The 111,990-nt window shown below is 65.0% G+C and carries 99 protein-coding genes and 1 riboswitch (2 of these 100 only partly in view); of the genes, 47 read left to right on the top strand and 52 right to left on the bottom strand.

Features of this window, described 5'->3' with window-relative positions; translation table 11 throughout:
• The 3 genes in view from ACTYOL_RS14870 to ACTYOL_RS14860 are tightly spaced (at most 27 nt apart) and all read left to right on the top strand, a layout consistent with a single transcriptional unit that may run on beyond the window.
• Window positions 1–1,183: the 3' portion of an MFS transporter gene (locus ACTYOL_RS14870; protein ID WP_054895603.1), read on the top strand. The gene continues 122 nt to the left of window position 1, outside the view; the window shows 1,183 of its 1,305 coding nt (coding positions 123–1,305); the start codon falls outside the window, past its left edge; the stop codon is at window positions 1,181–1,183.
• A 27-nt stretch (window positions 1,184–1,210) separates the two neighbouring features.
• Window positions 1,211–2,452, top strand: a complete 1,242-nt coding sequence (locus tag ACTYOL_RS14865; protein WP_200602726.1) for a Zn-dependent hydrolase — start codon at window positions 1,211–1,213, stop codon at window positions 2,450–2,452.
• Window positions 2,452–3,474, top strand: a complete 1,023-nt coding sequence (locus tag ACTYOL_RS14860; protein WP_200602718.1) for a histone deacetylase family protein — start codon at window positions 2,452–2,454, stop codon at window positions 3,472–3,474. The genes ACTYOL_RS14865 and ACTYOL_RS14860 overlap by 1 nt, the downstream gene beginning before the upstream one ends.
• Window positions 3,475–3,574: 100 nt before the next feature.
• On the opposite strand, the gene ACTYOL_RS14855 is transcribed toward ACTYOL_RS14860, so the two are convergent.
• From ACTYOL_RS14855 to ACTYOL_RS14830, 6 genes are all read right to left on the bottom strand, one after another.
• Entirely contained in the window at window positions 3,575–5,230 is a 1,656-nt protein-coding gene (locus ACTYOL_RS14855) for a GMC family oxidoreductase (RefSeq protein WP_444756500.1), read from the bottom strand.
• A gap of 54 nt (window positions 5,231–5,284) precedes the next feature.
• Window positions 5,285–6,502, bottom strand: a complete 1,218-nt coding sequence (locus tag ACTYOL_RS14850; protein ID WP_444756499.1) for a mandelate racemase/muconate lactonizing enzyme family protein — start codon at window positions 6,500–6,502, stop codon at window positions 5,285–5,287.
• Entirely contained in the window at window positions 6,499–7,791 is a 1,293-nt protein-coding gene (locus tag ACTYOL_RS14845) for an MFS transporter (protein ID WP_197891020.1), read from the bottom strand. The genes ACTYOL_RS14850 and ACTYOL_RS14845 overlap by 4 nt, the downstream gene beginning before the upstream one ends.
• A gap of 82 nt (window positions 7,792–7,873) precedes the next feature.
• Window positions 7,874–9,298: an aldehyde dehydrogenase gene (aldA, locus tag ACTYOL_RS14840; protein WP_197891021.1), complete on the bottom strand. Its 1,425-nt coding sequence runs from the start codon at window positions 9,296–9,298 to the stop codon at window positions 7,874–7,876.
• A gap of 521 nt (window positions 9,299–9,819) precedes the next feature.
• On the bottom strand, window positions 9,820–10,758 hold the full coding sequence (locus tag ACTYOL_RS14835) for a LysR substrate-binding domain-containing protein (protein WP_065862679.1): 939 nt from the start codon (window positions 10,756–10,758) through the stop codon (window positions 9,820–9,822).
• Between the two features lie 47 nt (window positions 10,759–10,805).
• Entirely contained in the window at window positions 10,806–11,975 is a 1,170-nt protein-coding gene (locus ACTYOL_RS14830) for a porin (RefSeq protein ID WP_054895594.1), read from the bottom strand.
• A 307-nt stretch (window positions 11,976–12,282) separates the two neighbouring features.
• On the opposite strand from ACTYOL_RS14830, the gene ACTYOL_RS14825 reads away from it, so the two are divergent.
• On the top strand, window positions 12,283–13,158 hold the full coding sequence (locus ACTYOL_RS14825) for a LysR substrate-binding domain-containing protein (RefSeq protein ID WP_125929716.1): 876 nt from the start codon (window positions 12,283–12,285) through the stop codon (window positions 13,156–13,158).
• Window positions 13,159–13,210: 52 nt separating this feature from the next.
• On the opposite strand, the gene ACTYOL_RS14820 is transcribed toward ACTYOL_RS14825, so the two are convergent.
• From ACTYOL_RS14820 to ACTYOL_RS14785, 8 genes are all read right to left on the bottom strand, one after another.
• Entirely contained in the window at window positions 13,211–14,560 is a 1,350-nt protein-coding gene (locus ACTYOL_RS14820; protein WP_153773849.1) for an MFS transporter, read from the bottom strand.
• A gap of 97 nt (window positions 14,561–14,657) precedes the next feature.
• Entirely contained in the window at window positions 14,658–16,097 is a 1,440-nt protein-coding gene (locus ACTYOL_RS14815; RefSeq protein ID WP_153773848.1) for an NAD-dependent succinate-semialdehyde dehydrogenase, read from the bottom strand.
• A complete protein-coding gene (locus ACTYOL_RS14810; protein ID WP_065862683.1) occupies window positions 16,094–17,128 on the bottom strand; it encodes an aldo/keto reductase in 1,035 nt (344 codons plus the stop codon). Before ACTYOL_RS14810 ends, ACTYOL_RS14815 begins: the two co-directional genes overlap by 4 nt.
• 9 nt (window positions 17,129–17,137) lie before the next feature.
• Window positions 17,138–17,650, bottom strand: coding sequence for a formaldehyde-activating enzyme (fae, locus tag ACTYOL_RS14805; protein WP_054895590.1), 513 nt, complete (start codon window positions 17,648–17,650; stop codon window positions 17,138–17,140).
• A gap of 525 nt (window positions 17,651–18,175) precedes the next feature.
• Window positions 18,176–18,523 carry a hypothetical protein gene (locus ACTYOL_RS14800; protein ID WP_054895589.1) on the bottom strand — a complete coding sequence of 116 codons (348 nt, stop codon included), beginning with the start codon at window positions 18,521–18,523 and terminating at the stop codon, window positions 18,176–18,178.
• 83 nt (window positions 18,524–18,606) lie between these two features.
• On the bottom strand, window positions 18,607–19,629 hold the full coding sequence (gene uvsE / locus ACTYOL_RS14795) for a UV DNA damage repair endonuclease UvsE (RefSeq protein ID WP_197891025.1): 1,023 nt from the start codon (window positions 19,627–19,629) through the stop codon (window positions 18,607–18,609).
• Between the two features lie 64 nt (window positions 19,630–19,693).
• Entirely contained in the window at window positions 19,694–21,268 is a 1,575-nt protein-coding gene (locus ACTYOL_RS14790; protein ID WP_444758152.1) for a diguanylate cyclase, read from the bottom strand.
• 91 nt (window positions 21,269–21,359) lie between these two features.
• Complete coding sequence (locus ACTYOL_RS14785) at window positions 21,360–21,839, bottom strand: hypothetical protein (protein WP_054895586.1); 480 nt, start codon at window positions 21,837–21,839, stop codon at window positions 21,360–21,362.
• A 178-nt stretch (window positions 21,840–22,017) separates the two neighbouring features.
• Between ACTYOL_RS14785 and ACTYOL_RS14780 the strand changes: the two genes are divergently transcribed.
• Window positions 22,018–22,356: a hypothetical protein gene (locus tag ACTYOL_RS14780; RefSeq protein WP_153773844.1), complete on the top strand. Its 339-nt coding sequence runs from the start codon at window positions 22,018–22,020 to the stop codon at window positions 22,354–22,356.
• Between the two features lie 18 nt (window positions 22,357–22,374).
• Here ACTYOL_RS14780 and ACTYOL_RS14775 read toward each other — a convergent pair whose 3' ends face one another.
• From ACTYOL_RS14775 to ACTYOL_RS14760, 4 genes are all read right to left on the bottom strand, one after another.
• A complete protein-coding gene (locus tag ACTYOL_RS14775; protein ID WP_153773843.1) occupies window positions 22,375–22,530 on the bottom strand; it encodes a hypothetical protein in 156 nt (51 codons plus the stop codon).
• Window positions 22,531–22,584: 54 nt separating this feature from the next.
• A complete protein-coding gene (locus ACTYOL_RS14770) occupies window positions 22,585–23,736 on the bottom strand; it encodes a DUF1624 domain-containing protein (RefSeq protein ID WP_444756498.1) in 1,152 nt (383 codons plus the stop codon).
• Window positions 23,737–23,888: 152 nt separating this feature from the next.
• Window positions 23,889–24,344, bottom strand: coding sequence for an REP-associated tyrosine transposase (locus ACTYOL_RS14765; protein WP_444756497.1), 456 nt, complete (start codon window positions 24,342–24,344; stop codon window positions 23,889–23,891).
• A gap of 175 nt (window positions 24,345–24,519) precedes the next feature.
• Window positions 24,520–26,646 (bottom strand): TonB-dependent receptor, encoded by a 2,127-nt coding sequence (locus ACTYOL_RS14760; RefSeq protein WP_444756496.1) that lies wholly within the window; start codon window positions 26,644–26,646, stop codon window positions 24,520–24,522.
• 113 nt (window positions 26,647–26,759) lie between these two features.
• A riboswitch (cobalamin riboswitch) is annotated at window positions 26,760–26,962 on the bottom strand.
• A gap of 161 nt (window positions 26,963–27,123) precedes the next feature.
• Between ACTYOL_RS14760 and ACTYOL_RS14755 the strand changes: the two genes are divergently transcribed.
• Window positions 27,124–27,870, top strand: a complete 747-nt coding sequence (locus ACTYOL_RS14755; RefSeq protein WP_153773839.1) for an outer membrane beta-barrel protein — start codon at window positions 27,124–27,126, stop codon at window positions 27,868–27,870.
• An 85-nt stretch (window positions 27,871–27,955) separates the two neighbouring features.
• Here the strand turns inward: ACTYOL_RS14755 and ACTYOL_RS14750 are convergent, their stop codons facing one another.
• The 3 genes from ACTYOL_RS14750 to lpxO all read right to left on the bottom strand — a co-directional run bounded on the left by ACTYOL_RS14750 (window position 27,956) and on the right by lpxO (window position 29,950).
• Window positions 27,956–28,525 (bottom strand): GNAT family N-acetyltransferase, encoded by a 570-nt coding sequence (locus ACTYOL_RS14750; RefSeq protein WP_197891029.1) that lies wholly within the window; start codon window positions 28,523–28,525, stop codon window positions 27,956–27,958.
• A gap of 78 nt (window positions 28,526–28,603) precedes the next feature.
• Window positions 28,604–28,948 (bottom strand): carboxymuconolactone decarboxylase family protein, encoded by a 345-nt coding sequence (locus ACTYOL_RS14745; RefSeq protein WP_054890878.1) that lies wholly within the window; start codon window positions 28,946–28,948, stop codon window positions 28,604–28,606.
• 102 nt (window positions 28,949–29,050) lie between these two features.
• Entirely contained in the window at window positions 29,051–29,950 is a 900-nt protein-coding gene (gene lpxO / locus ACTYOL_RS14740) for a lipid A hydroxylase LpxO (RefSeq protein WP_054890877.1), read from the bottom strand.
• Between the two features lie 196 nt (window positions 29,951–30,146).
• On the opposite strand from lpxO, the gene thpR reads away from it, so the two are divergent.
• A complete protein-coding gene (gene thpR / locus ACTYOL_RS14735; protein WP_054890876.1) occupies window positions 30,147–30,695 on the top strand; it encodes an RNA 2',3'-cyclic phosphodiesterase in 549 nt (182 codons plus the stop codon).
• On the opposite strand, the gene ACTYOL_RS14730 is transcribed toward thpR, so the two are convergent.
• Complete coding sequence (locus tag ACTYOL_RS14730) at window positions 30,656–31,273, bottom strand: NAD(P)H-dependent oxidoreductase (RefSeq protein ID WP_444756495.1); 618 nt, start codon at window positions 31,271–31,273, stop codon at window positions 30,656–30,658. The two genes, thpR and ACTYOL_RS14730, sit on opposite strands and share 40 nt — an antisense overlap.
• A gap of 91 nt (window positions 31,274–31,364) precedes the next feature.
• Between ACTYOL_RS14730 and ACTYOL_RS14725 the strand changes: the two genes are divergently transcribed.
• Complete coding sequence (locus tag ACTYOL_RS14725; RefSeq protein ID WP_444756494.1) at window positions 31,365–31,964, top strand: TetR/AcrR family transcriptional regulator; 600 nt, start codon at window positions 31,365–31,367, stop codon at window positions 31,962–31,964.
• A gap of 8 nt (window positions 31,965–31,972) precedes the next feature.
• Here the strand turns inward: ACTYOL_RS14725 and ACTYOL_RS14720 are convergent, their stop codons facing one another.
• Window positions 31,973–32,878 carry an AraC family transcriptional regulator N-terminal domain-containing protein gene (locus ACTYOL_RS14720; RefSeq protein WP_444756493.1) on the bottom strand — a complete coding sequence of 302 codons (906 nt, stop codon included), beginning with the start codon at window positions 32,876–32,878 and terminating at the stop codon, window positions 31,973–31,975.
• 181 nt (window positions 32,879–33,059) lie between these two features.
• Here ACTYOL_RS14720 and ACTYOL_RS14715 point away from each other — a divergent pair, with 181 nt between their 5' ends.
• Window positions 33,060–34,112, top strand: coding sequence for an NAD(P)-dependent alcohol dehydrogenase (locus ACTYOL_RS14715; RefSeq protein ID WP_153773837.1), 1,053 nt, complete (start codon window positions 33,060–33,062; stop codon window positions 34,110–34,112).
• 56 nt (window positions 34,113–34,168) lie between these two features.
• Here the strand turns inward: ACTYOL_RS14715 and ACTYOL_RS14710 are convergent, their stop codons facing one another.
• Window positions 34,169–35,461 carry a hypothetical protein gene (locus tag ACTYOL_RS14710; protein WP_444756492.1) on the bottom strand — a complete coding sequence of 431 codons (1,293 nt, stop codon included), beginning with the start codon at window positions 35,459–35,461 and terminating at the stop codon, window positions 34,169–34,171.
• Between the two features lie 194 nt (window positions 35,462–35,655).
• Here ACTYOL_RS14710 and ACTYOL_RS14705 point away from each other — a divergent pair, with 194 nt between their 5' ends.
• Window positions 35,656–36,867: a sugar transporter gene (locus tag ACTYOL_RS14705; RefSeq protein WP_153773835.1), complete on the top strand. Its 1,212-nt coding sequence runs from the start codon at window positions 35,656–35,658 to the stop codon at window positions 36,865–36,867.
• Between the two features lie 3 nt (window positions 36,868–36,870).
• Here ACTYOL_RS14705 and ACTYOL_RS14700 read toward each other — a convergent pair whose 3' ends face one another.
• Entirely contained in the window at window positions 36,871–37,455 is a 585-nt protein-coding gene (locus ACTYOL_RS14700) for a LysE family translocator (RefSeq protein WP_153773834.1), read from the bottom strand.
• Between the two features lie 48 nt (window positions 37,456–37,503).
• Complete coding sequence (locus ACTYOL_RS14695; protein WP_444756491.1) at window positions 37,504–38,334, bottom strand: AraC family transcriptional regulator; 831 nt, start codon at window positions 38,332–38,334, stop codon at window positions 37,504–37,506.
• Between the two features lie 135 nt (window positions 38,335–38,469).
• On the opposite strand from ACTYOL_RS14695, the gene ACTYOL_RS14690 reads away from it, so the two are divergent.
• Window positions 38,470–39,339, top strand: a complete 870-nt coding sequence (locus tag ACTYOL_RS14690; protein ID WP_153773832.1) for a hypothetical protein — start codon at window positions 38,470–38,472, stop codon at window positions 39,337–39,339.
• On the opposite strand, the gene ACTYOL_RS14685 is transcribed toward ACTYOL_RS14690, so the two are convergent.
• Window positions 39,336–40,232, bottom strand: a complete 897-nt coding sequence (locus ACTYOL_RS14685; protein ID WP_444756490.1) for a LysR family transcriptional regulator — start codon at window positions 40,230–40,232, stop codon at window positions 39,336–39,338. The genes ACTYOL_RS14690 and ACTYOL_RS14685 overlap by 4 nt on opposite strands.
• Window positions 40,233–40,334: 102 nt before the next feature.
• Here ACTYOL_RS14685 and nfsB point away from each other — a divergent pair, with 102 nt between their 5' ends.
• A complete protein-coding gene (gene nfsB, locus ACTYOL_RS14680; protein ID WP_414155586.1) occupies window positions 40,335–40,985 on the top strand; it encodes an oxygen-insensitive NAD(P)H nitroreductase in 651 nt (216 codons plus the stop codon).
• A 38-nt stretch (window positions 40,986–41,023) separates the two neighbouring features.
• On the opposite strand, the gene ACTYOL_RS14675 is transcribed toward nfsB, so the two are convergent.
• Complete coding sequence (locus tag ACTYOL_RS14675; RefSeq protein ID WP_054890865.1) at window positions 41,024–41,584, bottom strand: TetR/AcrR family transcriptional regulator; 561 nt, start codon at window positions 41,582–41,584, stop codon at window positions 41,024–41,026.
• Window positions 41,585–41,672: 88 nt separating this feature from the next.
• Between ACTYOL_RS14675 and ACTYOL_RS14670 the strand changes: the two genes are divergently transcribed.
• On the top strand, window positions 41,673–42,404 hold the full coding sequence (locus ACTYOL_RS14670; RefSeq protein WP_444756489.1) for an SDR family oxidoreductase: 732 nt from the start codon (window positions 41,673–41,675) through the stop codon (window positions 42,402–42,404).
• Window positions 42,405–42,444: 40 nt separating this feature from the next.
• Window positions 42,445–43,035: a 2-hydroxychromene-2-carboxylate isomerase gene (locus ACTYOL_RS14665; RefSeq protein WP_444756488.1), complete on the top strand. Its 591-nt coding sequence runs from the start codon at window positions 42,445–42,447 to the stop codon at window positions 43,033–43,035.
• On the opposite strand, the gene ACTYOL_RS14660 is transcribed toward ACTYOL_RS14665, so the two are convergent.
• The 5 genes from ACTYOL_RS14660 to ACTYOL_RS14640 all read right to left on the bottom strand — a co-directional run bounded on the left by ACTYOL_RS14660 (window position 43,027) and on the right by ACTYOL_RS14640 (window position 46,799).
• On the bottom strand, window positions 43,027–43,314 hold the full coding sequence (locus tag ACTYOL_RS14660; protein WP_054890863.1) for a DUF7693 family protein: 288 nt from the start codon (window positions 43,312–43,314) through the stop codon (window positions 43,027–43,029). The genes ACTYOL_RS14665 and ACTYOL_RS14660 overlap by 9 nt on opposite strands.
• A gap of 6 nt (window positions 43,315–43,320) precedes the next feature.
• Window positions 43,321–43,866 carry a cupin domain-containing protein gene (locus ACTYOL_RS14655; protein WP_054890862.1) on the bottom strand — a complete coding sequence of 182 codons (546 nt, stop codon included), beginning with the start codon at window positions 43,864–43,866 and terminating at the stop codon, window positions 43,321–43,323.
• An 88-nt stretch (window positions 43,867–43,954) separates the two neighbouring features.
• Window positions 43,955–45,166, bottom strand: coding sequence for an MFS transporter (locus ACTYOL_RS14650; protein WP_444756487.1), 1,212 nt, complete (start codon window positions 45,164–45,166; stop codon window positions 43,955–43,957).
• A gap of 56 nt (window positions 45,167–45,222) precedes the next feature.
• Complete coding sequence (locus ACTYOL_RS14645) at window positions 45,223–45,756, bottom strand: cytochrome b (protein WP_125929736.1); 534 nt, start codon at window positions 45,754–45,756, stop codon at window positions 45,223–45,225.
• Window positions 45,753–46,799: a catalase family peroxidase gene (locus tag ACTYOL_RS14640; RefSeq protein WP_197891052.1), complete on the bottom strand. Its 1,047-nt coding sequence runs from the start codon at window positions 46,797–46,799 to the stop codon at window positions 45,753–45,755. Before ACTYOL_RS14640 ends, ACTYOL_RS14645 begins: the two co-directional genes overlap by 4 nt.
• A gap of 130 nt (window positions 46,800–46,929) precedes the next feature.
• On the opposite strand from ACTYOL_RS14640, the gene ACTYOL_RS14635 reads away from it, so the two are divergent.
• Genes ACTYOL_RS14635 through ACTYOL_RS14625 form a run of 3 tightly spaced genes read left to right on the top strand, consistent with a single transcriptional unit; the run spans window position 46,930 to window position 48,654 of the window.
• Entirely contained in the window at window positions 46,930–47,451 is a 522-nt protein-coding gene (locus tag ACTYOL_RS14635) for a sigma-70 family RNA polymerase sigma factor (RefSeq protein WP_054890858.1), read from the top strand.
• Complete coding sequence (locus ACTYOL_RS14630) at window positions 47,448–48,200, top strand: anti-sigma factor family protein (protein WP_197891054.1); 753 nt, start codon at window positions 47,448–47,450, stop codon at window positions 48,198–48,200. Before ACTYOL_RS14635 ends, ACTYOL_RS14630 begins: the two co-directional genes overlap by 4 nt.
• 52 nt (window positions 48,201–48,252) lie before the next feature.
• Window positions 48,253–48,654, top strand: coding sequence for a hypothetical protein (locus tag ACTYOL_RS14625; RefSeq protein WP_054890856.1), 402 nt, complete (start codon window positions 48,253–48,255; stop codon window positions 48,652–48,654).
• 3 nt (window positions 48,655–48,657) lie between these two features.
• Here ACTYOL_RS14625 and ACTYOL_RS14620 read toward each other — a convergent pair whose 3' ends face one another.
• The 4 genes from ACTYOL_RS14620 to ACTYOL_RS14605 all read right to left on the bottom strand — a co-directional run bounded on the left by ACTYOL_RS14620 (window position 48,658) and on the right by ACTYOL_RS14605 (window position 54,262).
• Complete coding sequence (locus ACTYOL_RS14620) at window positions 48,658–49,275, bottom strand: LysE family transporter (protein ID WP_414155583.1); 618 nt, start codon at window positions 49,273–49,275, stop codon at window positions 48,658–48,660.
• Window positions 49,276–49,381: 106 nt separating this feature from the next.
• On the bottom strand, window positions 49,382–50,632 hold the full coding sequence (locus ACTYOL_RS14615) for a carbohydrate porin (protein ID WP_197891058.1): 1,251 nt from the start codon (window positions 50,630–50,632) through the stop codon (window positions 49,382–49,384).
• A gap of 78 nt (window positions 50,633–50,710) precedes the next feature.
• Complete coding sequence (locus tag ACTYOL_RS14610) at window positions 50,711–53,128, bottom strand: glucose/quinate/shikimate family membrane-bound PQQ-dependent dehydrogenase (protein ID WP_200603258.1); 2,418 nt, start codon at window positions 53,126–53,128, stop codon at window positions 50,711–50,713.
• A 219-nt stretch (window positions 53,129–53,347) separates the two neighbouring features.
• Window positions 53,348–54,262, bottom strand: a complete 915-nt coding sequence (locus tag ACTYOL_RS14605) for an AraC family transcriptional regulator (protein ID WP_200603259.1) — start codon at window positions 54,260–54,262, stop codon at window positions 53,348–53,350.
• 102 nt (window positions 54,263–54,364) lie between these two features.
• On the opposite strand from ACTYOL_RS14605, the gene ACTYOL_RS14600 reads away from it, so the two are divergent.
• From ACTYOL_RS14600 to ACTYOL_RS14580, 5 genes are read left to right on the top strand one after another with little or no spacing between them, the layout of a single operon-like run.
• Complete coding sequence (locus tag ACTYOL_RS14600) at window positions 54,365–54,925, top strand: carboxymuconolactone decarboxylase family protein (RefSeq protein WP_153773823.1); 561 nt, start codon at window positions 54,365–54,367, stop codon at window positions 54,923–54,925.
• A gap of 46 nt (window positions 54,926–54,971) precedes the next feature.
• Window positions 54,972–56,036, top strand: a complete 1,065-nt coding sequence (locus ACTYOL_RS14595; protein WP_200603260.1) for an acyl-CoA dehydrogenase family protein — start codon at window positions 54,972–54,974, stop codon at window positions 56,034–56,036.
• A complete protein-coding gene (locus ACTYOL_RS14590) occupies window positions 56,033–56,854 on the top strand; it encodes an ABC transporter ATP-binding protein (RefSeq protein ID WP_054890849.1) in 822 nt (273 codons plus the stop codon). Before ACTYOL_RS14595 ends, ACTYOL_RS14590 begins: the two co-directional genes overlap by 4 nt.
• Window positions 56,841–58,046, top strand: coding sequence for an ABC transporter substrate-binding protein (locus ACTYOL_RS14585; RefSeq protein ID WP_153773820.1), 1,206 nt, complete (start codon window positions 56,841–56,843; stop codon window positions 58,044–58,046). Before ACTYOL_RS14590 ends, ACTYOL_RS14585 begins: the two co-directional genes overlap by 14 nt.
• Entirely contained in the window at window positions 58,046–58,801 is a 756-nt protein-coding gene (locus tag ACTYOL_RS14580; RefSeq protein ID WP_054890847.1) for an ABC transporter permease, read from the top strand. Before ACTYOL_RS14585 ends, ACTYOL_RS14580 begins: the two co-directional genes overlap by 1 nt.
• A gap of 69 nt (window positions 58,802–58,870) precedes the next feature.
• Here the strand turns inward: ACTYOL_RS14580 and ACTYOL_RS14575 are convergent, their stop codons facing one another.
• The 6 genes from ACTYOL_RS14575 to ACTYOL_RS14550 form a co-directional block, all read right to left on the bottom strand.
• Window positions 58,871–59,959 (bottom strand): LLM class flavin-dependent oxidoreductase, encoded by a 1,089-nt coding sequence (locus ACTYOL_RS14575; RefSeq protein ID WP_197891062.1) that lies wholly within the window; start codon window positions 59,957–59,959, stop codon window positions 58,871–58,873.
• Window positions 59,960–59,989: 30 nt separating this feature from the next.
• A complete protein-coding gene (locus ACTYOL_RS14570; protein ID WP_444756486.1) occupies window positions 59,990–62,542 on the bottom strand; it encodes a TonB-dependent receptor plug domain-containing protein in 2,553 nt (850 codons plus the stop codon).
• A 231-nt stretch (window positions 62,543–62,773) separates the two neighbouring features.
• The gene (locus tag ACTYOL_RS14565; RefSeq protein ID WP_444756485.1) at window positions 62,774–64,327 is read right to left on the bottom strand and encodes an ABC transporter substrate-binding protein; all 1,554 of its coding nucleotides are present in this window, start codon (window positions 64,325–64,327) and stop codon (window positions 62,774–62,776) included.
• 4 nt (window positions 64,328–64,331) lie between these two features.
• On the bottom strand, window positions 64,332–65,531 hold the full coding sequence (locus ACTYOL_RS14560) for an LLM class flavin-dependent oxidoreductase (protein ID WP_200603262.1): 1,200 nt from the start codon (window positions 65,529–65,531) through the stop codon (window positions 64,332–64,334).
• A 12-nt stretch (window positions 65,532–65,543) separates the two neighbouring features.
• A complete protein-coding gene (locus ACTYOL_RS14555; RefSeq protein ID WP_444756484.1) occupies window positions 65,544–66,767 on the bottom strand; it encodes a lipase family protein in 1,224 nt (407 codons plus the stop codon).
• A 22-nt stretch (window positions 66,768–66,789) separates the two neighbouring features.
• Entirely contained in the window at window positions 66,790–67,863 is a 1,074-nt protein-coding gene (locus ACTYOL_RS14550; protein ID WP_444756483.1) for an ABC transporter substrate-binding protein, read from the bottom strand.
• A 339-nt stretch (window positions 67,864–68,202) separates the two neighbouring features.
• Here ACTYOL_RS14550 and ACTYOL_RS14545 point away from each other — a divergent pair, with 339 nt between their 5' ends.
• Window positions 68,203–69,273 carry a sigma-54 interaction domain-containing protein gene (locus ACTYOL_RS14545; RefSeq protein WP_112898426.1) on the top strand — a complete coding sequence of 357 codons (1,071 nt, stop codon included), beginning with the start codon at window positions 68,203–68,205 and terminating at the stop codon, window positions 69,271–69,273.
• A gap of 54 nt (window positions 69,274–69,327) precedes the next feature.
• Here the strand turns inward: ACTYOL_RS14545 and metH are convergent, their stop codons facing one another.
• On the bottom strand, window positions 69,328–73,035 hold the full coding sequence (metH, locus tag ACTYOL_RS14540; RefSeq protein WP_054890839.1) for a methionine synthase: 3,708 nt from the start codon (window positions 73,033–73,035) through the stop codon (window positions 69,328–69,330).
• 173 nt (window positions 73,036–73,208) lie between these two features.
• Here metH and ACTYOL_RS14535 point away from each other — a divergent pair, with 173 nt between their 5' ends.
• From ACTYOL_RS14535 to ACTYOL_RS14515, 5 genes are all read left to right on the top strand, one after another.
• Complete coding sequence (locus tag ACTYOL_RS14535; RefSeq protein WP_444756482.1) at window positions 73,209–75,509, top strand: fatty acid cis/trans isomerase; 2,301 nt, start codon at window positions 73,209–73,211, stop codon at window positions 75,507–75,509.
• 189 nt (window positions 75,510–75,698) lie between these two features.
• Window positions 75,699–76,733 carry an acyltransferase family protein gene (locus ACTYOL_RS14530; protein WP_444756481.1) on the top strand — a complete coding sequence of 345 codons (1,035 nt, stop codon included), beginning with the start codon at window positions 75,699–75,701 and terminating at the stop codon, window positions 76,731–76,733.
• A 58-nt stretch (window positions 76,734–76,791) separates the two neighbouring features.
• Window positions 76,792–77,376 (top strand): Fe-S biogenesis protein NfuA, encoded by a 585-nt coding sequence (nfuA, locus tag ACTYOL_RS14525; protein ID WP_063545100.1) that lies wholly within the window; start codon window positions 76,792–76,794, stop codon window positions 77,374–77,376.
• A 285-nt stretch (window positions 77,377–77,661) separates the two neighbouring features.
• On the top strand, window positions 77,662–78,270 hold the full coding sequence (locus ACTYOL_RS14520) for an SCO family protein (protein WP_054890835.1): 609 nt from the start codon (window positions 77,662–77,664) through the stop codon (window positions 78,268–78,270).
• Entirely contained in the window at window positions 78,271–78,753 is a 483-nt protein-coding gene (locus ACTYOL_RS14515; protein WP_197891082.1) for a copper chaperone PCu(A)C, read from the top strand.
• Between the two features lie 51 nt (window positions 78,754–78,804).
• On the opposite strand, the gene ACTYOL_RS14510 is transcribed toward ACTYOL_RS14515, so the two are convergent.
• From ACTYOL_RS14510 to ACTYOL_RS14495, 4 genes are all read right to left on the bottom strand, one after another.
• The gene (locus tag ACTYOL_RS14510; protein WP_054890833.1) at window positions 78,805–79,032 is read right to left on the bottom strand and encodes a hypothetical protein; all 228 of its coding nucleotides are present in this window, start codon (window positions 79,030–79,032) and stop codon (window positions 78,805–78,807) included.
• 64 nt (window positions 79,033–79,096) lie between these two features.
• Window positions 79,097–79,930, bottom strand: a complete 834-nt coding sequence (locus ACTYOL_RS14505) for an AraC family transcriptional regulator (RefSeq protein ID WP_200603267.1) — start codon at window positions 79,928–79,930, stop codon at window positions 79,097–79,099.
• A complete protein-coding gene (locus tag ACTYOL_RS14500; RefSeq protein WP_054890831.1) occupies window positions 79,927–80,241 on the bottom strand; it encodes an AzlD domain-containing protein in 315 nt (104 codons plus the stop codon). Before ACTYOL_RS14500 ends, ACTYOL_RS14505 begins: the two co-directional genes overlap by 4 nt.
• Window positions 80,238–80,939, bottom strand: a complete 702-nt coding sequence (locus ACTYOL_RS14495) for an AzlC family ABC transporter permease (protein WP_200603268.1) — start codon at window positions 80,937–80,939, stop codon at window positions 80,238–80,240. Before ACTYOL_RS14495 ends, ACTYOL_RS14500 begins: the two co-directional genes overlap by 4 nt.
• Before the next feature lie 151 nt (window positions 80,940–81,090).
• Between ACTYOL_RS14495 and ACTYOL_RS14490 the strand changes: the two genes are divergently transcribed.
• Window positions 81,091–81,990: a hypothetical protein gene (locus ACTYOL_RS14490; RefSeq protein ID WP_200603269.1), complete on the top strand. Its 900-nt coding sequence runs from the start codon at window positions 81,091–81,093 to the stop codon at window positions 81,988–81,990.
• Between the two features lie 59 nt (window positions 81,991–82,049).
• Here ACTYOL_RS14490 and ACTYOL_RS14485 read toward each other — a convergent pair whose 3' ends face one another.
• A complete protein-coding gene (locus ACTYOL_RS14485; protein ID WP_197891088.1) occupies window positions 82,050–82,718 on the bottom strand; it encodes a class I SAM-dependent methyltransferase in 669 nt (222 codons plus the stop codon).
• 113 nt (window positions 82,719–82,831) lie between these two features.
• On the opposite strand from ACTYOL_RS14485, the gene ACTYOL_RS14480 reads away from it, so the two are divergent.
• From ACTYOL_RS14480 to ACTYOL_RS14465, 4 genes are all read left to right on the top strand, one after another.
• A complete protein-coding gene (locus tag ACTYOL_RS14480; RefSeq protein ID WP_197891090.1) occupies window positions 82,832–83,584 on the top strand; it encodes a methyltransferase domain-containing protein in 753 nt (250 codons plus the stop codon).
• Window positions 83,585–83,672: 88 nt separating this feature from the next.
• The gene (ykgO, locus tag ACTYOL_RS14475; protein ID WP_054890826.1) at window positions 83,673–83,819 is read left to right on the top strand and encodes a type B 50S ribosomal protein L36; all 147 of its coding nucleotides are present in this window, start codon (window positions 83,673–83,675) and stop codon (window positions 83,817–83,819) included.
• 102 nt (window positions 83,820–83,921) lie between these two features.
• Complete coding sequence (locus ACTYOL_RS14470; RefSeq protein WP_444756480.1) at window positions 83,922–85,136, top strand: YeeE/YedE family protein; 1,215 nt, start codon at window positions 83,922–83,924, stop codon at window positions 85,134–85,136.
• A gap of 291 nt (window positions 85,137–85,427) precedes the next feature.
• A complete protein-coding gene (locus ACTYOL_RS14465) occupies window positions 85,428–87,653 on the top strand; it encodes a TonB-dependent siderophore receptor (protein WP_153773796.1) in 2,226 nt (741 codons plus the stop codon).
• Between the two features lie 49 nt (window positions 87,654–87,702).
• Here the strand turns inward: ACTYOL_RS14465 and ACTYOL_RS14460 are convergent, their stop codons facing one another.
• Window positions 87,703–88,314, bottom strand: coding sequence for a LysE family translocator (locus tag ACTYOL_RS14460; protein ID WP_054890823.1), 612 nt, complete (start codon window positions 88,312–88,314; stop codon window positions 87,703–87,705).
• Window positions 88,315–88,532: 218 nt separating this feature from the next.
• Here ACTYOL_RS14460 and ACTYOL_RS14455 point away from each other — a divergent pair, with 218 nt between their 5' ends.
• The 13 genes from ACTYOL_RS14455 to ACTYOL_RS14395 all read left to right on the top strand — a co-directional run bounded on the left by ACTYOL_RS14455 (window position 88,533) and on the right by ACTYOL_RS14395 (window position 109,901).
• Entirely contained in the window at window positions 88,533–90,203 is a 1,671-nt protein-coding gene (locus ACTYOL_RS14455) for an ABC transporter substrate-binding protein (protein ID WP_200603272.1), read from the top strand.
• Window positions 90,200–91,183: an ABC transporter permease gene (locus ACTYOL_RS14450; protein WP_200603273.1), complete on the top strand. Its 984-nt coding sequence runs from the start codon at window positions 90,200–90,202 to the stop codon at window positions 91,181–91,183. Before ACTYOL_RS14455 ends, ACTYOL_RS14450 begins: the two co-directional genes overlap by 4 nt.
• Entirely contained in the window at window positions 91,180–92,043 is an 864-nt protein-coding gene (locus tag ACTYOL_RS14445; protein ID WP_200603274.1) for an ABC transporter permease, read from the top strand. The genes ACTYOL_RS14450 and ACTYOL_RS14445 overlap by 4 nt, the downstream gene beginning before the upstream one ends.
• A complete protein-coding gene (locus tag ACTYOL_RS14440) occupies window positions 92,040–93,749 on the top strand; it encodes a dipeptide ABC transporter ATP-binding protein (protein ID WP_200603275.1) in 1,710 nt (569 codons plus the stop codon). Before ACTYOL_RS14445 ends, ACTYOL_RS14440 begins: the two co-directional genes overlap by 4 nt.
• Before the next feature lie 10 nt (window positions 93,750–93,759).
• Window positions 93,760–94,971, top strand: a complete 1,212-nt coding sequence (locus ACTYOL_RS14435; RefSeq protein WP_444756479.1) for an acyl-CoA dehydrogenase family protein — start codon at window positions 93,760–93,762, stop codon at window positions 94,969–94,971.
• Window positions 94,972–95,090: 119 nt separating this feature from the next.
• The gene (locus tag ACTYOL_RS14430; RefSeq protein WP_444756478.1) at window positions 95,091–96,290 is read left to right on the top strand and encodes an amino acid aminotransferase; all 1,200 of its coding nucleotides are present in this window, start codon (window positions 95,091–95,093) and stop codon (window positions 96,288–96,290) included.
• A 279-nt stretch (window positions 96,291–96,569) separates the two neighbouring features.
• On the top strand, window positions 96,570–97,850 hold the full coding sequence (locus ACTYOL_RS14425) for a serine/threonine transporter (RefSeq protein WP_444756477.1): 1,281 nt from the start codon (window positions 96,570–96,572) through the stop codon (window positions 97,848–97,850).
• Window positions 97,851–97,974: 124 nt separating this feature from the next.
• The gene (gene tpx / locus ACTYOL_RS14420) at window positions 97,975–98,475 is read left to right on the top strand and encodes a thiol peroxidase (RefSeq protein WP_444756476.1); all 501 of its coding nucleotides are present in this window, start codon (window positions 97,975–97,977) and stop codon (window positions 98,473–98,475) included.
• Window positions 98,476–98,689: 214 nt separating this feature from the next.
• Entirely contained in the window at window positions 98,690–99,961 is a 1,272-nt protein-coding gene (locus ACTYOL_RS14415) for an MdtA/MuxA family multidrug efflux RND transporter periplasmic adaptor subunit (RefSeq protein ID WP_444756475.1), read from the top strand.
• Entirely contained in the window at window positions 99,958–103,056 is a 3,099-nt protein-coding gene (locus ACTYOL_RS14410) for an MdtB/MuxB family multidrug efflux RND transporter permease subunit (RefSeq protein ID WP_444756474.1), read from the top strand. Before ACTYOL_RS14415 ends, ACTYOL_RS14410 begins: the two co-directional genes overlap by 4 nt.
• A complete protein-coding gene (locus ACTYOL_RS14405) occupies window positions 103,053–106,163 on the top strand; it encodes a multidrug efflux RND transporter permease subunit (RefSeq protein WP_200603278.1) in 3,111 nt (1,036 codons plus the stop codon). The genes ACTYOL_RS14410 and ACTYOL_RS14405 overlap by 4 nt, the downstream gene beginning before the upstream one ends.
• Window positions 106,160–107,653, top strand: coding sequence for an efflux transporter outer membrane subunit (locus ACTYOL_RS14400; RefSeq protein WP_197891101.1), 1,494 nt, complete (start codon window positions 106,160–106,162; stop codon window positions 107,651–107,653). Before ACTYOL_RS14405 ends, ACTYOL_RS14400 begins: the two co-directional genes overlap by 4 nt.
• A gap of 175 nt (window positions 107,654–107,828) precedes the next feature.
• Window positions 107,829–109,901, top strand: coding sequence for a putative bifunctional diguanylate cyclase/phosphodiesterase (locus ACTYOL_RS14395; protein ID WP_200603279.1), 2,073 nt, complete (start codon window positions 107,829–107,831; stop codon window positions 109,899–109,901).
• Here the strand turns inward: ACTYOL_RS14395 and ACTYOL_RS14390 are convergent.
• On the bottom strand, window positions 109,898–110,158 hold the full coding sequence (locus ACTYOL_RS14390) for a DUF1652 domain-containing protein (RefSeq protein WP_444756473.1): 261 nt from the start codon (window positions 110,156–110,158) through the stop codon (window positions 109,898–109,900). The genes ACTYOL_RS14395 and ACTYOL_RS14390 overlap by 4 nt on opposite strands.
• Window positions 110,159–110,391: 233 nt before the next feature.
• Window positions 110,392–111,039, bottom strand: a complete 648-nt coding sequence (locus ACTYOL_RS14385; protein ID WP_444756472.1) for a DUF1345 domain-containing protein — start codon at window positions 111,037–111,039, stop codon at window positions 110,392–110,394.
• Window positions 111,040–111,206: 167 nt separating this feature from the next.
• On the opposite strand from ACTYOL_RS14385, the gene ACTYOL_RS14380 reads away from it, so the two are divergent.
• Window positions 111,207–111,990, top strand: partial view of a site-specific integrase gene (locus ACTYOL_RS14380; protein WP_054890808.1) — the 5' portion only. It continues 131 nt past the right edge of the window; the window shows 784 of its 915 coding nt (coding positions 1–784); it begins with the start codon at window positions 111,207–111,209; its stop codon lies beyond the right edge, outside the window.

Below are 111,990 nucleotides of genomic sequence, written 5' to 3'. Positions count from 1 at the left end.
GTTCTTTCCTTCCGACAACAGCCTGTTCAGCACCATGGCGGCCTTCGGCACGTTCGCCGTGGGCTTTTTCGCCCGGCCATTGGGCGGCATCGTGTTCGGCCATGTGGGTGACCGCATCGGGCGCAAGAAATCCCTGGTCATCACCCTGCTGATGATGGGCGTCGTCACCATCGGTATCGGCCTGCTGCCGACCTACGCACAGATCGGCGCCACCGCACCGGTGCTGCTGATCCTGCTGCGTATCGTCCAGGGCATCGCCGTGGGTGGCGAGTGGGGCGGGGCGGTGTTGATGGCGGGCGAGCATGCGCCCAAGGGCCGGCGTACCTTTTTCGCATCGTTCGCCCAGCTGGGCAGCCCGGCCGGCTTGATCCTCTCGCTGCTGGCCTTTGGCGCCGTCACCCGCCTTCCGGAAGAAGACCTGATGAGCTGGGGCTGGCGCCTGCCGTTCCTGGCCAGTGCGTTGCTGCTGCTGGTGGGCCTGGCGATTCGCCTGGGGGTCAACGAGTCGCCGGAATTCATCGCCAGCCGCGAGCAGGCGCTCAAGGCCCAGCGCAAGGAGCAGGCGCCGGTGCTGGAGGTGCTGCGTACCGCCTGGCGTCCGCTGTTGCTGTGCATCGGTGCCAATACGCTGGGCATCGCTGGCGTCTACTTCACCAACACCTTCATGATCAGCTACACCACCCAGCAGCTGCACCTGGAGCGCGCGCTGATCCTCGAATGCCTGTTCTTCGTGGCGATCATCCAGTTCTGTGTGCAGCCGGTTGCGGCCTGGCTGTCGGAGAAGCTCGGCGCCACCCGCTTCCTTGCCCTGATGGCGCTGCTGGCGATGGCTTCGCCCTACCCGATGTTCGTGCTGGTCAGCTCGGGGCAGGGGCCGCTGATCGTGCTCGGTATCGCCCTGGCGGCGGCTTGCATGGCGTCGTTCTACGCGGTGATTGCCGGCTTCGTCAGCGGCATGTTCCCGACACGGGTGCGCTACACCGCGATTTCCCTGGCCTACCAGGTGTGCGGCGCCATCGCTGGTGGCCTGACGCCGTTGATCGGCACCTGGCTTGCCCATCAGTTCAGCGGCCACTGGTGGCCGATGGCGCTGTTCTACACCTTGATCGCCAGCATTTCGCTGGTCTGTGTACTGGCCCTGGCTCGCCAGTATGCCCACAGCCAGCGCCTCGAGCTGGCCTGAAATCCCGATTCGACTGGAGTACCCATGATGTTGAAAAGCAATGGCGAGCGCCTGTGGGCGAGCCTGATGGCCATGGCCGAGGTCGGCGCTACCGCCCGTGGTGGCAGTTGCCGCCTGGCCTTGAGCGAGGACGACAAGGCCGGCCGCGAGCTGTTCGTCGGTTGGTGCCGCGAGGCTGGCTTGAGCCTGTCGGTGGATGCCATCGGCAATCTGTTCGCCCGGCGCCCCGGCCTCGACCCGCAGGCCGCGCCCGTGATGATGGGCAGCCACCTGGACACCCAGCCTGAAGGTGGACGCTTCGATGGTGTGTACGGCGTGCTGGCGGGCCTGGAGGTGGTGCGCCGCTTGAACGACGTCGGCATCCAGACCCGCAAACCCCTGGAAATCGCTGTGTGGACCAACGAGGAGGGCGCACGCTTCACCCCGGCGATGTTCGGCTCGGCGGTGTTCACTGGCGTGCTCGACCTGCAGCAGGCCCTGGCGATCCACGATGCCGATGGCATCAGCGTTGCCGAGGCGCTGGCGTCCACTGGCTATGCCGGTGAGCGGCCATTGGGCGGGCCGGTGGACGCCTATTTCGAGGCGCACATCGAGCAGGGGCCGATCCTGGAAGACAACGCCAAGAGCATTGGCGTGGTGACGGGCGGTCAGGCGATTCGCTGGCTCGACGTGACGGTCCAGGGCATGGCGGCACATGCGGGCACCACGCCGATGGCCCTGCGCAAGGATGCGTTGTATGGCGCTGCGCGAATGATCCAGGCGGTGGAGCAACTGGCGGTCGACTTCGCCCCCGAAGGGCTGACCACGGTGGGCGAACTGTCCATCGCCAAAGCGTCGCGCAACACGATCCCGGGCGTGGTGCGCTTTACCGTGGACCTGCGCCATCACCGCGACGAAGCCATCGAGGCCATGGAACGTGGCCTGGGTGAGTTGCTGCAGGCTGTCGCCGCCCAGCGCGGGCTGCAGGTGAGCGTCACGCGGCACTGGGTCAGCCCGGCCACCCCGTTCGACGCCGAGTGTGTGGCGACGGTGCAGCGCGCGGTCGATGCCCTCGGCCATACCCAGCAGCGGATCGTCAGTGGCGCCGGGCACGATGCGATTCTGCTGGCGCGCTACTGCCCGACAGCCATGATCTTCATCCCTTGCGTGGGCGGCCTGAGCCACAACGAAGCCGAAGACGTGCTGCCCGAGGACGCCCGTAACGGCGCCGATGTATTGCTCAACGCCGTGCTGGCCCGTGCCGGCCGTGTCGAACCAGGAGAGGCCTGATGCGCTGCTATTTCCACCCCGAACAACTGCTGCACCATCCGCGCAGCTACTACTCCCGTGGTGCCATGCGCACCCCCCAGGAAGTCCCTGAGCGCGCTCAGCGCCTGCTGCAAGCGGCCCGCGACCTGGACATGGACATCCGCCAACCGCAGGATGCCGGCCTGGCGCCGCTCGCTGCGGTGCATGGCGAGGCCTACCTGGCCTTCCTTCAGGAGGCTCACGCGCGCTGGAAAGAAGTGCCCGAGGATTGGGGCGATGAAGTGATGTCGAACATCTTCGTGCGCGAACCCAACGCCTTGCGCGGCATCCTGGCCCAGGCCGCGCGCTACCTGGCCGATGGCAGTTGCCCGGTGGGCGAGCAGACCTGGCGCTCGGCCTACTGGTCGGCGCAGAGTGCGGTTGCCGGGGCACGGGCGATTCTCGACGGTGAGCGTGCGGCCTACGCGCTGTGCCGACCGCCAGGGCACCACGCACGCTTCGAGGCTGCAGGCGGTTTCTGCTACCTCAACAATGCGGCCGTCGCCGCCCAGGTATTGCGCGAGCGTTACCACAAGGTCGCAGTGCTGGACACCGACATGCACCACGGCCAGGGCATCCAGGAGATCTTCTACGCGCGCAACGACGTGCTGTATGTCTCGGTACACGGTGATCCCACCAACTTCTACCCAGGCGTGGCCGGCTTTGCCGACGAGCGCGGCACGGGCGAGGGCGAGGGTTACAACCTGAACTTGCCGATGGCCCATGGCGCGAGCGAAGGGGATTTCATGGCGCAACTGGGCATTGCCCTGGATGCGGTGAAGGATTTCGATGCCGAGGTGCTGGTGCTGTCGCTCGGCTTCGATATCTACGAACTCGACCCGCAGAGCAAGGTGGCGGTCACGACCCAGGGCTTCGCCACGCTCGGCGAGCGGATTCGCGAGCTGGGGCTGCCGTGCCTGATCGTGCAGGAGGGCGGCTATCACCTGCAGAGCCTGGAAGCGAATGCCCAGGCGTTCTTCGCTCAAACGAGTGACTGGCGCTGAGATTGGCATTCAAATGGATTGTTTTGCTCCGTAAAGTCGCTTTTTTGCTCGCCAAAACCGGGCAAGCTGCTGTGCAGCTCGCCCGATTGGCCGGTGCGGCTCAGGCCGAGCGGCGTTGACTCTCGGCCATGGTCGGGGCCATTTGCTCGGCCGATTCGAGAATCAGGTCTGCACCTTTCTCCGCCACCATCATCACTGCCGCGTTGGTATTGCCTGAGGTCACATTGGGGAATACCGAGGCATCGACGATGCGCAGCCCGTCCAGCCCATGCACCGCCAATCGCGCATCCACCACGCTGGTCGACGGGTCGTTGCCCATCGCGCAACTGCCGCACAGGTGATAGATCGATCCGCAGTTCTCGCGAAAGTACTGCAGCATGCTCTCGTCGTCGTCCACCGCCGGGCCCGGCAGCACTTCCTCGACCGTGATCGCGCGCAGCGCCGGGGCCTGCATGATCGAGCGCATCAGACGGCTGCCCTGGATGGCCTCGTCGATGTCTTTCTGCGTGCTCAGGTAGTTCGGATCGATCAGCGCAGGCTCACGCGGATCGCGCGAGGCGATGCGGACTTCGCCGCGGCTGGTCGGTCGGCAGGGGTTGAAGCACAGCAGGAAGCCCGAGTAAGGCTCCGGCTGCAAACTGGCCTTGTTGTTCTTGGGAATCTGGTACGACAGCGGGTTGAAGTACAGCTGCAGGTTCGGGTGCGCCTGTTGGGCATCGCTGCGGAAGAACCCGCCGGACTGGTTGACGCTCAGCGCCAGCGGCCCCTTGCGGGTCAGCAGGTATTGCAGGCCGAGCTTGAGCTTGCCCAACAGCGAGCCGAACACATCGTTCAGGGTCGGGATATTGGCCTTGTAGTAGTAGCTCACGCACAGGTGGTCCTGCAGGTTCTTGCCCACGGCCGGCAGGTGGTGGCGGGTGTCGATGCCGTGCCGGTCGAGCAGGGCGCGGTCACCGATGCCGGACAGTTGCAGGATCTTGGGCGTGTCTACCGCACCTGCCGCCAGGATTACCTCGCGGCGGGCACGAAACTCGCGCGCTACGCCGTTCTGCGAAATGCGGACGCCGACCGCGCGCTTGCCCTCGAGCAGCACCTGTTCGACCAAGGCGTGATGCTCGATGTGCAGGTTCGGGCGCCCCAGCGCCGGGTGCAGGTAGGCGAAGCTGCTGGAGCTGCGTTGGCCGTCACGCACGTTGACGTCGTAGATGCCGGCGCCTTCGAAGTGCTTGCCGTTGAAGTCTTCGCTGCGCGAGTAGCCCAGTTGCTCGCAGCCTTCGAGAAACACATCGCAGATCGGATGGGCCTGGCCCTTCATCGGGGTGATGCCGATCGGCCCGCTGGCACCGTGGTATTCGCTGGCCCCAGCCGGGTGCGATTCGAGCTTGCGAAAATACGGCAGCACGTCCTTGAACGACCAGCCCTCGGCGCCATTGGCGGCCCAGTCATCGAAATCATGAGCCTGGCCGCGTACGTAGATCATCGCGTTGATCGAACCGGAACCCCCTTGCACCTTGCCGCGCGGCGCATACAGGTTGCGCCCGGCCAGATGGGCCTGGGGCTGGGTGTAGTACATCCAGTTGAAGGTGGGGTTGTAGTAGAGCTTGGCGAAGCCCACCGGCAGCTTGAACCATGGCGAGCTGTCCTTGCCGCCGGCTTCGAGCAGCAGCACGCTGTGGCGCCCGGACTCGCTCAGGCGCGCGGCGAGGATGCAGCCAGCCGAGCCTGCGCCGGCGATGATGTAGTCAAAATCGTTCATGTATCGCTAACCCTGTGAATAGAGGGCCGCCCCGAGGCCGGGGCGGCTTGACGCTCAACCTTTGGCCGGCGAGACGTCCTTGACGTTGACCGGATGCGGCGCCATCTGCAGGTGCAGGCGCTCGCCTTGGTAGCCCGAGTGACGCCGTACCACGTCCATGTCCAGCTCGACCCCGAGGCCCGGCTCGCGGGACGGGATGATGTAGCCGTCTTCCCATTGCAGGGGCTTCTTGAGGATTTCGGCGTGGAAGCCATCCCAGGTGCCGATGCTTTCCTGAATCAGGAAATTCGGCGTGCAGGCTGCCAGCTGGAAGCTCGCCGCCGCGCCGATCGGGCCGTTGTAGAGATGCGGGGCGATCTGCGCGTAGTAGGCCTCGGCCATGCTGGCGATCTTCTTGCCTTCGAGCAGGCCGCCGCAGCGTCCGACGTTCATTTGCAGGATCGACGCACCGCCCGCCTGCAGCAGCTTGAAGAACTCGTACTTGGTGGTCAGCCGCTCGCCGGTGGCAATCGGAATGCTGGTCTTGGCCGCGACCTGGGCCATGGCTTCTTCCTGGCCCGGTGGGATCGGCTCTTCGAACCACAGCGGATCGTATTTTTCCAGGCGCTTGGCCAGGCGGATCGCCGACGATGGCACCATCTGCCCGTGGGTGCCGAACAGCAGGTCGCAACGGTTGCCCACCGCTTCACGGATGCGCTTGCAGAAGGTTTCGCAGCGCTCCAGCACCTCCAGCGACAGCTGATGGCCGGAGAACGCGGTGTAGGGGCCGGCCGGGTCGAATTTGAGGGCGGTGAAGCCCAGTTGCATGTTCTGCACGGCGCACTCGGCGGCCAGGTCCGGGTCGCTGTAGTCGTACTCGCCCTGGGCGTTGACTGGGTAGAGGTAGGTGTAGGAGCGCAGGCGCTCGTGCACCTGGCCGCCGAGCAGCTCGTAGACCGGCTTGTTCGCGGCCTTGCCGATGATGTCCCAGCAGGCCATTTCCAGGCCGCTGACCACGCCCATCATGGTCAGGTCCGGGCGCTGGGTGAAACCGCTGGAGTAGGCGCGGCGGAAGAAGCGCTCGATATGGTGCGGGTCCTGGTCGAGCAGGTAGCGCTCGAACACATCCTCGATGACCGGCACCATGGCGCGCGGATGGAAGGTCGCGGCGTAGATCTCGCCGACGCCCTCGATGCCGCAGTCGGTCTTGAGGGTGACGAACAGCCAGTACATACCGCCGACATGCGGCGGTGGCACGGCCACCACGTGGGTTTGCAGGGATACGATCTTCATGCTTTGCCCGCCTTGGACTTGATGCGTTTGTTCAGGATGAGGGTGGCGACAACGCCGAGCAGGCCCATCACCACGACGTAGGAGAAGTAGATCTGGTAGCCGAGGAAGCCTGGGAAGTGATCGATGATCCAGCCGTTGAGCAGGGGCAGGAACACGTCAGGCGAGTAGCCGACCAGAGAGATGATGCCGATCGCCAGGCCCGTGACCCGCAGCGGCACCTGGCAGTCGTCGAGGATGGCCCAGTACAGGCCGCGGATGGCGTAGGTCATCAGGCCGATGAAGATCACCAGGAACACCAGCACGCCCAGCACCCGCAGGCTCGGCAGCACGATCAGGCCGATCATGCCGACGGCGGCGAGGACCATGGCCCAGGCCAGCACACCGGTCTTGGAGAAGCGGTCACCCAACCAGCCGCCGCCGATGCCGCCCAGCGGGCGCATCCACAGCTTGATGGTGGTGATCAGGCCGGCGGCGGTGGCGCTGAGTCCGAAGCCACCCTCCTGCAGGTAGGCCGAGAAGCTGTAGGTGGCCCAGAAGAAGTGGTAGCCGCAGAACACGATGGCAGTGACCAGCCACAGTTCCGGGATCGCCATCAGGGTGCGCAGGTCGTGCAGCAGGTTGGCCTTTTCGCGGGCCTGCTGGGCGCTGCTCTTGACCTGCGGGTCGCGCACCAGCATCAGCGCCAGGCCCAGGATCACGCAGCAGGCGGCGTAGAAGTGGATGACCCGGGTCAGGCCCACGGCGCTGCCACCGGCATTGTCGGCAACCTGGGCGAACAGGGCGATGGCGATGGTCGCCAGCAGCGCCTCGACCAGGCCACGGCCGCCATCGAGCACACCGAAGAAGCGGCCTTGTTCGCTTTCACCCGCGATCATCTTGACCCGCTTGATCAGCGAGGCCCAGAAGGTCAGGCCGGTGGTGATGCCAAAGCCGCAGAAGATCGCCAGCAGCGCTTCGAAGCCTGGCAACTGGGCGTACCAGACGCCGAGCAGGCCGGTGCCGACCAGCGAAAAGCTGATCAGGAAGCGCGGTGAAATGCGGTCGGCGAGCCAGCCGCTGGGCAGGTAGCTGACCAGGAAGGCGGTGCCGAGGATCGAGTACAGATAGCCCAGCTCGCTGTTGCTGATCGACAGCGCCTCGAGCATGGTGCTCTGGTACACCTGGCGCAGGTACAGCATCGGGTAGATGGCGCCAGCGGCCAGCACCAGCAGGGCCAGTTGCAGGTAGCGTGAGAAGTTGGCAGAAGTGCTGGGCACGCTGAGCGCCTCGGGGTTTATTGTTTTTTTCATTGTTGTTCTCGTGGGCGGATCTGTCGTCGGGGTTGTCGCAGGGCGGTGGAGCAGGGCACGCAGGCCGCGTGCCCTGCAGGGGTCAGTACTTGAGGACCACTAGGCGGGTCTGGGTGAATTCGAGCATGCCGTGCTTGCCGTCATCGCCGCCCAACCCCGAGCGTTTCCAGCCGGCGTGGTAGCCCTGGTACGGGTCGGCAGGCGTGCGGTTGACGTACAGCTCGCCAGCCTCGATGGCGTTGGCCAGCTTCATGGCGCTGCGGTAGTTCTCGCTGTAGAGCACCGACGACAGCCCGAACTGGTGGTCGTTGGCCATGGCCAGGGCGTCGTCGAGGGTGTCGTAGGCCAGTACCGGCAGCACCGGGCCGAAGGTCTCTTCCTGGACGATTTCCATGTCCTGGCGGCAAGCGCTGAGCAGGGTCGCGGGGTAGAAGTTGCCTGGGCCCTCGGGCAGGTAGCCGCCAGCTTCGATACGGGCGCCGGCCGCCACGGCGCGCTGCACCTTGGCGTGGATCTCATCGCGCGAGCCTGCGCTGATCAGCGGGCCCATGCAGGCGGCATCCTCGGCGCGGTTGCCGATGCGCACGGCGGCGAACTTGTCGCGCAGCAGGTCGAGGAAGCGCTGGTGCACGCTGGCCTGCACATAGACGCGTTCGATGGCGGTGCACAGCTGGCCGCAGTGGGTGGTCTTGGAGGCGACGATGGCGGCGGCTGCCGCTTCCAGGTCGGCATCGGCCTCGATGATGGCCGGGGTCTTGCCGCCCAGCTCCAGCGAGGGCTTGGCGATGTTGGCCTTGCAGTATTCGAGCACCGTGCGCCCGGCGCGCACGCTGCCGGTGAGGGTGATCATGCCGACCGCCGGCTGGGTGCAGAGGGTGGCGGCGACATCGTGCTGCATGGCCAGGATGTTGATTACCCCGTCGGGCAGTTGTGCCTGTTGCACGGCGCGGGCGATGGCGAAGGCCGACAGCGGGGTGTTGTTGCTTGGGCGCACAACGACGGTGTTGCCGGCGATCAGCGCCGGGGCAACCTTGCGCAGCAAGGTGTAGACCGGGTAGTTGAACGGGATCAGGCAGGCGACCACGCCGATGGCTTCGCGCTTGAGCAGGAGGGTTTCGTCGCGGGTGTCGCTGGGGATCACTTCGCCTTCGATGCGGCGTGCCCATTCGGCGTGGTAACGGGTGATCTCGGCGGCGTACAGCGCCTCGTTGCGGGCTTCGCCGGGGGCCTTGCCGGATTCGCAGGCCAGCGCTGCACCGATGTCGTCGGCGCAGGCTTCGAGGGCGTCGGCCAGGCGGCGCAGGTGCTGGGCACGCTCGATCGAGGGCAGGGCAGCCCAGCTGCGCTGGGCGCGGCTGGCGGCTTCGACGGCCTGGATCGCCTGGGCAGGGCTGGCGGCGCTGACGCTGCCGACCTGCACGTCGGTGGCCGGGTCGAACACGCTCAGGGCGGGTTGCTCGGGGGCGACGACGAAGCGACCGTCGATGAAGTTGTGCTCTGTACGCATGAAATTGTCCGCTTGCGGGGTGAACGGGCCCACAAGGGCTGGCGAGCGGGCACGGGGCGGCGCTGGCGCAGCGGTTTTTCTTGTGGGTTATGGCGAACAATTTGTCGCAGGCAGGGGCGGGGAACAAACGATTAATGCGTGGGGGTAATGTGCTTAAAACGCATGTTACTTGAGCGGTGGTGGGGACTGCTTCGCGGGCAAGCGGGGCGCCGAACCGCCACTCCTACAGGTACCCCACCGACTCTGAAATCGGCGCGGTACCTGTGGGCACCTGTCTTGCTCAAAAATCCAAGGCCAGCCCAATCCCAGTGGGAGCGGGCTTGTCCCGCGATCACCGGCGTAGCCGGTGCCATGCTCCGCGGTGTTCTTTTCGCGGGTAAACCCGCTCCCACAGGGATTGGGCAGGCCTTGGATTTTTGAGCAAGACAATTGCTCAACAGGTAACTGAAGCAGTATTCAGAAGTTGCGGGGCTGTTGTAGGCGGTTCGGCGCCGCGACTTGCCCCGCGATGACGGCGCCGCCTATTCGCAGCCTGCCACCTCGGAGGCGCCGCCCAGGTTGCGCTCGGCCAGCCACACCTCCTGCATCAGCCACTCGCGAAACTGCTCCACATGCGCGGGCAGTTGCTGGTCCGGTCGGGTCACGAACCAGTACGACTGGTGGCCGTCGACCTGCACGTCCAGCACCTGCACCAGTTGCCCGGCAGCCAGCTCCCTGGCGACCATCTGCCGGTCGGCGATGGTGATGCCGAGCCCGTCGATGGCGGCGCGGATGGCCATGTCGAGCAGGTCGAATTCATAGCCGCCACGCAGGTCCACGCCCTGGATCCTGGCGGCGTCCAGCCAGTGGCGCCAGGTCAGGAAGCGTTGGTCCTCGCGGGCCAGGACATGCAGCAAGGTCATGTGATGCAGGTCGACCCGGCGCTCCTCCTGCTGTGCCAGCAGCGAGGGCGAGCACACCGCGATGTGCCGTTCGTGCATCAGCAGCGAACTGTCCAGGCCGTCCCATTCGCCATTGCCGAAACGGATCGCGCAGTCGAGCGTGGCGATTTCCGCGAGGTTGTCCTGCAGCTGGGTCGTCAGCGTCACCTCCAGGCCCGGACACGCTTCGCGCAGGCGCCCAAGGCGCGGCAGCAGCCAGCGGCTGGCAAAGGTTGGCGGGGCGTTGAGGCGGATGCGCGTGGGGTGCTGGCGCTGCTGGATGCCGCGTACGGTCAGCTCGATGCGGTCGAACGATTGCTGCAGGGCATTGAGCAGCGTACGCCCGGCGTCGGTGAGCTGCAGGTGATGGTGGCGGCGCTGCAACAGCGATTCGCCAAGCTGCTCTTCAAGCTGCCGCACCTGGCGGCTGACCGCGCTCTGAGTGACATTGAGCAGTTCGGCGGCGCGGGTGAAGCTGCCGGTGCTGCCGGCCACCTCGAAGGCTTTGAGGGCGTTGAGTGCCGGGATCTTGCGTTTCACTCGCCGGGTCTCCTGGTGGGAGTGGGGCCGCACAGCGGCCCGGGGTTTCAGAAGTAATAGCCGATGTTCATGTACAGCTGGTTCTCCCAATGGTCGGTGCCGCCCTGGGCGAGGCTTTCGGTGTAGCTGCTGCCGCCGATGTACGGGTCGTTGCGTCCGTTGAGCCACTCCACCGCGATGTAGAAGCTGCGCACCGAGAACGAGGTGCCGAGGATGAAGCGTTCGGAGCTGTCGAAGCCGCTGGCGGACTTGTCGAAGCGGCTGTAGTTGCCATACAGCGTGACCCCGCTGACCCAGTCGCCGAGAAAGGTGCCGGGCACGCTGTAGCTGAGGTCGCCGACGTACAGGTTACCGCGACTGGCAACGTTGTAGGTGCCGTCGTAGCCACCGAAGGTCACTCGCTCGCTGTTGTCCGGGTTGCGTGGCGACATCTGCTGGCGCGCGGCAAGCATCTGCACGCCCCAGGGGCCGTTCTTGCCCAGGTAGTGCACGCCGATCACATTGCGCCGGCCGTCGTCGTGGGTGTCGCGGTTTTCCAGGCGCGAGGTCAGGCCCGAGATGCCGGCCTCCGATTGCCAGTCGCCGAGCTTGAACGAGCGCGCCAGGCGCGCCACGGCGATCTGGCGCTCCTGGTTGCGGCTGCCGTTGGCGACATAGTCGTCGGCCGAGGTCACCACGCTGGAGTAGGTGGTGCCGTTGCTGGTGCCGCGGCCAGGCCAGGCGGGGCGTCCGTAGAGACCCAGTTGCAGGTTCCAGTCGCCTTGCTGGTGGATGTACTTGGCGCCCACCGCCTCGACGTCCTCCAGGCCAATCACGTTGCCGAGGGTCTCGTAGAAGGTGCTGCCGAAGTACGGCTGCAGGCCGAAGGGGATCTTGTTCAGGCCGACTTGGACCTGGCGGTTCTCGTCGAACTTGTAGCCGACCCAGGCGTACTCGGCGAACTGGATGTCGCCGACCTTGTCGGTGTACTGGTAGGGGTAGGCCTTGCCATAGAAGCGGTAGCGCACGGCGCCGATCCAGCTGTCCGAATCGTAGTTGGCGCGCAGCATGATGGTGTCCAGGCCGGCCTTGTCGATCTTGCGGTCGGGGTCGTGGTCGAAGCGTGCGCGGATCGCACCGCCGACGTCGAGGTTCTCGGTGATCGGCACGGCGTGGGCGGCGGCGCTGAGGGTCAGCAGGGCGGGAAGCAGGGTGTGACGCAACGGAAGTGCGGGCATGGGTGGAGGCACCTTTGGTGGTTTCTTGTCGTTATTGGGGCCGCTGTGCAGCCCGATCGCGGGACAAGTCGCAGCGGCGAACCGCCCCTCCCACATGTACCGCGCCGTACATGAGCGCACCGCTGTATCTGTGGGGGCGGCGGTTCGCCGCTGCGACTTGTCCCGCGATTGGGGCGACCCTATCCAACGCCCGTGCCCCGGCACAAACGAGCATTACGCAGCGGTAACCCGAGAAAAACGCATGTTTGCAGGCAGTCGCACGCCTGTAGAATCGCCCTACAAAAACAACGATCAGCAGAGCCCCACCATGCGCACCCTGCCGCCTTTGAACATGCTCAAGGTCTTCGAGGAAGTTGCCCGCCACCGCAGCTTCAATCGCGCCGCCGATGCGTTGAACGTCACCCAGGGCGCCATCAGCCGACAGATCAAGCAGCTGGAGGATTACCTGGGCGTTGTGCTGTTCGTTCGGGGGCCGCGCGGTTTGACCCTGACCGACGCCGGCAACGCCCTGGCCCCGCACCTGGGCGAGGCCTTCGATCGCATCGAGCGGGCGCTGGAGGCGGTGCGCGTGCCCAATCTGCGCCAGCGTCTGCGCATCCTCGCGCCACCGACCTGGGCCACCCGCTGGCTGTCGCCACGCCTGCGCGGTTTCATGCAGCGCTATCCGGACATCAGCCTCAGCGTCACCAGCCAGCGTGACGACGAGCACCCCGGCGAACTCGATTGCCGCATCCTGTTCAGCCGCGAAGGCGAGGGCACGGGCAATCGCCGTTTGCTGGTGATGGAACGGCACATCGCCGTGGCCAGCCCCGAGCTGTTCCAGGACGGCCGCGAGCCGTGCCTGCGCGATCACCCGCTGTTGCACATTCTCCATGAAGGGCGCCGCCTGCGGGTGTGGGAGAACTGGTTGGCGGCCACCGGGCGCAGCGATGTCGATGCCGACAGCGGTATCGAGTTCAGCACCCTGGACCAGGTGATCCATACCGCGCTGGCCGGCGGCGGCCTGGCGGTGATCGACCGGCAGATGATCGAGCGCGAACTGGCCAGCGGCAGCCTTGTGCCGATCACCCCGGTGGAGGTGATCGGGCCTTATGGCTATTGGCTGGAGGTGCCGGGCGACAAGCGCGGGTTGTCCAAGGTGGAGCGCTTTGCCGATTGGCTGGCAGTGGTGAGCAATCCTTGAGATTGCGGCGTCTTCTTCGCGGGCTTGCCGCGAAGAAGCCAACACTGTCCGATCAGACCGCCGCCACCTTGCCCGCAGGCGCCGGGTTCTCCTCGCCACGACAGGCCTCGGCCAACGACAGGCTCTTGGTCTCCGGTGCCCAGGCCATCGACACCAGCGCCCCGAACAGCAGGATCCCGGCGAGGATCGCCATGGTCGGGTTAAGGCCGAGCCCAGCCACGCTCACCGGCAACAGGAAGGTACTGATCGCCGATCCCAACCGGCTTGCTGCAGTGGCCAGGCCGATGCCGCTGGCGCGCACTTCGGTGGGGAAGCTCTCGGCCGGGTACACCCCGACCAGGTTGCTCACCGCCGACAGCACCAGGGTGAACAGCCCGAACAGCGCCACCATCGCCCAGGCCATGCTGCTCGGCATCAGCACCAGCAGGAACAGCGCCGCCGCCAGGATCAGGAAGCTGTTGATCAAAAAGCCTCGGCGGCTGAACTTGATGGTGCACCAGATCCCCAGCAGCGCGCCGACGATCAGCAGGGCATTGAGCATCATCTCGGTGCCGAAGCCTTCGGCCAGCCCCATCTTCTGCAGGATCGCCGGCAGGAAGGTGTAGATGGCGAAGTAAGGCATGACGATGCAGATGAAGAACAGGCAGTTGAACGCTGTGCGCTTGCGGTACTCACGGCTGAACAGCGCGGCGAAACCGCTGTGGCTGGGGCGGGCGATTTCGTCGTCGAGCACCACGTTGGCACCCAGGTGCTTGCGCACGATGGCCCGGGCTTCCTCGGCGCGGCCCTGGTGCATCAGCCAGCGTGGCGATTCCGGCGTGCCGATGCGGGCGATGAGGATCATGGCTGCCGGAATGGCCGAGGACGCCAGCATCCAGCGCCAGGCGTCGTCGCCCAGCGGCAGCAGGGCGGTGCCGACGAAGGTCGCGGCGACATAGCCGAAGGTCCAGATCACGCTGAACGAGCCCAGCAGCACGCCACGGTGCTTGCGTGGCGAGAACTCGGCGAGCATGGCGTGGCCGACGCTGAAGTCGCCGCCAAGCCCGATGCCGATCAATACCCTGCAGAGGAACAGTTGCGTCGCCGTCTCGACGAAGAACTGCATCACCGAGGCGAGGGTGATCAGCACGAAACTGATCAGGAAAATTTTCTGCCGCCCCAATCGGTCGGAGATCCAGCCGAAGAACAGGCTGCCCAGAAACAGCCCGAGCAGCGCCGAGGCGCCGATCAGTCCTTGCCAGAACGGGCTCAACTGCATCTGCGGATTGATCAGGGTAAAGGCGATGCCGATCAGGCCGAGGATATAGCCGTCGGTAAAATGCGCGCCGAAGGTCAGACCGGCGATCTTGATATGAAAACGTCCGATCGGCAGGTCGTCGATCTTGATTGTCTGTCCCGTCATGTTGACACCTCGTTGTTATTGTTTGGGTCAGGGGCGTTGCTCTGAGTCGCGCGCGATACGTGTAGACGCGGCACAAGGCCGCGTCTACAGGGCTGGATCAGCTGTTCAGCCCACCCATCAGCACGTACTTGATCTCCAGGTAATCCTCCAGGCCGTACCTGGAGCCTTCGCGGCCCATGCCCGACTCCTTGATGCCACCAAACGGCGCCACCTCGGTGGAGATGATCCCTTCGTTGACGCCGACGATCCCGGCCTCCAGGCCCTCGGCCATGCGCCAGACACGGCCGATGTCGCGGCTGTAGAAGTACGCCGACAGTCCATAGGGCGTGTCGTTGGCCAGGCGCAGGACCTGGGCTTCATCCTGGAAACGGAAGCAGGCAGCCACCGGGCCGAAGGTCTCCTCGTTGGCGATCAGCATCTCTGTAGTGGCTTCGGCCAGCACCGTCGGCTCGTAGAAGGTGCCGCCCAGCGCATGCCGACGGCCACCACAGAGCAGGCGTGCGCCGTGCTCCAGGGCATCGCCCACGTGCTGCTCGACCTTGGCCAGGGCCGCAGCGTTGATCAGCGGCCCTTGCTCGGTCTCGCCCTGCAGCGCCTCACCGACGCGCAAGGCCTGCACGGCTTCGGCGAGCTTGCGGGTGAAGGCTTCGTACACACCGTCCTGGATATAGAAGCGGTTGACGCATACGCAGGTCTGCCCGGTATTGCGGAACTTCGAGGCCATCGCTCCGCGCACGGCGGCGTCGAGGTCGGCATCGTCGAAGACGATGAACGGGGCATTGCCGCCCAGTTCCAGCGAGACCTTTTTCAAGGTGTCGGCGGCCTGGCGCATCAGCAGCTTGCCAGTGCGGGTGGAGCCGGTGAACGACAGCTTGCGCACCACGGTGGAGGCCTGCAGGGCGCCACCGATGGCCGGGGCGTCGCCGGAAACGATGTTGAACACACCTGCCGGTACGCCGGCCTGTTCGGCCAGCAGCGCCAGGGCGAAGGCCGACAGTGGCGTCTCTTCGGAGGGCTTGAGGATCAGCGTGCAGCCGGCCGCCAGGGCCGGGCCGACCTTGCGGGTGACCATCGCCAGCGGGAAGTTCCATGGCGTGATCGCCGCCACCACGCCGATTGGCTCCTTGGTCACCAGCACCCGCGCGTCGGCCTTGGGGGTAGGAATGACGTCGCCGTACACGCGTCGACCTTCCTCGGCGAACCATTCGAGAAAGCTTGCTGCATAGGCCACTTCGCCCTTGGCTTCGGCCAGCGGCTTGCCTTGCTCGCGGCTTAGCAGGGTGGCGAGGGCGTCGCGCTGCTCGAGCATCAGCTCAGACCAACGGCGCAGGATCTGCGCACGCTCCTTGGCCAGCTTGCCACGCCAGGCGGGCAGGGCGCGTTCGGCGGCAGCGATGGCCGCCTGTGTTTCCTCGGCGCCGCCGCGCGGCACCTGGGCGAGGGTTTCACCGGTGGCCGGGTTGAGCACTGGATAGGTGGCAGCGCCACTGAGCCATTGCCCGTCGATGTAGTGACCCGCCTTGAGCAACGTACTCATGCCACCGCCTCCTGGATCGCGAAGTCGCCACGTGGCGGACGACCGACGCGCAGGATGCGCTTGCCGGCGGTGTAGTCGTTGATCAGGTCGCAGGGCGTGTAGTTGCGCTCCAGTTCATACAAGTCTTCTTCGTCCAGGCGCATGTCCAGGGCCGCGAGGGCGCTGTCGAATTGCGCGGTGGAATCGGCGCCGACCAGCATGCTGTCCACGCCCGGGTGTTGCAGGACCCAGGCCTGGGCCACCTGGGCGTTGGACACGCCGTGACGCTGGGCCACGCGCTGTACCGAACGGGCGATGGCGAACGAGGCTTCGTCGCTGTACATCTGCTGGGTGAAAAAGTCGGTCTGGTTGCGGGTCGACTGGACGTCGCCAGTGAGCAGGCCGCGGGCCAGCGGGCTGAACACCGAGACGCCCAGGCCCTGGTCGCGGCAGAACGGGATCATTTCGCGTTCTTCTTCGCGGTAGGCGCAGTTGAGCTGCAACTGCATGTTGATCGGCTTGGCCCAACCATGGCGCTCGCAGGCCAGGAGGATTTTCGCCAGTTGCCCGGTGAGCATGGTCGAGACCCCGATGTAACGGGCCTTGCCGGCGCGGACGATATCGTTGAGCGCTTCCATGGTTTCTTCGACGGGTGTGTTCACGTCGAAGAAATGCAGCATGTAGACGTCGAAGTAATCCATGCCGGCGCGCTGCAGCGAGGCGTCGATGCCGTCGAGGATATGCTTGCGCGAATGGCCGCTGGCGTTGATGCCGCTGCGTGTGCCGTAGCCGACCTTCGTCGTCACTACCACGTCGTCACGCCGTACCAAGCGCTTGAGGATACGCCCGACCACTTCCTCGCCGACGCCGGCGGAATAGAAGTCGGCCAGGTCGATGAAGTTGACCCCTTTGTCCAGCGCGTGGCGCACGATCGGCTCGCTGGCCGCCTCGTCGAAGATCCACGGCTTCCACTGCGGGGTGCCCATGTTCATGGTGCCGAGGCACAGTTTGGAAACCTGCAGGCCAGAGTTGCCCAGACGAATGTATTGCATGATCGGACCTCAGGCTTTCGGGGTGTAGAAGGGGTTGGCGATCTGATTGACCACATCGGCCAGCTGCGCACGCGCCGGCAGGCCCTGGAGGGCGGCGCGGATCGCGGTGCGGCAGGCGTTGTAGTTGTTCAGGTAGACGGCATCGAGGTCATCGCAGGCCGGGTTGACCCAGTTGGCGGTGACGATGGCCCATTCATCCTCGGCTTCGGCCGGCAGGGTGCCATCGAGCAAGGCTTCGGTGACCGCCTTGGCGATACCGGCCTGGGACGCCCCCCACGTGGCGTTGGCGTGCAGGTCGCCGGCGATCACCGCCTTGTTGACGTACAGGGTCATGGGTTTGACCGGGATGTTCGGCTGGGCGATGACCATGAACGGGCAGTGGCCCTGGCTCGGGGACGCCAGGCTGTTGGCGAAGGCCTGGCCGGCCGGGCCGTTGCGTGGCCCCATCATGATGTTGATGTGCGCGGCGTTGACGCCGGGACCTTCGAAACCTTCGCCGATGTACAGGGCAAGTTGCTTCATGACAAAACCTCGATCACTCACAGGATGAACGAAGCCTCGGCGGCGCCTGCCGCGCGAGGCGCGAAATCAGGTGCTCGGCACGCAACAAGGGCGAAGGGATAGCTGCAATGCAGGCATGGTGCGACGCTCTTTGTTGTTGTTGGGCGAGCAGTGCTGGCGGTCGCCAGTCGTGAGGATTTGTATCAGGCCGGCGTGGGGAGGCAGTAGGGAGAAGAAATCAAGAGGGTATGAGGGCAGGTCATAGCTGTGCAGCGGGCCTTGTAGACCCATTGCCTTGGAGACCAGCGCAGGCCCTGGTAGCGGTGATCCGGTGCCGCGACTTGCCCGCGAAAAGCACACCGCGGTGCATGGCACCGGCTCTGCCGGTGATCGCGGGACAAGTCGGAGCGCCGAACCGCCGACCCCACAGGGATTGGGCTGGTCTTCAGATTTCAAACAAGACAGTTGCTACCACATGAAGCTCCCACATGAGCTCCACATGGATTGCGCTGGTTTGCGGTTTTCGAGCCGCAGGCGGCGAAAGCGCTAGCTGCCGCTGCCGCCCGATCCGGAACCTCCAGATCCACCGGAACCCCCTCCGCCGATGCCGCCGCCGGTACCGCCACTGGTCGAGCCGCTGCGAGTGCCGTCGCCGCCAGTGCCATTGGTATCGTTGCGATCGGTTCCACCGCTGCCGGAGCCCATGCCGTCACCCGGCGTGCCGGAGCCACTGCCGGTGCCAGTGCCACTGCCGTTGTCCTGCATGGTGCCGCTGCCGTGGGGCTGTTGACCCGGTGCGCGCTGGTCGTTCATGTCGGTGGCTGCCAGGGCCAATGGGGCGGCCGTGGCCAGACACAGTGCGAAGAGACTTGCGTGTATGCGTTTGCCGATCATGGTCGATCTCCTGTCCAAAGGTTTACCCTTGTTAAGGCTTTGGCGCAGTGTCGATGTGCGGATGGATCGACCGGAGGTCGCAGTCACTGGGGTGCTTGAATATAGCGCTCGAAGAAATCCAGCGTGGCCAGGTTCTTGTTCTTGGCCTCGAACATGATGTCGAAGCGCTCGATGAACTGCAGGGCATAGCGATTGGTCCAGTCGTTCCACATACGTTCGCTGTGCTGGTAGAGGTCGCGCTTGCTGACCTGCTTGAGCAGCATGTTGATCGTCAGTTTTTCCCCGGCGCAAAAGCCCAGTTCCTGCAGGCGCTCGGGTGGTTGCGAGTAGTGCATGGTCGGCCGCACGCCGCGCCAGCTGTCGATGATCCACGTCACCCGTGGGTCGTGCGGGTCGATGTAGTCATTTTCATGGATCCAGCAGTGATGGATGTCGAGCACCACAGGCGCAAGGTCGGACAGGGCCAGGCAATCGTCCACGCCATAGGTCTTTTCGTCGTTCTCGAACGTGATGACATTACGCGCCTCCTGCGACAGTCGCGGCCAGACGGCGCGCACGCCCGCTGCACCCAGGCGACCGGCGATATGGATATTGCACTTGAAGTCCTGGAAGCGCCGGCCGTAGCCCATCATGCGGATCATGTCGGCGTGGTACTCGAACTCGGCCAGGCTGTTCTCGACCACTTCGGGGCGGTCCGAGCCGAGCACGCAGTACTGGCCAGGATGGAACGACAGTCGGATGTCGTGCGCTCGGGCGAAATCGCCGATGCGCGCGAAGCGTTGCTCCAGCATCGCCTGGACGGGTGGGTCGCGGTAGAAGGCGGCCACCTCGGGGTGGCTGTACAGCGGCAGCAGGTCGCTGGACAGGCGCATCATGTGCAACATCGGCGGCAGCTCGGCCACATAGTCGAGCAGGCGCAGTTGGGCATCGAGGTTGTGCTCCACCAGCTCCAGCAACTTGGCACGTGCCGCTTCCTGGGTCGCGCCAGACAGCCACCGCAGCGTGGTGGTGCGCGGATTGAAGGCGCGTTCGATGGCCTCCAGCGTCTTGATCGATTGGTCGCGGTGAGGATGGCGGTACTGGCAAGCGAAACCGAGGCGCGGCATGGGACATTTCCTGAAGGGGTACGGTCAGCTTGGACAGCGGCATGGCGGCAAGCGATCCGCGCGATCAGGCCTGGCTCGCTTCCACGCGGTTGCGGCCGCTGCGCTTGGCGACGTAGAGGGCGCGGTCGGCCTGGTTCAGGGCCAGCGCCGGGTCTTGTTCGTCGCTTGCACAATGCGCGACCCCCAGCGAGATGGTCACCGTACCCACTGGGGCGATCGGTGTTTCGGCGACGATCCGGCGCAGGCGTTCGGCGACATTCATTGCCACGTCCAGGCTGGCACCGGGCAGCAGCATGAGGAACTCCTCGCCGCCGATGCGGCACAGCACATCGCCTTCGCGGCAACAGGTGCGCATCAGCTCGGCCAGCGAGCGCAGTACCTGATCGCCGATGTCGTGGCCATGCTGGTCGTTGATTCGCTTGAAGTGATCGATATCCAGGACGATGACGCAGAAGCTGCGGTTATCGGCCTGCAGCAGCGACAAGCTCAGGTCCAGGTGACGACGGTTGCCAAGGCCGGTGAGCGGGTCGGTCTGTACATCCCGGTTCAGGCGCCCGATGCGCTCCTGCAACAGGTTCAACCCGAACAGCAGGGCACGCTTGAGCTCGGCGGCCTCGAAATACCAGGCACGCACGGCATGGATGCGTTCGTGAGTGTCGGCCTTGTCCAGGCTGCGGGCGCCGGCAGCCAGTTGCCAGAGTGGTCGGGTGATGGTCAGCGCGAGCCACCACAGGGCAAGGCCGCCGAGCAGGGCAAGCGGTACGGAAATGCCGACCACGTTGAGGATCAGCCGCTGCGACGGTTGCACGGTCTGTGCCAGCGGCTGCTGGGCGACGATGCCCCAGCCGCTGATCGGCACCGTGGCGAAGCCTGCGATCATTTCCTTGCCGAGGCTGTTGGTGAACTGTTGGGTGCCGCTGCGCTTTTGGTGCAATTGATTGATCAGCGGGTTGTCATTTACCACCGTGCCCACCCGTTCGGCGTCGGGATGATAGAGCAGGCGGCGGTTGTGATCGACCACGTAGAGGTAGGAGCCATCCTGATAGAAATGTTCGCCCAGCAGGCTGTTGAAGATGTTGTGCTGGCGCAGATAGAGGCTGCCGCCGACATAACCCAGGTAGCGCCCGTCCTTGGCGAAGATCGGCTGCGAGGCGACGACCACCAGGTTGTTGGCCTTGGAAATGAACGGCGTCGAGATCAGCGCCCGGCGCTCACGCAGCGCTTCCAGTGACCCCGGCGTTTCCAGGTGTTGTCCGAGCATGGTGCGCAGGGGCGCGGGCGAGATCGCTCGCAGGACACCTTCGCTGTCGACGAAGAAGGTGGAGTTGAAGGCATTGCTCTGGGCCAGCAGGCGTTCACTTTCGCGTTGCAGTCGGGCCGTGTCGTCAAGCGTCCCTCCGCTGGTGTCGGCACTGAACGCGAGCTGCTTGAGCGCGCCCTCCAGGAACAGTTGGGTGATCGAGGCCAGCTTGGCTGCATATACCAGGTTCGATTCCAGGGAGTGATCGATCAGCAGTTGTCGCTGCACCCGGTAGCTGGCGAAGTAGCTGGTCAGCAGCATCACCACGGCGGTGAGTGTCGACAACAGGAGGATGAGCGTGCGCAGGTCCAGGCGCAGGCCTTTCTTGGCGTGTGGCAATCCGGAACTCACTGGGAAGTCGATTTGCGCAACATTACTCGGAATGCGTGCAGTCAGCTACGGGGCGAAACGAACGGGCCGCCAGCGGGTTTCATTTGCCGGGTGCGCTCAGCTCCGAGAGTTCGTCTTCCACCTGCTGCATGCGCTCTTCAGCCAATGCCTGTACGTGTTTGTCCTGCGCTGTGGCGCGCATCAAACCGGTCAGTTTCTCGCTCAGGCGCTTGCCTTCCTCGCTCTCGCCCAGCTGCCGGGCTTTCTGCGGGTCCTGGGTGGCGGCAACGATGGTGTCGAACTCGGCATCGCTGAAGTTCTTCTCGCTGTAGAGCTTGAACAGGTCCTTGCGTTGGTCGTCGACGGTCAGGTGCTTGCGCAGCACGTCCTTGATCTTGTCCTGCGGCACCTGCGGGTGGGTCATCGCCAGCAGTTGGGCCATGCGCTCGATGTTGTGGTCGTAGGCTTCCTGCAGCGGCAGGTTGGCCAGGATCCGCTCTTCGCGGGTGGGTTTCTGGTCGCAGGCGGCGAGGGTGGCGAGCAACAGCAAGGGCAGCAGCAGTTTCGGCAGGCGAGGCATGGGGGTGGCTCTGGAGGTTCGAGGGAAGTGAGTTTACTGCAAGGCCCGCAGGCACGGCAGTGTGGGAAAGGTCGTGGGCAAGTGTCCTGCGCTGCCAGGTAGAGGCTCAACACCGCGTTTTTGACGTGGGGCCTGTTGCGCTCGGTTAATACGGGCCGTACCGACCAAGGAGACCTCCATGCATATCGATCACTTGATTAGTGGCATCGTGCCGGCGCTGCCCTTCGCTTCGTCCGAAGACGCCCAGGCGTTTCTATCGAACCTGGAAGCCGAGGATCAGATTGCCCTGATCTCGGCGCTGTACTTCGGCCGCTCGCATCTTCACAGCGATACCGTCAACGAAGACTACCTGCCCTACCTGCTTTCCGGTGACATGAACCGGTTCTGGGAACAGGGCAATGTTGCACCGAGCGACTTTGCCACCGTCCTTTATGAAAAGGGCAGCAACCTGGTCAGTTACTACGACGCGTTCATCCGCGCAACCGACGGATCGGGCTACGACCGTTCGAACTACTGAACCCTGGGTCGCCCGGGATCAGTCCTTCATCGGATTACGCAAGCGCACCCAGACGATCGCGGGCAAGGCCATCAGCAGCCATTTGAGGTACTGGTTCACGCCAAAGTGTTCGCAGAGCGTGCCGATGGCCGTGCAGAGCACGACCACCACCACGAACTGAATCATCCTGTTCATCTCGGGGTTTCCGTCGTTGGGAGCGGCGATGGTAAACGATTCGGGCGCTTTCGCTCACAGATACTTGAGCCAGCGAATGTCTCGGCGGCGGGCCTTGAATCCGGCGAACTGCCGCACTGGCCAGTACAGGGCGGCGGCCAGCAACGCTGCAACCAGCCACAGTGCGCCCACGCTATCGAAACCGAAGTACTCGCCCTGGTTGTGCCCGAACAGGCCGACGCTTGCCAGGTAGAGGGCTTTCAGCGCGTAAAGGTGCAGCAGGTAGAAGAACATCGGTGCACTGCCGAACACGGTCAGCACGCCGATCCAGCGTGCCTGGCCGGCGCGCTCGAAGGCACGCAGCAGCAACAGGCCGACACCCAGGGTCAGCAGCAGGAACAGCAGCGACGGCGGGTACTTGGTGATGTTGAACAGGCTCATCAGGGTCTGCGTCAGATCGGGGTAGAGCTGCCACTGGGCCTCGCCATAGCCGTTGAGCAGACGCAGCGCGACGAAACCCACCAGCGCAGCGCTACCGGCGAACAACAACTGACGCTGGCGCTTGGCGGTATCGCTGCCACGCGCGAACCATGGCCCCAATGCATAGCCCACTGCGATCACGCCGATCCAGGGCAGCAGTGGATAGGAGGTCCGCAGGCGCAGGTTCTGCGATACCTCGAGCCAGCCGCGATCATGCAGGATCGCCCAGGGTGCGTGCAGCAGCGTACCGGGAGCAAAGTGCAGGCCGTCGAGCAGGTTGTGGCCGGCGATGATGATTACACCCAGGGCCAACAGCAACGGCCGCGGCAGCCACACCAGCAGCGACAGGACGATCATGCTCAGGCCGATCGCCCAGATCACTTGCAGGTAGATCACGCTGGGCGGCAGCTGGAAGGTCCAGGCGAAGTTGACCAGGGTGAACTCCAGCACCACCAGGAACAGCCCGCGCTTGAACAGGAACGCCGAGACATCGCCCAGGCCCTGGTGCTTTTCGCCGTAGAGCCAGGCGCTCAAGCCGGTCAGCATGACGAACACCGGGGCACACAGATGAGCGAGGGTGCGGCTGGCGAACAGTGCGGGCTCGGTGGCGTCGATGGTCATCGGGTCGCTGACCTGGCGATGCAGGAAGAAGGTTTCGCGCACGTGGTCCAACAGCATGATCAGGATGACCAGGCCGCGCAGGGCGTCGATGCTGTGCAGGCGGGAGGAGGGTGGGGTGGATGGCATGGGTCTGGGGCGGCGTTGAGTAAGATTTGGAATGTTATCTTATATCTTTGCTGTTGTGGTGATGTTGAGGGCCCTATCGCGGGACGAGCCCGCTCCCACAGGTTCTTTACTGATCCTGTGGGAGCGGGCTGGTCCCGCGATAGGGCCGGCACTTACAACCAAACAGCATCCCAGTGCGAATACTCCCGCACACTCCCAACCAGCCCCGCACGCAGCGGGTTGGAAACGATGTACCGCGCCACGGCTTGAACATCCTCCTCCCTGCGGATAGCTCTGTCCTGGTACCCAGGCTGCCAGATCCGCCCTGTACCCCCACCTGTCTGGTAAAGCGCATGACTGGTCCTGGACTTGAACCTGCGCATCAACGCTCCTAGCGTCCCAGTGCGCAACTCGATCAGCCAGTGGAGATGATCCGGCATCACAACCCAGGCCAGGGAGCGACATGACTGTTCCTCTTCGGCGTGACGCAGTTGCTGGACGACTGCACGTGCCGGACGCAGAAACTGGAAAAAAGGCTGGCGGGAGCGCGTGACGGTGGTGAGCAGATAGATTCTGCCGGGCTCGGAAAAGCGGCCACGGCGCAACAGGCTGGAATGAGGGCGATCCATGCTTTCTCCTTGAACATTCTTCCTTTGATCAAGGTAGCGATACTGTGGCTGGTTGCTCGGGAGATTTTTTGCTGAATGTGCCGGCCCTATCGCGGGACCAGCCCGCTCCTACAGGATCAGTGAAGAACCTGTGGGAGCGGGCTTGTCCCGCGATAGGCCGGCAAGGCCTACATCATCAGAAGCTGTAGTCCACCGTTGCGAAGTACGAGCGTGGCGCGCCCAACAGCCATTGTTCGCCACTGTGCGCGGCAACCACGTAGTCGCGGTTGAACAGGTTGTTCAACTGCAGGCCCAGGCGTACGTCGGGCAGTACCTGCCAGCCGAGATTGGCATCGACTACGGTGTAGCCGGGGACGCTGTAAGCGTTGGCGGTGTCGGCATAGCGCTGGTCGACGTAGCGCAGGCCGATGCCGGCGTCGACGGTCTCGCCGAAGCCCTTGTTGAGCCAGAGGTTGGCGGTGCGGCGCGGAACGTTGGCGGGGCGGTTGCCGGCGCGGTCCTGGGCGATGCCGCCGACGATCTCGTCGAAGTCGTCGTACTTGGCGCGGACCACCGAGGCGTTGGCCGATACCTGCCATTGGTGGCCCAGATCCAGCTCAAGCGCGGCTTCCAGGCCGTCGGAGGTCTGCTGGCCAGCCTGCTGTTTCTCATGGCTGATCGGGTCGTCGACCAACAGCTTCTTCTTGACGATGTGATACGCCGCCAGGGTCCATTCACCACGCCCATCCCAGAAGCGCTGCTTGAGCCCCAGCTCGGTCTGCTTCGATTCGGTCAGGTCGTAGTTGATCTGGCTCGGGCTGAGGCTGATCAGGTTGCTCACCCCGTCTTCGCTGGTGGAGTACTGGCCGTACAGCGACAGGTTGTCTGTTACCGCGAATACCAGGCCGGCGCGCCAGTTGCCGCCTTGCAGGCTGCGGTCGACTCGCGTGTCGTTGGTCAGGTTGTCACGGTCTATGTGGTTCTGGTCGCGGCGGATACCGGTCACCAGCGACAGGCGATCGGTCAGTTGGGTACGGTTCTCGGCGAACAGGGCGAAGGTGTGGGTGGTCGAGAGGGTCTGTGGACGTGTGACGTTCTGGCTCTGGAACCCGCCCGGTGCCGGACTCCAAGGATCGTCGTAATCGCCGCCGACATCGTTGTACGGCGAGTTGCTGTCGACATTGAAACGGATCTTGTTGTACTCGGCACCGACCACGGTCTTGCTGTTCAGCCCGAACAGCGAATGATCGGAGGTGAAGCTCTGGCGGTCGCCGATCTGCTCCTGGTTGTGCTTGATCTCCAGGTAGCTTGCCCGCTCCAGCTGCTCGCGGGTCGGATCCCAGGTGTAGTCCTCGGCATTGCGCCAGTGCCGACGGCTCTTGATGTAGTACAGCTGGTTGCTGGCCGTGACGCTGTCGCTGAGGGTCCAGTCGGTGTTGAAGCGGGTCCATTCGTCGTGGTAGCGCTGCACGTCGTTCTGAATGTTGTAGTTCTTCTTGCGCAGGCTGTCGCGCAGGTGGCCGTCGATCAGCGGCGTGCCAAAGTAGTTCGAGGGCTGTGCGTCGCCACGCTCATGGGCGAGGGTGAAGCTCAGGTCGTCGGTGGCATCGAAGCGCAAGGCTGCACTCAAGGCCAGGCTGCGCGAATCGGTGCGGTCGACCCAGCCATTGCCTTCCTGCTTGTTCACGGTAACGCGGTAGCTGAGGCGCTCGCTCAGGCTGCCGCCGCTGTCCAGCCCCAGTTGCTGGCGATCCCATGAGCCATAGCCCAGGCGCAGGTGGTTGCGGATCTCACCGGCGAAGGGTTTTTTCGGGATCACGTTGATCACAGCGCCCGTGGCGCCTTCGCCATAAAGCACCGAGGCGGGGCCGCGGATCACATCGATGCGCTCGACCATCCACGGGTCGACCGGAAAGGTCTGGGTGCCGGCGCCGGTGTACAGGCGCGAGCCGTCGAACAGGGTCATCACCGAGGCGTGTCCGGTGAAACCACGCGCGGAGAGGGCGGTGTTGCCGTTGCCCGGGGTGCCGACGGAGGTAATGCCGGGCGATCGGGTCACTGCATCCTGCACCGTGAGGTTGGCGCGCTGCTGGATCTGCTCGGCGGTGATGCTGGTGGTGCTGGCTGGGGTCTCCAGGGCGCTGAGGTTCAGGCGCGAACCGGCTTGGGTAGGGGTTGCCAGATCGACGATCTGTTCGTCGCGGGTCTCGGTGATCGCCGTCGAGGGCAGGTCGAGGACCTTGCCTTGCGGCTGCTCGGCCAGCGCCGGCAGGGACACGGCCATGCAGGCGGCCAGAGTTTGAAGCTTGAAGTGTCGGGACATGTCGTTCCACGGGTTCAGGAATGAATGGATCCCGGTGGAAACAACGCAAAGACGAGCAGACACGCACGCAGGCGCGCACGCGAACACCGGCCTGCGCCCGCCCACCGCGGGTTTGCCAACAGAAGCGTCAGGCCGGTCTCCGGGCTTGCGAGGGTCGTGAAGCCTTCACCTTCCCATGCCTGAGCACAGTGGTGTGTCGAAGGATTCGCTCGCTTACCGTTGCGGGGGCAGCGCCGGACTTGTCTGCAAAGACGCACCGGCTTCCCGTTTCACCCTGCGCACGGCGGCGCAGGACACCTGAAACTGGCGGCATCTGACCATCGAACGCAGGGGGAGTCAATCGTTTGGATAGGCGAAAAAACGTGATGGGCTACAGGGTTGCGCGTTTTTATTAGATTTTTTTCGAACTTTTCCGACTGACGTTGTCTCGAACCGCTCGTTCGCCCTTTTTATTCAACGTCATGGAGACTTTTGCGAATGTTTACTGGAAAACTGCTGCGTCACACTTGCGCCCTGGCCCTCCTCGGCGCGCCGCTGGCAGCGATGGCAGCCCCCAGCACCGAGCCCCTGTTCACCTTCGGCCTGCTCGGTTCCTACGACAAGTTCAAGTTCGAAGGCGGCAGCGACTCCGACAAGGAGCACCTGGGCCAAGGCGGTGTGTTCGCCAACTTCGGCAACAAGATGACGGCCGAGTCCGGCTTCATCTACCAGATCGGTGCCGAAGCCAAGTACGGCAAGAAGAACGACAACAAGCTCAAGGAGGCACAGGCCGACCTCGACCTTGGCTGGCGTGCCGCGCTGGATGCGCGCAACTTCGTCGACGTGATCGTCGGTGGCGGTTACAGCTGGACCCGTTTCGAGCCCGAGATCAACGACCTGGACACCAAGTTGACCTACAAGTCGCCGTTCGCCAAGGCCGCGCTGGGTTACAACCACCAGTTCGATGCCTCGACCCTGCGTGTCGAAGTCGGTGCTCGTCACACCATCGATGGCCGTGCGCGCTTGAAGGTCGACGACTTCGGCAGCGACAGTGTCGACATGAAGGACCGTACCAACCCGTATGCCGAAGTCACTCTGCTGATGAACCAGCAGGGCGGCATGCCGATCCAGGCGGGCGTGTACTACACCCGTACCGAGTACAAGATCGACGAGGACTCGCCGGTTGCCGACAACAACAAGCTCAAGCGTGACGAGTTTGGCGTGAAGGTCGGCCTGGCGTTCTGATGCCTTCGATGGTTGTACGCCGTATGTAAGGGCAGCCTCGTGCCGCAATCTCGGCACGAGGATTCCCCAGCAGGCTCAAGGGTGCCTAGCGGCCCCGGCGCCGAGACACCCGTGCCTCGATATTCTTGCGTCCGATCAGCAGTGCCGGTTTCTCGGTTACCGGCTCATCGGCCAGCCACTTGTACATCACCAGGCAATCCACCAGCCCCAGTGCTGCATGACGAAATGCCTTGGGCAGGCGCCCGACGGTCTCGAAACCGAGCTTGTGCCACAGCCCCACGGCCACCTCGTTGCTCGCCACTACCGAATTGAACTGCAAGGCCAGAAAACCCTCCTGGCGCGCCAGCTTCTGCGAGTGCTCGCACATCAGCCGTGCCACGCCACGTCCGCGTGAACGGGGTGTGACCATGTATCCGCAATTGCCCACGTGCGCACCCGGGCCTGCGGCATTGGCCTTGAGGTAGTAGGAACCAAGCAGCTCGCCATCCTCTTCGGCCACCAGGGTGTGCAACGGAAACTCCAGCCACAGCGTGCGCGCCTGCTCCTGCGACATCTGCGGGTCGTATGCGTAGGTTTCGCGCGCCTGGACGATGGCCTGGAAGGTCGGCCAGAAACGCTCGAAGTCTTCCGCGGTCATGGGGCGAATGTGGATCATGTCGGTTCCTGCTCGGGCTGGGCCGGCAAGTCTGGGTGGATGGGCGCCGTCATGCAAGGGCTGTGGCGCCCGAGAGCGTCAACTGCCGGCCTTGCCGACCGCATCCAGCGCCCGTGCCGAATACACCAGGGCAGCGCCCGCGTTCATGGCCACGGCCACGCCGAGGGCTTCGGCGATTTCCTCGCGGGTCGCACCGTGCTTGACCGCCTGCTGCGAATGCACGGCGATGCAGCCGTCGCAGCGAGTGGTCACCGCCACGGCCAGGGAAATCAGCTCGCGGGTCTTGGCGTCGAGGTGGTTGGTCTTGGCGCCGGCAGCGCTGGCGGTGGCGTAGCCGGCCACGGTGTCGGGAGAAAGCTGCTTGAGATCGCCGATGCCGGCCATCAACTGCTTACGGTAGGCGTCCCAGTCCATCATGCTCATCGTCTTCACCTTGTCAGGTTGGCAACAGGAGCTTTCAGGCTAGTCGAAGATGGGGGGAAGGGCAGGCCTCGTCACCGAGGGGCAAGGAGGCCGCAGGACGTGTCAGATGTAGATGAACAGCAGCACCAGTGCCGCCACCACGGCCCACTTCTCGAGGTAGTAGCGGGTGCGGTTGCGCTTCTTCATGGCCTTACCACGTTCGCGGATCTTGTAGATGCGCGTGAACAGGCGATTGATGCCGCCGGTCTTGTCGTTGGCATCGTTGGGCGCGGCTGCGGCGGCCATGACGTTGCGGCTGAACCAACGATTGAAGGCGCTTGCCCAGCGGTACTTCAATGGGCGCTCGACGTCGCAGAACAGGATGATACGGTTGTGCTCGGTGGTATTGGCCGCGTAGTGGATGTACGTCTCGTCGAAGATCACCGCCTCGCCGTCGCGCCAGGAATACTTCTCGCCGTCCACATCGATGTAGCAACCATCGTCGTTCGGTGTGTCCAGGCCCAGGTGGTAACGGTAGGAGCCGGCATAGGGGTCACGGTGACGAACCAGCTTGGCTCCCGGCGGCAGGGTGGCGAACATCGCCGCCTTGACCGTGCCGATGCCTTGCAGCAGTTCGGTCGTGCGTGGGCACAGGGTCATCGCCGAAGGGTGGCTCTCGCCGTACCACTTCAGATAGAAGCGCTTCCAGCCGGTCTTGAAGAACGAGTTGAAGCCAACGTCATCGTAGTTGTCGGATTTCTTGATCTCGCCGGCGTGCAGCAATTGCTGGGCTTCTTCGCGAATTTCCTGCCAGTGGTCCTTGAGCGGCTGCAGCTCAGGGAACGACTCGACGGGCAAATAGGGCTTGGCCGGGTGCTTGGAGAACAGGTACAGGAAACTGTTGACCGGGGCGAGGAAGCTCGAGTGGTCGCCCAGCTGGCGAGTCAGCTTGTGGCGAACGCGACCGCGCAGGTGAACATAGGCGATCGAGAGGACGAAGATCAGTACGAGTGCAATTTTCATGGACGGTTACTTGTCGAATAAAAATGGCCATGCGCCATGGCTGTAGCCCGCCAGCATAAACAATCGTGTCGCCAGTTTGTACTTATTGTTAAGTCATCGCTGATGGACGAAGGTGGAATACCCTGGAAGCTGCGCAAACGATTCAACCCTGGCAGCGTTTGAACCTGCATGCCCTTCAGCCCTCGAGGAGTTTCCGATGGTTCAGGATGTACGCCCAAGCGGCGCGCCCTTCAAGCGCCTGTTTTTCGCCCTGGCTTTGCCCGAAACCCAGCGCCGGGCCGTTGCCCAGTGGCGTCGTGAATTGGGGTTGCGGGCCGGCAAGCCGGTACCGGCCGAGAATTTTCATGTGACGTTGCTGTTTCTGGGCGATGTGGATGCCGCCCAGGTACCGGCACTGTGCGCGGCGGTAGACGGCATGACGCGCCCAGGGGCGCCGATACGCCTGTTGCTCGACCGTCTGCAGGTGTGGCGACGTGCCGGCGCGCTGGTGCTCGAACCTGGCGATACCCCTGCCAGCCTGCGCCAACTGGTCTACGGCCTGGAGCAGCGCCTACTGCCACTGGGCATCGCCGAGCAGGCCCGTGAATACCGTCCGCACCTGACGCTGTCACGGGATTTCCAGGGGCAGCCACCAGAGGCGGCGCAGGCTCCGGAGTTCTTCCTCAATGCCCGCCGGTTCGGTCTCTATGAATCGCGCAAGGGCCGTTACTGTCCGCTGGCCGAGTGGCCGCTGGACGAAGCCTGAGGGGCGAACAGACGTTGTCCGAGGGTGTAGGCGGTGGGTAAGTGCCTGGCGGTATCCGGGCCTTCGCTCTCGTCCAGAAGGATCGAGCTCGATACCTGGGCGCCGCACCAGTCGAAGATGCCGTGCTCGATCTGTACGCGCATTGCAGCGCCGTAGCCATGGCGGTCGAACAGGGCAGCGTCGGTGCCGCCGACCGCCACCAGGTGGACTTTCAGGTGGTTGAGCAGCTTGGTGGTCTTGCCGCCTTCGTAGCCGAAGGCCCAGCCATTGCTGAACACACGGTCGATCCAGCCCTTGAGCAGTGCGGGGAACGACCACCAGTACACCGGGTAGACCAGCACCAGGGTATCGGCGCGTTCGATGCGTACCTGCTCGGCAAGTACGTCCGCCGGCGGCTTGGCCAGGTGACGATGGACATTGAGGTCGGGCAATTCGAAGCGCGGGTCGAAGCCCTCTGCGGCCAGGTCGGCGATTTCGCTGGTATGGCCTGCCTGGGCCAGGCCGTCGGCGATCTGCCTGGACAATGCGTGGGTGAGTGATTGGGCGTCGGGGTGGGCGAGGACGATCAGGGCGTGCATGGATGCGTTTCTTTATGGGATGCGGGAAGAGGCCGGGCGCTATATACTCGGCGTAAGTTACGGTTGGTAAGTTACTTTTGGTAGGTAAGCTATGTCAAGCGATGAGACGCGCCCTGTACGTAAACGCCTGTCCCGTGAGCATCGTCGGCGGCAATTGATAGCGGTGGCCTGGCAGATGGTTCGCGAGGAGGGCACCGATGCGCTGAGCCTGGGGCGCCTGAGCGAGCTGGCAGGGGTGACCAAGCCGGTGGTGTACGACCACTTCGAAACCCGTAACGGCTTGCTGGTGGCGCTTTACGAGGAATACGACGCGCGCCAGACCGCCATGCTCGAGGTCGTGCTGGCGGACTGTCCTGTGGACCTTGAGGCGCGTGCGGCGGTAATCGCCGCAGCCTATGTCGATTGTGTGATGACCCAGGGGCGTGAGATACCGGGCGTCAGTGCGGCGTTGGCCGGCTCGCCGGAGCTCGAGGCGCTCAAGCGTGGGTACGAGGATCCGTTCCTGGACAGGTGCCGCCAGGCGCTGGCGCCGTTTGCGCCGGGCGGGGATATCGGATTGGCCGGCTTGCGTCTGCTGGTCGGCGCCGCCGAGGCATTGTCACAGGCGGCGGCGTCGGGGGAAGTCGAGCCAGGGCAGGCCAAGGCGGAACTGAGCGCCGGTATCGTGGCGATGGTCCGGCGCCAGGGCTGAGGGCTGGGTCATACCGGCAGGCTGCGGTAGGGCAGTTCGTCTCCCGGGCTGCGGGCGAATTCGCGCTTGTATTCGCGGCTGAACTGCGAGGTGCTCTGGTAGCCCACCCGGTGCGCCACCTGGGCCACGCCCAGGCTCTCGCCGATCAGCATCTGCTGCGCCTTGAGCAGGCGCAGGCGTTTGAGGTACTGCATCGGCGCCAGTTCGGTGCAGCGCTTGAAGTGTTCGTGGAAGGTCGAAACGCTCATGTTGGCACGGCTGGCCAGCGTTTCGACACTCAACGGCTCGGCGAAATGATCGCGCAGGTAGGCGAGCACGACGCCGATCCGGGCAAAGTGCCCCTGCTGTTCGACCAGTGCCCGCAACACGCCGGCCTGAGGGCCGAGCAGGGCTGTATACAGCACCTCCCGCACCCGTGCAGCCCCCAGCATTTTCGCATCCAGTGGGTCCTGCAGGCATTCGAGCAGACGCTCGACGCTGGCGCGCATCGGTGCACCCAGCGCCGCCGAGCTCATCGACTGCGGCGTCTGCGCCTGTACCGCCGGATCCGGCGGCAGGTCCATGTTCTGCACCAGTTCGTTGAGCACGTTGCGGTCGATGCTCACGGCCACGCCGAGCATGGGCGCCTGAGGCGTGGCGAAGGTTTCGCACATGAAGGGCACTGAAAGCGCCTGGATCAGGTAGTGCCCGGCACCGTATTCCAGCGTGCGCGGCCCCAGGCGCGCGAGCTTGCTGCCCTGGGCGATGATGATCAGGCTCGGTTCATAGATCTGTGGGCTGCTCGCCACATAGTGGTCCCACGACAACACCTGGACCTGGGGCAGGTAGGTGTCGACGAATCCGGGGCGCGAGGCGAGGGCGCGGATCAGCGAGCAGAGGGGGGCATTGGCGTCGACGTGTTGGGTCAGGTGCATGGCAAACCAGGGACAGAGAATCAGACACTGGCATCTTCGCAGATTGACAGTCCAGCGCCAGATCGCTGCGGCCAATTCCGGAGAATCAGGCACGAATGCCGGAGGATCGGCTGTGGGCCGGGCCCGTTTCGATGCGCAGAATGCGTGGCCTGAATCGTTTCAATATTGCGAGGTCCAGAGCATGTACACCGCCATCGGTTATGCCGCCCAGTCTTCCACCGCGCCCCTGGCGCCCATGACCTTCCAGCGCCGTGGCCTGCGCCCGGACGATGTCGCCATCGACATCCTCTACTGCGGCGTGTGCCACTCCGATATTCACCAGGCCCGCAATGAGTGGGGCATAGCCGTCTACCCACTGATGCCCGGCCACGAGATCGTCGGTCGTGTCACCGCCGTAGGTGAAAAGGCTGGCAAGTATCAGGTCGGTGACCTGGTCGGCGTCGGCTGCATGGTCGATTCCTGCCGCCATTGCGAGGCTTGCCGGCAGGACCTGGAGCAGTATTGCCTGGAAGGGCCGACCCAGACCTACGCCAGTCCCGACCGTATCGACGGCAGCAATACCCTGGGTGGCTATTCCAGCAGCATCGTGGTCAGCGAGCACTTCGTCCTGCGTATTCCCCAAGGGATGGACCTGCCCAGTGCAGCGCCGATCCTCTGCGCGGGCATCACCACTTACTCACCGCTCAAGCACCACGGCGTGGGGCCCGGGCACAAGGTCGGCGTGCTGGGCATGGGCGGCCTGGGCCACATGGGCATCAAGTTCGCCAAGGCCCTGGGCGCCGAGGTGACGCTGTTCACCCGCTCCCCGGCCAAGGCCGAGGAAGCCCGTCGCCAGGGCGCCGATCATGTCATCGTCTCCACCGACGAGGCGCAGATGCGCGAGGCGGCGGGTCGCTTCGACTTCCTGCTCGACACCATCCCGGTGCAACACGACCTGAATCCCTACCTCGAAACCCTGAAGTTCGACGGCGTGCACATCCTGGTCGGCCTGATCGAGCCGGTCGATCCGCCCGTGCATGCGGCCAACCTGGTGCTCAAGCGGCGGGTGCTGGCCGGCTCCTTGATCGGCGGCATCGCCGAAACCCAGGAAGTGCTGGACTTCTGCGCCGAGCACGGCATCAGCTGCGATATCGAGATGCTGGATATCCGCCACATCAACGAGGCGTTCGAGCGGATGATCAAGGGTGATGTGAAGTACCGCTTCGTGATCGACATGGCGACCTTGCAGGCCTGATCCGGGCGTTGAACGCAATCGCGGGGCGAGTCCCGCGATTGCGGCCAGTACAGGCGCTACCAGACCATCGCCTTCCTCCACCCTTTCCAGAACAACCAGCGCCGCACCTCGGCGTGTTCGCCAGTGCCGATCTGCCAGGCAGGCCGCTTGCTGTCCAAGGCGATCAGCGAGATGAATCCGGCATGGCTGGCGGCGACCAGGGTGCGGCCGTCGGCGCTGATGTCCATGGCGCTGATGGCCGACCCCAGATAATGCTGCCAGTGCGCGCGACCGTCTTCGCCGAAGCCACGCAGGTAACCTTGGGCATCGCCGACGATGTACTCGCCTTGACGTGCGACGCCGGCATGGATCTGCACGCCGTCCTGCAGCATCGAGATCTGCGGATCGGTTGCCAGATTGGCGAGCGTTACGCCAAGGCTGGCGCCGCCGTCGCCCTGGCAGGCATTGAGCAGCAACTGGTCGCCGCGGTGGTTGAACAGGGCGAAGTGCGGATGTTCCCCCGCCGGGACGATCTCGGCCAGCGGCTCCAGGTGCTCGTCGAGTACCTGGTGGTTGCCGCGCTGCTCGCCCAGCACGATCCGTCTGCCGTCCGGCGACAGTGCGGCATGGGCTTGGGTCAGGGTCAGCGCGATGTCGTCAGGGTCGGTGCCGTCGGCCAGTTGCGCGAGGATGTCTGCTTCGCGGCGCAGCAGGCGGGTGGCACCTCGAGGTGTGAGCAGGAAGATGCCCTCGCGGCTGACCAGCAGTACCCGTCGGCCATCCGGCAGGGGGAGCAGGCGGGTTGGGGTGGGTGGCAGGTCGAAGGGATCGAACGGGTAGCCAGGCGGCAGGCCTTCCAGGCCATGGGGCCAGGACAACCGAGCGACCTGTGGGCCGCCCCAGCCGTCGGTGACCCTTACGCCCTCCGCATTGGCCAGGGCGAAGTAGCGTCGTCGCGGGCAGCGGCCGAAGTGCTCGACACTGATCATCGGGGTCACCCCGTTGCGGTCGATCTGCACCACCTGGCCGTTGTCATGGGGCATGCCGATACGTGCAAGCAAGCGGCCGTCATCGAGCAGCAGCACCTGGGCGATACCCTGGCCATGGCTCGGGAGCAGTGGCAGCAAGGGATCATGGGCGGGCGGCCAGGCTTCGCGAAACAACTGACGCTGGTGCTCGTCGATGCCAGGTCGGTTGATTGCGTGCAGGGCGAGCTGCCAGGCGTCGAGCAGGTGATCGATGGCCGGTGGGCAGGGCGCTTGTGCTGTGTCGTGTCCTTGTGCGCAACCTTGCGCAACATGACGGTTGACGGCCTCGGCGTAGGCGGTGACCGCCTGTTGCCACTGCTGCTGAGGGTGTTGCGTGTCCATGAGCGGATCGGACTCCTTGTTCCGCATGTTGCTACAGTGCGTCATGGTACTCCGTGCGCGCGCGGTTGTGAGGCCTGGCCTTGACGCGTACCATGCCGAGTATTCCTACCAATAACAAACGTGCATCCGCGACCCGAACCTGGGCACGTGGGGCGCGTCCTATCGCTTTGCCTGCGGAGATTGCATTGGCCTCGATGAATGGACCCCTACCTGATTCCCTACCTGCACCGGCAGGCGGCGGCAGTTGGCTGAGCGTGATCGCGCTGGCGCTGGCGGCGTTCATCTTCAACACCACCGAGTTCGTGCCGGTGGCACTGCTCAGCGACATCGGTCGCAGCTTCGACATGACCACCGCGCAGGTGGGCCTGATGCTGACCATCTACGCCTGGGTGGTGGCACTGGCTTCGCTGCCGATGATGCTGATGACCCGTAACATCGAGCGGCGGCGCCTGTTGCTGTTCGTGTTCCTGGTATTCATCGTCAGCCACTTGCTGTCGTGGATGGCGCAGAGTTTCGCCATGCTGCTGGTCAGCCGCATCGGCATCGCCTTGTCGCACGCGGTGTTCTGGGCGATCACCGCGTCGCTGGCGGTGCGCGTGGCGCCGGCTGGCAAGCAGGCCAAGGCGCTCGGGTTGCTGGCCACCGGCACTACCCTGGCGATGGTCCTGGGCATCCCGCTCGGGCGGGTAGTGGGCGAGGCGCTGGGTTGGCGCATCACCTTCCTCAGCATTGCGGGCGTGGCGCTGGCGACCATGCTGTGCCTGATGAAGTCGCTGCCCTTGCTGCCGAGCCAGAACTCCGGTTCGCTGCGCAGCCTGCCGATCCTGTTCCGCAGGCCTGCCCTGGTCATCACCTATCTTCTGGTCACGCTGGTGATCACCGCACAGTTCACCGCCTACAGCTACATCGAACCGTTCGCCCTGCATGTGGCGCAGATCAGCGGTGAGCACACGACCCTGATCCTGTTGCTGTTCGGTGGGGCGGGTGTGCTCGGCTCGGTGCTGTTCAGCCGTTACAGCGACCGCTTCCCGCACGGTTTCCTGGTCGGCTCGATCGGTTGTCTGGCCGCGTGCCTGTTGCTGCTGTTGCCGCTGTCGGGGAACTTCGCCGCGTTCGCCGTGCTGAGCATGTTCTGGGGCGTGGCGATCCTGAGCTTCAGCCTGTCGTTGCAGTCGAAGACGCTCAAGTTGGCGTCCGACGCTACCGATGTGGCCATGGCACTGTTCTCGGGGATCTACAACATCGGTATCGGTGGCGGGGCATTGCTGGGCAGTATCGTCAGCAGCCAGATCGGTGTGGCCAATATCGGCCTGGTCGGCGGTGTGGTGGCGGTGGTGGGGTTGGGCCTGGCCTTGGCCAGCAGCCAGCGCTTTCGCGATGCCCTGGCCGCGCCCCCCGCGCCTTGAGCTTCACGCCAGTAAAGCCGACCACGCCGACACCACCAGCAACAGTGCCAGCAACTGATTGAAGCGCTGCAGGTGCCGGGGCGAACGCAACCAGCGGGCACTGCCGATCCCGAGCAGCGCCCAGGCGCCCATGCATGGCAGGGCGATGATCAGAAATACCAGCGCCAGGTGCCACACCGGCAATCCTGGCGTGGCAAACACCCCGATCACCGCCACCGCCATCAGCCAGACCTTGGGATTGACCAGTTGCAGCGATGCCGCGCTGCCGACCCCGAAGCGCTGCCGCGCCGTGGCATGCAAGGGCTCGCCAGCGGCGCGGAACAACTGCCAGGCCAGGCGACTCAACCACAGCACGCCCACCCAGCTCATCACTTGCTGCGCCAGCGGGTGGCGCAGCAGCACCTCTCCCAGCCCCAGGCCTACCACCCAGACGATCGCCGCGGCCGCCGCGCAGGCCGCGAAGATCGGCGCCAGGCTGGCACGCAGGCCGTTGTGCGCGCCGTGGGCGAGAATCAGCAGGTTGGTCGGCCCGGGGCTGATGCTGGCGGCCAAGGCGAAAAGGATGAAGGGCAACAGCGATGACGACATGGTGAGGCTCCTGTGGTTCGGAACACCATGGTCAGGCGTGGGGGCGGTTCAGTCTGGAAGCTTTGAGCAGCGTCGGCGATAGTCGGCCGGTGTCAGCCGGTAGGCACGACGGAACCAGCGCCCCAGGTGGCTCTGGTCGGCAAAGCCCAAGGCCATGGCCACTTCGCTGGGGGTGTCGCCACGAGCCAGCAGGCGCCGGGCGCGGGCCAGGCGCAACTGAATCAGGTAGGCGTGCGGCGCCAGGCCGAAGGCGGCCTTGAAGGCGCGGGTGAGGCGAAAGCGATCGACGCCGCAGGCCTGCGCTACTTCGTTCAGGCCGATGTCCTGGTCGATATGGGCGTGCAGGTAGTCGCGCGCTCGCTGGGCGCACAGCGGCAGGCGTGGATCGGGGTCGAGGCGCTTGCGCCAGTGCAGGTGCCGGGTCAGGCAGGCCAGCAGGTCGTCCATGGCGGTCTGGCGCACGATTCGTAGCTCGCCGCCGTGCATGGCCTGGAAGGCGCGCAAGGTGGCGCCCGCCAGTCGCGGGTCGGCACACAGGGTGTCAGCGAAGGCGGGCAGGCAGCCTGCCGGGGCCTGTTCGAACAGTGCATGCAGTTCGTTTTCCAGCCACTTCGAGTCCAGGTACAGCGTGGAGTAGGTGAAACCTTCGCGCGTGGGAGCGTCGCCATCGTGAAGGTCACCGGGTTCCAGCAGGAACACCTGGCCCGGCGTGCTCTGGTGCCGAACCCGGCGGCAATTGAACTGCTGCACGCCCTGTTCGGTGACCCCGACCAGGAAGCTGTCGTGCCAGTGCGGGTCGTAGGCGTGGCCGACGAAATGCGCGCGGACCGACTCTATGCCGGTGTCGGCGTCTTGCTTGAGGTCGATCCAGTTGGACATGGGCGAGGCCTGCGAAAGGGAGTTTTCACCTTAGCTTAAAAGCGCTGCGGATTTTAGAACGGATGTGCACGGGATAGTTCGGATAGTGGCATTGGGCCGGTATACTGGGTGTTTTTGCAGGAAGCTGTTGCTCTGATGAAAGACACATCTACAAATTGGTTGCAGGTGCTGCTGGTCATGGTCGTCGCTGCGGTGATTGCCCAGGTGGTAGCGATCTTCACAGTGATTCCCCTGGTTCAGAGCATGGGCGCCACGGGCGGCTGGCTGTTGATCATCTACCTGGTGTTCGTCGGCGTGTGCACCCTGGCGAGCGGTGCCCTATCTTTTCGAGCGCCGAAGGTGGGGTTTGCCCATGACTGGAAAGTCATGTCGCTGATCGCCTCCAGCAAGCTCATGCTTCTGGTGACTGTGGCCCTGAGCGTCGTGCCTCTGGCGGTCGAGGGGTTCAAGCAGGCGGGACATGTCGAGCAATTGCCATTCAGCTTGTTCATGTATTGGCTGAGCGGTCTGAGCCTGCTGGTGTTTTCCGTGCTGTATCACCTGTGCGCGCCGGGTGCGTATCGTTATCCGACCTTTGAAGACCTGATCAAGCGTGAAGGCAGTGCCAGGGTGCTACGTGGCGAGGCTGGCGAGATATTGGAGGGCTTGCGCGCCAGGCAATCGCCGAGTGGGGCAGCTGGTGAAACGCCCTTCACGAGCCAGGACGAGCATGTTCTGGAGGTGCTTGCCCAGGGCCGCGTCATTGATGATGCCCAGTGTTATTTCGTCATGCGTGAGCATGGCGCCAACGCCAATCCGAAAGTGCGTTGGGCGTTGACGCTGGCGCTGCTGATTCCCGCCTACGTCATTCCCACCGTGACGGTGGGCAAGATGTTCGCGGTCGTGGACACCGCTCGACAGCAGGTGCATGAGCGGGGTGGCTGGTTGTGCGCCATCTATGGCAGCGTGCTGACGCTTGGCAAGGATGCCAAGGAGCAGGCCGAGTCTTCCTGCAAGGCGCACTAACCAGGGTCGGGCTGCAACTGCGCAAACTTGCCCTGCAACCACTGATGCAAGCGGGCCACCGCCGGCGACAGTTGCTTGCGGTGCGGGCACACCAGGATCAGGGGGCGCAGGTCGCCGGGGAAGTCCGGCATCAGCACCTCGAGTTCGCCGGCCGCGACATTGGCGTGCACGTCCAGCCATGACTTGAAGGCGATGCCTTCGCCGGCCAGTGCCCAGCGCCGTACCACATCGGCGTCATCGCAGAACAGCGGCCCGCTGACCTGCACCGTCTGCTCACCCAGTTGCCAGCGGTCGAAGACCCGCGACTGCTGCAGGTACAGCAGGCAGTCGTGCTGTTGCAGGTCTTGCGGGGTGTGCGGGCGGCCGCGGCGGGCGAGGTAGGCGGGGGCGGCGACCAGTACCCTGCGGTTCCACGGCGCCAGTGGCAGCGAGATGTAGTTGGCAGTGTCGTCGATGCCATAGCGGATGCCGACATCCACCGGGTCGCGGTACAGGTCGGCGAGTTCGTCGGAGAGAAAGAAGCGCAGGCTCAGGCCCGAGTGTTCGCGGCGAAACTCGGTGAGCCAGGGCAGCACCAGGTTGCGTCCGACATCCGAAGGCGCCGACACCTGCAGTACACCACGCAGTTCACTGTGATCGCCATGCAGGCTCTCACGCCCGTGACGCAGGGTCTCCAGCACACTGTGGGCGGTGGGCAGGTACAGTTCACCCTCGGCGGTCAGGCGCAGGCTACGGGTGGTGCGGGCAAACAGGCGCACGTCCAGCTCTCGCTCCAGGCGCTTGATCGCTGCTGCGACCTGGCCCGGTAGCAGGTCGGCTTCCAGCGCGGCGGCGGTGAAGCTGCCCAAGGCGCTGGAGCGAATGAACAGGTGTAGATCGTCAAGGCGCAGCATTTTCACTCCTGGAATGAAAGTGTTGCTGCATTGTGCTGGTTTTTCTTTCCTGTGGGAAAGATAAGATACGCGCCATCACCTTCCCTGACAGGAGCAGTTCCGATGGATACCGTCACCCTGGCCAAGCGCCGCTACACCACCAAGGCCTACGACGCCAGCCGCAAGATCCCGCAGGCCACCGTCGATGCACTGCTCGAGCAATTGCGACATAGCCCGTCCTCGGTCAACTCGCAGCCCTGGCACTTCGTCGTCGCCGACAGCGCCGAAGGCAAGGCACGCCTGGCCAAGGCCACCGAAGCCTTCGCCTACAACACACCCAAGATTCTCAACGCCTCGCACGTGATCGTGTTCGCCACCCGCACAGAAATGACCGAGGCGCACCTGCACGCCGTGCTTGACCAGGAAGCAGCCGACGGCCGTTTTCGCGATGATCAGGCCCGTGCCGGCCAGGACACGACGCGCCGTGGCTATGTGAACCTGCACCGCTACGATCTCAAGGATGCGCAGCACTGGATGGAAAAGCAGACCTACCTGGCCCTGGGCACCGCTTTGCTGGGCGCTGCCGCCCACGGGCTCGATGCGACCCCGATCGAGGGCTTCGACAGCAAGGCGCTGGACGCCGAGCTGGGCCTGCGCGAGCGTGGCTTCACCAGCGTCGTGCTGCTGAGCCTGGGGTATCGCAGTGAAGATGACTTCAATGCCGGCCTGAGCAAGTCGCGGCTGCCGGCCGAGACGGTGTTCACCTTCCTCTGAAAAAAACCGGGGCAGGCCGCTACGGTCTGCCCCGGCTTTCAATCTTCCTCCAGCGCCTGCTCGACCACGTCGCGGCTGGCGTCCAGCACTTGCTGCTGTACTTCCTCGCTGGCCAACATACGCCCGACCACCAGAGCACCGACGCACTGGCTGATCAGCGCCCAGGCCCTGCGCTCGTCCCCAAGCGTTTCACTCCACGCGGCCTGCAGTTCGAGCAGCCAGTGTTCGGCCTGTTCACGGACCGGTCGCTCGGCGCGAGCGATCTCGACCCCCAGCGGCGGCAGCGGGCAGCCACCTTCGGGATTGTGCAGGTGGGCGAGGCTCAAGTACTGCTTCAGGCAGCGGCGCAGACGTTCGCGGTCGGCGCCCTGGCTGGCCAGGCGAGCGAACGGGCTATTGCACAGCTCGCGTCGCACCACCTCGCTGAATAGGTCATCCTTGGACGGGAAGTGATTGTAGAAGGCCCCACCGGTAAGGCCGATGGCCTTCATCAACTCGGCGACCCCGGTACTGGCGAAACCACCACGTTTGGCCAGGACGCCGCTGCTGGCCAGCAGCTTCTCGCGAGTCTGTTGCTTGTGATCGGTGGAGTAGCGCATCCGTGACCCTCGGTGTGCTGGCTTGACGGTGCAGCGATCATAGCATAGCGTTCATTTACTAAATAATCGTTCATCAATGGAGGCGCCGGTGACAGAACAACGAAAAGCGGTCCTGGTGATAGGGGCGGGTGATGCCACCGGCGGCGAGATCGCCAAGCGTTTTGCCCGCGAAGGTTATATCGCCTGTGTGACCCGTCGCGACGCTGACAAGCTGCAACCGCTGGTGGACGAGATCCGTGCGGCTGGCGGTCAGGCCTACGGTTTCGGCTCCGATGCACGCAAGGAAGAGGCGGTGGCCGAGCTGATCGAAACCATCGAGCGTGATGTCGCCCCGATCGAGGCCTTCGTGTTCAACATCGGCGCCAACGTGCCCTGTAGCATCCTCGACGAAACGCCGCGCAAATACTTCAAGATCTGGGAAATGGCCTGCTTCGCCGGCTTTCTCACGGCCCAGGCAGTGGCGCGGCGCATGGTCACCCGCGAACGCGGCACCCTGATCTTCACCGGCGCCACGGCCGGCACCCGCGGCGCCGCCGGTTTTGCTGCCTTCGCCGGTGCCAAGCACGCCTTGCGCGCCCTGGCCCAGAGCATGGCGCGCGAGCTGGGGCCGCGAAACATTCACGTGGCGCACGTGGTGGTCGACGGCGCCATCGACACGGCGTTCATTCGCGATACCTTCCCTGAGCGCTACGCCCTGAAGGACCAGGATGGCATCCTTGACCCGGCGCATATCGCCGACAGCTACTGGTACCTGCACACCCAGCCCCGGGACGCCTGGACCTTCGAACTTGACTTGCGCCCCTGGATCGAACGCTGGTGATCCGCTGTGCCCAACCACCTTCCGCCACAAGGAGTGCTGCATGAGCAAGTGCGTCGAGTTCTACTTTGATCTGGGCAGTCCGGCCAGCTACCTGGCCTGGACCCAGTTGCCCGCCCTGTGTGCCCGCCGAGGCGCTGCCCTGGCGCTGCGGCCAATGCTGCTGGGCGGCGTGTTCCAGGCCACCGGCAATGCCTCGCCGGCGACGATACCGGCCAAGGGGCGCTACATGATCGGTGACCTGAAACGCTTCGCTGCCCGTTATGGCGTGCCGTTCAGCCTCCCGCCCGGGTTTCCGGTCAATACCCTGAACCTGATGCGGGGCGTGCTCGGCACGCAGATGCGTTCGCCCGAGCGCCTCGAACCCTTGCTCAGGGCGTTGTTCGACGGGCTGTGGGTGCAACAGCGCAATCTGTCGGAACCTGAGGTGCTCGATGCGACGCTGCGCGAAGCAGGCATGGACCCCGAGGCGTTTCGTGCCCTGGCGGCCGACGTCGAGGTCAAGGAGCGGCTCAAGCAGGTGACCCAGGAGGCGGTCGAGCGGGGCGTGTTCGGCGCGCCGATCTGTTTTGTCGGCGGGCAGATGTTCTTCGGTCAGGACCGCTTGGACTTCATCGAAGAAGCATTAACCTAACAGCCGCTCCAGTTGCGTGCGCTCCCAGACGCTGAGCAGCTCGACCGGGTCGGTGCCATAGCGCTGCCAGTGGCCGCGCTCGGCCTCGCGGCCATCGGGGGCGCGGCATTCGCTGCAATGGGCGAGGCCTTCGTCGTCGAGGGTCAGGATCAGTTGCCAGTGGCCGATCTGTACCCTGACCCGCCCGTCGCTCAGGTGCTCGTGCACTTCCAGCGCCTGGACGCCGAGGGCGGCGTCACGCAGGCACTGGTAGATCTCACGGCTGTTGGGGGCGGACATGAACGATCAGAAGTTCGCCGGGGTGTTGGCGCTGATGATTTCTGCTTCGTCCGGGCCGATGTTCTTGAAGCTGTGCGGCAGCGTGGTGGGGATGTAGTAGCCGTCGCCCGAGTTGAGCACGCTGACCTGGCCATCGACCCACAACTCGACCGTCCCCCGGGTGACCAGCCCGCATTCCTCGCCTTCGGCATGCACGATCGGCTCGCCCGAGTCGGCACCCGGTGCGTAGAGCTCGCGCAGCATGCGCATCTGTCGGCCTTCGACACTGGCGCCGACCAGCAGCATGCGCAGGCCGTTGCGACCCAGGTCGGGTTGCTCGCCGCCGCGGAACACGTAGCGCTCTTCGCGTGCAGGTTCATCGAAGCTGAAGAACTCGGCGAGGCTCATGGGGATGCCTTCGAGGAGCTTTTTCAGGGAGCTGACCGAGGGGCTGACGCGGTTCTGCTCGATCTGCGAGATCGTCGAGTTGGTCAGGCCGCTGCGGCGGGCCAGCTCCCGCTGGGAGAGGTTGTTGCGTTCACGCACCAGTTTGAGTCGTGTCCCCGTGTCCATAGCCGCCTTGAGTAGTGAGTGATCAGAGGTGTCAAAAATAATGGGCAGCGCATTAAAACACACTCTGACCGGCAACGCGCTGTGCTTGTCAGGTGCGCTGGACGGCGGGGGCAGGCCACAGCCCGACCAGCAGCAACAGCACGGCCACGGCCACGAACGGCAGGCGCGGATCGACGGCGTAGACCAGCGTCCCGGCCAGCGGCCCGATCACCGCTCCCATGCCTTGAGCAGCGCTGATCGACCCCGCGGTGGCCCCTTGTTCGCTGGCTTGCATGGCATTGGCGGCCAGCGCCGAGAAGGCAGGGAAGACGAAACCCATGCCGGCAGCGGCGACGAAGAAGCACGCCCACAATGCCGGAGCAGTGGTGGCCAAGGCCCCGGCGGCAAAGCCCAGCGCGCTGATGCTGGCGCCCACGCGGATCATCTTCAGCGGTGGCCACTCCAACTGGCGCAGCAGAATCTGCGAGCCAATCAGCGCCACGCCCACGGCGGTCAGGGCGATGCCTGCGGCCTGGGCGGCATCGGCACTGTTCAGTTGCAAGCGATCGAGGGCGAAAAAGCCCACGGTGATCTGCGACACGGTCACGCTGAGCATGGCGCTGAAGGCCACGATCAACGGTCGGCGCAGGCGCGGGTCACCCAGGCGCACAGGGCTTGGCGCATAGTTGTGGGGCAGCGGCTGAGGCTTGAGCTTGAACAGCAGCACGAGGAATGCGCTGGCCGGCAGCAGCGACATGATGAAGAACGGGGCGCTCAGGCTATGGCGAGCCAGCAACGCGGCCAGTGCCGGGCCGAGCACCAGCCCTACGGCATTGGCTGCGCCGAGCAAGGCCATGGCGCGGGCGCGGCGCTCGGGCTCGACATGGTCGGCGATCAGCGCATTGCCGCCCACCGGCAGCGCGGCATAGAAGGCGCCGATCAGGCCGCGGGTCAGCATCAGGCCGAGAAAGGCCAGGGTCGCGCCCGGCAGCCAGCGCAAGGCGCCATCGATGAACAGGCACAGCAGCCAATAGGCGACGGTGAAGCCGGCACTGCCCATCAGCAGGATGCGTCGCCGGCCCAGGCGGTCGGCGGCCCGGCCCCATGGGCGTGCAAGAATGACCCAGACCACGCCTGCCACGGTGACCGCCGCACCGGCTTGCCAGGTCGCCATCCCCAGCAGGCGGGCGATGGGGCCGATCAAGGCAACGAACGCCATCATCGACATGGTGCAGGCCATGTTCACCAGCAGCAGCGGGCGCAGGTCCAGGGCGGGGGCTTGGGGCAGGGTGGGAGATGCAGTGTCCTTCGCGGTGGTCATTGAAACATCCATGGCAGGCGGAAAGGTATCGGCCCCATTCCGCCTGCAGGCGTTTTTCAGTCGCTGCGGCGCAAGGGCCCTGGCCACATGCTACGCAATACGCCATCGCGACGCACCAGTGCATGGAACAGCGCTGCGCCGAGGTGGGCCAGGATGGTGACGAACAGCAGGTAGCCCGCCCAGCCGTGCGCTTGGCGCAGCACGGCATACAACTGCAGGTCGTGAGGCATGATCGCCGGCAATTGCAAGGGCCGTGGGTAGCCGCCGGCCGAGAGCATCGCCCAGCCGAGCAACGGCATGGCCAGCATCAGCCCGTACAGCGCCAGGTGCGAGGCGCCGGCAGCGAAACGCTGCAGCGGTGGCAGGTCGGCGGGCAGTGGCGGGTGCGGCAGGGTCAGGCGCAGGATGATGCGCAGCACCACCAGTGCCAGCAGCGCCAGGCCCGTGGCCTTGTGCAGCTCCACCAGCCAGGGGTGACGTGGCGACAGGTCGCCGACCATGCTCACGCCGATGAACAGCATCGCCAGGATCAGTATCGCCATGAGCCAGTGCACCAGGCGGGCCAGGGGGTGGAAGGCGGACGGTTTCATGGGCGTGCTCCTGCGCCGAGGCTTTCACGGCTGCGGCGGTTGAACGATTCCGAGTAGGCGGCCGAGCGCGCGGCGAGGATCGGATCGGCGGAGGCTTCGATGCCGCTGGGCAGAATCAGCGGGTCGAAGTTGAGGTCGCGGCAGGCGCCTTGTTCAGGTGCATCGACGTGGTCGATCACCAGGGTGCCGGCATCGATGCTGCGGCGCGAGTCGGGCCATTGGCTGGCCGGGTCGTCGATGGCGTCGCCGGGTTCGGCGAGGGTCAGGCGCAGTGTCCAGCGCAACGGCGCCTGGCTGAGGCGTTGTTGCAGGTCGTGTTGCAGGTACAGGTTGTCCTCGACCTGGGCGGGCAGAGGGGCAAAGGGTGTTTGCGCGACCATGCGCCAGCGCACGGCTTGCGCCTTGCCACTGGCATCGATCAGGCGAAAGGCGTTGATGCTGTTGTAGTCGGTGTTGGCGAAGCTGTCGCTGGGCTTGGCGCTGGCGGCCCATTGGCGAAAGGCTGCGCTTTCCGGGTGGGCGGCGAAGAACGCCTGCAGCTTGGCCGGGTCCGGTTTGCCGGTGGCCGGGCTCGGGCCGCTGGCCACGACCAGTTCATAGAAAGCTTGCGGGGTGCTTACCGCCAACACGGGTGGATTGTTCATGCCGGTACGCCATACCTGGCCGTCGTCGGTACTCAGCTGGACCGCCAGGCTGCGGGTCGGTATGCCGGCGTCGGGGCTGTAGGGGTTGGCACCGCCGATGGCGAAGCGGCCGATCACCGGCACCCGTGCCTGGCTGAATACCCGCGCGCTCGACAGCGCCTGCGCCTGGCCGCTGCTTTCGAAGTAGCCGCTGACGCACAGGCCCTTGGCGTGGTTCTTGCGGTAGCCGGGATGGTGGCCGGCCTGGGCTTCGAAGGTGTCGATGATGCGCTGTGGCGTCAGGGCAGGGGTGCCGATCCATCCGGCGGCATAGGCGAAGCCCGCACCCAGCGCCACGACCGTGGCGCCTATGGCGGCCAGGCGCAGGGCCTTGGCAGGGCCTTGCAGGGGTGTGTTCATGGTGACGTTCCGAGTCAGTGAATGAGCCGGTATGACGTGGGAGCGAAAAATTTATTCCCTCGACGGGAATAGATTTCGTCGCGCCCCGTCTGCCCATTACACTGACAGCCCATGGGGCCGGGGCCTGACCATGCATGACCTGGATGAACAACAATGGCGCGAACTGCTGCAAAGCCTGCGGCGCTTCGCCCTGTGGCTGACCCGCGAAAGCGGCAGTGCCGACGACCTGGTCCAGGCCACCGTCGAGCGTGCGCTCACCCGCAGCGGTCAACAGCGAGAGGAACAGAACCGGCGTGCCTGGCTGTTCACCATCCTCTATCGGCTGTTCCTCGACGGCAAGCGCCGCGATCGCCTGCACTCGCGCTGGCTGAACTGGTTCGGTCGCGGCGGGCAGGCCGAGGAGCCGCTGGGCTACGAGACCGAGAGCATCGTGCTGGCCCAGGCCGACCTGCAGGCCTTCGCCCGCCTGCCCAGCGAACAGCGCGCGCTGTTGCTGCTGGTCAGCGTCGAGGGCTTGAGCTACAAGGAAGTCGCCCAGGCCCTGGATATACCGATCGGCACCGTCATGTCGCGCTTGTCGCGCGCCCGTGCCGCGTTGCGTGAACTGACCGAGGGCAAGCCATCGTCCCCGGCCTTGCGGAGACTGAAATGACTCGCCTGATCCCCACCGAGCAAGAGCTGCACGCCTTTGTCGACGACCAACTGGAGCCTGTACGCCGGGCCGAGGTCGAGGCCTGGCTTGCGGCCAACCCGGAGCAGGCCGCGCGGATCGAGGCCTGGCGCAGCGATGCCCGGCGCCTGCGCGCGGCGCTTGCCGGTTTCAACGACATGCCCCACAACCCGCAACTGGAACTCGCCCACCTGCGGCGGCGGGTGCGTCAGCGTCGCCAGCAGCGCTTCGCGTCGGCCGCTGTCCTGCTGCTGGCGTTGGGGCTTGGCGGGCTAGGGGGCTGGCAGGCACGTGAATCGACGATGCTGGCAGGCGATTTGCCGATGGCCGACGCGGTGCAGGCACACAAGCTGTTCGCCGACGCCACGGCCCTCGATGTCCAGGCCGATGACCCTGCACAGTTGCAGTCGTGGCTGGGGCGGCATTTCAACCGGGTCGGCCAGGTGCCGGATCTCAGCGGATACGGCTTCCAGCCTGTGGGTGCACGCCTGCTGGCCAACGAGGACGGCCCGGCGGCATTGTTGGTGTTCCAGGACAAAAAAGGCGAACGCATCAGCCTGTTCATGCGCTCCCCAGGCGGGCGCTACGAGCAGATGCCCAGCGGGCAGCGCGTCGATGGGCAGCTCGAGGCGCGCTACTGGTCCCATGGTGACTACAACTTCGCCCTGGTCAGTGCGGCAGACGATGCTCGCGCGGAACAGGTCAGGAGGACCTTGGGCGTCAGTCTCTAGCGACGATTTCCAGGGGAGGCGAACTTTCATTTGAAAGCGCTATGCTTGGCCCATGTCCAGCACACCTGCCTTGCGCCAGCCTTGCCCTCCCGGCGCCTGTGATTGCGGGCGCGAGCAGTTGCACGCGCACCCACCCCAGGCCCAACGCATTCTTCTGCTCAACCGCCAGGAGGAGAAGCGCCTGCTCGAACGTCTGGAAAACCTCCAGAGCCTGGAAGACCTGCAGCGCCTGCAGTCACGCCTCTACGAGCAATTGGGCATTCGCGTGCATATCGCACCAGGCTACAACGAGGTGCGTACCATGCGCGGCTTCGTCATCGAGCTGGACGACCAGCCGGGGCTGTGCCGCAAGACCCGCCAGTCGATCCCAGCCGCTATTCGCAAAGGCCTGGAGCGCAATCCGGAAGTGGCCTTCCGGCTGCTCGATGCCCACGACCTGCTTGGTGGTGCCTGAGTCTCAGCGCATCGCCGCCAGCTTGATGCCAAACCCGACCAGACAAGCACCGGCCAGCCGCTCGAGCAGGTTGGATATCCGCGGATTGGCGCGCATGCGCTCGGCCAGGTGGTGGGTCAGCAGCACCGCGAACAGGCCGTAGAGAAGGGTCAGCCCGGCGACCGTCACCGCCATGAAGGCGAAAGTGATGAAGCCCTGATGCTGTACCGGATCGATGAACAGCGGGAAGAAGGCCATGTAGAACATGATCGCCTTGGGGTTGAGCAGGGTGATCATCATGGTCTGGCGCAGGTAGTGGCCGCTGTCCATGCGGCTTTCACGCGGCGCAGTGCCGGGCTTGCTCAGCACCATGCGCAGGCCGAGCCAGGCCAGGTAGGCGGCGCCAGCCCACTGCACGACGTGGAAGGCGGCCGGGTAGGCGGCGAGCAGGGTGGCGACGCCTGCAACGGCCAGCCACATCAGCACCTGGTCGCCGAGGATCACCCCGAGGGTCGCCGCCAGCCCGCCCTTGATCCCGCCTTTGCCGGTGGCGGTGATCAGGGCGAAGTTACCGGGGCCGGGAATGGCCAGGAGGACGATGAAGGCGATGACGAAGGCGCCGTAGTCGGTTACGCCGAGCATGGGAAAGTTCTCCTGGGGGAATGCCAGGATATATGCCACGTTCCGCCCGCCTTGCATAGCGGCTCATCATGAATGCGCTGGAACCTGCAGAAGCGGATCTTGCCGGTCAAAACGTCGCCTTGACCTGCAGCCCGACGACCAGCGCGTTGTCGATCGCTTCGCCGGAGAAGGCGCCCGGCTCGATGATGTACTGCACATCCGGGCGCAGGTTCAGCCATGGCGTGGCCTGGTAGCCATAGCTGAGTTCGATCAGTTGCTCGGCGCTGTCCAGGCCGGGGAAGTCACGCCCGGCATCCAGCGCGGTGGTTTCCAGCAACTGACGGCTGCGCGGATTCGGCACCGCCCGCCCGTAGCCCAGCGCCAGGGTGTCGCGCGGTCGTCCTTCGAAGGGCTTGTACAGCACCACACCGGCGCCATACCAGCGAGTGAAGGGCGAGGCGGCCTTGCTCGACGCTGAATATTGGCCGAACGCATGCAGGCTGCGACCCGCAGAGGCTGGGTCGTTCCACAACGCCTGGTCGACCAGCAGGTAATGGCCACTGCGTCCGGCCACGTCCTGGTCGCTGCCGATGCGCTTCACGTTGGAGCTGTCGTAGTAGTAGCCCAGCTTGTACTCGCCCGGCCGTTCGCCCTGCACCTTGTAGACCAGCTCCACAGGCACCACGGTGCCGGTGCTGTGCTTGGGCCCCAGGTGCCAGGCGCGGCTGGAGTTGCCGTTGCTCTGCGGATCGACGTTGAAGGCCGCCACGCGCAGTTGCCAGGAGGGCGAGAGATCGTATTTGACCCGGGCGCCGAGGTGCGCGTTGGGGTAGTTGGTCCAGCCGCTGCCACCGGACATGTTCAGCGGGTGGCCGCAGAAGCCGGCATTCATGAAATTGCACAGGATGCCGCTGTCCAGGCCGCCGAGGTCGTTGCCCATGGCCATGTAGCCGAGCTTGAGGTTCAAGGCCGGGGTGAACAGGTTGCGCTCGTAGCTCAGTTCGGTGAGGCGGGTATACAGGCCGCCGTAGTTCTCCTGGATCGGCAGACGGTTGCCGACCAGGTCTTCAGAGGCGCTGTTGCCGCGGCGGTCGTTGACGGTGAGCTGGACCTTGCCGCCGTTGTCCAGGCCATACAGTTTCGACAGGTCGAATTGCACGCCCAACTTGAGGTTCTGCGAATAACGCGCCGAGCGGTGCAGGCCACCGTGGGCGTTGTAGGCGGTCTCGCCGCTGTAGTCGCCGGTGATGTGGATGCCGTCTTCTTCCAGTTGCTGGCGCAGGCCGCCCCAGTCACCGGTCAGGGTGTTGTCGGCGGCGAGCGAAGCGGTGCTGGTCAGGGCGAAGACAAGAGGGGTCAAGCGAAAAGCGGGGGACATTGCAGGGTCTCGGATGGTCTGTGAGGGCCCCTTCGCGTGCAGGCCGCAGCGACTTGCACGCGAAGGGAGCAACGCGGTCTATGGCAAGGCGTACGAAATCACATAGTCGCCACGGTCAGTCGACTGTCGCGCGCCACCGGCGGTGATCACCACGTACTGCTTGCCGGTCTTGGGCGATACGTAGGTCATCGGCCCGCCCTGGCTGCCGACCGGCAGGCGCGCCTTCCAGATCTCGTTGCCGTTGCTGCTGTCGTAGGCACGCAGGTAGAAATCCTGGGTACCGGCGATGAACACCAGGCCGCCTTGGGTGGACAGGGTGCCGCCCAGCGTCGGCAGGCCGATCTTGATCGGCAGGTGCATGCGGATACCCAGGGGGCCGGTGTCCTCGACGGTGCCGACCGGCACCTGCCAGGCGATCTGCCGGGTCTTCATGTCGATCGCGGTGAGGGTACCGAACGGCGGCGCCTGGCAGGGGATGCCGGCCACCGACAGGAAGCGGTTCTTGTTCACCGCGTAAGGCGTGCCCTTGAGCGGCACGGCACCCATGCCAGTGTTCAGCGCCTCGCCACCGGAGGCTGCCTGGCCACTGTTCTGCGAAGGGATCATCTGGATCCACAGGCCCAGGCGCATGTCGTTGACGAAAATGAAGCCGTGCACCGGATCAGTCGAAAGGCTGCCCCAGTTCATGCCGCCCAGCGAGCCGGGGAAGCTCAGCGACAGGTCAGTGCCGGGGGCGGTGTACAGGCCGTCGTAGCGCATCTTCTTGAAGTCGATGCGGCACAGCAGTTGATCGTACGGGGTGGCGCCCCACATGTCTGACTCGGTCAGGGTCTGCGCGCCGATCTGCGGCATGCCGACGGATTTGGGCTGGGTCGGCGAGTAGGGCTCGTTGGGGATGTTGCTCGGCTTGACCGGTACTTCATCGACCTGAGTCAGCGGTGTACCGGTGGCGCGGTCGAGCACGTAGATCTGCCCGGCCTTGGTGCCGATCACGACTGCCGGCACCGTGCTGCCGTCGTCCTTGGTGAAGTCGATCAGGCTTGGCTGCATCGGCAGGTCGAAGTCCCAGAGATCGTTGTGCACGGTCTGGTAGACCCACTTCTGGTTGCCGGTGGTGGCGTCCAGGGCCAGCACCGAGGCACCGTAGGTGTGGTCGAGCTTGCTGCGCTCCACGCCGTAGATGTCGGTGGAGGAGGAGCCCATCGGCAGGAACACCGTGTTCATCGCCGGATCGTACGACATCGGCGCCCAGCTGTTGGGGGTGCTGCGCACGTAGGTGCTACCGTCGGCGGGGGCGTTGCGGTCCTGCGGATTGCCCGGATCGAAGGCCCAGCGCATCTGCCCGGTCATTACATCGAAGCCGCGCAGTACGCCGCCGGGCATGTCGGTCTGGACGTTGTCGGCGACCCGCCCGCCAACCACCACAGTGGTGCCAGCCATCAGTGGCGCCGAGGAAAGCTGGTAATAGGAATCCGGGACGTCACCCAGGCCGGCCTTCAGATCAACCTGGCCGTTGTTGCCGAAGCCTTCGCAGAAGGCACCGGTGTCGGCATCCACCGCGATCAGGCGACCGTCGATGGTGTTGGTCAGCAGGCGGCGCTGGCAGTTGGCGCCCGCCGGCAGCGCGGCAACGGTGATCGGCGAACTGTGCGGTTGGGTCGGCTGGACGATTGGCGCGGTGGCATCGAAGTAGGCCAGGCCACGGCAGCGCTGCCAGACCTTGGATTGCGCGTTGATGGCGTTTTTCCAGAGCTCCTTGCCGGTGTCGGCATCCAGGGCGATCAGGTTGTTGTGCGGGGTGCAGATGAACACCTTGTCGCCGACCTGCAGCGGGGTGAGCTGGTCTTCGGCGCCATTGCCGTCGCTGATCGCGACATCACCGGTGTGGTAGGTCCAGGCCACCTTGAGCTTGTCGACGTTGGCGCGGTTGATCTGGTCCAGCGCGGCGAAGCGGCTGCCGCCTTCGGTGTTGCCGTAGTGCGCCCAGTCCTTCTGCTCTTTGCCCGGTTCCACGGCGGTCAAGCCAGGGCCGTTGCCGGTCGGTGCGACGCTGGGGTGAGCGACGAACATATTGCCTGCGGCGATGGCCAGTACCACTGCCAGTGCTGCAGCCAAAGCATAGGCGCGTCGGCCGCGACTGCCGCCGTTGGCACCCACCAACAGGGGATAGATCAGCGTGACCACCAGGCCTATGGCGCCGAACATGAACAGCCGCGAGAACAGCGGCCAGAACACCAGGCCTACATCGGCCAGTGCCCAGATAACGGTGCCGAGCAGGAACACGGCGTAGAGCCATGCGCCGGCAGGCTTGCGACGGGCGATGAGCAGGCCGGCGATGGCCATCGCCAGGCCGCCGATCAAGAAGTACCAGGAACCGCCCAGGCCGACCAGCTTGACGCCGCCTGCGGCCAGGAGCAGACCGAGCAGGGCGATGATCACGCCCAACCCGACCAGGAGGAATGTGGAGGCGCCAGAAGCGCGGGGTGTGTCGTTCATGCCAAGGATCTCGCAGGTGGAATGCGTGAAGTCTAAGCCCTTAGCAAGCTAATTAACAAGTTAGTACATTTTATTCGGTGACGGATTGTCGCAGGCGCTTACAAGCTTTTCTTCGGGAAAAACCAGTAATCCAGCGGCTAAATGTAGCTAACTTTGGGCGAACGACATTGCTTAAACATTCGACCAACGTCGCATGCGCAAGGTCGCATTACGTCGAAATCAGCGCTTGAGTTCGTGTTGCTTGCGGTAGGCACCCGGCTGCATGCCGATCGCTTTTGCGAATGCTCGGGTGAAGGCCGCCACGGATTGATAGCCCGCCTGGGCGCCAACCTGTTCCACGGTATTGCCTGCGCGCAGCAACTGGCAGGCATGGCGCATGCGCAAGGCCAGCAGCACCTGGCCCGGCGACTGCCCGGCGAGTTCGTTGAAACGCTTGAAGAACGCCGAACGCGAAAGCCCGGTGCAGGCCGCCATGCTCTCCAGCGACCAGCTCTGGCCCGGGTCTTCGATCAGGCGTTCGAGCAGGCCGGCAAAGGCCGGCTGGCGGGCGAGGGCGATCAGCCCGCCCAGCGATTGGCCGCCATTTGCCTGCTGGCGCAGCACATAGAGGAACAGCAGGTGGGTCAGGCGTTCGAGCAACGTCTGCGACGGTGTCGGCTGGCGGCGGCACTCTTCCAGGATCAGTTCGAACAGTGCTCGCGCGGCGCTGCCGGCCGGTTCGCTGGCCCGCAGCAGGATCCAGTCGGCCAGCCCTTCGACGATCAGCGACGACAGCCCCGACTGGAACTGGAAGAACCCGCACACCAGGCCCACGCCGTCCCCTGCGTCGAGGTCCAGCGCCTGCATGGTGCGCCGCGGCTGGGCGCAGGCATCGACGGGGTCGGCGTCGCTGGAGAGCCTGTAGGCCAGGTCGCGCAGCAGAAACACCGCATCACCGCTGTCCAGGCGGATCGGCTCCGGTTGCCCGTCGATGTGCAGCCAGCAGTGTCCCTGAACCACCAGGTGAAAGCTGGCCCGGCCCATGCCCTGGGTGCTGGCGTGCCAGCCGCCGCAGTAGCGCCCGACGTGAAAGAGGCTGGCGTCGAGCTCCAGGCCCTCTAATAACCAATCGACAAGGTGGCAGGACGAAATCATCTAATGCAAAGACTCAGGAGCAAGGAAAGGCGACTGATGAATATGGATGCTATTTCTTATAACCAACAGACTGTATGGACACACATCAAAGGAGACTACTCCATGTCCTCGCGCATTACTCTACACACTCTGCAGAGCGCCCCGGAAGCTGCACGTCCCTTCCTTGAAGCCGCCCAGAAGAATTCCGGCTTCATCCCCAACCTGCTGGGCATTCTCGCCAACGCCCCGGCGGCCCTGGAAACCTACGTCACGGTTTCGGCCCTCAACGGCAAGTCCGAATTGACCCTGGCCGAGCGCGAAGTGGTGCAACTGATCGCTGCTACCAAGCACGGTTGCGACTTCTGCGTTGCCGGCCACACCGCCGTGGCCCTGAACAAGGCCAAGCTGCCGCAGGAGGTGGTCGATGCCCTGCGTGCGCGTGGCGAGCTGCCTGATGCGCGCTACGAAACCCTGGCCGAGTTCGCCCGTGAAGTCATCGCCACCCGTGGCAATGTCAGCGATGCCACCTATCAGGCCTTCCGCGATGCAGGTTTCAGCGAAGGCAATGCTCTGGAAGTGATTCTGGGCGTGAGTCTCGCAACCCTGTGCAACTTTGCTAATGTGTTCGCCCAGACGCCGCTCAACGACGAGTTGAGCAAGTACCGCTGGCAGCCTTCGGCGTAATCCACGCCTGGTGCCGGCGCGCCGGCGTTTTCAAAGGAGTAGGGACATGCTTGATTCTGCATTTCGACAATGGCTGGATGCCAATGCCGAGGCAATCGACCAGGGCCAGTGCGACCCGCACCTGGTGCTGGCCCAAATCGCCGAGTCGCAGTTGCTGCGGGTTGGCGTCGATCCGGCACTTGGCGGCTCGGGCGGTGACGTCACCGACGCCGTGGAGGCCATCGCTGCCATCGCCAGCCGCTCGCTGGCCTCGGCCTTCGTCTGCTGGGGGCAGCGGGCCTTCATCGAATACCTGCTGCACAGCCCCAACCAGGCCTTGCGCGAGCGGCTGCTGCCAGACCTGCTGACCGGCGAACTGGCCGGCGCCACTGGCTTGTCCAATGCCATGAAGTTCCTCTCCGGTATCGAAGCCCTGCAAGTGCAGGCGCGTACCGAGGGCGAGGGCTGGACCCTTGAAGGCCGCCTGCACTGGGTGACCAACCTGCGCAAGAGTGGCTTCGTGGTAGCGGCGGCGATCGAGGCTGAAGCGGGCCAGGCACCTTTCGTGCTGGCGATCCCGTCCAGCAGTCAGGGCCTCGAGCGTTCCGACGACCTGCAACTGATGGGCCTGCAGTCGAGCAGCACCGCCGCGCTGGCGTTCCACCAGGTCGCTCTGGACCGGACCTGGCTGTTGCACGAGAACGCCCGCGAGTTCCTGCCTCGGGTCCGGCCGGCATTCCTGGCGCTGCAGTGCGGCATGTCCATCGGCCTGACCCGTCGCGCCCTGGATGAAGTGCGCGAACACCTGCAAGGGCGCGGTTCGTTCCTCGCCGAAGCGGAACAGGTGTTGCGCGAGCGCCTGGAGAATACCGTCGGCGAGCTCAAGCAGGGCCTGCTCGACGGGCGTTTCCTCAACCAGCCCGCGGCACTGTTCAAGCTGCGCATCACCCTGGCCGAAAGCGCCGCCGATGCGGTGCAGATGGAGCTTCAGGCCAGCGGCGGCAAGGCTTATCTCACCGCCTATGGCGAAGGCTTCGCCCGGCGTTGGCGCGAGTCGGCCTTCGTGCCGATCGTCACGCCGAGCCTGGTGCAACTGCGCGCCGAACTGCAACGCCAGGCGGCGAACGTATGACCGACGTGTTGCTCGAAGCCCGCGCCATCAGCCTGGGCTACCCCCGCGAGGGCGGCTGGCAGGCGGTGCTGGAACAGTTCGACCTCAAGCTGTCGCCGGGCGAAGTGGTGACCATCCTCGGCCCCAGCGGTGTCGGCAAGTCCAGCCTGCTCCGCGTGCTGGCCGGTCTGCAGCAGCCTGGTGGCGGTGCGGTGTCACTGCACGGCGAGCCCCTGCAGGGGCCGCACCCGCGTCTGGCCGTTGCCTTCCAGGATCCAAGCCTGCTGCCCTGGCTGAGCCTTGAAAAGAACGTGGCCTTTGGCCTGGATTTCGCCCGTCAGCCTGCGCTGGCGGCGGCCGAGCGTCGTGCGCGGATCGACCACGCCATCGAGGCAGTGGGCCTGAACCATGCGCGCAGCCAGTATCCGGCGCAGCTGTCGGGCGGCATGGCCCAGCGCACGGCGCTGGCCCGTTGCCTGGCGCGCCAGCCCGAAGTGCTGCTGCTGGACGAACCCTTCGGCGCACTCGATGAAGTGACCCGCGCCGACATGCAGCAACTGCTGCTGCAACTGATCGCCACCCACAACACCGCGGCGGTGCTGATCACCCACGATATCGACGAAGCCCTGCTGTTGTCCGATCGCGTGCTGCTACTGGGCAACCACCCGGCGCGCACCCTCGGGCAATGGCACATCGACCTGCCGCAGCCGCGCGCGCAGCGGGTCGAGGAGCTGGGCGCGCTGCGCATCGAGATCCTGAAAACCCTACGGCAGGCGAGCCGCCCCACCTCAACATCTTCTTCCCCCCTGTCGTCGGAGCCTGCCCATGTGCATGGATGATTGCTGCTCTTCCACGTCGCGTCGCGATTTCATCAAGCTCAGCGCCATGCTCACCGCCGCCGGCGCCTTGCCGATGCTGTCGAGCCTGCAGGCACGCGCTGCCGCCGAGCCGGACGCGCCGGTACGCATCGGCTACCTGCCGATCACCGACGCCACGCCCTTGCTGGTGGCGCACAACAATGGCCTGTTCGAGGCCGAAGGCATCAAGGCCGAGCGTCCGGTGCTGCTGCGCAGCTGGGCGCAGGTGATCGAAGCGTTCATCTCCGGGCAGGTCAACGTGATTCACCTGCTGTCACCGATGACGGTCTGGGCCCGCTATGGCAGCAAGGTGCCGGCCAAGGTCGTGGCCTGGAACCACGTCGGTGGCTCGGGCCTGACCGTTGCGCCGGACATCACCGACATGAAACAGCTCGGTGGCAAGACCGTCGCCATTCCGTTCTGGTACTCGATCCACAACGTGGTGTTGCAACAGATGCTCAGTGACAACGGCCTGACGCCTGTGTCCAAGCCTGCCAACGCGCAACTGGCGGCCAACGAGGTCAACCTGCTGGTACTGCCGCCTTCGGACATGCCGCCAGCGCTCGCCAGCAAGCGCATCGCCGGTTACATCGTCGCCGAACCCTTCAATGCCCTGGCCGAGAATCTCAAGGTCGGGCGCGTGCAGCGCTTCACCGGCGATGTCTGGCGCAACCATGCATGCTGTGTGGTGTTCATGCACGAGCATGACCTGAACAATCGTCCGGAGTGGTCGCAGAAGGTGGTCAACGCCATCGTCAAGGCGCAGCAATGGACCCGCGATCACCGCGCCGAGGCCGCGGCGTTGCTGTCCAAGGCCGGTCCCAACAAATACACCCCGCACGAGCCTGCGGTGTTGACCAAGGTCCTGGCGCCTTCGGCCGAAGACCGCGCCGGCTACATCGCCAGCGGTGCGATCCAGCATCAGCAGTGGGACGAAAAGCGCATCGACTTCCAGCCGTACCCGTTCCCCAGCTACACCGAGGAGCTGGTCAAGCGCTTGAAGAACACCCTGATCGAGGGCGAGAGCGGCTTCCTCGCCGGGCTGGATCCGGCGCAGACCGCGCGCGACCTGGTGGACGACCGCTTCGTGCGCAACGCCATCGCCGCCGTGGGTGGCCCGTCGGTGTTCGGCATCGCCGACAACTTCGAGCGTAGCGAGGAGTTCGCGGTCTGATGCGCAAGCATGTCGTACATGGCGCCCTGGGCCTTGCCGGGCTGGCGGTGCTGTTGCTGTTGTGGTGGGCGGGGGTGCAGGTGTTCGGCGAGGCCGACGGCCTGTCGGCGCGTTTCTCGCCCCAGGCGACGCTGGAGAGCCTGGTCGAGCTGCTGGGCCATGGCGAGGTCTACGGGCACATCTGGGTGAGTCTCAAGCGTATTCTCATCGGCCTGCTGCTGGCGCTGCTGATCGGTGTACCGCTGGGTTTGCTCGTGGGCAGCTACCGGCATCTGGAGGCGGCGACCACGCCGGCGTTCCAGTTCCTGCGGATGATCTCGCCGCTGTCGTGGATGCCGGTGGTGGTGATGCTGATGGGGGTGGGCGATCAGCCGATCTACTTCCTCCTCGCGTTCGCCGCGCTGTGGCCGATCCTGCTCAACACCGCCGCAGGCGTGCGTCAGCTCGACCCGCGCTGGTTGCAGTTGTCGCGCAGCTTGAGTGCCACGCGCTGGGAAACCCTGTGCAAGGTGATCATCCCAGGGGTGATTGGCCATGTGCTGACCGGTGTGCGCCTGGCGATCGGCATCCTGTGGATCGTGCTGGTGCCGTGCGAGATGCTCGGGGTCAGCGCGGGCCTTGGGTACTTCATCCTCGACACCCGTGACCGCCTGGCCTATTCGGAGCTGATGGCGATGGTGCTGCTGATCGGTGTGCTGGGCTTCATGCTCGATGCGCTGGCGCGCGGGCTGCATCGGCGCTGGGTACATGCCTGAGATGTTGCTGGCGCCCGCAGGTTGGGCGCCGCACACCGGGCAGCGCCCCACCTGTGGCGGCGCTGACGGTCAGCGTGTGATGCGGGCCTGGCGTCGCCGCACTTCTTCTCGCACCGCCGGAATCACCCAGCGTCCATAGTCCACGGTGTCGTACAGCGGGTCGTAGCCACGGTTGAGGAAGGTGGTCACGCCCAGGTCGACATAGTCGAGCAGGGCCTGCGCCACCGTTTCCGGTGTGCCGACCAGCGCAGTGGTGTCGCCATAGGCACCGACCGCGGTCGCGGTCGGCATCCACAGAGCACGATCATGCCGGTCTGCGCGTGCTGCAGCAGCGAGCAGGCGCTCGGAGCCGGTGCCCTTGATGCGCTTGCTCCACGGGCTGTCGGCGGCGAACTGCGGGTTGGCCTTGATCTGCGCCAGGATCTGCTCCGCTCTCTGCCATGCCAGCTCCTCGGTGGCACCGAGGATCAGGCGTACCGACAGGCTTACCCGCGGCGCTGCCACCCCGGCGCTGCTGGCGGCCGCATTGAGCTTGGCGATCTGCTCGGCCACGCCACTCAACGGCTCGCCCCACAGGGCGTAGAGGTCGGCGTGCTTGACCGCGATCTGGTAGGCGATGTCCGACGAGCCGCCGAACGAGATCGGGATGTGCGGCTGTTGCAGCGGCTTGACCGGCGAGAACGCGCCCTTGATGTTGAAGTAGCGCCCCTCGAAATCGAACGGCGCTTCGGCGGTCCAGGTGCGGCGGACGATTTCCAGGTATTCGTCGGTGCGCTGGTAGCGTTCGGTCTTGTCCAGCAGGGTGTCGCCTTCCTGGGGTTCGGCGGTGATCCCGGTAATCGCGTGCAGGCGGATACGCCCGCCGCCGGTGGTGTGGTCGAGGGTGGCGAAGGCGCGCGCCGCCACGGTCGGGGCGGTGAGGGCCGGGCGGTGGGCGATCATGAAGCCCAGGCGCTCGGTGTGCGCGGCGGCGTAGGCGGCGATCTGCAAGCTGTCGGCGCTGCCGGGGCCGCTGGCGATCAGCACCCGGTCGAACCCGGCGTGCTCGTGGGCGCGGGCATGATGACGAATGAACGGCAGGTCGAAGTCGGGCGTGCGTACGCCGCGAGTCTCGGACCACTGGCGGGGAAAGATCATACCGACGAATTCGATGGACATGGCAAAGCCTCCCGGGTGTGGGGTTGAGGGTCAGAACTGGTAATCGACCTGTGCCAGCAGGGTTCGGCCCGGCATGGGTTGCAGGAAGGTGTTGGTGGAGCCGGCCAGGCCGCTGACGAAATTCAGCTCGTCGGTAACGTTGAGCATGCGCAGCGTCACCCCCCACTGCGGCTGGCGGTAGTACACGGCCAGGTCGAGGTTGTATTCGTCGGGCACCTTCACCGTCTTGCTCAGGTTCAGGTACCAGCTGCTGGTCCACCAGCCGGACAGCTCCACGCCAAAGCCTGAGTCGAAGCGATAGTCCACATAGCCCCCGGCGTTGTACTCGGGGATCTGCACGGCATCGAACTTGCCCGAGGGGCGCTGGTTGAGGCTGTTGTTGTCGCCGAACACGGTGCCGTTGTCGGGAATGAATCCTGCAGAGGCGAAGCCGGCCTGGCTGGTGAACTCGTTGTAGGCGCTGATGCGGCTGAGATTGAGGCCGCCGCGCAGGTGTTCGTCCTGGTAGCGCAGCGTCGCTTCCAGGCCTTTGACGATCAGCCGGGCGATGTTGTTGTTGCTGTCCGGCGCCTGGTCGCGGGCCTGGCGATAGGCCGCCAGGGTCAGGAACAACTGGTCGGGCACGGCTTCGACCTTCAGCCCAAGCTCGTGCAATACGCTCAGGCTCTGGAACGCCAGGGGGTTGAGCTGGTTGGCGCCGGCGCCGCTGCCCCAGCCCAGGCCGTTGGTGAAGAAACCGGTGTTGACCGCCAGCGAGCGGTCGAAGGTGTAGTACAGGGTGCTGTTGTCGGTGGGCTTGACGTAGGGGCTGACCTGGACCGAGAACAGCCGGTAGTTGTTTGCATCCTTGCGCTGGCTGGCGCCATTGACCACGAAGGGGTTCTCGATGCGTGCGTCGATCCAGCTGCGGCTGGCGCCGATGTTCAGGCCTGCACGTTCGCCCAGGCGCAGGTTGTGCTGGCTGAACAGGGTCTTGGTGGTCCAGGTGCTGTCGGCGGTGTACGGCGCGATGGATTCGGCGTACAGGCCATGCCCGGCCGGGTACATGGCCGGCAGGTTGAGCCAGCCGTAGAGGTTGGAGAACTGCGCCACACCGGGCTGGCCGATCCAGGCCGCGTTGCCGCCGGCGGGGTTGCGACCGGCGAGGCCGAGCAGGTCGCCGGGGTTTTTCAGGCGCGGGTCCTGGGTCAGGTCGTAGGCGTTGATGGTCGAGCCGAAACTGTTGTTGGCGGCGATCGACTGGTTCGATTCGCGGCGATAGATCAGGCCGCTGTTGCTGTCGTCGACCAGGGTCAGACCGCCGAGCTGCCATTGCCCGCGGGCACGGAACTCGAAGCGGTTGTCGAAGATGTCGTCCTTGCCCTGGACCTGGAAGGCGCCTACCGCATCGGTGGTGTCGGTGGAGTGCTGGTAGAAGGTGCTGTTGGCCAGGGTAATCGACGGTGTCAGCTCTCCTTCGATGCGCAGTTGCGTGGTGAAGCGTCTTGAGCGGTTCTCATCCTGGGCGCGCTGGCCGGTCTGCGACGACAGCGAGGTCAGGCCGTTGCCTGCCAGCGACGGGTCGTAGACCCAGCCGCGCAGGCTGCCGGGGTTGGCCTGGGTGTTGGGCGAGGCGCCCTGGAAGCTGCCGTTGACCACCGAATACTGCCCTTGGGCATTGCGCTGGCGTTGCACCCAGCCCAGCACCTGGGCGTCGCTGGCACCGGAGGACAGCACCGGCGACCACAGCGTATTGCCGTTCTGGATGATCGGTGTGGCGCGGCCGGCGTAGTACTTGCCGTGGTCGACCAGGTCCTGGGTGGCGCGGTTCCAGCCGTGGGTGATGTTGTAGTCGTAGTAATCGTCGTAGGCGGCGTTCCAGTCCACACGCACATGGTCGTTGCGAAAGGCCAGGGCGCCGTAGAAGGCGTCGAAGTTGTTCTCGACGTTGTCGTAGAAGTCTTCCTGGCGCTGGCGGGTGATGCTGACCCGGTAGGCGAGGTTGTCGCTGATTGGGCCGGTGTTGTCGATGCTGAATTTGGTCGCATCGCGCGATTCGCCGTCGGGGATCCAGCTGCCGATTTCGCCGGAGAGCTTGGTGCGAAAACGTTCGAAGTCGGGCTTCTTGCTCAGGTAGTTGACGTAGCCGCCGCTGCCGCTGACCGAGCCGTAGGTGACCGAGGAGGGGCCGGCCACGATGTCGGCGCCCTCATAGGCGTTGAAGTTGGCAGGGTGGCGTACGCCATAGGCGCGCTGGCCGTCCTGGAACACTTCGCTGTTCTGGCCGCGCATCTGCGGGGCGATACCGGCGTTCTGGCCGCCGCCGCGGGTGATGCCGGGGGCGTACTTGACCAGGTCGTCGGCACTGCGGATCGGGTCGCGAGCCAGTTGCTCGGCGTTGACCTGGGTGACCGAACGTGGGGTGTCGAGCACCTTGGCTTCGAGGCCGCCGTAGATCGATGAGGGTGGGCGAGTGGGCAGGGCGTCGTCGTCGGGTTGTTCGGCCTGGACGGTGACGGTTTGCAGGACCGTGTCGTCGGCCAGCAACGGGGTGCTGGCCAGGGCCAGCAGGGCGAATGCAGGGTGCAGGGCTGCGCGGGGCATGGAGTGGGCCTCGTTCGGGTAAGGTGGAATGGAGGTGGGGCGCAGCCGCGCCTGCGGTTGTTTTTGGGGTTATGTGGGGGTTGTGCCGGCCCTATCGCGGGACAAGTCGGCGCGCCAAACCGCCGCTCCCACAGGTACCCCGTGGTCTGGGAGATCGGTGGGGTATCGGTGGGAGCGGCGGTTCGGCGCCCCGACTTGTCCCGCGATAGGGCCGGCCCAGACAGCGCGTGATCATGACTTGAGCCACAAACTTTCGAACCGCCAGGTACTGAACAGCGAGCGCTCCGGCTGCGCCCCGCCGACGCGGTTGCTGACGCTGTCGAGCAGGTCGGCGTAACCCCAGATCAGCATCCCGCCGCGCTGGTACTGGATCTCTTGCGCGCGATGCACCAGCAATTTGCGCTTTTCCAGGTCCGGCTGGGCCATGGCGGCGAGAAACGCCTCGCTGAATTGCGCGTCGTGGAAGTGGGTCTTGTTGGCCACCGCGAACGGCGCATCGGTATGGATGGCGCTGGCCAGGAACGGCGCACCGATGCTGCCCCCGGTGCTCAAGGTCCAGTCGTCGCGCTGCGGCCCCTGGAACGTTGCCAGGTCAACCTGGCGCACCTTGAGGGTGACGCCGATGCGTTTGGCCTGCTCGGCCAGCACCAGCGCCGAGGCGAGCCCCGGCCCGGGTGTCGTCACCAGCTCCACCTCGAGCTGTTCGTGGCCTGCCTCGCGCAGCAACTGCGCGGCCCGCTGCGGGTCGTGCGGCCGCGGGCCGAGGGCGTTGTTGAAGGTTGGGTCGAAGGGGGCGTACAGGTCATTCGCCACGCGACCCTGACCGTTCAGCGCACGGCGTACCAGTTCCTCACGGTCAGCCAGCAGGCGGAAGGCCTCGCGTACCCGTGGGTCGTCGAACGGCGCCTTGGCGGTGTTCATGTCGAACGACAGCCAGTTGCCACTCACCGACTTGAGCAGGGTCAGCCGCGGGTCGGCCTGCAGCACCTGCAGGTGCTCGGTGGACATGACGTTGGCCATGTCGATCTGCCCGGCGCGCAGGGCCGCCAGGCGCCCGGTCTGATCCTTGAAGTCGATGATCTCCAACTCGTCCGCGTAAGGCTTGTTCGGCTTGAAGTAGTTGTCGAAACGGGTGAACAGCGAGCGTTGCCCAGGGGTAAAACTCTTGAGCTTGAACGGCCCGGCGCCGACTGGATTGCTGACCGGATGGTAGTCCACCGGCACGATGCCGCCGAAATTGACCCAGGTCTCGGGCAGCGGCAGGTAGCTACGGCCTTCGCGAAAACGCAGGCGCACGGTGCGCTCGTCGAGCTTCTCCAGATGGTCACGATCGACCCAGTGCAGCAGCGCTGCATAGGGCGAGGCCAGTTGCGGATCGGTGAGGCGGCGGATGGAGAAGATCAGGTCGTCGGCATCGATGGTCTTGCCATGGTGGAACTCCAGGCCCTGCTTCAGGCGCAGGGTCCAGCCGCTGGCATCGGCGTTGGGCTCGGCGAACTCGGCCAGGGCCAGGCGCGGCTGCATCTGCTCGTCCCATTCCCACAGTTTGCTGTACAGCGCAAAGCCTCGCACGATGCCGCTGCCGATGGGCTTGTGGGCGTCGAGGTTGCCGCTCTGGTTGCCGTCGATGATACCCAGGCGCAGGCGCCCGCCGTGTCGTGGCGGGTCGGCGACAGCGGTGGCCGGGGTGTCGCTGGGGCCGCAACCGACCAGCAGCCCGCCCGCCAGCACGCCGGTATGGCCGAGGAAGCTGCGCCGGCTCAGGGGGTAACCGTCCCTGGTCATGGGCTCAGGCTCCGTTGGCCGCGTGCAGTTGCACGGGCGTTTCAGGCAGGCGGGCGAGGGCGGCGCGCTCGCCACGGAAGTGCGGCAGGATGTGCTCGCCGATCCGATAGGCCTCTTCGAGGTGCGGGTAGCCGGCGAGGAAGAACAGGTCGACGCCGATGGCGTTGTACTCGCGGATCCGCGCCACCACGTTCTCGTAGCTGCCGACCAGGGCGCAGCCGGGTGGGATGCCGATGTAGCCGAAGCCGGTCCAGACATTCGGATGGATGAAGAAGTCGTCGATGCCGGGGGTATCGCCCTTGTCGGTAAAGCCTTGCTCGTAGCTGAGCTTGCGTGCCGTGCGCAGGCCAGCGTGGGCGGCCCTGGCCTTGACCGCGCCCTTGGCGATGCCTTCGTCGAAGAAGCGCTGCGCCTCGGCGCGGGCCAGGGTCTCGGTCTCGCGGGCGATCACATCGATCGACAGGCCGAAGCGGATGTCGTTGCGTCCGTACTTCAATGCGCGGGCGCGGATGTCGGCGATCAGCGCGGCGATTTCGTCCGGGTGCTCGGCGCGCATCAGGTAGAAGTCGGCATGCTTGGCGGCGAACTCACGCGCCGCGACCGACGAGCCAGCGGTGCAGATCAGCGGCAACTCGGCCTTCTTCAGCGGCCCGCGCAGGCCACCGCCGTCGGCGTGGTAGTACTTCCCGTCGTAGTGGAACTGCTCGTTGTGCCAGTAGCCCCTGACCACATCCATGAACTCGGTGGCGCGCGCATAACGGTCATCGTGGCTTTCGTAGTCGCCAACCTGGCGCTGGATCGCGTCCGAGCCGCCGTTGATGATGTTCCAGACCAGGCGGTTGCCGGTGGCCCGCTGGTAGGTCGCTGCCTGCTGCACCGCGACCCAGGGCGTGTAGTGATAGGGCTGGAAGGCCGTGACGAACTGCAGCGTCCGGGTCTCGCGGGCCAGCAGCGAGCACACCGTCCAGGGCTCCTCGCCGCTGGGGGCGTTGACCATCAGCGCACCGCCGAAGCCGTTGATCTCGGCGGCGCGGGCCACCTGGCCGAGGTAGTCGATGTAGGTGAAGTGATCACCCACGGCGAACCCCGATACCGCGCCGGTGCTCGGCCCGCCAGGGTGCCAGTCGCCGCGGTTGCGGCTGTCGCCGGGAAGAAACTGGGTTTCGCCATGCAGTGGCAGGCGGGTGAAGAACTCGATGCTCATGTCGGGCCTCCTTTACTGGACTGTCGGTTTGCAGATCGGGGTGATGGGTTCGCCGTTGATGACTTTGTGGGCGAAGGGGATCGAATCCTTGAGCGAGGCGTTGACGGTCTCGCTGTGGCCCAGGCCCTTGTACAGGTGGCCTTCGACGATGGAGCCGGCGTCGCAGGCGTCCTGCATCAGCTTGGCCTGGCTGGCGGCGGTGGGAGTCTGGTCCTCGGCGCCGGTGCCGATGAAGATCGGCTGCGCCAGCTTCAGCGTCGGGTAGGAGACCTGCGCCAGCCATGGCTTGAGCTTGTCGCCCTGGTAGTCCTTCTTGGTGTTGGCGGTGGTAAGGCCGGTGCCGACCACGTCGCTGACCAGCGAGGACAGACAACTGCTGCGGGCCTGCTCGAACAGTGGCAGGGCCTTGTCGGTGTAGTGATCGCGAGGGTCGATGCTCGGGTCGTACTGCTGCGCGGCGAGCAAAGTGTAGAAGCCATAGGCCAGGGACGGGTCGACCTTGTTGTTGTCCTGTTCAACGACGTTCTTCGAGCCGACGGTGTAGATCACTCCGGTGCCGATGCTGCCCCTGACGCCCAGCTCCGGCGCGTAGGTGGCGGCATAGGCGCCTGCGGCGAAGGCCCCGGCGCCGCCCTGGGACTGGCCGACGATCAGCACCTTGTCTGCCAGGCCCGGCACGCCGTGCACCACGGCACGCGCAGCGTCGAGGATGCCGTAGGCGGCGGTGCGGTTGTTCAGCAGTGGGTGACCACCGGGCACGCCCAACCCTTGGTAGTCGGTGGCGACGATGGCGAAGCCCTCCTTGAGCCAGCGGTCGAGGTATTGCACGTCACGGTAGGATCGCCCGGCCCAGGACGGCGCGCAGATGTCGGCAACGCCGACCGTACCGTGGCCCCAGCTCAGCACCGGCCAACCGCCAGCGGGTGCCTTGCCCTTGGGGATGAACAGCGCCCCGGAAACCACGACCGGGGTCTTGCCGTCGCGTCCGTCCAGCGAGCTGTAAAGGATCCGCTGGGCGCTGGCGGCGCTGGGCAGGCTCAGCGTCTGCTCCAGCGGCTCGCTGCGTAGCAGCTTGCCGGGGGCGGCGGGGATCACTTCGCTCCAGCTGTAGAACGCCGAGACACGGCCGTCGCCTTGCTGCGGGTCGGGCTTGGGGGCGTAGGTCGGGGCGGCCAGGGCGCTGATCGAAAAGGCCAGGGCGCTAAGGCTGAAAACGAGGGTGGCAGGCAGTTTCATGGACGGGTCTCTTTTCGGAAATTCAGGGTTGTTTGCTCAATTGCGTGGCGACCGCAGGCCAGTAGCCGGTGAGCTGCAGGTCTTGCAGGGCCTGGCGGGTGAAGTGGGTGGCGAGGTCGTGGCGAATGTCGTAGGGCGTGCGGATCAGCCGGTTCTCCAGGGCGTAGCGGGCCAGGGCCTGGTAATGGGCTTCGAGCTGGGCGTCGGTCTTCGGTGCCCAGCGGTCTTTCCAGGCCACCGGGTCGTCCTGGTCATCGCGGCGCAGCACGCTTTCGGCAATGCCGGCGCGAGAGGAGAGCTTGTAGTAGGCGTCGCGGTTCTCTGCCTGGGAGATCCACCAGGCGGCCTTGACCCAGGCGGTGGCGACCAGTTGGGTGAGGTCGGGGTGCTGCTCGACGAACAGGTCGGTGCCGAACAGGTCGGAGACCAGGCGCCAGTCGTTGGCGCCTTGCTTGGTCGACCAGAGAATGCGCGCCACGCCTTTGTCTTCCAGGGCATAGGCTTCGTTGAGCAGCACGGCGGCATCGACCTTGCCGGCGGACACCGCGGCGGCGCCAACCTGCGGGTTGAGGTTGGCGATCTTGAAGTCGGCCAGGCTCAGGCCCTGGCTGTGCAGGAAATTGCTGAAGGCGAACTCCCACGGACGGCCACGGTGCAGGGCCAGGCGCTTGCCCTTGAGGTCCTGGATGCTGCGCACTGGCGAGTCGGTGGGCACGACGAGGTAGATGTTGTTGCCGCTACCACCGGGCACGACCAGCTTGCCCGGCACGCCACCGGCACCGGCGATCACGGTCGGCAGGTCGCCGCGCACGGCGAAGTCCAGGCTGTTGTTGCTGAAGCCCTCGTTGATCTGCGGACCGGCGCCGGCGTGGGGCAGGGCGACCCATTCGAGCTTGATGCCGCGCTCGGCCAGTTGTTTTGCCAGCCAGCCCTCTTCGATGACCCGGCCAGGGATGCCGCCGAATACCGGCGCGCCGCCCTGGGTGAAGGCGACGATGGCGATGCGCACGGCGGGCGGGGCTTCGGCGGCGACGGTGGAGAAGCTCAGTAGCAGGCCGGTGAGCAGGGCCAGGGCGTGACGCCAGGGGTTGTTCATATGCGGCTCCAGGAGGTGGTGGTGGGGTCGGGGCTGCGGTGCAGTCCCAACCACCAACAGGGTGTTACCTCCCCTTGAGCGAAATGCATGCCAGCACCGGCCCGGATCCGCTCCAGCCCCGGTGGCACTAGGCCTTCAGGTCCTCAACCCAGAGCCCTCGCGATGGCCTGGCTGCTGATCCCTGCGCAGGCCATTGCTGCCCCGCTGCTGCTCCAGCAGCAATCGAGGTGTTGATTTTTTAATATGTCAATTTCGAATATATAAATATTTATTAATAATTTTTGGGTCTAAATTTATTCGTGCACTATGAGGGCGCGCTTCAACTGCCAGGAATGCATCATGTCGCTGATCACTCACCCCAATGCTCGAGAGCTGACCAAGTCGGTACGTGCCACCGTGCTCGTCTTCAAGGACCCACGCTCGCAGGAGCTGCTCAGCCGCATTGAGCGCCTGGCCCCGAGCGAGGCCAACACCCTGATCATCGGCGAGACCGGCACCGGCAAGGAGCTGGTTGCCCGCCACATCCATCACCTGAGCCGCCGTGGCCGTGAGCCGTTCGTGGCGGTCAACTGCGGCGCTTTTGCAGAAACCCTGGTGGAGAGCGAACTGTTCGGCCACGAAAAGGGTGCCTTCACCGGCGCAACCTCGAACAAGGCCGGCTGGTTCGAGGCCGCCAATGGCGGCACGCTGTTTCTCGATGAAATCGGTGACCTGCCGTTGAACATGCAGGTCAAGCTGCTGCGCGTACTGCAGGAGCGCGAGGTAGTGCGCCTGGGCTCACGCACGCCGATCCCGATCAATGTGCGGCTGGTGGCGGCGACCAACGTCAACCTGGCCGACGCGGTGGTGGCCGGGCATTTTCGCGAGGACCTGTTCTACCGCCTGCACGTGGCGACCATCCGCCTGCCGCCACTGCGCGAGCGACCTGGGGATATCCTGCCGCTGGCCGAGTTCTTCATCGAGGAGCACTGCCGACGCCTGGGCTATGACCGCGCATCACTGAGTCTCGAGGCTGAGCGCAAGCTGCTGGCGCATAGCTGGCCTGGCAACATCCGCGAGCTGGAAAACGCCATCCATCACGCCTTGCTGGTGTGCAGGCAGCAGGTGGTGGCACCGCAGGACCTGCACCTGGTGGACATGCGCCCGCAGGCGGTGTTGCCGGGAGAAGTGGCCGTGACGGCAGGATTGCCAGCAGCGGCAGCGGCGCCGGTGAGCCTGGAAAGCGCACTGCTGGCGCTGTTCGAGCAGAACGTGCCGAACCTGTACGAGCATATCGAGGAGACGGTGTTTCGCGCGGCCTACCGCTACTGCCATGGCAACCAGTTGCAGACTGGGCGTTTGCTCAATATCAGCCGCAACATCGTGCGGGCGCGGTTGGAGAAGATCGGTGAGCTGGGGAAAGCCGGGTAGCCGAGGCTTGCTCGGCATGGGCCGCGGGGTGCCTGAGCACCCCACGCAGCCCGCTTAGCCTTCGTAGCCCAGATTCGGCGCCAGCCAGCGCTCGCTCACGCTGACATCCTGGCCTTTGCGGGCGCTGTAGCTGTCGATCTGGTCCTTCTCCACCTTGCCGACGGCAAAGTACTGCGCCTGCGGATGGGCGAAGTACCAGCCGCTGACCGCTGCCGCCGGGAACATCGCGAAGTGCTCGGTGAGGAACACACCGCTGGGGCCGGTTTCGCCGATGGCCGTGCCATCGAGCAGGCGGAACAGGGTCTCTTTCTCGGTGTGATCCGGGCACGCCGGATAGCCCGGGGCAGGGCGGATGCCGCTGTACTGCTCCTTGATCAGCGCATCGTTGTCCAGTTGCTCGTCCTTGGCATAACCCCAGTAGTCCTTGCGCACGCGCTCGTGCAGCCATTCGGCGCAGGCCTCGGCCAGGCGGTCGGCCAGCGCCTTGACCATGATCGAGCTGTAGTCGTCGCCCTTGTCCTGGTAGGCCTTGGCCACTTCCTCGGCACCGATGCCGGCGGTGGTGATGAACCCGCCCACATAGTCGCTGATGCCACTGTCCTTCGGTGCGACGAAGTCGGCCAGCGACCAGTTCGGCTTGCCGTCGGGCTTGATGGTCTGCTGGCGCAGGTGGTGCAGGGTGGCTAGCGGCTTGCCGTCGTCGCCATAGACTTCGATGTCGTCATGCGCGACCTGGTTGGCCGGCCAGAAACCGAACACCGCGCGGGCGCTGATGAGTTTTTCACTGATCAGCTTCTCGAGCATGTCGCAGGCATCCTGGTACAGCGCGGTAGCCGCTTCGCCGACCACCTCGTCGGTGAGGATGCGCGGGAACTTGCCCGCCAGGTCCCAGGAGATGAAGAACGGCGTCCAGTCGATGTACTTGGCCAGTTCGCGCAGGTCGATGTCCTCCAGCACCTTGACGCCGGTGAAGGAGGGCACTGCTGCCTGGTAGTTGGCCCAGTCGTACTGCGGCTTGGCGGCGATCGCCTGCGCGTAGCTCAGGCGCTCGGTGCGGGCGCTGCGGTTGGCGGTGCGCTCGCGCACTTCCACGTACTCCTGGCGGGTCTTCTCGACGAAGCCAGGCTTGAGCTCCTTGGACAGCAATTGCGTGGCCACGCCCACGGCGCGCGAGGCGTCGGTAACGTAGACCACCGCGTCGTTGGCGTACTTGGGTTCGATCTTCACCGCGGTGTGCGCCTTGGAGGTGGTGGCGCCGCCGATCATCAAGGGCAGGTGGAAGTCCTGGCGCTGCATCTCGCGGGCGACGTGGACCATCTCGTCCAGCGACGGGGTGATCAGGCCGGACAGGCCGATGATGTCGCAATTCTGCTCGCGGGCGGTCTGCAGGATCTTCTCGGCCGGGACCATCACGCCCATGTCGACGATGTCGTAGCCGTTGCAGCCCAGCACCACGCCGACGATGTTCTTGCCGATGTCGTGCACGTCGCCCTTGACCGTGGCCATGAGGATCTTGCCCTTGGCTTCGGGCTTGTCGCCTTTTTCGGCCTCGATGAACGGGATCAGGTGGGCCACCGCCTGCTTCATCACCCGCGCGGACTTGACCACTTGCGGCAGGAACATCTTGCCCGCGCCGAACAGGTCGCCGACCACGTTCATGCCGCTCATCAGCGGGCCTTCGATGACTTCGATGGGGCGCGACGCTTGCTGGCGGCACTCCTCGGTGTCTTCGACGATGTAGGCGGTGATGCCCTTGACCAGCGCGTGTTCCAGGCGCTTGTCCACGGGCATCGAGCGCCACTCTTCGTTTTCCACTTCCTTCGCCGCGCCGCCACCCTTGTAGTCGTCGGCGATGGCCAGCAGGGCGTCGGTGCCTTCGGGGGTGCGGTTGAGCACCACGTCCTCGACCTTCTCGCGCAGTGCCGGCGGGATCTCGTCGTAGATCTCCAGCTGGCCGGCGTTGACGATACCCATGGTCAGGCCGTTCTGGATGGCGTGGTAGAGGAACACCGAGTGGATCGCCTCGCGCACCGGGTTGTTGCCACGGAACGAGAACGACACGTTGGACACGCCGCCGCTGGACAGCGCGTAGGGCAGGTGGTCACGGATGTAGGCGCACGCCTCGATGAAGTCGACGGCGTAGTTGTTGTGTTCCTCGATGCCGGTGGCGACGGCGAAGATGTTCGGGTCGAAGATGATGTCTTCGGGCGGGAAGCCCACTTCGTTGACCAGGATGTCGTAGCTGCGCTGGCAGATCTCGCGTTTGCGTGCCGCGGTGTCGGCCTGGCCGACCTCGTCGAAGGCCATCACCACCACGGCGGCGCCGTAGCGCTTGCACAGGCGGGCGTGGTGCTTGAACTGCTCGACGCCTTCCTTCATGGAGATCGAGTTGACGATGCCCTTGCCCTGGATGCACTTCAGGCCCGCTTCGATCACCTCCCATTTGGAGGAGTCGATCATGATCGGTACGCGCGAGATGTCCGGCTCGCCGGCGATCAGGTTGAGGAAGCGGACCATGGCGGCCTGGGAGTCGAGCATCCCTTCGTCCATGTTGATGTCGATCACCTGGGCGCCGGCCTCGACCTGCTGCAGGGCAACCTCCAGGGCTTCGGTGTAGTTTTCCTCGCGAATCAGCCGGGCGAACTTGGCGGAACCTGTGATGTTGGTGCGCTCGCCGACGTTGACGAACAGCGACTGGCGATCGATGGTGAACGGTTCCAGGCCCGACAGGCGGCAAGCCTTGGGAATGTCCGGAATGGCCCGTGGCGGGTACTTGGCCACGGCCTCGGCGATGGCCTTGATGTGCGGCGGGGTAGTACCGCAGCAACCGCCGATGATGTTGAGGAAACCGCTGGCAGCGAACTCCTCGACCACGGCGGCCATTTCCGCCGGGGTTTCGTCGTATTCGCCGAAGGCGTTGGGCAGGCCGGCGTTGGGGTGCGCGGACACGTGGGTGCCGGCCTTGGTCGACAGTTCTTCCAGGTACGGACGCAGGTCCTTGGCACCCAGGGCGCAGTTCAGGCCGACCGAGATCGGGTTGGCATGGCGCACCGAGTTCCAGAAGGCTTCGGTGGTCTGGCCCGACAGGGTACGGCCGGAGGCGTCGGTGATGGTGCCGGAGATCATGATCGGCAGTTCGATGCCGTCATCTTCGAACACCTGCTGCACGGCGAAGATCGCCGCCTTGGCGTTGAGGGTGTCGAAGATGGTCTCGATCAGGATCAGGTCGGCGCCGCCTTCGATCAGGCCGCGAGTGGCCTCGATGTAGTTTTCCACCAGCTCGTCGAAGGTGACGTTGCGGTAGCCGGGGTCGTTGACGTCCGGGGAAATGGAGCAGGTGCGGCTGGTCGGGCCGAGCACGCCGGCGACGAAGCGCGGGCGATCGGGGGTTTCGAGCGTCTTGGCGTCGGCCACCTGGCGGGCGATGCGCGCGCCCTCGACGTTGAGCTCGTACACCAGCGCTTCCATGCCGTAGTCGGCCTGGGAAATCTGCGTGGCGTTGAAGGTGTTGGTCTCGAGAATATCGGCGCCGGCGTCCAGGTAGGCCTTCTCGATGGCGGCGATGACATCGGGCTGGGTGAGCAGCAGCAGGTCGTTGTTGCCTTTAACATCGCTTGGCCAATCGGCGAAGCGCGTGCCACGATAGTCGTCTTCCTCGAGGCGGTAGCTCTGGATCATAGTACCCATGCCGCCGTCGAGAATCAGGATGCGCTCCTTGAGGGCATGCTGGAGTGCTTGGAGACGAGCGCTGCGGTCGGACATGAGAACTACCTGGTCGGACAAATAACGGAAGTGCGGAATAATAACAAAGCTGCACGGATTTTAGGCGCATCGCCCGGTCTCATGAATTTGATTCATGTTGGTGGTGCCAAGGCTCAGTCCCAGGGACAGAAAGGCAAATCGTGACAGCTATCAAGAACCAGGACATTCGGCACATGGTGCATCGTTTTATCGTTGCCATCTTCGCCCTGCTCGTCAGCGGCGCAGCATTGGCGCAGGCCCCTCAATCGAGCTCGGCCATCTCTTATACCCGTGACATCCAGCCGATCTTCACCCAGAAGTGCGTGGCCTGCCACGCCTGCAACGACGCCGCCTGCCAGCTCAACCTGGGCAGCGCAGAAGGTGCCGAGCGCGGCGCCTCCAAGGTGCCGGTGTACCAGGGCGAGCGCAGCCAGGCGGTCGCCACCACGCGATTGTTCTATGACGCGCAGAATGAAGAGGGCTGGCGCAAGAAAGGCTTCTACTCGGTGCTCGACAACCAGGGCAGCCAGGCCGCGCTGATGGCGCGCATGCTCGAACTGGGCCACAAGACGCCGCTCACGCCTAACGCCAAGCTGCCCGAGGAGATCGTCCTGGGCCTGAACCGCAACAACATGTGCCCGCTGCCGCACGAGTTCGACGCCTATGCCGGTGCGCACCCGAAAGAGGGCATGCCGCTGGCGGTTACCGGGCTGACCGACCAGGAATATTCGACCCTGCAGCGTTGGCTGGCGGCCGGTGCACCGGTCGAGTACCAACCGATCCAGCCAAGCCCCAGCGAAGCGAAGCAGATCGCCGATTGGGAGGCGTTGCTCAACCGTCCGGGCTCCACCGAGGCGCTGGTCGGGCGCTGGCTGTACGAGCATCTGTTCCTGGCGCACATCTATTTCGTCGGCGGCGAGCAGGGGCACTTCTTCCAGTGGGTCCGTTCGCGCACGCCCAGTGGCCAGCCGGTCGACGTGATCGCCACGCGCCGCCCCAACGACCCGCCGGGCAATGATTTCTACTACCGGTTGATCCCGGTGCAGGGCGTGATCGTGCACAAGACGCACATCACCTACCCGATGGGGCCGCAGAAGCTCAAGCGGGTCAAGCAGCTGTTCTACAGCGGCGACTGGCGCGCCACCTCGCTGCCGGGCTATGGCCCGCAGCGCCGGGCCAACCCGTTCGAGACCTTCGAGGCGATCCCGGCGGTGGCGCGCTACCAGTTCATGCTCGACAACGCCGAGTACTTCGTGCGCACCTTCATCCGTGGCCCGGTGTGCCGCGGGCAGATCGCCACTGACGTGATCCGCGACAACTTCTGGGCGCTGTTCCAGGAGCCGGCCCATGACCGCTACGTCACCGATGCCGCCTACCGCGGCCAGGCCACGCCGTTGCTGGCCATGCCGGGGCAGATCGACGATGTCGGCAGCGTACTGAGCCTGTGGCGTGCCTACCGCGACAAGCGCAACGACTACGAGACCCTGCGCCGCGAGGCTTACGCCGAAATGCCAGCGCCGAGCTGGTCGACGCTGTGGGCAGGCAACGACAACGCGTTGCTCAGCATCTTCCGTCACTTCGACAGCGCCTCGGTGAGCAAGGGGCTGATCGGTGACGTGCCGTTGACCATCTGGCTGTTCGACTACCCGCTGCTGGAGCGCACCTACTATCAACTGGCGGTCAACTTCGACGTGTACGGGAATGTCTCGCACCAGTTGCAGACGCGCCTGTACTTCGACCTGATCCGCAACGGCGCCGAGGTCAACTTCCTGCGCCTGATGCCGGCCAATAAACGCGGCGCGATCCTCAGCGACTGGTACCAGAACAGCGGCAAGGTGAAGATGTGGCTCGACTACACCGACATCGACACCGATACCCCAAGCGCCCTGCAACTGAACGAGCACAATGCCACGCGCGACTTCGGCCTCAAGCTGCTGCAACGCACCGGCAGCCTGAACGCAGCGCCCGATCCGATCAACCGTTGCACCGGCGCCTATTGCTCGCGGCCACAGATGAACGAGGAGTTTCGTGATGTGGAGCAGAGCCTGAGTCGCCTGGTGTCGCGCCCGGCCGCAGGGCTCAAGGTGATCGGCCAACTGCCCGAGGCGACCATGCTGCGCATCGAAGGGCAGGGCGGTCAGCGTCAGGTCTACAGCCTGTTGCGCAACCGCGCGCACAGCAACGTCGCCTTCCTGCTGGGCGAGGCCTATCGCTACCAGCCGGGGCTGGACACCCTGACCCTGTATCCGGGCGTGCTCAGCAGCTACCCGAACTTCATCTTCAACATTCCGGCCAGCGATGTGCCGGAGTTCGTCGAGGACCTGGAGGCTGCGCGTGACGACCAAGGCAAGTTCGAGCGTATCGTCGAGCGTTGGGGCGTGCGCCGCAGCCACCCGCAGTTCTGGCGGTACTTCCACGACCTCAACACCTACATCAAGGAAACCGAGCCGGTGGAGGCGGGCGTGCTGGACATGAACCGCTACGAGAACCTCTGATCGATTGCCGGGAAAGGCGTCCGACCTTTCCCGGCTTTCTGCGGTCGGACCTGTGGGTGGCCCCGGCGATGCGTTGCAGCCCATCGCGGAACAAGCCCGCTCCCACAGGCGGGAGCAGGCGGGTTCCGTGATTCGCGCGAGCAATGCTCGCCTGTGGGCCTGAATGCACCAAGAACCGCAGGACAACCCATGCTGTATTCGCTTCAAGCGCTTCGGGCGTTCGCCGCCTGGGTGGTGGTCTGCCACCACTTCATGCAGATCTTCTTCGATTTCAATGCCAAAGGCCCCGTCGGCCGCCTGCTCGCCGAGCGCGGTGCGGTGGGGGTCGACATCTTCTTCGTCATCAGCGGCCTGGTGATCTACCTCTCGACCCGCGACAAGGAGATCGCCCCGCGCGAATTCCTGCTCAACCGCGCCTTGCGCATCGTCCCGGCGTACTGGTTCTACACCTTGCTCATGGCGCTGCTGTTGCTGGTGGCCAGCCGCTGGATGCCGCATCAGGTGTTCGAGTGGCAGCACCTGGTGCTGTCGCTGTTGTTCGTGCCAGCGGAAAACCCGGGTGGCTACGGGCTTTACCCCACCCTCAATGTGGGCTGGACGCTGAACTTCGAGATGTTCTTCTACCTGTTGTTCGGCCTGGCGTTCCTGGTACGCCAGCGTCATCACCTGGTGCTGGTCACCGCGGCGCTGCTGCTGGTCAGCGAGGTGCTGGGGCGCCTGGGTGTGCTCAGCCGCTTCTACAACAACGACATCATCTACGAGTTCCTGCTGGGCATCGGTCTGGGTGTGCTGTACCGACGCGGACTGATCCGCGAGGGGCTTTGGCTGCCGCTGGCGGTGCTGGCGGCGGCGGGGTTTGCGCTGTACCAGCTCGACGCCTCGCAGCGCCTGCTGCACTGGGGCCTGCCGAGTGCGATGGTGGTGCTGGCTTTCATCGCGCTGGAGCCGTACTTTCGCGGCAATCGGGTGCTCAGGGCGCTGGGGGACTGTTCGTATTCGGTTTATCTCACCCACGTGCTGGTGCTGTGGGGCGGCTGGTTCATCAGCCAGCGGTTGCGGCTCAATCCGTATCTGGTGTTCGCCTTCTGCGTACCGTCAATCGGACTAATGTCGTGGTTCAGCTACCAGTGGCTGGAGCGTGGCCTGTATCGGCGCCTCAAGGCCTGGTTCGGGGCGCGCGGGACACGGCAGGTGGCGCCTGCACTATCCCGAGTCAATTACTAGGACTTTGTTCGAGGCCTGGCTTGGCGTACACTGGGCGGCAAGTCTGTGAGGAACTTCCATGAGCGCTATAACCATTACCGACGCCGCCCATGATTATCTGGCCGATCTGCTCTCGAAGCAGAACACGCCCGGGATCGGCATCCGCGTTTTCATCACCCAGCCGGGCACCCAGTACGCCGAGACCTGTATCGCCTACTGCAAGCCGGGCGAAGAAAAGCCTGACGACACCGCCGTGGGTCTGAAGAGCTTTACTGCCTACATCGACGCCGTCAGCGAGCCGTTTCTCGAAGACGCACTGGTCGACTACGCCACCGACCGCATGGGCGGGCAACTGACCATCAAAGCGCCGAACGCCAAGGTGCCGATGGTCAACGAAGACAGCCCGATCAACGAGCGCATCAACTACTACCTGCAGACCGAGATCAACCCCGGTCTTGCCAGCCACGGCGGCCAGGTGAGCCTGGTCGATGTGGTCGACGACGGCATCGCCGTGCTGCAGTTCGGTGGCGGTTGCCAGGGTTGCGGTCAGGCGGACGTCACCCTCAAGGACGGCATCGAGCGTACGCTGCTCGAGCGCATCCCGGAGCTCAAGGGTGTGCGTGACGTGACCGACCACACGCAAAAAGAGAACGCCTACTACTGATAGGCCCTATCGCGGGGCAAGCCCGCTCCTGCAGGTACGGCGTCGTACCTGCAGGAGCGGGCTTGCCCCGCGATTGCATTCGTCGCCCGCCAAAAATGCCTTCGCCTAGCAACAAAGTGTTACTGTTTCAAGCCCTGCGACAACAGGCCGCAGCCCGTAAATCAAGGGCTGCGGGCCGATCTTCCAGGTGTCGGGTAGCTGGTCTCGGGGTGTCATGCCAGAATGCCCCGGTTTTTCGACCGGCCCTGCTCGAGGGCCGGCACCTTCCCTGTAAAGGATGGTTCCATGACTGATCTACTGACCCGGCGCGCGGTCGTCGCCGGGATGGGCGTACTGGGGCTTGGCCTGCTGGCGGGTTGCAACCCGGCCCGGGGCCTGGACTTCAAGTACGGCAAGAACATGAGCAACGAGATCCTTGGACGCAAGTTCAAGCTCAAGGATCCGCAGGGTAACGAGCGTACCCTGTCGAGCTTCTACGGCTCGATGCCGATGATCTTCTTCGGTTTCACCCAGTGCCCGGCGGTCTGCCCGACCACGCTGGCACGCGCCGCGCAGATCCGCAAACTGCTCAAGGGCCGTGACCGTGACCTGTTCCAGGTGGTGTTCATCACCCTGGACCCGGAGCGTGACACCCCTGAGGTGCTCGACGCCTACGTCAAGGCCTTCGATCCTTCGTTCGTCGCCCTGACCGGCACCCCGGAAGAAATCGACGAGGTGGCCAGGGAGTTCAAGGTGTTCTACGAAAAGGTCCCTGCCGGCGACACCTATACCATTTCCCACTCGTCCACCAGCTACGTCTACGACACGCGTGGCACCCTGCGCCTGAGTCTGGGCCATTCCCTGAATGCCCAGGAATGCGCCGAAGACCTGCGCACCCTGATGGAGATCTGCTGAATGTCGATGCAACCGATCAAGCGCGGCCTGGCCGCTCTCGCCCTGCTGGGCCTGGCCCTGCCGGCCCTGGCCGACACCACCGTAAGCGACGCCTGGGTGCGTGCCAGCGTGCCGCACCAGCAGTCCACCGGCGCCTTCATGACCCTGACCGCCAGCACCGACAGCAAGCTGGTGAGCGTGGCTTCGCCGGTGGCCAAGACCGTGCAGGTGCACGAGATGACCATGAATGGCGATGTGATGGGCATGCGTGAAGTGAAGGGCGTGGAGCTGCCGGCCGGCAAGCCGGTCACCCTCGATCCCAATGGTTTGCACGTGATGTTGATGGGCCTGAACGAGCAGGTGAAGGAAGGGCAGCAGGTGCCACTGACCTTGACCATCGAAGATGCCAAGGGCCAGAAGCAGACACTCGAGGTGCAGGCGCCGGTCAAGCCGCTGACTGCCGAGATGGATGCCGGGCACGACCACATGCACATGGAGCACTGAGTACCGACAAGGGCCGCACAAGCGGCCCTTGTTCTTTCTGCTTGCTGTCGTTCAGCTACGGAATCGCGGCAGCGGCCGGTCGATGGTCAGCGAAGTCAGGGTTTTGCGAACCTGGGCTTCGTCGGCCTCCAGGGCCTTGAGGCTCGCGCGGATCTTGCCGGCCGAGGGCACATCGCCCTGCCGGTCGATCCAGTCGGCGATTTCCTTGCAGGCGCTGCTCAGGCAGGCCTGGCGCTGGTTCATCAGCGTGATGAGGGTGGTGAGCTCTCGTTCTGACATGGCAGGATTCCTCCGTTCAGCCTTCTCAGTGTAGCAGCGGCTAGCGGTATTGCCGGGCGACGGGTCAGTGGTTCAGGCAGGCGAGGCGGTAGGCGCCTGGCGTCACGCCGAAGGCCTGCTTGAACTGCCGGCTGAGGTGGCTCTGGTCGGCGAAGCCCAGTGCAAAGGCCACTTCCGAAGCCGGCAGGCCACGGCGCAGGAATTCCCGGGCACGGGCCAGGCGACGCTGCTTGAGCCAGGCATGGGGCGGCAGCCCGGTGGCCTGGCGAAACACCCGGGCAAAGTGGAAGGGTGACAGGTTGACCGCCGCGGCCAGTGCCTCCAGCGAAGGCGGGTCGGCCAGTTGGCTCTCCAGCAGTTCGCGGGCCCGTGCCACGGCCAGCGGTTCGTTGCCGGGGGCAGCAGGTTCGCTGCAGTGGCCATGACGTTGTACCAGCGCCAGAACCGCCTCGCGCCAGGCGGTTTGCTGCTCCAGCGCGCTCGCGCCGGCCTCCGACAGGCGATGCACACGGCTGAAGGCCGCCGCCAGGGTCGGGTCCTGCACCACGCTCTGCCTGAAGTGCGGCAGGCCGTGGCGGCCCAGTTCCAACTCGTCCAGCACCCCGGTGACACGTTCGTGTTCCGGATAGAACGCACGGTAGCGCCAGCCCGCCTCGTGGGCCTTGGCGCCGGTGTGCAATTCGTCGGGGTTGATCAATACCACGCTGCCGACCGGCGCCAGGTGATCACTGCCACGGTGCCAGAAACACTGGGCGCCGGACTCTATCACGGTGAACACATAGCCTTCGTGCACATGCGGCGCAAAGCGCTGCTGTACGTAGCGGGCGTGCAGCATCTCGACATCGCCGAGGGCGGGTGCCTGCCACAGGTGGATCTGTTCGCGCAGGGGCGTGCTCATGTCAGCCAGCTGCGCAGGACAAAGAAGATCAGCATGCTCGCCAGCATGCTCAGCAATACGCTGCGGGTCAACAGCACCAGGGCGATGGCTACCAGCGAGCCGAGCAGGTACGGATTGAGCGGATCGAGGTTCAGCTGATGCTCGGGCAGGAAGATGATCGGCCCGCAGATTGCCGTGAGCATTCCCGGCACGGCGAAACCGAGGAATTGGCGCACGTTGGAGCCCAGGCGCAGGGGCAGGCGCGGCTCGAGAAAGACGTAGCGATTGAGGAACACCACCACACCCATGGCGACGATCAGCAGCCAGATCATGCGCGGCTCCCGGCGAATTTCTGACAGACAAAACCCGCAGCCATGCCCAGCAGGCCGGCGGCCACCAGCGCCGTTTCCCATTGCCAATGGCTGAACAGCACCGAGCAGAACAGCGACACCGCCACGCACACCAGGGTCGGCACGCTGCGTACCAGCGGGGTGATCAACGCGACGAAGGTGGCGACGATCGAGAAGTCCAGGCCGAGCTGGTCCAGGTGCGGGATGTTCTGGCCGAGGATGATGCCGGCCAGTGTGAACAGGTTCCAGGCCACATAGAAGGTCAGGCCCACGCCCAATGCGTACCAACGGTTGAACTGTTGCTGGTCGTGGTGGCTGGTCAGAGCGAAGAGTTCGTCAGTAAGCAGAAAGCCCAGCCCCAGTCGCCAGCGGGTCGGCAGGCCGGACACCACAGGGCGCATCGACAGCCCATAGAGTAGGTGCTGCGACGTCAGCAGCAGGGTGGTCAGCAGGATCGACAGCAGCCCGGCGCCGCTCTTGAGCATGCCGATTGCCACCAGTTGCGCCGCCCCGGCAAAGACGATGGCAGACAGCCCCTGACCCTGCCAGGCGCTGAGGTTGGCTTCGATGGCCATGGAGCCGGCCAGCAGCCCCCAGGGCGCAACGGCGAGCGATAACGGCAGGATGGCGACGGTGCCTTGGGTGAAAGCATGGCGGGCGAGGGGCGGACTGCTGGACATGGCGGCTACGGACAGGGGCAGGGATGTCCAGCATGCCAGAGGAAAAAGCTGCCTGGCTTGAACGATCTTGCTGGTTTGCGGGTGCGATGCGCTTCACGACATTTTTTTCACATCCCCTTGCTAGGATCGCCGCCACAAGAAGGAGCGATCGATGATTCAAGTGTTGCGCAAGCGTGGCGTCAAGCTGACCTTGACGGCGACGGCAGGCGTGGTGGCCTGCGCCCTGGGCTTCTTTGCCTGGCAGACGTTCTATCCGGTGCAGGCCTCCGATGGCTGGCATCTGCAGGTGCTGCACCGTGACGTGGCCAAGGCTGCCTCGCTGCTGCCGCTGGCCGATGGCAGCCTGTTGGTCAGCCGCGAGCTGGACGATGGGCTGGGCAGTATTCTCAAGATCACCCCACAGGGCGAGCGTGTGGTGGTGGTCGATGGCCTGTCCAAGCCTGACGGCATGGTCGCGGTCGAGGGCGGCTGGGCGTTCAGCCAGGAGGGCGGACTGGCCCCGGTCAGCGTGTCTCGCGATGGCCAGATCACCGCCTTGTTCAACGGCGAAAGCGTGCAGGGCCTATGGAACGATGGCGATCACCTCTACGCCATCGAGGATCGCAAGGGCGATGGCCGCCTGATGCGCTACGACTGGCAGAGCGGCCAGGTGGAAGTGCTGCGCTCGGCGCTGACTGAAACCGAAGGCCTGACCCGCTGCAGCGGTGGCCAGTTGCTCTATACCGAAAAGGCTGCCGGCAAGATCCGCGCGCTGAACGAAGGGGGTGAAGACCCGGTAGTGGCCGAGGGGCTGCGCAATCCCACCTTCCTGTTCTGCGACCAGCGCGGGCTGTGGATCAGCGAAGACTCCACGCATCGCGCGCGCCTGCTGCGCATCGATGCCGATGGCAAGCGGCATACCGTGTTGTCCTTCCTCAAGGCACCGCAGTCGATCGTGCCCGATGGCAAAGGTGGCTACCTGCTCGCCGAAGGCGGCCGCGATCGCGTCCTGCACCTGTCGCCGCCCGAGCAGGAACTGGATGCGCATGTGGCCAGCCTCGACGGCCAATAGCCCTGGCCCGTTGGGCGGGCAATGCGTTGCGGCAAGCCCTCCCAGGGCCGGCAAGCGTTTCACTTGGGTTGCGCGATCAGCAGCAGCGACTGCGGCACCGGGCTTTGGGGGTGTTGCGGCTCCTGCAGCGTGCACAGGTTGAAGCCTGCCATGTCCAGTGCGGCAAGCCAGCTGGACAGCGTGCGGAAATACCAGGGCATGGGTTCCCAGTTGCCCTCGAAGCCTGCAAAGGACTCGACCCGCCAGCCATCCTGATAGTTGCCCGCGGCAGCACTCCACGGGTGCAGGGTCTGGATCAACAGTGCGCCGTCGTGTGCCAGCCTTGGCGCCAAGGCGCCGAGCAGCGGGATGATGTCCTGATGCAGCAGGGCGAAGTTGGCACAGATCAGCGAATAGTCCCGACCGATCTCCACCTCGGCGCCAATCAGTTGCGCGTAGCTGGCCAGGTGCACCTGCGCTGAGCCTGCAGCCTTGGCCGACTCGACCAAGGTCCTGTCGCCGTCGACACCCACCGCCTCGATGCCCCGGCCTTCCAAGGCGCGCAGCAGCCAGCCCTCGCCACAACCGAGGTCGAGCACACGCTCCGGCTGGCGGCCGAGGATCGCCAGCAAGATCGCCTGGTCGGTGACTTGGCGGCGCGAGGCGATGCTGCCGCTGCGCACGGCCTCGATCCAGGCCTCGGCATTGCGCTGCCAGCTGTCCAGCAACTGGGTGGTGGGATCGGGCATCGGTTGGCCTGCTCACATTGGCGATGAACAGCATTCTAGTGCAACGCTGCCGCGATACTTGTGCATTGACCCATGCCGCCGCCACACTGGCCTCCCTTAACAAGGAGCAGCGCATGGCACTTTCGACGACGGATTTCACCACCCGGTTGCTGATAGACGCTGGCGTCGGCCCTGGCATGCGGGTGCTGGATGTCGGCTGTGGAACGGGTGATGTTAGCGTGCTGCTCGCCGAGTTGGTCGGGCCTGACGGGGCGGTGGTCGGCGTCGACCAGTCTCTGGCCGCGCTTGAGCTGGCGCGCCAGCGTTCGCCTGTTTCGGGCCATGCCCCGGTCGAGTTCGTCGCCTGTGACCTGCATCGCTTGCCTGAAGCCCTGGGGCTGTTCGATGCCATCGTCGGTCGGCGAGTGCTGATGTACCAGCCAGACGCCGTCCTGGCCGTGCGCAGGTTGTCCAGGCTGTTGCTGCCTGGTGGCGTGCTGGTGTTCCAGGAACACGACAGCACCCTGACCCCGGCAAGCCTGGCGCCTTTTCCGCTGCATCGCCGTGCCCAGCAGTGGCTGCAGCGCATGCTCGCCCACGAAGGGGCGGACCTGCATATCGGCTTCAACCTGCATCGCATCCTCACCGAAGCCGGACTGCAGGTGCAGAGCCTGCGCGCCGAATGCCTGTTGCAGACCCCGGACAGTCCCTACGGGCTGGCAGCGATCATACGCGCGTGCCTGCCACGAATCCTCGAGCACGGCATCGCCACGGCGCGCCAGGTGGGGATCGAAACGCTACAGGCACGGCTGGATGCCGAGCGCATGCAGTCGCAGGGGATCTATATCGGCGACATGGCCTTCGGGGTGTGGGCGAACAAGCGTTGACGCAGTAGGAGAGGGGGCTTGCCAATCGCTAATGATTCTCGTTAATGTAATGTTATTACGTTATCAAACGCCCTGTCGGAGAATCACTATGCAAGTCTTGTCATCCCTCAAGCACGCCAAGCTGCGCCACCGCGACTGCCAGGTGGTCAAGCGCCGCGGCCGCCTTTATGTCATCTGCAAGTCGAACCCGCGCTTCAAGGCGCGCCAGGGTGGCGTGAAGAAGAAGCGCGGTTGAGCGGCAGGTCTGCTTTCAGGGTGTGAGCAAGACGGTTGCTCCCATCGGCGAATGTGCGGCGGTATACTCGCCGCCCGTTCGACTGTTAATCCGAGTATTTCAATGGGTTTTTCCGCTACCGTCACACCTGAGCCGCGTCGCCTTGGCGCGCCGCTGATTGCCCTGGCCCTGCTGCTGGCAGGCGCCTGGTTCCTCAACCTCAATGCCGGTTTCAAGCAGGTGCTGTTGCTGCTGGTCGGCGCGGCGCTGGGCCTGACCCTCTACCATGCCGCTTTTGGCTTTACCTCGGCCTGGCGGGTGTTCATCAATGAACGCCGTGGCGCAGGCTTGCGCGCGCAGATGGTCATGTTGGCGCTGGCGGTCCTGCTGTTCTTCCCGGCGCTGTCGGCGGGCAGCTTGTTCGGCAACCCGGTCACCGGTCTTGTGGCCCCAGCCGGGGTATCGGTGGTGTTCGGCGCGTTCATCTTCGGCATCGGCATGCAACTGGGCGGTGGTTGTGCCTCGGGCACGCTGTTCACTGTCGGTGGCGGGAATGCGCGGATGCTGGTGACGCTGCTGTTCTTCATCATCGGCTCGGTCACCGCGACCCACCATGCCGACTGGTGGTTCGCCTTGCCCTCGTTCCCGGCCACCTCGATCGTCCAGGCCTGGGGCATGGGGCCTGCGCTGGTGGTCAGCCTCGCACTGTTCGGGGTGATCGCCTGGGTCACCGTGGTGCTGGAGAAGCGTCGCCATGGCGCACTGGAAGCGCCCGTGGGCAGCGAGCACCAAGGCCTGCGTCGATTCCTGCGCGGGCCGTGGCCGCTGGTGTGGGGCGCAATCGCGCTGGCGCTGCTGAACTACGCCACCCTGGCGCTGGCCGGACGCCCCTGGGGCATTACCTCGGCCTTCGCCTTGTGGGGCGCCAAGACGTTAAGCGGGTTGGGCGTGGATGTGGGCAGCTGGGTGTTCTGGCAGGCGCCGGCCAACGCCAAGGCCTTGGCTGCACCGCTGTGGCAGGACATCACCACGGTAATGGACCTGGGGATCGTACTGGGCGCCTTGCTCGCCGCCGGCCTGGCTGGACGCTTCGCGCCGAGCCTGAAGATCCCGACGCGTTCGCTGGTCGCCGCGGTGATCGGTGGCCTGCTGCTGGGGTACGGTTCGCGCCTGGCCTATGGCTGCAACATCGGCGCCTATTTCAGCGGCATCGCCTCGGGCAGCGTGCATGGCTGGTTGTGGTTGGTGGCGGCTTATACCGGCAACCTGATCGGTGTGCGACTGCGGCCGCTGTTCTTCGCTGGCGAGCGGCGCGCAGCGACCCTGACCGGTTGCTGAGGCGCCTTCAGGGCACTGCAGCGTAAGCGATAGGTGCCTGCCAACTGTTGAGAAACTACATGAGGTTTTTCTATAAATTACCTCATGTATGTTTCTTATCTTATTGATATTAATAGTTTTATTTTGTGGGTAATTCCGGCCCGACCAAGGCTCTGAACCTTACAAGCTGATCTTCTGTTTTAGTTTTGATGACAATTCGATAATGATTCTCATACGAGATTCGTTGTCATATGAAGGCCGGTCAACCGGTATTCAGGACTTTCATCGAATCGAACAAGGAGAAAGGCAGCGATGTTCGCGCCCATCAGCCGTAGCATGACCCTGACCCTGGGTCTGTGCGCCACCGTCATCAGCCCGGCAGGGTTGGCCGAAGAGCGCGAAAAGCGTTCCGAGGAAGGCGTACTGGAGCTCGGCTCCACCGAAATCCTCGCCCAGGGCCTGGGCAGCACCACCGAGCACACCGGCTCCTACACCACCGGCAGCATGAGCGCCGCCACGCGCCTGAACCTGTCGATCAAGGAAACCCCACAATCGGTCTCGGTGCTGACCCGCCAGCAGCTGGACGACTTCCAGCTCGACACCCTGTCCGAAGCGCTGAGCCACGTCACTGGCGTGACCGTCCAGCGCAACGACTCCGAGCGACCGACGTACTATGCGCGCGGCTACTCGATCAACAACTTCCAGATCGATGGAATGCTCAACACCTTCTCGGGGCTCAAGTCCGACTCCGACACCATCATCTATGACCGTATCGAGGTGGTGCGTGGCGCTACCGGCCTGACCACCGGCGCGGGTGATCCCTCCGGCACCATCGCCATGGTGCGCAAGCGCCCGACCCATGAGCTGGCGGTGAAGACCGGCATCAGTGCCGGCAGTTTCGACAACTACTACAGCTACCTGGACGTTGGCGGCCCGTTGGGCTGGGACGGGCGCTTGCGTGGGCGCACGGTGCTGGCCTATCGCGACAACAAGTCTTACATGGACCACTACCAGACCCAACGTGAGGTGGCCTACGGCATTCTCGAGGCCGACCTTACCGACAGCACGGTGCTGGCGGTCGGCTACGACTACCAGAACAAGCATGTCCAGGGCTCCAGCTGGGGCACCGTACCCTACTGGAACGCCGATGGCAGCAAGGCCAACCTGCCGCGCTCGACCAACCTGGCGGCCCCCTGGTCGTCCTGGCCGCTGAAGGACCAGACGGTGTTCGCCACCCTCGATCAGCAACTGGGCAATGACTGGCTGCTCAAGGCGGCCTACACCCACCGCCAAAGCGACAGCGACGGCAAGGTCTACTACGGCGGCAATGGCTTCCCCGAGGCCGACCGCAGTGGCATGAAAGCCTGGAGCAGTCATTTCTCCGGAGAGGAGCAGATGGATGCCGTGGACTTCAACCTTGCCGGCCCCTACCAGCTGCTGGGCCGTACCCATGACTTCATGATCGGCTACGGGGTCTCCGAGCGACGCGACAGCTCGCCGTACTACACCGGCCGCAACGATCCGCAGGGCTACGCGATCATCCCCGACTGGAAATACATGGGCGGGATTCCCAAGTTCTACGATCGCAAGACTGGCCTGGATGAATCGCGCTCGCGCATCGAGCAGAAGGCCGGCTACATCGCTACCCGGCTCAACCCCACCGATCGCCTGCACCTGGTCCTCGGCAGCCGCTACGGTAGTTGGAAGACCACCAGCAAGTCCTGGACATACGATGACAACCTGGCGGTCACCGACATCTCCCGCAGCGAGCAGACCCAGAACGACCAGTGGACGCCTTATGCCGGTGTGCTCTACGACCTCAACGAGCAGTTCACCGTCTATGTCAGCTACACCGATATCTTCAACCCGCAGACCAACAAGGACATCAGCGACAAGTACCTGGACCCGGTCGTGGGCAAGGTCTACGAGTTGGGGTTGAAGGGCAGCCTGTTCGAGGATCGGGCCAACCTCAGCGCCGCGGTGTACCGCAGCAAGCAGGACAACGTTGCGGAGGTCGACGACTCGGTGCCGCCAGGCCCCAACGGTGAGCAGTACTACAAGTCCGGTGGAAAGGGGGCGGTGGTCGAGGGCTTCGAGGCCGAGTTGGCAGGCGAGGTGATGGCGGACTGGCAGATGAGCCTGGGCTACAGCTACACCCACGCGCTGCGTGGCGACAAGACGCGCAAGGACACGGCCCGACCGATGAATCTGGTGCGTTTCTCGAGCACCTACAAGGTGCTGCCAAAACTGACCGTGGGCGGCACCCTCGACTGGCAAAGCCACACCTTCGGTGTCGGCAACCGCCCGGTGGGGCGCAATGCATCGGGTGGCATCATCACCGTCAGGGACCGCATGAGCCAGCGGGCGTTCTCGGTGGTCGGGCTGATGGCCCGCTACCAGGTCGACGAACACCTGTCGGCCTCGGTGAACGTGAAGAACCTCTTCGACGAGCACTACTACAACAACCTGGGGTTCTACAACGGCGTCTATAACGGCGAACCGCGCACCCTGATGGTCAGCCTGGACTGGTCGTTGTAGCGTCTTGCGCCTGGCCTGCGATGCGCACGCACGCGCTCGCAGACCAGGCTCAGCGCCCCAGCGGCAACGCCACCGCGATCATCGCGAACAGCGCGCCGCAGCAGCGGTTGAAACCCTTGCCGCCCTTGGCCAACCACGGCCTGATGCGACCGGCCAGGCGTGCCAGCAGGTATTCGACCAGGCATTCCACGCAGGCGAACGTCGCCGCCATCACGATGAACTGCAAGGCCAGGCCGCGTTGCGGGTCGATGAACTGTGGCAAAAAGGCGCCATAGAACAGCAGCACTTTCGGGTTGGACAGCGCCGACAGCAAACCCTGGCGGAACAAGCCGGCATTTCCCAGCCGGGTCTGGCCCTGGGCCAGGTCCAGGTGCAAGGGTGGGGCACGCCAGAGCTGGATGCCGAGCCACAGCAGATAGGCGCCGCCGACCCACTTGAGCACTTGCAGCACGGAACCCGACGTTTGCAGCAGTGCGCTCAGCCCGAACATCGCCAGGGCGATCAGGGCGCTGAAACCACACATGCCGCCGAGGATGGTGAACAGCGTTCGCCGCGCGCCGTAGCGGGCGCCATGAGTGAGGGCCAGCAAACTGTTCGGCCCCGGGGTCAGTGACAGGCCGATGCTTGCCAGCAGGTAGATGAACCAGGTGTCGAGTGCCATGAGAACGCCTTGTAGGAGAAGGGGCGGCGGGCCCGCTGCGCGGAAGCGGCCCTGTGAGTGCGGAGTATAGGGCCGCTTGTCTTTATGCATGGGTATGATCTGACAGTTCAACTGTTGGCTTGCCAACACCCTGCGCACACTTTGCCCGCCATCGATCACCGCGTATTTGGCAAATCCCAGCAAAATCAGGGGGTTGAAACCCGGCACAACTCCTGCAAATGCCCCTGCATGCCCAGTCATCCGCAGGAGCGCCCTTGAACCGACTCAACTTCCCCTTGATCCCGCTCTGTGCCGTGCTGGCGCTGGTCGGCTGCGAGCGTGCCGAGCAGGTCATGACCCATAGCGACCAGCCGGTGCGCGGCGGAACCCTGGTCTATGCCACCGACCGCGAGCCCACCTGCCTGGACCCGCATGTGGCGGGTGACATGCCGCAAGTGTTCGTGGCTCAGCAGTACCTGGATTCGCTGGTGTCGATGGACAGCGACGGCCGTATCGGCCCTTGGCTGGCCGAGCGCTGGGAGGCGTCCGCCGATGGCCTGAGCTACACCTTCCACCTGCGCCACGACGTGCATTTCACCGACGGCACGCCGTTCAATGCCCAGGCGGTCAAGGCCAATCTCGACCACATGGCCGACCCCAAGACCCAGTCCAGCACCGCAGGCGGCTATATCCGCCAGTATCGCGGCACCGACATCGTCGACGAATACACTGCCGTGGTGCACCTGGCCACGCCTTACGCCGCCTTCCTCGAAGTGCTCGCCCAAGGCTTTCTCGGTATCCAGTCACCCACCGCGCTCAAGCGCAGCCGTGACGAGAACTGCGAAAGTCCGGTGGGCAGCGGGCCATTCAAGGTGCTGCGCTGGGACCGGCAGAACCAGGTCGAGCTGGTGCGCAATGCCGACTACAACTGGGCGCCGCCGACTGCCAGGCACCAGGGCCCGGCGTATCTCGAGCGCATCGTGTGGAAGTTCATCCAGGAACCTTCGGTGCGTTTCGCCTCGCTGCAGGCCGGTGAGGTGGACGTGATCGAGAGCGTACCGCCCGAGTCGCACGAGGCGGCGCGGCGCAACCCGGATGTCGAGCTGATCATCGCCCAGCGCCCCGGCAACCCCACTAACGGCACGTTCAACCTGCGCCGGGCGCCCTTCGATGATATCCGTGTGCGCGAAGCTTTCGTGCGCAGCGCCGATATCGAAGGTGCGCTCAAGAGTGTGTACTTCGGCGAGTTTCCGCGAGCCGGCGGCCCGCTCAGCGTGGCCACGCCGTTCTACAGCGGCGAGTTCGAGCGCAGCCAGGACTACGATCCGCAGCGCGCCGCCCGATTGCTCGATGACGCAGGCTGGACCGGGCGTGATGCGCAGGGTTACCGCACACGCAATGGCAAGCGCCTGAGCGCGGTGGTGCTGATCGGCGCGCGTACACCGCCTTCGGAGCTGACCCTCTGGGAGCAGGTGCAGGCCACCACCCGTCAGGCCGGCCTGGAGCTGGTGATCGACCAGATGAGCGACGCCCAGGTCACCGCGCGCCAGGCCGCCTGGGACTACGACATCCGCACCGGCTACTGGAATACCAACACCCCGGATGTGCTGCGCATCATCTTTGGCTCGGCGTTCGTCCAGCCGGCAGGCGTCGGCGGCTATCACCAGAACTCCTCGGGCTTCGCCGATCCGGGCTTCGACGCGTTGCTCGACGACGCCCTCGCCACCCAGGACCCGGAGCGCCGTCGGGCGCTGTACTTCAAGGCTCAGCAACAGGCCGCCAGCCAGTACCTGCAATTGACCACTTACCCGCAGAGCACCCGGCTGGGTCTCTACAAGACGGCCCACGGCGTGCGCCTGGAGCCCTCGCTGGCGGTGACCTACCTCTATGACGCATGGGTGAGCAAATGAGTGAAGCGACGACCCTGACCGATCCCCGCCGCGAGCGCCTGCGTGCGCTCGGACGCCGCGCCGCTATTCGCCTGGGCGGTGGCCTGCTGGTGCTGTGGGCGGTGGCGACCCTGACGTTCTTCGCCCTGCGTCTGATGCCGGGTGACCCGGTGCTGGCGATTCTCGGTGGCACCACCGGCAACCCGACGCCGGAGGCCATCGAGGCAACCCGGCGCGAGTACGGCCTGGATAAACCGTTGCCGGTGCAATACGCGCTGTATCTCGGGCGTCTGGTGCAGGGCGACCTGGGCCAGTCCTATTCCCAGCACCAGCCTGTGACCCGCGTGCTGGCGGAACAGGCCGGGGCAACCCTCGAGCTGACGTTCGCCGCACTGGTGCTGGCCTGGTTGCTGGTGCTGCTGTTGACGGTGGTCACGGCTGGCCGGGGCCGGCTCATCGGCGGACTCGCCTCGCTGGCCGAAACCCTCAGCGCCGCCTTGCCGCACTTCTGGCTGGGGGTGGTGCTGCTGGCGGTATTCGCCTTCGGCTTGCGCTGGTTCCCGCCGGCGGGCAGCGACAGCCTCGCAAGCCTCGTGCTGCCGGCATTCTCCCTCGCCATTCCGTTGGCAGGGTTCATCGCCCAGGTGACCCGGGAATCACTCGAGCTGACCCTCGATCAGCCCTTCATTCTCAGCGCCCGCAGCCGTGGCCTGAGCGACCTGGCGGTGCGCTTCCGGCATGCGCTGCGCCACGCCCTGCTGCCGGGCGTGTCGCTGTCGGGCTGGGCCATCGGTGCGCTGATCAGCGGGGCGGTGGTGTGCGAAGTGATCTTCTCGCGCAAGGGCGTGGGCCGTCAGTTGTACCAGGCGGTGCAACTGCAGGATTTGCCGTTGGTGATCGGCATCACCCTGGTGGTGGCTGCTGCCTACGTGCTGGCCAACGTTCTCGTGGACCTGCTCTATCAATGGATCGACCCACGCCAACAGGAGACGAGCGCATGAGCGACCTGATTCTTGAACACAGCCAGACGCCAGTGCGTCGACAAGTGCGTTTGCCCTGGCCGCCGCTGGGGGCGAGCCTGGCGATCCTGTTCCTGCTGGCGCTATTGCTGGCGGCGCTGGCGCCGGGGCTGTTCACTCGCATCGACCCCTTGGCGATCGTGCCTCGTGAGGCGTTCCAGGCACCGAACTGGACGCACTGGCTGGGCACCGACCAGTCGGGGCGCGACATCTTCGCGCGTATCGTCCACGGCGCGCGTCAGAGCCTGCTGATCGGCGTGGCGGCCACCTTGCTGTCGATGGCCATCGCCGTCAGCCTCGGGCTGCTCGGCGGATTGGGCGGGGCGCGGGTGGACCGTGGCGTGGGCTGGCTGCTGGAGGTGCTGTTCGCCTTTCCCAGCCTGGTGCTGGCGCTGCTGTTCGTGGCGGTGTTCGGCAGCGGTGTCGGCCCACTGATCATCGCCACCGGTCTGGGTGGGGCACCTGGCTACGCGCGGATGGTCCGCGGCCAGGTGCTGGCGGTGCGCAATTCGGGCTATATCGAAGCGGCGCGGGCGCTGGGGCACCCGACCGCACGCATTGTCCTGCGTCAGTTATTGCCCAATGCCATGCGCCCGTTGGTGGTGACCCTGACCATGGGCGTCGGTCAAGCCATTGTCTGGGCATCTGCCCTGAGTTTCCTGGGGCTTGGTGCCCGACCACCTGCACCTGAGTGGGGCACCATGCTGTCGATGGGCCGCGATTTCATCGCCAGCGCCTGGTGGCTGACCTTTTTCCCCGGCCTGTTCATCGTGCTCACCACGTTGGCGACCACCGCGGCCGGCCGCTACCTTCAACACCGCCTGGAGGGCCGCCTGCCATGAGCGACAAGACCTTGATCGTCGAGGGCCTGAACGTGACGTTCGAAGGCCGCAGCGTGGTGCGTGAACTGTCTTTCACCCTGGCGCCGGGTCGCTGTGTGGCCCTGGTGGGGGAGTCTGGCTCGGGCAAGAGCGTCAGCGCCCGCAGCCTGGTGGGGTTGGTGGGTGCGCGTGGCGAGGTGACCGCGCGCACCTTGGGCTTTGCCGGTCGCGACCTGCTGGCCCTGAGCGAGCGTCAGTGGCGTGCGGTGCGTGGCAAGGATATCGGCTTCGTGCTGCAGGATGCGCTGGTGTCGCTCGACCCGCTGCGGCCTGTGGGCAAGGAAATCCTCGAGGTGTTGCAGACCCATGGCTATGGAGATCGGGCGCAGCGCGCTGCGCGCGTACTGACGCTGCTCGAACGGGTCGGGGTGCCGGACGTGGCGTTGCGTGCGCGGCAGCGGCCAGGCCAGCTTTCTGGAGGGCTGCGCCAGCGGGCGCTGATCGCCAGTGCGCTGGCACTGGATCCGGCGCTGGTGATCGCCGATGAACCCACCACTGCGCTCGATGCCACGGTCCAGGCGCAGATTCTTGAAGTGTTCCAGCAGATCAAAGCGCGGGGTGCATCGCTGCTGATCATCAGTCATGACCTGGCGGTGGTTGCGCAACTGGCCGATGAGGTCGTGGTGCTGCGCCATGGCGAGGTGGTGGAGCAGGGGCCGATGCAGCAGGTGCTGCGCCAGCCACGGCATCCCTATACCCAGGCGCTGTTGGCCGCGGTGCCGGCGGAGCATCCGCGTGGCAGCCGCCTGTCGCCGGAGCGTTCGGGCGAGGGAGTAGCGCGTAGCGCCGTGCCTGGCGAGGTGCTGCTGCAAGCCCACGGCCTGGGTAAGCGTTACACCGGCCCTGACGGCGTGGTGCGTCAGGTGGTCCAGGGCGTGGACTTCACCCTGCGCGCCGGGCAGACCCTGGGCATCGTCGGCGAGTCCGGCTCGGGCAAGACCACGGTTGCGCGCATCGCCCTCGGACTGCTGCAACCGGACCAGGGCGAGGTGCTGTATCGCGGCCAGCCATGGAACCGCCCGGGCAATACCGTCAGCGAAGCCAGCCGCCGCCCGCTGCGCCAGCAGATCAGTGTGATCTACCAGGATCCGCTGGGTTCGTTCGACCCGCGCTGGACCGTGGCACAGATCCTCGATGATGCCTTGCAGGTGGCGGGCTTCGAGGCTGCGGCGCGTCCGGCGCGCATTCATGTGCTGCTCGAGCAGGTGCGCCTGCCGGCCAGCCTGGCCAGCCGCCGCCCGTTGCAGCTCTCCGGCGGCCAGCGCCAGCGTGTGGCGATCGCCCGCGCCATCGCCAGCGAGCCGAAGCTGATCATCTGCGACGAGCCGGTGTCGGCGCTGGACGTGTCGGTGCAGGCCCAGGTACTCGACCTGCTGGCCGACCTGCAGGACACCTTGGGCCTGGCCTATCTGTTCATCTCCCACGACCTGGGCGTGATTCGCCATGTCAGCGATGACGTGCTGGTGATGCGCCATGGCCAGGTGGTCGAGCACGCGCCGGTCGAGCAGTTGTTCGAGCAGCCTGCCCACGAATACACCCGCCGTCTGCTCGGCTCGGTGCCGCGCCTGCCGGGCAGCGGCGCCGAGCTGGTGGTGCCGCCGCTGGACCTGGAACACGAAGCCTTCGACCTGTTCGATGAGTCACGCCTCTGGAAAATCGCCATTTAAGGATTGCCCCATGACCACCTTCCAACGTTTCCCCTCCCAGGCTCCCGCCGCCAGCGTCGAGGCCTTGAAGACGCGCATCGATGCGCTGCTGCCACACATCGCCGCCGGTGCCGCCGAACGCGAGCGCGAGCGCCAACTGCCGTTCGAGGCCATCGCCCAACTGGCTGCCGCCGGGCTCTACACCGTGCGTATTCCGACCCGTTATGGTGGGCCCGGTGGCACGGTGAGCGATGTCATCGAGCTGCTGCTGAAGATCGCCTCGGCCGATTCCAACGTTGCCCAGGCCCTGCGCCCGGGTTTCGCCTTTGTCGAGGGCCTGCTGGTGTCGAGCGCAGAGGATGCCGAACAGGAGCGCGAGCGCTGGTTCGCGCGCTACCTGCAAGGCGCGGTGATCGGCAATGCCGGCTGGGAACTCGGCGGCGCCAATGGTGCCATCGCTGCAAGGCTGGTCCGCGAGGGTGACCACTATCGCGCCAATGGCAGCAAGTTCTACAGCACCGGAGCGTTGTTCGCCGACTATGTCAGCGCCGTGGCGCTGGATGAGGACGAGCAACCGGTGTCGTTCATCCTCCCGCGTGATCGCGACGGCCTGGAGCTGGTCGATGATTTCGATGCCATGGGCCAGCGCCTGACCGCCAGCGGTACCACGCACCTGCGCAATGTGCGGGTGGAGGAGAGCGAACTGCGCACGCGTACCGTGGAGGAGGGCCGGCGCACGCTGGTGACGCCGTTCCTGCAACTGTTCCTGGGCACCGTGCTGGCCGGGATCGCCCGCAATGCGCTGGACGATGCCACCCGCTTCGCTCGCGAGCATGCCCGGCCGATCAAGCACAGCACGGCCAGTCGTTCGGTGGACGACCCCTATGTGGAACTGAGCGTGGGCGATATCGCAGCGCGCGCCTACGGCGCCGAGGCGCTGGTGCTGAAGGCGGCCGCCACGATCGACCGGGCCTGGGCGGCGCAGTTGGACGAGGCAGCGGTGGAGCAGGCTGCCCTCGAGGTGGCGCAGGCCCAGTACCTGGTCGCAGAACTTGCGCTCAAAGCGGCCGAGACGCTGTTCGACGTCGGCGGCGCCTCGACCACCGGGCGCGCGCACAATCTCGACCGCCATTGGCGCAATGCCCGTACCGTGGCCAACCACAATCCACGGCAGTGGAAGGCGGCGGTGGTCGGGGCCTGGCAGCTCAAGGGCACCCGCCCACCGGTGTCGGGGTTGTTCTGAGGAGGCGCTATGCAAACCTGCACTCACAGCTTGCACATTCAATGATGTTCCTTGCGCGCCACTGCAGGTATGCTCGGGGAAGCCTTTCCGAACTGTCCTGATCCAAGGAGCTGCACGCTGTGTTCAAACATGTCGATGCCTATGCCGGCGACCCGATTCTCTCGTTGATGGAAGCCTTCAAGGTCGATCCCCGTGCCGACAAGGTCAACCTGAGTATCGGCCTGTACTACGACGAAGCCGGTGTGGTGCCGCAGCTGCCATCGGTAGGCCAGGTCGAGGAACGCCTGGCCGGCCAGCCGCATGAAGCCTCGCTCTACCTGCCCATGGAGGGCCTGGCCAGCTACCGCCAGGCGATCCAGGCACTGCTGTTCGGTGCCGACCACCCGGCCGTGACCGGCGGGCGTGTCGCCACTGTGCAGACCGTGGGTGGCTCGGGAGCGTTGAAAGTCGGTGCCGACTTCCTCAAGCGCTACTTCCCGCAGTCCGAGGTGTGGGTCAGCAATCCGACCTGGGACAACCATCGCGCGATCTTCGAAGGCGCGGGCTTCAAGGTGCACACCTACCCGTACTTCGACCAGGCCACCCGCGGCCTGGACTTCGATGGCATGCTGGCAAGCCTGCAAACCTTGGCCAAGCACAGCATCGTCCTGCTGCACCCGTGCTGCCACAACCCCACCGGCGTCGACCTGAGCCAGAGCCAGTGGCAGCAAGTGGTCGAGGTGGTCAAGGCGCGTGAGCTGATCCCGTTCCTCGACATCGCCTACCAAGGCTTCGGCGAAGGCCTGGCCGAAGACGCCTATGCCATCCGGGAAATGGCCCGTGCCGGTGTGCCGTGCCTGGTCAGCAACTCGTTCTCCAAGATCTTCTCGCTGTACGGCGAGCGGGTAGGGGGGCTGTCGGTGGTCAGCGATGACGCGCAAACCGCCCAGAGCGTACTGGGTCAGCTCAAGGCTACCGTGCGCCGCAACTACTCCAGCCCACCCAGCCATGGTGCACTGCTGGTCGCTGGGGTGCTCGGCGATGCCGGCCTGAACGCCCAGTGGCAGGCGGAAGTCGAGACCATGCGCAAGCGTATCCTCGACATGCGCCAAGGGCTGGTCGATGCACTGGCCAAGCAGTTGCCAGGCCAGGACTTCCAGTTCTTCCTGCGCCAGCGCGGCATGTTCAGCTACACAGGCTTCAGTGCCGAGCAGGCACGTCGCCTGCGTGACGAGTTCGGTGTGTACATCATCGACAGCGGCCGGGTGTGCATGGCGGGCCTGCGTCCGGACAACCTGCAGCGTGTCGCCGAGGCATTCGCGGCGGTGCAAGAGGGCTGATCCGCCGGCCCAGGCATGCCTGGCCTGTGGGAGCGGGCTTGCCCGCGAATGAAGACGTGAGATTACCGGCGCCTTCGCGGGCAAGTCGCAGCGGCGAACCGCCGCTCCCACCATCATCCGCTTACTTTTCCCAAAACAGGTGCCGTCCCTCGGACGGGGCTTCGCAACAGCACCTATTCAGTGCACAATCGCGCCCCTCTTTTTCGGTTGAGGTGGCGTGAGGCTTCTATTTCGCCACTCTCAGCCTGTTGCAGTCTTGCGAGTGGAGTTGCACCCGGAATGAATGAGCAGGCCCAAAGCGTTGAACAACGCTTCGAATCGACCCAACAAGCCACCCTCGGTAGCTGGTCGCGTCAAGACACCACCTGGATGCTGGGCCTGTTCGGCACGGCCATCGGCGCAGGTACGCTGTTCCTGCCGATCAACGCCGGCCTCGGCGGTTTCTGGCCGCTGCTGATCCTGGCCGTGCTGGCCTTCCCCATGACCTACTACGCACACCGTGCGCTGACCCGCTTCGTGCTGTCCGGCAGCAAGGGCGGCGATATCACCGAGGTGGTCGAGGAGCATTTCGGCATCACTGCCGGTGCACTGATCACCGTGCTGTATTTCTTTGCCATCTTCCCGATCCTGCTGATCTACAGCGTGGCGCTGACCAACACGGTCGCAAGCTTCATGGAGCATCAATTGCACATGACGCCACCGCCCCGGGCGATCCTCTCGTTCGTGCTGATCCTCGGCCTGCTGGCCATCGTGCGTTGCGGTGAACAGGCCACGGTCAAGGTCATGAGCCTGCTGGTGTATCCCTTCATCGTCGCCCTGGCGCTGCTGGCCCTGTACCTGGTGCCGCACTGGAATGGTGGCATTCTCGATACTGCTGGCCAGTTGCCATCTGGCTCGGCGTTCGTGCACACCCTGTGGCTGGCGATCCCGGTAATGGTGTTCTCGTTCAACCACTCGCCGATCATCTCGGCCTTCGCGGTCGACCAGAAGCGTCGCTATGGCGACCACGCCGATGAGCGCAGCGGGCAGATCCTGGCCCGTGCCCACCTGCTGATGGTGGTGATGGTGCTGTTCTTCGTGTTCAGCTGCGTACTGACCCTGAGCAGCGCGCAACTGGCCGAGGCCAAGGCGCAGAACCTGTCGATCCTGTCGTACCTGGCCAACCACTTCAGCAATCCGGCCATCGCCTTTGCTGCGCCGCTGATCGCTTTCGTCGCCATCGCCAAGTCGTTCCTGGGCCACTACATCGGTGCCAGCGAAGGCCTCAAGGGCATCATCGTCAAGACCGGCCTGCGCCCGGGCGCCAAGACCCTGGACCGCGTGGTCGCGGCACTGATGCTGGTGGTGTGCTGGATCGTCGCCACGCTCAATCCGAGCATTCTGGGCATGATCGAGTCGCTGGGCGGGCCGATCCTCGCGGTGCTGCTGTTCCTGATGCCGATGTACGCCATCCGCCGTGTGCCGTCGATGCGCAAGTACAGCGGTGCGGTGTCCAACCTCTTCGTCGTGGCGATCGGCCTGGTGGCCTTGAGCTCGGTGGTCTACGGCCTGCTGAACTGAGGCCGTTGCACAGCGCAGGCGGGCGCGCGGCAATCCGCGCCTGCCTGTTGCTCGAAGCTTGCAGCCTGGCGCTAAAAGCGATTAACTCGGAATCCTTTTCAAACCCCGTATAAGGATTTCTGCCATGGCTCAAGTGACTCTCAAAGGCAACCCGGTTCAGGTCAAGGGCGAGCTGCCCAAGGTCGGTGCCCAGGCGCCTGCCTTTTCCCTGGTCGGCGAAGGCCTGGCCGACAAGTCGCTGAAGGACTATGCCGGCAAGCGCAAGGTGCTGAACATCTTCCCGAGCGTCGACACCCCGACCTGCGCTACCTCGGTACGCAAGTTCAATGCCCAGGCCAACAACCTGGCCAACACCGTGGTGCTGTGCATCTCGGCCGACCTGCCGTTCGCCCAGGCACGCTTCTGCGGCGCCGAAGGCCTGGAAAATGTAAAGAACCTGTCGACCCTGCGTGGTCGTGAGTTCATCGAGAACTACGGCGTTGCCATCGCCGACGGCCCGCTGGCCGGCCTGACCGCCCGCGCCGTGGTGGTGCTGGACGAAAACGACAAGGTGCTGCACGCCGAGCTGGTCGGGGAAATCGCCGACGAGCCGAACTACGAGGCGGCTCTGGCTGTTCTGAAGTAAACGCTGGCCAGAGGGTCGCCCGCGCGGCCCTGGCGGTTTACACACTGTTACGCCGGCCCGGAAGCCATTCCGGGCCGTTTTCATTTAAAGTTCATCGTTTTAGCAACGTCAGCCAATGGTAAATGCCTGGTAAAGGCCCTTTGCTAAAACGATGCCAGTGCTTATCGTTCAAACCTCCCCAGTCGCCATTCTCTGAACAAGGTTCGTTCAACCCATGCAAGTTTCTGCCTCCCGTTCTCCCCGTCGCTGGCTGTTCGGCCTGCTGATCCTGCTGCTGGTGGCCTTGCTGGCCTGGTGGCTGTGGCCTGCCGCTGCCCCGACGCACAAGGAGCAGGGCGTGCGCATGGGCAAAGGCGGGCGCCCAGGCTTTGGTGCCTCCAGCGACCCGGTGCCGGTGCGCGTCGAGCCGGTGCGGGTCGGCGACTTCCCGCTCTACTACAAGGCGCTGGGTACGGTGACGGCGACCAACACGGTCAATGTTCGCAGCCGGGTGGCGGGTGAGCTGGTCAAGATCCACTTCAAGGAAGGGCAGCAGGTCAAGGCTGGCGACCTGCTGGCGGAAATCGACCCACGCTCGTACCGTATCGCCCTGCAGCAGGCAGAGGGCACCCTGGCGCAGAACCAGGCGCAGTTGAAGAACGCTCAGGTCGACCTGGCCCGCTATAAAGGCCTGTATGCCGAAGACAGCATCGCCAAGCAGACCCTGGACACCGCCGAGGCTCAGGTGGGGCAGTTCCAGGGGCTGGTCAAGACCAACCAGGCGGCAGTCAATGACGCGCGCCTGAACCTCGAATTCACCCAGATCCGTGCACCGATCAGCGGTCGCCTGGGGCTGCGCCAGCTCGACCTGGGTAACCTGGTGGCAGCCAACGACACCACGGCGCTGGTGGTGATCACCCAGACCGAGCCGATCAACGTCGCCTTCACCCTCCCGGAAACCGAGTTGTCCACGGTGCTCGAGCGCTACCGCAGCGGCGCGTGCCTGCCGGTCGAAGCCTGGGACCGTGGCGACAGCAAGCTGCAGGCCACCGGCGTGCTCGGCAGCCTCGACAACCAGATCGACACCACCACCGGCACCCTGAAGTTCAAGGGTTTCTTCGAGAACAAGGACCTTGCCCTGTTCCCCAACCAGTTCGTCAACGTGCGCCTGTTGGCCGACACCCTCAAGCAGGTGGTGCTGGCCCCGGCGGCGGCGATCCAGTTCGGCAACGACGGCACCTTCGCCTATGTGGTCAACGCCGAGAACAAGGTCAATGTGCGCAAGCTCAAGGTCGGCGCCAGCGACGGCGAGAACAGTGTGATCCTGGAGGGCCTGAAGGCTGGCGAGCGTCTGGTGCTCGAAGGCACCGACCGCCTGCGCGAGGGCACCCAGGTCGAGGTGGTCGAAGACAGCTCGCAAGTCCCGACCACCCCTGGCCAACACCTGCAAGGCCAGGAAGCCAAAGATTCGGCCCAGACCGGTGAGTCGAGCAAGGCGGGCGCATGAACATCTCGCGGCTGTTCATCCTGCGCCCGGTCGCCACCACGCTGAGCATGCTGGCCATCGTCCTGGCCGGCCTGATCGCCTACAAGATGCTGCCGGTGGCGGCTTTGCCCCAGGTCGATTACCCGACCATCCGTGTCATGACCCTCTACCCGGGCGCCAGCCCTCAGGTGATGACCAGCGCGGTCACTGCGCCGCTGGAGCGCCAGTTCGGCCAGATGCCGGGCCTCAGCCAGATGGCCTCGACCAGTTCGGGCGGTGCTTCGGTGCTGACCCTGCGCTTCAACCTGGACATGAACATGGACGTTGCCGAGCAGCAGGTCCAGGCTGCGATCAACGCCGCCAGCAACCTGCTGCCCAGCGACCTGCCGGCGCCGCCGGTGTACAACAAGGTCAACCCCGCCGATACCCCGGTGCTGACCCTGGCCATCAGCTCCGGCACCCTGCCACTGCCAAAGCTCAATGACCTGGTCGACACCCGTGTGGCGCAGAAGATCGCCCAGATCAGCGGTGTCGGCATGGTCAGCATCGCCGGCGGCCAGCGCCAGGCGGTGCGGATCAAGGTCAACGTCGATGCCTTGGCCGCCAATGGCCTGAACCTGGACGATGTGCGCACCTTGATCGGCGCCTCCAACGTCAACCAGCCCAAGGGCAACTTCGATGGCCCGACCCGGGTGTCGATGCTCGATGCCAACGACCAGCTGCGTTCGCCCGACGAATACGCCAACCTGATCCTCAAGTACAACAACGGCGCACCGCTGCGCCTGAAGGACGTCGCCGAGATCGTCGACGGTGCCGAGAACGAGCGCCTGGCCGCCTGGGCCAACGAAAACCACGCGGTGCTGCTGAACATCCAGCGCCAGCCCGGCGCCAACGTCATCGAAGTGGTCGACCGCATCAAGCAGATGCTGCCGTCGATCACCGACAACCTGCCGGCCGGCCTCGACGTCAGCGTGCTCACCGACCGTACCCAGACCATCCGCGCTGCGGTGCGCGATGTGCAGCACGAGCTGCTGTTCGCCATCGCGCTGGTGGTGATGGTGACCTTCGTCTTCCTGCGTCGGGTCAGCGCCACCATCATTCCGTCGATCGCCGTACCGCTGTCGCTGATCGGCACCTTTGGTGTGATGTACCTGGCCGGCTTTTCGATCAACAACCTGACCTTGATGGCCCTGACCATCGCCACGGGTTTCGTGGTGGACGACGCCATCGTCATGCTGGAGAACATTTCCCGGCACATCGAAGAAGGCGAAACGCCGATGCAGGCAGCGCTCAAAGGCGCCCGGCAGATCGGCTTCACCCTGATTTCGCTGACCTTCTCGCTGATCGCGGTGCTGATCCCGCTGCTGTTCATGGCCGATGTGGTCGGCCGGCTGTTCCGCGAGTTTGCCATCACCCTGGCGGTGGCTATCCTGATTTCGCTGGTGGTGTCGCTCACGCTCACGCCGATGATGTGCGCGCGTTTGCTCAAGCGTGAACCCAAGGAAGAGGAGCAGAGCCGTTTCTACCGCGCCACCGGTGCCTGGATCGACTGGCTGATCGAACGCTACAGCCACGCCCTGACCTGGGTGCTCAAGCACCAGCCGCTGACCCTGCTGGTGGCGGTGGGCTCGCTGGCGCTGACGGTGTTCCTCTACATCATCGTGCCCAAGGGCTTCTTCCCGGTGCAGGACACCGGAGTGATCCAGGGCATTTCCGAAGCCCCGCAGTCCATCTCGTTCAGCGCCATGAGCGAGCGCCAGCAGGCGCTGAGCAAGGTGATCCTGCAGGACCCGGCGGTACAGAGCCTGTCTTCGTACATTGGGGTGGACGGTGACAACGCCACGCTCAACAGTGGACGTTTGCTGATCAACCTCAAGCCCCATGCCGAACGTGATGTCACGGCCAGCCAGGTGATCAGCCGCCTGCAGCCGCAGCTCGACCGGCTGGTGGGTATTCGCCTGTTCATGCAGCCGGTACAGGACCTGAGCATCGAGGACCGGGTCAGTCGCACCCAGTACCAGTTCAGCCTGTCCTCGCCTGACCCGGACATGCTCGCCGAGTGGAGCGGCAAGCTGGTCCATGCCCTGCAACAGCGCCCTGAGCTCACCGACGTTGCCAGCGACCTGCAGGACAAAGGCCTGCAGGTGTACCTGGTGATCGACCGCGACATGGCCAGCCGCCTGGGCATTACCGTCGCGCAGATCACCAACGCCCTGTACGACGCTTTCGGCCAGCGGCAGATCTCGACCATCTACACCCAGGCCAGCCAGTACCGTGTGGTGCTGCAGTCGCAGGCGGCGGCCAGCATTGGTCCGCAGGCGCTGGAGTCCATCCACGTCAAGGCCACCGATGGCGGCCAGGTTCGCCTCTCGGCGCTGGCGCGCATCGAACAGCGCCAGGCACAGTTGGCTATTTCGCACATCGGCCAGTTCCCCGCCGTGATGATGTCCTTCAACCTCGGCCAGGGCGTGTCGTTGGGCGAAGCGGTGCAGGTGATCGAGCAGGTGCAGCAGGACATTGGCATGCCGCTGGGCGTGCAGACCCGCTTCCAGGGCGCCGCCGAAGCCTTCCAGGCCTCGCTGTCGAGCACCTTGCTGTTGATCCTCGCCGCCGTGGTGACCATGTACATCGTGCTCGGCGTGCTCTACGAGAGCTACATCCACCCGGTGACCATCCTCTCGACGCTGCCGTCGGCGGCAGTGGGCGCCTTGCTGGCGCTGCTGCTCAGCGGCAACGATCTGGGGATGATCGCCATCATCGGTATCATCCTGCTGATCGGTATCGTCAAGAAGAACGCGATCATGATGATCGACTTCGCCCTCGAGGCCGAGCGTCACCAGGGCATGACCCCGCACGAGGCGATCTACCAGGCGGCGCTGCTGCGTTTCCGGCCGATCCTGATGACCACCCTGGCGGCGCTGTTCGGTGCCTTGCCGCTGATGCTCGCCACGGGCTCCGGCGCCGAGCTGCGCCAGCCGCTGGGCCTGGTGATGGTGGGCGGGCTGCTGGTCAGCCAGGTGCTGACACTGTTCACCACGCCAGTGATCTACCTGTACTTCGACCGCCTGGCGCGCCGCTGGCGCCCGGCTGACGACACCGCGCAGGCCGAGGCATGAACCTTTCCGGTCCGTTCATTCGCAGGCCAGTGGCGACCATGCTGCTGAGCCTGGCGATCATGCTGCTGGGCGGTGTCAGCTTCGGGTTGCTGCCGGTGTCGCCGCTGCCACAGATGGACTTCCCGGTGATCGTGGTGCAGGCCAGCCTGCCGGGTGCGAGCCCCGAGGTGATGGCCTCGACCGTGGCAACGCCGCTGGAGCGCAAGCTGGGCAGCATCGCTGGGGTCAGCACCCTGACCAGTAGCTCCAGCCAGGGCTCGACGCGGGTGATCATCGGCTTCGACCTGGGGCGCGACATCGACGGTGCCGCGCGCGAGGTGCAGGCTGCGATCAACGCTACCCGCAACCTGTTGCCCAGTGGTATGCGCAGCATGCCGACCTACAAGAAGGTCAACCCGTCGCAGGCGCCGATCATGGTGTTGTCGCTGACCTCGGACGTATTGTCCAAAGGGCAGCTGTACGACCTGGCCGACACCATCCTCTCGCAGAGCCTGTCGCAGGTCGCCGGGGTAGGGGAGGTGCAGATCGGCGGCAGTTCGCTGCCGGCCGTGCGCATCGAACTCGAGCCGCAACTGCTCAACCAGTACGGCCTGGCCCTGGACGATGTACGCACCGCAGTGGCCAACGCCAACCAGCGTCGGCCCATGGGCTTCGTCGAGGACGCCGAACGCAACTGGCAGGTACGCGCCAACGACCAGCTGGAAAAGGCCGATGACTACAAGCCGCTGGTGATCCGCCAGCAGAACGGTGCGATCCTGCGCCTGGCCGATGTGGCCAAGGTCAGCGACGGCGTCGAGAACCGCTACAACAGCGGCTTCTTCAACGACGATGCGGCGGTGCTGCTGGTGGTCAACCGCCAGACCAACGCCAACATCATCCAGACCGTGCAACAGATCAAGGACCAGCTTCCGGCCCTGCAATCGCTGCTGCCGGCCAGCGTCAAGCTCAACATCGCCATGGATCGCTCGCCAGTGATCAAGGCCACGCTCAAGGAAGCCGAGCACACCCTGCTGATCGCCGTGGTGCTGGTAATCCTGGTGGTCTACCTGTTCCTCGGCAACCTGCGCGCCTCGCTGATCCCGAGCCTCGCTGTGCCGGTGTCGCTGGTTGGCACCTTTGCGGTGATGTACCTGTGCGGCTTCTCGCTGAACAACCTGTCGCTGATGGCGCTGATCCTGGCCACGGGCCTGGTGGTGGACGATGCCATCGTGGTGCTCGAGAACATCTCCCGGCATATCGAGAACGGCGCCAAGCCCATGCGCGCGGCGTTCCTGGGCGCCAAGGAAGTAGGTTTCACCCTGCTGTCGATGAACGTCTCGCTGGTGGCCGTGTTCGTTTCCATCCTGTTCATGGGTGGCATCGTGCGCGGGTTGTTCCAGGAGTTCTCGATCACCCTGGCGGCGGCGATCCTGGTGTCGCTGCTGGTGTCCCTGACCCTCACGCCGATGCTCTGCTCGCGCTGGCTCAAGCCCCATGCGCCACAGGGCCAGACGCGCCTGCAGCGGTGGAGCGACCGGGTGCACCAGCGCATGGTCGAGGGGTACGACAAGAGTCTGGGCTGGGCCTTGCGCCACCGGCGCCTGACGCTGATCAGCCTGCTGGCGACCATCGTGCTCAACATTGCCCTGTACGTGATCGTGCCCAAGACCCTGATGCCACAGCAGGACACCGGCCAGCTGCAAGGCTTCGTGCGCGGTGATGACGGCCTGTCGTTCACCGTGATGCAGCCGAAAATGGAAACCTACCGCCGTGCGCTGCTCAAGGACCCTGCGGTACAGAGCGTTGCCGGCTTCATCGGTGGCAACAGCGGCACCAACAATGCCTTCGTGCTGGTGCGCCTCAAGCCTATTGGCGAGCGCAAGGAAAACGCCCAGAAGGTCATCGAGCGGCTGCGCAAGGAGCTGCCCAAGGTGCCGGGCGGGCGCCTTTACCTGATGGCCGACCAGGACCTGCAGCTCGGTGGCGGTGGCCGTGACCAGAGCACCTCGCAATACCTCTACACCCTGCAGAGCGGCGACCTGGCGGCCCTGCGCGAGTGGTTCCCGAAAGTGGCTGCGGCCTTGCGCAAGCTGCCCGAGCTGACCGCCATCGATGCCCGTGACGGTGCTGGCACCCAGCAGGTGACGCTGGTGGTCGATCGCGACCAGGCCAAGCGCCTGGGCATCGACATGGACATGGTCACCGCGGTGCTGAACAACGCCTACAGTCAGCGGCAGATCTCGACCATCTACGACAGCCTCAACCAGTACCAGGTGGTGATGGAGATCAACCCCAAGTACGCCTGGGACCCCAGTACGCTCGAGCAGGTGCAGGTGATTACCACCGATGGCGCGCGCGTGCCGCTGTCGACCATCGCCCGCTACGAGAACAGCCTGGCCAACGACCGTGTCAGCCACGAAGGGCAGTTCGCGTCCGAGGATATTTCCTTCGATGTCGCCGAGGGCTACAGCGTCGACCAGGCCCTGGCCGCGCTGGAGCGCGAGGTGGCCAAGCTGGGCCTGCCGGAGTCGGTGATCGCCAAGCTCGGTGGCGACGCCGATGCCTTCACCAAGAACGCCGAAGGCCAGCCGTTCATGATTCTCGGCGCCCTGGTGCTGGTGTACCTGGTGCTGGGCATTCTCTACGAAAGCTACATCCACCCGCTGACGATCCTCTCGACCCTGCCTTCGGCCGGCGTCGGTGCGCTGCTCACGCTGTACCTGACCGGCGGGGAGTTCAGCCTGATTTCGTTGCTGGGCCTGTTCCTGCTGATCGGGGTGGTGAAGAAGAACGCCATCCTGATGATCGACCTGGCCCTGCAACTGGAACGCAACGAAGGCCTGTCGCCGGAAGAGTCGATCCGCCGCGCCTGCCTGCTGCGCCTGCGGCCGATCCTGATGACCACCATCGCTGCCATCCTCGGTGCGCTGCCGCTGCTGCTCAGCCAGGCCGAAGGCGCGGAAATGCGTCAGCCGCTGGGCCTGACCATCATCGGTGGCCTGGTCTTCAGCCAGATCCTCACCCTCTACACCACGCCGGTGGTCTACCTGTACCTGGACCGCGCGCGCCACCGTTTCAACCGTTGGCGCGGCGTGCGCACCGACGCCGCCCTGGAAACCCCGCTATGAACTTTGCCCAGACCCCGCTGCACCGTGCCCTGCAACTGCTGACCCGTGGCCGTGGCTCGCGCCTGCTCGGTGCCGGCCTGTGCGTGGCGATGCTCAGCGCCTGTACCCTGAGCCCGGATTATCATCGCCCGGAGGTCAGCAGCCCGGCGCAGTTCAAGCAGGCCGAGGGCTGGACCCAGGCCAATCCGTCGGATGCCATCGCCCGCGGTGCCTGGTGGGAGCTGTACGGCGACAAGGGCTTGAACGCTTTGGTCGAGGAGCTCAACCGCAGCAACCAGACGGTTGCCCAGTACGAAGCGCAGTACCGTCAGGCCCAGGCCCTGGTACGCAGCAGCCGCGCCTCGCTGTTCCCGTCGCTGAACCTCACCACCAGCAAGAACCGTTCAGCCCAGGGCACCGGCAGCTCCAGCTCCAGCCTGTCGAACAACAGCAGCGGCATTCGCGACACCTACAACGCACAGTTGGGTGTGAGCTGGGAGATCGACCTCTGGGGCAAGTTGCGCGAGACCATGAACGCCAATGAATCCAGCGCCGAGGCCAGCCTGGCCGACATGGCGGCGATCCGTCTGAGCCAACAGTCGGAGCTGGTGCAGAACTACCTGCAACTGCGCGTCATCGACGAGCAGAAGCGCTTGCTCGAAGCCACCGTGGCCGCCTACGAGCGCTCGTTGCGAATGAACCAGAACCAGTACCGTGCAGGCGTCGCCGGTCCCGATGCCGTCGCTCAGGCGCGTACCCAGCTCAAGAGCACCCAGGCCGACCTGATCGACCTGGCCTGGCAGCGTGCTCAGTATGAAAACGCCATCGCCGTACTCATGGGCAAGGCGCCTGCCGAGTTCTCGCTGGCTGCCAGCAATGATATTCCGGCGCTGCCGCCAATCCCGGTAAGCGTGCCGTCGCAGTTGCTGGAGCGTCGCCCGGACATCGCCTCGGCGGAGCGCAAGGTGATGGCGGCCAACTCGAACATTGGTGTGTCGCGCGCAGCCTATTTCCCCGACCTGTCGTTGAGCATGAACGGCGGCTATTCGAGCAGCAGCTTCAACAACTGGATCGAGCTGCCGAACCGCTACTGGTCGGTCGGGCCACAACTGGCGCTGACCCTGTTCGATGCCGGCAAGCGCAGCGCCGAGGTGGACCGCACCGTGGCGGTCTACGACCAGACCGTGGCGCAGTATCGCCAAACCGTGCTCGATGGCTTCAAGGAGGTCGAGAACTACATGGTGCAACTGAAGGTGTATGCCGACGAAGCCGTGGTCCGACAGGAGGCGCTGGATGCTGCCCGCGAGTCGTTGCGCCTGACCGAGAACCAGTACCGCGCCGGGCTGATCGGCTACCTGGACGTGGTGAACGTGCAGACCACGGCGCTGAGTAACGAGCGCAGTGTGCTGAATCTGCTGCAGGGGCGCCTGGTGGCCAGCGTGCAGTTGATCGCGGCATTGGGCGGCGGCTGGGAAGCGGGGCCGGCGTTCGCAGAGGCTGACAAACAGTAAGGTTGCAGTGTCGGCGTGATCGCGGGGCAAGCCCGCGATAGCGTCGGCACCGTGCGTAACCGACCGCTGGATCTTCCACCCTGTAGTTCCCGCAAAATCCCGTGCCTTTCCTCCCTGTTCGCGTAAAATCCTCCGCCTTTTCCGGGCCCTTCCTCGCCCTCTGCCGGAACTTGAAATGCTGACAGGTAGCTACTCCTCTTCGCTGGTGTTGATCTCGCTGTGCGTGGCCATCCTGGCGTCCTACACCGCACTCGACCTCGCAGGCCGCATCGCCACCGCCAAGGGGCGCGCGGTGTATCTGTGGATGGGCGGCGGGGCGCTGGCGATGGGAATCGGCATCTGGTCGATGCACTTCATCGGCATGCTGGCCTTCGAGTTGCCCATCGAGCTGGGCTACGACCTGGGCTTGACCGCGCTGTCACTGCTGATCGCCGTGTTGTCTGCAGGCTTTGCCTTGTGGTTGGTCAGCCAGCCGCGATTGAGTTGCCCGCAGGTGGGCTTGGGTGCGCTGTTCATGGGTACCGGGATCGCCTGCATGCACTACACCGGCATGGCTGCCTTGCAGATGCTGCCCGGTATCGACTACGACCCGACGCTGTTCGGTGCTTCGCTGGCCATCGCCGTGGGCGCCTCGGCGGCAGCCTTGTGGATTGCCTTCCGCCTGCGCAGGCAGACGCCGTACGTTCGGCAGATCCGCGGTGCCGCAGCGGTGCTGATGGGGGTTGCCATCGTCGGCATGCACTACACCGGCATGGCGGCGGCCAACTTCCCCGTGGGCAGTTACTGCGGTGCGCTGGTCGGCGGGTTGTCTGGTGACTGGCTGGACTATGCAGTATTGATCACCACCCTGGCGGTGCTGGCGGTGGCCTTGCTGACATCGGTGCTGGACGCGCGCCTCGAGTCCCGCACCGCGGAACTTGCGCGCTCATTGACCCAGGCCAACCAGGAGCTGACGCAACTGGCCCTGCACGACACCCTGACCGGGCTGCCGAACCGCACCTTGCTGGCCGACCGTATCGAGCAGGCCATGGCCAAGGTGGCAGAGCAAGGCGGTTGCTTTGCGCTGATGTTCATCGACCTGGACGGGTTCAAGCCGGTCAACGATGCCTTTGGCCATCATGTTGGCGATCAGTTGCTCAAGGCCGTGGCTGCGCGGTTGCGCGGGCATCTGCATAGCCAGGACACCCTGGCGCGGATTGGCGGTGACGAGTTTGTCCTGCTGGTCGAGTTGCAGGAGACCGACGATGCCGTGGGCGTGGCGGACAAGCAGGTCAATCTGGTGGCCAGGCCTTTCCGCGTGGCAGACCACGACCTGCAACTGTCGGCAAGCGTGGGTATCGTGCTCTATCCGGGTAATGGCCAGGACCAGCACGAACTGTTGCGCAACGCCGATGCAGCCATGTATCACGCCAAGAGTGCCGGGAAGAACGGCTACAGTTTTTTCGACACCTCGATGAACAGCAATGCCCGTCAGCAACTGCAATTGCTGCAGGACCTGCGCGCGGCGCTCGAGCATGGCCAGTTCCGCCTGTATTACCAACCCAAGTTCGACGCGCACCGATGCACGCCGATCGGCGCCGAGGCCTTGTTGCGTTGGGAGCACCCCCAGCAAGGGATGTTGCTGCCGGACCGTTTCATCGGCCTGGCGGAGAAGACCGGTTTGATCATCCCCATCGGCGAATGGGTGCTGGGCGAGGCCTGTCGGCAGATGCGCCTGTGGCTGGATCAGGGCCATGAACATTGGCGCATCGCGGTGAACCTGTCGGCGATCCAGTTCTGCCATTCAGGATTGGTCGACAGTGTCGCCCGTGCCCTGGCCGATAACGGCCTGCCGGCCAACCGCCTGACCCTGGAGATCACCGAGACCACCGCCATGCGCGATGCCGACGCCAGCCTGACGGTGTTGCAGCGCCTGTCCGACATGGGCGTCGATTTGTCCATCGACGACTTCGGCACGGGCTATTCCAGCTTGATGTACCTCAAGCGTCTGCCGGCGAACGAACTGAAGATCGACCGCGGTTTTGTCCGCGACCTGGAGCATGACAGCGACGATGCCGCGATCGTCTCGGCGATCGTTGCACTGGGGCAGGCGTTGGGCTTGCGGATCGTGGCCGAGGGCGTTGAAACCGACCGTCAGCAGGACTTCCTGACCCGCTTGGGCTGCGACTCGTTGCAGGGTTACTTGCTGGGGCAGCCGGTACCGGCCGAGCAGTTCATGCAAGGGCTGAAGCAGGGCGAGGAAGGTTAACCGGCGTCGCGCAGGGTAGGGAAAGGCATGAAGGCGTCCATCTCGACTTCGACTGCCTCGATGATGCGCTCCACATCTGCCGCGGCCATGATCGCGGCGCAGGGAATACCAGCGATGGCCAGTACGGTTTCGCCGGTGGCCCGGTCGAACAACCGCGCGACCATGCTGCGGGGCGCATCCATGCTGGCCTCGAAGCCCAAGGGGTGGAAATGCCAGCGCATTACCTGGCAGGCGTTGGGGAACGTCATCTTGTTCATGCCAGCCTCCATTTCCGGGTATTCGGGCGCCTGGTCGTTGTACGGCGAAACTTAAACATAGCAGCTACGGCGCCAGTGTCGCGCAGCGAAGATGACAAATTGGCGAATGCTTGACCCAGGTCACATCCATGCGGCTCTGGCAAATCCGCGGCGGTCATGCGTGCAAACGTTTACCTCGTGGCTTGGCGAGGAACGGCTGGGAGCTTGAGCGACTTGCGCTTTCAGACCAGCGGTCAACTGAGCAGCCCGGCAGCGATATTGATGGTGAAGCCCAGGATCGCGGTGTTGAACACGAATCCGACCAGGGAGTGGGCCAGTACCACCCGGCGCATGCCGCGGCTGGCCACGCCGATGTCGGAGGTCTGGACCGCGACACTGAGGGTGAACGCGAAATAGTGGAAGTCCCAATAGTCGGGGTTGCGCTCGCCATCGGCGAAGCGCAGAGGGGGTTCCTTGCGGCTGTCGGTGTAGAACAGCCGCGCATAGTGCAGGCTGAAGATACAACCGATCAACAACCAGGATCCGGCCACGGTCAGGCCGGTATACAGGTAGTGCAGGGCCTGCGCGCTACCGTGCAGGCCGCGGCTGGAGGCCAGTTGCAGGGTCACGGCGACCAGGCTGGCAATGGCAGCGATGCACACGGTAAACAGCACCAGGCTTGCGTTCTCGTCCTCGATGTTGGCCACCTTGCGCACGGTCTGCGATGTGGCGCGCCAGGTCAGCCACAGCACCAGCGCCAGGTACAGCCAGACGCCGAGGTTCCAGCCGGCGAGAAAACGTTGGGTCCAGTCGTCTGCGGGGATCAGCCAGCCGCCGAGCAGGCCGACGAGCGTGGCAAGGGACAGGCGTGGGTGGGTGTGGGTCAGGCGGTAGAAAGCCATGGGCGCTCGGCGGTGGTGAGTTGCCTTCCACTTTAGCCTGCACCAGGTGATGTTGTATCGCCACGTGTTCGATCCGAACTCGATCATCAGGTAGCATCCGCGTTCGCCATCAATAAAAGCCTTGCGTATCAAGGTGATGATTCGCTTCACGCAACAGGATCCACGTTTTGACCGATTCCCTGCACAATCCCTTGCTGCAGTACCTGGCACGCCTGGCGCCCTCCAGCCAGTTGACCATGCGCTATATCCTCCAGGATGCCGCCGACCGGCTGGGGTTCGCCGACTGTGACATCGCCGCGGTGCCCTGGCACCTGATCGAACCTGGCCACGTGATTGCCCTGGTGGCGGCCTTGCGTGCCGATGGTTTTGCGCCCAACACGTCCTCGCTGTACGTCAATGCGGTGCGCGGGGTGATGAACGAGGCCTGGCGCCAGGGCCTGATCGACCACGAGCATCTGCTCAGGATTCGCGAGGTCAAGCCTGCGAGTGGCACGCGCCTGCCGCCGGGTCGCAACCTGCGCCGCAGCCTGATCCGCGAGCTGATGGAGGTGTGTGCTGCCGATCCGCGGCCGCAAGGTGTGCGCGATGCGGCGATCATCGCCTTGCTGTACGGTACCGGCATGCGCAAGTCCGAGTCGGTGGACATCGACTTGTGCGATGTCGATTTCCACGAGCGCAGCCTGCAGGTGCTGGGCAAGGGCAATCGGCAACTGGTCAAGTACGCCCCGGCCTGGGCCTTCGACAAGCTGCAGGCCTGGCTCGACCTGCGCCGCGCGCAACTGCCGGAGGGCACGGGGGACGATCCTTTCCTCTTCAACCGGATCCGCCGGGGCAGCCATATCACCCGTGCGCGCATCACCAAGCATGCGATCTACTACATCGCCCGCCAGCGCGGCGCGCAGGTAGGGGCGAAGATCATGCCCCACGATTTTCGCCGGGCGTTCATTACCC

Source organism: Pseudomonas sp. A014, assembly GCF_052378495.1.
In the GTDB taxonomy this organism is placed as follows: domain Bacteria; phylum Pseudomonadota; class Gammaproteobacteria; order Pseudomonadales; family Pseudomonadaceae; genus Aquipseudomonas; species Aquipseudomonas machongensis.
The sequence above is the reverse complement of the archived record's forward strand: the minus strand, read 5'-3'. Positions and strand labels throughout refer to the sequence as shown.

Bases quoted from the DNA above. Each gene is read 5' to 3' on its own strand.
- ACTYOL_RS14660 (WP_054890863.1), bottom strand. From the start codon at position 43,314: ATGTCCGCCCCCAACAGCCGTGAGATCTACCAGTGCCTGCGTGACGCC.
- ACTYOL_RS14395 (WP_200603279.1), top strand. From the start codon at position 107,829: ATGCTGACAGGTAGCTACTCCTCTTCGCTGGTGTTGATCTCGCTGTGC.
- ACTYOL_RS14650 (WP_444756487.1), bottom strand. From the start codon at position 45,166: ATGACCACCGCGAAGGACACTGCATCTCCCACCCTGCCCCAAGCCCCC.
- ACTYOL_RS14865 (WP_200602726.1), top strand. From the start codon at position 1,211: ATGTTGAAAAGCAATGGCGAGCGCCTGTGGGCGAGCCTGATGGCCATG.
- ACTYOL_RS14810 (WP_065862683.1), bottom strand. From the start codon at position 17,128: ATGCAATACATTCGTCTGGGCAACTCTGGCCTGCAGGTTTCCAAACTG.
- ACTYOL_RS14520 (WP_054890835.1), top strand. From the start codon at position 77,662: ATGACTGATCTACTGACCCGGCGCGCGGTCGTCGCCGGGATGGGCGTA.
- ACTYOL_RS14515 (WP_197891082.1), top strand. From the start codon at position 78,271: ATGTCGATGCAACCGATCAAGCGCGGCCTGGCCGCTCTCGCCCTGCTG.
- ACTYOL_RS14725 (WP_444756494.1), top strand. From the start codon at position 31,365: ATGTCAAGCGATGAGACGCGCCCTGTACGTAAACGCCTGTCCCGTGAG.
- ACTYOL_RS14825 (WP_125929716.1), top strand. From the start codon at position 12,283: ATGCGCACCCTGCCGCCTTTGAACATGCTCAAGGTCTTCGAGGAAGTT.
- fae (WP_054895590.1), bottom strand. From the start codon at position 17,650: ATGAAGCAACTTGCCCTGTACATCGGCGAAGGTTTCGAAGGTCCCGGC.
- ACTYOL_RS14635 (WP_054890858.1), top strand. From the start codon at position 46,930: ATGCATGACCTGGATGAACAACAATGGCGCGAACTGCTGCAAAGCCTG.
- ACTYOL_RS14605 (WP_200603259.1), bottom strand. From the start codon at position 54,262: ATGATTTCGTCCTGCCACCTTGTCGATTGGTTATTAGAGGGCCTGGAG.
- ACTYOL_RS14760 (WP_444756496.1), bottom strand. From the start codon at position 26,646: ATGTCCCGACACTTCAAGCTTCAAACTCTGGCCGCCTGCATGGCCGTG.
- ACTYOL_RS14855 (WP_444756500.1), bottom strand. From the start codon at position 5,230: ATGAACGATTTTGACTACATCATCGCCGGCGCAGGCTCGGCTGGCTGC.
- ACTYOL_RS14645 (WP_125929736.1), bottom strand. From the start codon at position 45,756: ATGAAACCGTCCGCCTTCCACCCCCTGGCCCGCCTGGTGCACTGGCTC.
- ACTYOL_RS14815 (WP_153773848.1), bottom strand. From the start codon at position 16,097: ATGAGTACGTTGCTCAAGGCGGGTCACTACATCGACGGGCAATGGCTC.
- nfsB (WP_414155586.1), top strand. From the start codon at position 40,335: ATGGATACCGTCACCCTGGCCAAGCGCCGCTACACCACCAAGGCCTAC.
- lpxO (WP_054890877.1), bottom strand. From the start codon at position 29,950: ATGAAAATTGCACTCGTACTGATCTTCGTCCTCTCGATCGCCTATGTT.
- ACTYOL_RS14695 (WP_444756491.1), bottom strand. From the start codon at position 38,334: ATGTCCAACTGGATCGACCTCAAGCAAGACGCCGACACCGGCATAGAG.
- ACTYOL_RS14820 (WP_153773849.1), bottom strand. From the start codon at position 14,560: ATGACGGGACAGACAATCAAGATCGACGACCTGCCGATCGGACGTTTT.
- ACTYOL_RS14655 (WP_054890862.1), bottom strand. From the start codon at position 43,866: ATGGACACGGGGACACGACTCAAACTGGTGCGTGAACGCAACAACCTC.
- ACTYOL_RS14495 (WP_200603268.1), bottom strand. From the start codon at position 80,939: ATGTCCAGCAGTCCGCCCCTCGCCCGCCATGCTTTCACCCAAGGCACC.
- ACTYOL_RS14570 (WP_444756486.1), bottom strand. From the start codon at position 62,542: ATGCCCCGCGCAGCCCTGCACCCTGCATTCGCCCTGCTGGCCCTGGCC.
- ACTYOL_RS14595 (WP_200603260.1), top strand. From the start codon at position 54,972: ATGCTTGATTCTGCATTTCGACAATGGCTGGATGCCAATGCCGAGGCA.
- metH (WP_054890839.1), bottom strand. From the start codon at position 73,035: ATGTCCGACCGCAGCGCTCGTCTCCAAGCACTCCAGCATGCCCTCAAG.
- ACTYOL_RS14400 (WP_197891101.1), top strand. From the start codon at position 106,160: ATGAACTTTGCCCAGACCCCGCTGCACCGTGCCCTGCAACTGCTGACC.
- ACTYOL_RS14545 (WP_112898426.1), top strand. From the start codon at position 68,203: ATGTCGCTGATCACTCACCCCAATGCTCGAGAGCTGACCAAGTCGGTA.
- ACTYOL_RS14665 (WP_444756488.1), top strand. From the start codon at position 42,445: ATGAGCAAGTGCGTCGAGTTCTACTTTGATCTGGGCAGTCCGGCCAGC.
- ACTYOL_RS14640 (WP_197891052.1), bottom strand. From the start codon at position 46,799: ATGAACACACCCCTGCAAGGCCCTGCCAAGGCCCTGCGCCTGGCCGCC.
- ACTYOL_RS14830 (WP_054895594.1), bottom strand. From the start codon at position 11,975: ATGCCCGCACTTCCGTTGCGTCACACCCTGCTTCCCGCCCTGCTGACC.
- ACTYOL_RS14850 (WP_444756499.1), bottom strand. From the start codon at position 6,502: ATGAAGATCGTATCCCTGCAAACCCACGTGGTGGCCGTGCCACCGCCG.
- ACTYOL_RS14405 (WP_200603278.1), top strand. From the start codon at position 103,053: ATGAACCTTTCCGGTCCGTTCATTCGCAGGCCAGTGGCGACCATGCTG.
- ACTYOL_RS14785 (WP_054895586.1), bottom strand. From the start codon at position 21,839: ATGCCTCGCCTGCCGAAACTGCTGCTGCCCTTGCTGTTGCTCGCCACC.
- ACTYOL_RS14730 (WP_444756495.1), bottom strand. From the start codon at position 31,273: ATGCACGCCCTGATCGTCCTCGCCCACCCCGACGCCCAATCACTCACC.
- ACTYOL_RS14715 (WP_153773837.1), top strand. From the start codon at position 33,060: ATGTACACCGCCATCGGTTATGCCGCCCAGTCTTCCACCGCGCCCCTG.
- ACTYOL_RS14585 (WP_153773820.1), top strand. From the start codon at position 56,841: ATGTGCATGGATGATTGCTGCTCTTCCACGTCGCGTCGCGATTTCATC.
- ACTYOL_RS14710 (WP_444756492.1), bottom strand. From the start codon at position 35,461: ATGGACACGCAACACCCTCAGCAGCAGTGGCAACAGGCGGTCACCGCC.
- ACTYOL_RS14510 (WP_054890833.1), bottom strand. From the start codon at position 79,032: ATGTCAGAACGAGAGCTCACCACCCTCATCACGCTGATGAACCAGCGC.
- ACTYOL_RS14750 (WP_197891029.1), bottom strand. From the start codon at position 28,525: ATGATCCACATTCGCCCCATGACCGCGGAAGACTTCGAGCGTTTCTGG.
- ACTYOL_RS14800 (WP_054895589.1), bottom strand. From the start codon at position 18,523: ATGATCGGCAAACGCATACACGCAAGTCTCTTCGCACTGTGTCTGGCC.
- ykgO (WP_054890826.1), top strand. From the start codon at position 83,673: ATGCAAGTCTTGTCATCCCTCAAGCACGCCAAGCTGCGCCACCGCGAC.
- thpR (WP_054890876.1), top strand. From the start codon at position 30,147: ATGGTTCAGGATGTACGCCCAAGCGGCGCGCCCTTCAAGCGCCTGTTT.
- ACTYOL_RS14620 (WP_414155583.1), bottom strand. From the start codon at position 49,275: ATGCTCGGCGTAACCGACTACGGCGCCTTCGTCATCGCCTTCATCGTC.
- ACTYOL_RS14615 (WP_197891058.1), bottom strand. From the start codon at position 50,632: ATGTCCCCCGCTTTTCGCTTGACCCCTCTTGTCTTCGCCCTGACCAGC.
- ACTYOL_RS14555 (WP_444756484.1), bottom strand. From the start codon at position 66,767: ATGAAACTGCCTGCCACCCTCGTTTTCAGCCTTAGCGCCCTGGCCTTT.
- ACTYOL_RS14445 (WP_200603274.1), top strand. From the start codon at position 91,180: ATGAGCGACCTGATTCTTGAACACAGCCAGACGCCAGTGCGTCGACAA.
- ACTYOL_RS14535 (WP_444756482.1), top strand. From the start codon at position 73,209: ATGGTGCATCGTTTTATCGTTGCCATCTTCGCCCTGCTCGTCAGCGGC.
- ACTYOL_RS14630 (WP_197891054.1), top strand. From the start codon at position 47,448: ATGACTCGCCTGATCCCCACCGAGCAAGAGCTGCACGCCTTTGTCGAC.
- ACTYOL_RS14530 (WP_444756481.1), top strand. From the start codon at position 75,699: ATGCTGTATTCGCTTCAAGCGCTTCGGGCGTTCGCCGCCTGGGTGGTG.
- ACTYOL_RS14575 (WP_197891062.1), bottom strand. From the start codon at position 59,959: ATGTCCATCGAATTCGTCGGTATGATCTTTCCCCGCCAGTGGTCCGAG.
- ACTYOL_RS14435 (WP_444756479.1), top strand. From the start codon at position 93,760: ATGACCACCTTCCAACGTTTCCCCTCCCAGGCTCCCGCCGCCAGCGTC.
- ACTYOL_RS14775 (WP_153773843.1), bottom strand. From the start codon at position 22,530: ATGAACAGGATGATTCAGTTCGTGGTGGTGGTCGTGCTCTGCACGGCC.
- ACTYOL_RS14685 (WP_444756490.1), bottom strand. From the start codon at position 40,232: ATGCTGCGCCTTGACGATCTACACCTGTTCATTCGCTCCAGCGCCTTG.
- ACTYOL_RS14390 (WP_444756473.1), bottom strand. From the start codon at position 110,158: ATGAACAAGATGACGTTCCCCAACGCCTGCCAGGTAATGCGCTGGCAT.
- ACTYOL_RS14465 (WP_153773796.1), top strand. From the start codon at position 85,428: ATGTTCGCGCCCATCAGCCGTAGCATGACCCTGACCCTGGGTCTGTGC.
- ACTYOL_RS14500 (WP_054890831.1), bottom strand. From the start codon at position 80,241: ATGATCTGGCTGCTGATCGTCGCCATGGGTGTGGTGGTGTTCCTCAAT.
- ACTYOL_RS14780 (WP_153773844.1), top strand. From the start codon at position 22,018: ATGCATATCGATCACTTGATTAGTGGCATCGTGCCGGCGCTGCCCTTC.
- tpx (WP_444756476.1), top strand. From the start codon at position 97,975: ATGGCTCAAGTGACTCTCAAAGGCAACCCGGTTCAGGTCAAGGGCGAG.
- ACTYOL_RS14410 (WP_444756474.1), top strand. From the start codon at position 99,958: ATGAACATCTCGCGGCTGTTCATCCTGCGCCCGGTCGCCACCACGCTG.
- nfuA (WP_063545100.1), top strand. From the start codon at position 76,792: ATGAGCGCTATAACCATTACCGACGCCGCCCATGATTATCTGGCCGAT.
- ACTYOL_RS14610 (WP_200603258.1), bottom strand. From the start codon at position 53,128: ATGAACGACACACCCCGCGCTTCTGGCGCCTCCACATTCCTCCTGGTC.
- ACTYOL_RS14490 (WP_200603269.1), top strand. From the start codon at position 81,091: ATGATTCAAGTGTTGCGCAAGCGTGGCGTCAAGCTGACCTTGACGGCG.
- ACTYOL_RS14600 (WP_153773823.1), top strand. From the start codon at position 54,365: ATGTCCTCGCGCATTACTCTACACACTCTGCAGAGCGCCCCGGAAGCT.
- ACTYOL_RS14690 (WP_153773832.1), top strand. From the start codon at position 38,470: ATGAAAGACACATCTACAAATTGGTTGCAGGTGCTGCTGGTCATGGTC.
- ACTYOL_RS14625 (WP_054890856.1), top strand. From the start codon at position 48,253: ATGTCCAGCACACCTGCCTTGCGCCAGCCTTGCCCTCCCGGCGCCTGT.
- ACTYOL_RS14415 (WP_444756475.1), top strand. From the start codon at position 98,690: ATGCAAGTTTCTGCCTCCCGTTCTCCCCGTCGCTGGCTGTTCGGCCTG.
- ACTYOL_RS14745 (WP_054890878.1), bottom strand. From the start codon at position 28,948: ATGAGCATGATGGACTGGGACGCCTACCGTAAGCAGTTGATGGCCGGC.
- ACTYOL_RS14470 (WP_444756480.1), top strand. From the start codon at position 83,922: ATGGGTTTTTCCGCTACCGTCACACCTGAGCCGCGTCGCCTTGGCGCG.
- ACTYOL_RS14765 (WP_444756497.1), bottom strand. From the start codon at position 24,344: ATGGATCGCCCTCATTCCAGCCTGTTGCGCCGTGGCCGCTTTTCCGAG.
- ACTYOL_RS14385 (WP_444756472.1), bottom strand. From the start codon at position 111,039: ATGGCTTTCTACCGCCTGACCCACACCCACCCACGCCTGTCCCTTGCC.
- ACTYOL_RS14425 (WP_444756477.1), top strand. From the start codon at position 96,570: ATGAATGAGCAGGCCCAAAGCGTTGAACAACGCTTCGAATCGACCCAA.
- ACTYOL_RS14505 (WP_200603267.1), bottom strand. From the start codon at position 79,930: ATGAGCACGCCCCTGCGCGAACAGATCCACCTGTGGCAGGCACCCGCC.
- ACTYOL_RS14770 (WP_444756498.1), bottom strand. From the start codon at position 23,736: ATGCCATCCACCCCACCCTCCTCCCGCCTGCACAGCATCGACGCCCTG.
- ACTYOL_RS14480 (WP_197891090.1), top strand. From the start codon at position 82,832: ATGGCACTTTCGACGACGGATTTCACCACCCGGTTGCTGATAGACGCT.
- ACTYOL_RS14455 (WP_200603272.1), top strand. From the start codon at position 88,533: ATGCCCCTGCATGCCCAGTCATCCGCAGGAGCGCCCTTGAACCGACTC.
- ACTYOL_RS14565 (WP_444756485.1), bottom strand. From the start codon at position 64,327: ATGACCAGGGACGGTTACCCCCTGAGCCGGCGCAGCTTCCTCGGCCAT.
- ACTYOL_RS14440 (WP_200603275.1), top strand. From the start codon at position 92,040: ATGAGCGACAAGACCTTGATCGTCGAGGGCCTGAACGTGACGTTCGAA.
- uvsE (WP_197891025.1), bottom strand. From the start codon at position 19,629: ATGCCGCGCCTCGGTTTCGCTTGCCAGTACCGCCATCCTCACCGCGAC.
- ACTYOL_RS14755 (WP_153773839.1), top strand. From the start codon at position 27,124: ATGTTTACTGGAAAACTGCTGCGTCACACTTGCGCCCTGGCCCTCCTC.
- ACTYOL_RS14580 (WP_054890847.1), top strand. From the start codon at position 58,046: ATGCGCAAGCATGTCGTACATGGCGCCCTGGGCCTTGCCGGGCTGGCG.
- ACTYOL_RS14705 (WP_153773835.1), top strand. From the start codon at position 35,656: ATGAATGGACCCCTACCTGATTCCCTACCTGCACCGGCAGGCGGCGGC.
- ACTYOL_RS14860 (WP_200602718.1), top strand. From the start codon at position 2,452: ATGCGCTGCTATTTCCACCCCGAACAACTGCTGCACCATCCGCGCAGC.
- ACTYOL_RS14675 (WP_054890865.1), bottom strand. From the start codon at position 41,584: ATGCGCTACTCCACCGATCACAAGCAACAGACTCGCGAGAAGCTGCTG.
- ACTYOL_RS14720 (WP_444756493.1), bottom strand. From the start codon at position 32,878: ATGCACCTGACCCAACACGTCGACGCCAATGCCCCCCTCTGCTCGCTG.
- ACTYOL_RS14700 (WP_153773834.1), bottom strand. From the start codon at position 37,455: ATGTCGTCATCGCTGTTGCCCTTCATCCTTTTCGCCTTGGCCGCCAGC.
- ACTYOL_RS14460 (WP_054890823.1), bottom strand. From the start codon at position 88,314: ATGGCACTCGACACCTGGTTCATCTACCTGCTGGCAAGCATCGGCCTG.
- ACTYOL_RS14560 (WP_200603262.1), bottom strand. From the start codon at position 65,531: ATGAGCATCGAGTTCTTCACCCGCCTGCCACTGCATGGCGAAACCCAG.
- aldA (WP_197891021.1), bottom strand. From the start codon at position 9,298: ATGCGTACAGAGCACAACTTCATCGACGGTCGCTTCGTCGTCGCCCCC.
- ACTYOL_RS14485 (WP_197891088.1), bottom strand. From the start codon at position 82,718: ATGCCCGATCCCACCACCCAGTTGCTGGACAGCTGGCAGCGCAATGCC.
- ACTYOL_RS14450 (WP_200603273.1), top strand. From the start codon at position 90,200: ATGAGTGAAGCGACGACCCTGACCGATCCCCGCCGCGAGCGCCTGCGT.
- ACTYOL_RS14590 (WP_054890849.1), top strand. From the start codon at position 56,033: ATGACCGACGTGTTGCTCGAAGCCCGCGCCATCAGCCTGGGCTACCCC.
- ACTYOL_RS14845 (WP_197891020.1), bottom strand. From the start codon at position 7,791: ATGAAAAAAACAATAAACCCCGAGGCGCTCAGCGTGCCCAGCACTTCT.
- ACTYOL_RS14550 (WP_444756483.1), bottom strand. From the start codon at position 67,863: ATGAACAACCCCTGGCGTCACGCCCTGGCCCTGCTCACCGGCCTGCTA.